General features: G+C 54.4%; 85 protein-coding genes and 1 pseudogene (1 of these 86 only partly in view). 47 read left to right on the top strand and 39 right to left on the bottom strand.

What is annotated here, in order from left to right:
* The first annotated feature begins 247 nt into the window (after positions 1-247).
* From ABIE61_RS05690 to murB, 11 genes are all read left to right on the top strand, one after another.
* Entirely contained in the window at positions 248-1,036 is a 789-nt protein-coding gene (locus ABIE61_RS05690; RefSeq protein WP_354407531.1) for a hypothetical protein, read from the top strand.
* 3 nt (positions 1,037-1,039) lie between these two features.
* Positions 1,040-1,492, top strand: coding sequence for a hypothetical protein (locus tag ABIE61_RS05685; RefSeq protein WP_354407529.1), 453 nt, complete (start codon positions 1,040-1,042; stop codon positions 1,490-1,492).
* A 9-nt stretch (positions 1,493-1,501) separates the two neighbouring features.
* Positions 1,502-3,541 (top strand): hypothetical protein, encoded by a 2,040-nt coding sequence (locus ABIE61_RS05680; protein WP_354407527.1) that lies wholly within the window; start codon positions 1,502-1,504, stop codon positions 3,539-3,541.
* 3 nt (positions 3,542-3,544) lie between these two features.
* A complete protein-coding gene (locus tag ABIE61_RS05675; RefSeq protein WP_354407525.1) occupies positions 3,545-4,483 on the top strand; it encodes a hypothetical protein in 939 nt (312 codons plus the stop codon).
* Positions 4,483-5,085, top strand: a complete 603-nt coding sequence (locus tag ABIE61_RS05670) for a hypothetical protein (protein ID WP_354407522.1) — start codon at positions 4,483-4,485, stop codon at positions 5,083-5,085. The genes ABIE61_RS05675 and ABIE61_RS05670 overlap by 1 nt, the downstream gene beginning before the upstream one ends.
* Positions 5,085-5,588, top strand: coding sequence for a discoidin domain-containing protein (locus ABIE61_RS05665; RefSeq protein ID WP_354407519.1), 504 nt, complete (start codon positions 5,085-5,087; stop codon positions 5,586-5,588). Before ABIE61_RS05670 ends, ABIE61_RS05665 begins: the two co-directional genes overlap by 1 nt.
* Positions 5,589-5,616: 28 nt before the next feature.
* The gene (locus tag ABIE61_RS05660; protein ID WP_354407516.1) at positions 5,617-5,997 is read left to right on the top strand and encodes a hypothetical protein; all 381 of its coding nucleotides are present in this window, start codon (positions 5,617-5,619) and stop codon (positions 5,995-5,997) included.
* Complete coding sequence (locus ABIE61_RS05655) at positions 5,994-6,143, top strand: HI_1402-related protein (RefSeq protein ID WP_354407514.1); 150 nt, start codon at positions 5,994-5,996, stop codon at positions 6,141-6,143. Before ABIE61_RS05660 ends, ABIE61_RS05655 begins: the two co-directional genes overlap by 4 nt.
* 114 nt (positions 6,144-6,257) lie before the next feature.
* A complete protein-coding gene (locus tag ABIE61_RS05650; RefSeq protein WP_354407511.1) occupies positions 6,258-6,575 on the top strand; it encodes a hypothetical protein in 318 nt (105 codons plus the stop codon).
* An 876-nt stretch (positions 6,576-7,451) separates the two neighbouring features.
* Positions 7,452-7,943 carry a low molecular weight protein-tyrosine-phosphatase gene (locus tag ABIE61_RS05645; protein ID WP_502915040.1) on the top strand — a complete coding sequence of 164 codons (492 nt, stop codon included), beginning with the start codon at positions 7,452-7,454 and terminating at the stop codon, positions 7,941-7,943.
* Positions 7,936-8,955, top strand: a complete 1,020-nt coding sequence (gene murB, locus ABIE61_RS05640) for a UDP-N-acetylmuramate dehydrogenase (protein WP_091824323.1) — start codon at positions 7,936-7,938, stop codon at positions 8,953-8,955. Before ABIE61_RS05645 ends, murB begins: the two co-directional genes overlap by 8 nt.
* Before the next feature lie 75 nt (positions 8,956-9,030).
* On the opposite strand, the gene rne is transcribed toward murB, so the two are convergent.
* Positions 9,031-12,318 (bottom strand): ribonuclease E, encoded by a 3,288-nt coding sequence (gene rne, locus ABIE61_RS05635; RefSeq protein ID WP_354407510.1) that lies wholly within the window; start codon positions 12,316-12,318, stop codon positions 9,031-9,033.
* Positions 12,319-12,786: 468 nt separating this feature from the next.
* On the opposite strand from rne, the gene rluC reads away from it, so the two are divergent.
* The 5 genes from rluC to ABIE61_RS05610 all read left to right on the top strand — a co-directional run bounded on the left by rluC (position 12,787) and on the right by ABIE61_RS05610 (position 17,934).
* Positions 12,787-13,755 (top strand): 23S rRNA pseudouridine(955/2504/2580) synthase RluC, encoded by a 969-nt coding sequence (gene rluC / locus ABIE61_RS05630; RefSeq protein ID WP_354407507.1) that lies wholly within the window; start codon positions 12,787-12,789, stop codon positions 13,753-13,755.
* Between the two features lie 16 nt (positions 13,756-13,771).
* Positions 13,772-14,878 (top strand): DNA-binding protein, encoded by a 1,107-nt coding sequence (locus ABIE61_RS05625; RefSeq protein ID WP_354407504.1) that lies wholly within the window; start codon positions 13,772-13,774, stop codon positions 14,876-14,878.
* A gap of 87 nt (positions 14,879-14,965) precedes the next feature.
* Positions 14,966-15,940 carry an HTH-type transcriptional regulator CysB gene (cysB, locus tag ABIE61_RS05620; protein ID WP_091824311.1) on the top strand — a complete coding sequence of 325 codons (975 nt, stop codon included), beginning with the start codon at positions 14,966-14,968 and terminating at the stop codon, positions 15,938-15,940.
* A 97-nt stretch (positions 15,941-16,037) separates the two neighbouring features.
* Positions 16,038-16,655 carry a bifunctional phosphoserine phosphatase/homoserine phosphotransferase ThrH gene (gene thrH / locus ABIE61_RS05615; protein ID WP_354407501.1) on the top strand — a complete coding sequence of 206 codons (618 nt, stop codon included), beginning with the start codon at positions 16,038-16,040 and terminating at the stop codon, positions 16,653-16,655.
* 43 nt (positions 16,656-16,698) lie between these two features.
* Positions 16,699-17,934, top strand: coding sequence for a peptidoglycan DD-metalloendopeptidase family protein (locus ABIE61_RS05610; RefSeq protein WP_354407499.1), 1,236 nt, complete (start codon positions 16,699-16,701; stop codon positions 17,932-17,934).
* A 33-nt stretch (positions 17,935-17,967) separates the two neighbouring features.
* On the opposite strand, the gene pabB is transcribed toward ABIE61_RS05610, so the two are convergent.
* Positions 17,968-19,347 (bottom strand): aminodeoxychorismate synthase component I, encoded by a 1,380-nt coding sequence (gene pabB / locus ABIE61_RS05605; RefSeq protein WP_354407496.1) that lies wholly within the window; start codon positions 19,345-19,347, stop codon positions 17,968-17,970.
* A 106-nt stretch (positions 19,348-19,453) separates the two neighbouring features.
* On the opposite strand from pabB, the gene ABIE61_RS05600 reads away from it, so the two are divergent.
* The 7 genes from ABIE61_RS05600 (at position 19,454) to ABIE61_RS05570 (ending at position 28,858) form a co-directional block, all read left to right on the top strand.
* On the top strand, positions 19,454-20,320 hold the full coding sequence (locus ABIE61_RS05600) for an alpha/beta fold hydrolase (RefSeq protein WP_354407493.1): 867 nt from the start codon (positions 19,454-19,456) through the stop codon (positions 20,318-20,320).
* Positions 20,321-20,450: 130 nt separating this feature from the next.
* On the top strand, positions 20,451-21,173 hold the full coding sequence (locus tag ABIE61_RS05595; protein WP_206841446.1) for a GntR family transcriptional regulator: 723 nt from the start codon (positions 20,451-20,453) through the stop codon (positions 21,171-21,173).
* Positions 21,166-22,059: a methylisocitrate lyase gene (gene prpB, locus ABIE61_RS05590; RefSeq protein ID WP_206841449.1), complete on the top strand. Its 894-nt coding sequence runs from the start codon at positions 21,166-21,168 to the stop codon at positions 22,057-22,059. Before ABIE61_RS05595 ends, prpB begins: the two co-directional genes overlap by 8 nt.
* Positions 22,060-22,113: 54 nt before the next feature.
* The gene (prpC, locus tag ABIE61_RS05585; RefSeq protein ID WP_354407490.1) at positions 22,114-23,244 is read left to right on the top strand and encodes a bifunctional 2-methylcitrate synthase/citrate synthase; all 1,131 of its coding nucleotides are present in this window, start codon (positions 22,114-22,116) and stop codon (positions 23,242-23,244) included.
* A gap of 88 nt (positions 23,245-23,332) precedes the next feature.
* On the top strand, positions 23,333-25,945 hold the full coding sequence (gene acnD / locus ABIE61_RS05580) for a Fe/S-dependent 2-methylisocitrate dehydratase AcnD (protein ID WP_091824553.1): 2,613 nt from the start codon (positions 23,333-23,335) through the stop codon (positions 25,943-25,945).
* Positions 25,946-26,173: 228 nt separating this feature from the next.
* Positions 26,174-27,352, top strand: a complete 1,179-nt coding sequence (gene prpF / locus ABIE61_RS05575; RefSeq protein WP_206841454.1) for a 2-methylaconitate cis-trans isomerase PrpF — start codon at positions 26,174-26,176, stop codon at positions 27,350-27,352.
* 198 nt (positions 27,353-27,550) lie between these two features.
* A complete protein-coding gene (locus ABIE61_RS05570) occupies positions 27,551-28,858 on the top strand; it encodes a diguanylate cyclase domain-containing protein (protein WP_354407487.1) in 1,308 nt (435 codons plus the stop codon).
* Between the two features lie 21 nt (positions 28,859-28,879).
* On the opposite strand, the gene ABIE61_RS05565 is transcribed toward ABIE61_RS05570, so the two are convergent.
* Positions 28,880-29,947, bottom strand: coding sequence for a 3-deoxy-7-phosphoheptulonate synthase (locus ABIE61_RS05565; RefSeq protein ID WP_206841460.1), 1,068 nt, complete (start codon positions 29,945-29,947; stop codon positions 28,880-28,882).
* 217 nt (positions 29,948-30,164) lie between these two features.
* Here ABIE61_RS05565 and dsbD point away from each other — a divergent pair, with 217 nt between their 5' ends.
* On the top strand, positions 30,165-32,006 hold the full coding sequence (dsbD, locus tag ABIE61_RS05560; protein ID WP_354407484.1) for a protein-disulfide reductase DsbD: 1,842 nt from the start codon (positions 30,165-30,167) through the stop codon (positions 32,004-32,006).
* Between the two features lie 51 nt (positions 32,007-32,057).
* Here the strand turns inward: dsbD and ABIE61_RS05555 are convergent, their stop codons facing one another.
* Together ABIE61_RS05555 and ABIE61_RS05550 are read right to left on the bottom strand one after the other, a co-directional pair.
* On the bottom strand, positions 32,058-34,004 hold the full coding sequence (locus ABIE61_RS05555) for an acetoacetate--CoA ligase (RefSeq protein WP_354407482.1): 1,947 nt from the start codon (positions 34,002-34,004) through the stop codon (positions 32,058-32,060).
* A 145-nt stretch (positions 34,005-34,149) separates the two neighbouring features.
* On the bottom strand, positions 34,150-34,695 hold the full coding sequence (locus tag ABIE61_RS05550; protein ID WP_354407480.1) for a hydrolase: 546 nt from the start codon (positions 34,693-34,695) through the stop codon (positions 34,150-34,152).
* Positions 34,696-34,862: 167 nt separating this feature from the next.
* Here ABIE61_RS05550 and paaY point away from each other — a divergent pair, with 167 nt between their 5' ends.
* Positions 34,863-35,480: a phenylacetic acid degradation protein PaaY gene (gene paaY / locus ABIE61_RS05545; RefSeq protein ID WP_091824272.1), complete on the top strand. Its 618-nt coding sequence runs from the start codon at positions 34,863-34,865 to the stop codon at positions 35,478-35,480.
* Positions 35,481-35,500: 20 nt separating this feature from the next.
* Here paaY and ABIE61_RS05540 read toward each other — a convergent pair whose 3' ends face one another.
* The 4 genes from ABIE61_RS05540 to ppsR all read right to left on the bottom strand — a co-directional run bounded on the left by ABIE61_RS05540 (position 35,501) and on the right by ppsR (position 38,586).
* Complete coding sequence (locus ABIE61_RS05540) at positions 35,501-36,091, bottom strand: DUF2889 domain-containing protein (RefSeq protein ID WP_354407478.1); 591 nt, start codon at positions 36,089-36,091, stop codon at positions 35,501-35,503.
* A 31-nt stretch (positions 36,092-36,122) separates the two neighbouring features.
* Positions 36,123-37,046, bottom strand: coding sequence for a phenylacetic acid degradation operon negative regulatory protein PaaX (paaX, locus tag ABIE61_RS05535; protein WP_354407475.1), 924 nt, complete (start codon positions 37,044-37,046; stop codon positions 36,123-36,125).
* An 81-nt stretch (positions 37,047-37,127) separates the two neighbouring features.
* Positions 37,128-37,694, bottom strand: a complete 567-nt coding sequence (gene efpL, locus ABIE61_RS05530) for an elongation factor P-like protein EfpL (RefSeq protein ID WP_206841472.1) — start codon at positions 37,692-37,694, stop codon at positions 37,128-37,130.
* A gap of 73 nt (positions 37,695-37,767) precedes the next feature.
* On the bottom strand, positions 37,768-38,586 hold the full coding sequence (gene ppsR, locus ABIE61_RS05525) for a posphoenolpyruvate synthetase regulatory kinase/phosphorylase PpsR (RefSeq protein WP_206841475.1): 819 nt from the start codon (positions 38,584-38,586) through the stop codon (positions 37,768-37,770).
* Positions 38,587-38,832: 246 nt separating this feature from the next.
* On the opposite strand from ppsR, the gene ppsA reads away from it, so the two are divergent.
* The 3 genes from ppsA (at position 38,833) to ABIE61_RS05510 (ending at position 43,081) form a co-directional block, all read left to right on the top strand.
* Positions 38,833-41,172, top strand: coding sequence for a phosphoenolpyruvate synthase (ppsA, locus tag ABIE61_RS05520; RefSeq protein ID WP_502915041.1), 2,340 nt, complete (start codon positions 38,833-38,835; stop codon positions 41,170-41,172).
* Positions 41,173-41,255: 83 nt separating this feature from the next.
* Positions 41,256-41,438 (top strand): tRNA (uracil-5-)-methyltransferase, encoded by a 183-nt coding sequence (locus ABIE61_RS05515; protein WP_091824254.1) that lies wholly within the window; start codon positions 41,256-41,258, stop codon positions 41,436-41,438.
* A 122-nt stretch (positions 41,439-41,560) separates the two neighbouring features.
* Entirely contained in the window at positions 41,561-43,081 is a 1,521-nt protein-coding gene (locus ABIE61_RS05510) for a sensor domain-containing protein (RefSeq protein ID WP_354407469.1), read from the top strand.
* Here the strand turns inward: ABIE61_RS05510 and ABIE61_RS05505 are convergent.
* The 3 genes from ABIE61_RS05505 to pxpB are packed head-to-tail and all read right to left on the bottom strand — an operon-like array spanning position 43,075 to position 44,719.
* A complete protein-coding gene (locus tag ABIE61_RS05505; protein ID WP_354407467.1) occupies positions 43,075-43,584 on the bottom strand; it encodes a 5-oxoprolinase subunit C family protein in 510 nt (169 codons plus the stop codon). The genes ABIE61_RS05510 and ABIE61_RS05505 overlap by 7 nt on opposite strands.
* The gene (locus ABIE61_RS05500) at positions 43,527-44,018 is read right to left on the bottom strand and encodes a 5-oxoprolinase subunit C family protein (protein WP_354407465.1); all 492 of its coding nucleotides are present in this window, start codon (positions 44,016-44,018) and stop codon (positions 43,527-43,529) included. The genes ABIE61_RS05505 and ABIE61_RS05500 overlap by 58 nt, the downstream gene beginning before the upstream one ends.
* A complete protein-coding gene (gene pxpB, locus ABIE61_RS05495) occupies positions 44,015-44,719 on the bottom strand; it encodes a 5-oxoprolinase subunit PxpB (RefSeq protein ID WP_354407462.1) in 705 nt (234 codons plus the stop codon). Before pxpB ends, ABIE61_RS05500 begins: the two co-directional genes overlap by 4 nt.
* 129 nt (positions 44,720-44,848) lie before the next feature.
* Between pxpB and ABIE61_RS05490 the strand changes: the two genes are divergently transcribed.
* Positions 44,849-45,676 carry a CvfB family protein gene (locus tag ABIE61_RS05490; RefSeq protein ID WP_354407459.1) on the top strand — a complete coding sequence of 276 codons (828 nt, stop codon included), beginning with the start codon at positions 44,849-44,851 and terminating at the stop codon, positions 45,674-45,676.
* An 8-nt stretch (positions 45,677-45,684) separates the two neighbouring features.
* On the opposite strand, the gene ABIE61_RS05485 is transcribed toward ABIE61_RS05490, so the two are convergent.
* Complete coding sequence (locus ABIE61_RS05485; RefSeq protein ID WP_354407457.1) at positions 45,685-46,746, bottom strand: NAD(P)H-dependent flavin oxidoreductase; 1,062 nt, start codon at positions 46,744-46,746, stop codon at positions 45,685-45,687.
* Between the two features lie 150 nt (positions 46,747-46,896).
* Between ABIE61_RS05485 and yghU the strand changes: the two genes are divergently transcribed.
* On the top strand, positions 46,897-47,757 hold the full coding sequence (gene yghU, locus ABIE61_RS05480) for a glutathione-dependent disulfide-bond oxidoreductase (protein WP_354407454.1): 861 nt from the start codon (positions 46,897-46,899) through the stop codon (positions 47,755-47,757).
* Positions 47,758-47,769: 12 nt separating this feature from the next.
* Positions 47,770-48,336, top strand: coding sequence for a YgjV family protein (locus tag ABIE61_RS05475; RefSeq protein WP_354407451.1), 567 nt, complete (start codon positions 47,770-47,772; stop codon positions 48,334-48,336).
* Here the strand turns inward: ABIE61_RS05475 and ABIE61_RS05470 are convergent.
* Together ABIE61_RS05470 and ABIE61_RS05465 are read right to left on the bottom strand one after the other, a co-directional pair.
* Positions 48,331-48,726, bottom strand: a complete 396-nt coding sequence (locus tag ABIE61_RS05470) for a thiol-disulfide oxidoreductase DCC family protein (RefSeq protein WP_354407448.1) — start codon at positions 48,724-48,726, stop codon at positions 48,331-48,333. The genes ABIE61_RS05475 and ABIE61_RS05470 overlap by 6 nt on opposite strands.
* Before the next feature lie 68 nt (positions 48,727-48,794).
* Positions 48,795-49,733, bottom strand: coding sequence for a LysR family transcriptional regulator (locus ABIE61_RS05465; protein WP_354407445.1), 939 nt, complete (start codon positions 49,731-49,733; stop codon positions 48,795-48,797).
* A 157-nt stretch (positions 49,734-49,890) separates the two neighbouring features.
* Between ABIE61_RS05465 and ydiJ the strand changes: the two genes are divergently transcribed.
* Positions 49,891-52,947: a D-2-hydroxyglutarate dehydrogenase YdiJ gene (gene ydiJ / locus ABIE61_RS05460; protein ID WP_354407443.1), complete on the top strand. Its 3,057-nt coding sequence runs from the start codon at positions 49,891-49,893 to the stop codon at positions 52,945-52,947.
* Between the two features lie 108 nt (positions 52,948-53,055).
* A complete protein-coding gene (locus tag ABIE61_RS05455; RefSeq protein ID WP_091824228.1) occupies positions 53,056-53,550 on the top strand; it encodes a putative 4-hydroxy-4-methyl-2-oxoglutarate aldolase in 495 nt (164 codons plus the stop codon).
* Between the two features lie 278 nt (positions 53,551-53,828).
* On the opposite strand, the gene ABIE61_RS05450 is transcribed toward ABIE61_RS05455, so the two are convergent.
* Positions 53,829-55,055, bottom strand: a complete 1,227-nt coding sequence (locus tag ABIE61_RS05450) for an EAL and HDOD domain-containing protein (protein ID WP_206841502.1) — start codon at positions 55,053-55,055, stop codon at positions 53,829-53,831.
* Positions 55,056-55,185: 130 nt separating this feature from the next.
* Here ABIE61_RS05450 and ylqF point away from each other — a divergent pair, with 130 nt between their 5' ends.
* From ylqF to rssA, 4 genes are read left to right on the top strand one after another with little or no spacing between them, the layout of a single operon-like run.
* Positions 55,186-56,100, top strand: a complete 915-nt coding sequence (gene ylqF, locus ABIE61_RS05445) for a ribosome biogenesis GTPase YlqF (protein ID WP_354407439.1) — start codon at positions 55,186-55,188, stop codon at positions 56,098-56,100.
* Entirely contained in the window at positions 56,100-56,417 is a 318-nt protein-coding gene (locus tag ABIE61_RS05440; RefSeq protein ID WP_091824219.1) for a hypothetical protein, read from the top strand. The genes ylqF and ABIE61_RS05440 overlap by 1 nt, the downstream gene beginning before the upstream one ends.
* A 3-nt stretch (positions 56,418-56,420) precedes the next feature.
* Positions 56,421-57,599 carry a BaiN/RdsA family NAD(P)/FAD-dependent oxidoreductase gene (locus tag ABIE61_RS05435; RefSeq protein WP_354407436.1) on the top strand — a complete coding sequence of 393 codons (1,179 nt, stop codon included), beginning with the start codon at positions 56,421-56,423 and terminating at the stop codon, positions 57,597-57,599.
* A gap of 30 nt (positions 57,600-57,629) precedes the next feature.
* Positions 57,630-58,529 carry a patatin-like phospholipase RssA gene (rssA, locus tag ABIE61_RS05430; RefSeq protein WP_091824214.1) on the top strand — a complete coding sequence of 300 codons (900 nt, stop codon included), beginning with the start codon at positions 57,630-57,632 and terminating at the stop codon, positions 58,527-58,529.
* 3 nt (positions 58,530-58,532) lie between these two features.
* Here rssA and ABIE61_RS05425 read toward each other — a convergent pair whose 3' ends face one another.
* The 7 genes from ABIE61_RS05425 to ABIE61_RS05400 form a co-directional block, all read right to left on the bottom strand.
* Positions 58,533-59,366 carry an enoyl-CoA hydratase-related protein gene (locus tag ABIE61_RS05425; RefSeq protein WP_354407433.1) on the bottom strand — a complete coding sequence of 278 codons (834 nt, stop codon included), beginning with the start codon at positions 59,364-59,366 and terminating at the stop codon, positions 58,533-58,535.
* A 345-nt stretch (positions 59,367-59,711) separates the two neighbouring features.
* Positions 59,712-59,849 carry an alpha-amylase gene (locus tag ABIE61_RS05420; protein WP_354407431.1) on the bottom strand — a complete coding sequence of 46 codons (138 nt, stop codon included), beginning with the start codon at positions 59,847-59,849 and terminating at the stop codon, positions 59,712-59,714.
* Positions 59,850-59,865: 16 nt separating this feature from the next.
* A complete protein-coding gene (locus ABIE61_RS05415) occupies positions 59,866-60,357 on the bottom strand; it encodes a glycine-rich domain-containing protein (protein WP_206841517.1) in 492 nt (163 codons plus the stop codon).
* Between the two features lie 36 nt (positions 60,358-60,393).
* Positions 60,394-60,663, bottom strand: coding sequence for a ParE family toxin-like protein (locus ABIE61_RS18840; protein WP_502915037.1), 270 nt, complete (start codon positions 60,661-60,663; stop codon positions 60,394-60,396).
* A gap of 57 nt (positions 60,664-60,720) precedes the next feature.
* Positions 60,721-61,404 (bottom strand): hypothetical protein, encoded by a 684-nt coding sequence (locus tag ABIE61_RS05410; protein WP_354407428.1) that lies wholly within the window; start codon positions 61,402-61,404, stop codon positions 60,721-60,723.
* A complete protein-coding gene (locus ABIE61_RS05405; RefSeq protein WP_354407426.1) occupies positions 61,394-61,726 on the bottom strand; it encodes a hypothetical protein in 333 nt (110 codons plus the stop codon). Before ABIE61_RS05405 ends, ABIE61_RS05410 begins: the two co-directional genes overlap by 11 nt.
* Positions 61,723-62,226 carry a hypothetical protein gene (locus ABIE61_RS05400; protein ID WP_354407424.1) on the bottom strand — a complete coding sequence of 168 codons (504 nt, stop codon included), beginning with the start codon at positions 62,224-62,226 and terminating at the stop codon, positions 61,723-61,725. The genes ABIE61_RS05405 and ABIE61_RS05400 overlap by 4 nt, the downstream gene beginning before the upstream one ends.
* A gap of 464 nt (positions 62,227-62,690) precedes the next feature.
* Here ABIE61_RS05400 and ABIE61_RS05395 point away from each other — a divergent pair, with 464 nt between their 5' ends.
* From ABIE61_RS05395 to ABIE61_RS05370, 6 genes are read left to right on the top strand one after another with little or no spacing between them, the layout of a single operon-like run.
* Positions 62,691-63,347, top strand: a complete 657-nt coding sequence (locus ABIE61_RS05395) for a hypothetical protein (protein WP_354407422.1) — start codon at positions 62,691-62,693, stop codon at positions 63,345-63,347.
* Between the two features lie 47 nt (positions 63,348-63,394).
* Positions 63,395-64,063 (top strand): ASCH domain-containing protein, encoded by a 669-nt coding sequence (locus ABIE61_RS05390; RefSeq protein ID WP_354407419.1) that lies wholly within the window; start codon positions 63,395-63,397, stop codon positions 64,061-64,063.
* Between the two features lie 36 nt (positions 64,064-64,099).
* The gene (zorA, locus tag ABIE61_RS05385) at positions 64,100-66,136 is read left to right on the top strand and encodes an anti-phage ZorAB system protein ZorA (protein ID WP_354407417.1); all 2,037 of its coding nucleotides are present in this window, start codon (positions 64,100-64,102) and stop codon (positions 66,134-66,136) included.
* A 14-nt stretch (positions 66,137-66,150) separates the two neighbouring features.
* Positions 66,151-67,026: an OmpA family protein gene (locus ABIE61_RS05380; protein WP_354407414.1), complete on the top strand. Its 876-nt coding sequence runs from the start codon at positions 66,151-66,153 to the stop codon at positions 67,024-67,026.
* Complete coding sequence (locus ABIE61_RS05375) at positions 67,023-68,651, top strand: EH signature domain-containing protein (RefSeq protein WP_354407412.1); 1,629 nt, start codon at positions 67,023-67,025, stop codon at positions 68,649-68,651. Before ABIE61_RS05380 ends, ABIE61_RS05375 begins: the two co-directional genes overlap by 4 nt.
* 23 nt (positions 68,652-68,674) lie before the next feature.
* Positions 68,675-71,656, top strand: coding sequence for a DEAD/DEAH box helicase (locus tag ABIE61_RS05370; protein ID WP_354407411.1), 2,982 nt, complete (start codon positions 68,675-68,677; stop codon positions 71,654-71,656).
* Positions 71,657-71,709: 53 nt separating this feature from the next.
* Here ABIE61_RS05370 and ABIE61_RS05365 read toward each other — a convergent pair.
* Positions 71,710-71,952, bottom strand: a pseudogene (locus ABIE61_RS05365) (transposase); the annotation flags it as partial.
* Between the two features lie 354 nt (positions 71,953-72,306).
* On the opposite strand from ABIE61_RS05365, the gene ABIE61_RS05360 reads away from it, so the two are divergent.
* Positions 72,307-72,729, top strand: coding sequence for a GFA family protein (locus ABIE61_RS05360; RefSeq protein ID WP_309546606.1), 423 nt, complete (start codon positions 72,307-72,309; stop codon positions 72,727-72,729).
* Positions 72,730-72,863: 134 nt separating this feature from the next.
* The gene (locus tag ABIE61_RS05355) at positions 72,864-73,223 is read left to right on the top strand and encodes a hypothetical protein (RefSeq protein ID WP_354407408.1); all 360 of its coding nucleotides are present in this window, start codon (positions 72,864-72,866) and stop codon (positions 73,221-73,223) included.
* Positions 73,224-73,525: 302 nt separating this feature from the next.
* Here ABIE61_RS05355 and ABIE61_RS05350 read toward each other — a convergent pair whose 3' ends face one another.
* The 11 genes from ABIE61_RS05350 to cspD form a co-directional block, all read right to left on the bottom strand.
* Positions 73,526-75,121, bottom strand: a complete 1,596-nt coding sequence (locus tag ABIE61_RS05350; RefSeq protein WP_206841523.1) for an isocitrate lyase — start codon at positions 75,119-75,121, stop codon at positions 73,526-73,528.
* A gap of 512 nt (positions 75,122-75,633) precedes the next feature.
* Entirely contained in the window at positions 75,634-76,782 is a 1,149-nt protein-coding gene (locus tag ABIE61_RS05345) for a JmjC domain-containing protein (protein WP_354407404.1), read from the bottom strand.
* Entirely contained in the window at positions 76,772-77,035 is a 264-nt protein-coding gene (locus ABIE61_RS05340; protein WP_091824175.1) for a hypothetical protein, read from the bottom strand. Before ABIE61_RS05340 ends, ABIE61_RS05345 begins: the two co-directional genes overlap by 11 nt.
* A gap of 70 nt (positions 77,036-77,105) precedes the next feature.
* Positions 77,106-77,828, bottom strand: a complete 723-nt coding sequence (locus tag ABIE61_RS05335; protein ID WP_354407402.1) for an RNA methyltransferase — start codon at positions 77,826-77,828, stop codon at positions 77,106-77,108.
* Positions 77,829-77,907: 79 nt separating this feature from the next.
* Positions 77,908-78,741, bottom strand: coding sequence for an alpha/beta fold hydrolase (locus ABIE61_RS05330; RefSeq protein WP_354407399.1), 834 nt, complete (start codon positions 78,739-78,741; stop codon positions 77,908-77,910).
* 68 nt (positions 78,742-78,809) lie between these two features.
* The gene (gene purB / locus ABIE61_RS05325) at positions 78,810-80,174 is read right to left on the bottom strand and encodes an adenylosuccinate lyase (RefSeq protein ID WP_354407397.1); all 1,365 of its coding nucleotides are present in this window, start codon (positions 80,172-80,174) and stop codon (positions 78,810-78,812) included.
* 88 nt (positions 80,175-80,262) lie between these two features.
* Positions 80,263-80,934 (bottom strand): high frequency lysogenization protein HflD, encoded by a 672-nt coding sequence (gene hflD / locus ABIE61_RS05320; RefSeq protein WP_091824165.1) that lies wholly within the window; start codon positions 80,932-80,934, stop codon positions 80,263-80,265.
* Positions 80,934-82,061 carry a tRNA 2-thiouridine(34) synthase MnmA gene (gene mnmA / locus ABIE61_RS05315; RefSeq protein ID WP_091824162.1) on the bottom strand — a complete coding sequence of 376 codons (1,128 nt, stop codon included), beginning with the start codon at positions 82,059-82,061 and terminating at the stop codon, positions 80,934-80,936. Before mnmA ends, hflD begins: the two co-directional genes overlap by 1 nt.
* A 3-nt stretch (positions 82,062-82,064) precedes the next feature.
* Entirely contained in the window at positions 82,065-82,511 is a 447-nt protein-coding gene (locus ABIE61_RS05310; protein ID WP_091824159.1) for an NUDIX hydrolase, read from the bottom strand.
* A gap of 71 nt (positions 82,512-82,582) precedes the next feature.
* A complete protein-coding gene (locus ABIE61_RS05305) occupies positions 82,583-83,209 on the bottom strand; it encodes a pseudouridine synthase (protein WP_354407394.1) in 627 nt (208 codons plus the stop codon).
* Between the two features lie 15 nt (positions 83,210-83,224).
* On the bottom strand, positions 83,225-83,431 hold the full coding sequence (gene cspD, locus ABIE61_RS05300) for a cold shock domain-containing protein CspD (RefSeq protein WP_091824154.1): 207 nt from the start codon (positions 83,429-83,431) through the stop codon (positions 83,225-83,227).
* Positions 83,432-83,726: 295 nt separating this feature from the next.
* On the opposite strand from cspD, the gene clpS reads away from it, so the two are divergent.
* Both clpS and clpA read left to right on the top strand, forming a co-directional pair.
* A complete protein-coding gene (gene clpS / locus ABIE61_RS05295; RefSeq protein WP_354407540.1) occupies positions 83,727-84,065 on the top strand; it encodes an ATP-dependent Clp protease adapter ClpS in 339 nt (112 codons plus the stop codon).
* A 15-nt stretch (positions 84,066-84,080) separates the two neighbouring features.
* Positions 84,081-86,339: an ATP-dependent Clp protease ATP-binding subunit ClpA gene (clpA, locus tag ABIE61_RS05290; protein ID WP_354407390.1), complete on the top strand. Its 2,259-nt coding sequence runs from the start codon at positions 84,081-84,083 to the stop codon at positions 86,337-86,339.
* Between the two features lie 33 nt (positions 86,340-86,372).
* Here clpA and infA read toward each other — a convergent pair whose 3' ends face one another.
* The 4 genes from infA to trxB form a co-directional block, all read right to left on the bottom strand.
* A complete protein-coding gene (gene infA, locus ABIE61_RS05285) occupies positions 86,373-86,591 on the bottom strand; it encodes a translation initiation factor IF-1 (RefSeq protein ID WP_091824146.1) in 219 nt (72 codons plus the stop codon).
* Positions 86,592-86,671: 80 nt separating this feature from the next.
* On the bottom strand, positions 86,672-87,412 hold the full coding sequence (locus ABIE61_RS05280) for an arginyltransferase (RefSeq protein WP_354407387.1): 741 nt from the start codon (positions 87,410-87,412) through the stop codon (positions 86,672-86,674).
* Positions 87,393-88,112, bottom strand: coding sequence for a leucyl/phenylalanyl-tRNA--protein transferase (gene aat / locus ABIE61_RS05275; protein ID WP_354407384.1), 720 nt, complete (start codon positions 88,110-88,112; stop codon positions 87,393-87,395). The genes ABIE61_RS05280 and aat overlap by 20 nt, the downstream gene beginning before the upstream one ends.
* Positions 88,112-88,325, bottom strand: the 3' end of a protein-coding gene (gene trxB / locus ABIE61_RS05270) for a thioredoxin-disulfide reductase (RefSeq protein ID WP_354407382.1). The gene runs 743 nt beyond the window's last position; only the last 214 of its 957 coding nucleotides appear in the window; the start codon falls outside the window, past its right edge — the gene reads right to left on this strand; its stop codon occupies positions 88,112-88,114. Before trxB ends, aat begins: the two co-directional genes overlap by 1 nt.

Genomic DNA, 88,325 nt, shown 5'->3' with positions numbered 1-88,325 from the left:
TGAGTTCATGATGGATTCCTCGCGTAGGTGACGATGGAATCAGTGTGCGGCGGTTAGTGGCTGGAAAAAAGGTGCTGATTCTCTGGCGCTTACGCAATTCGGAAGGGGTGTTGTTAATGTTATCGCAGGAATTGTAAAAGGATTTGGGCGAGTTCTTAGTGTAATTGGAGAGGTTGCAAAAGCAATTAACTATATTCGTCAGCTGACCAATACGGTTCAGTTTGGTGTCGGCAAAGCTGTTGAAGCTATGGGTAAATATACGTTCGTTGGACGTGTTACTGGTGCCGAACAGGGTGGGCGTGAAATTGCTGATGATGCAACTAAAACCATGATGGGGCTGATGGATCAGAGTCGATCTTTGCAAGACTTCAATCAAAAATTTGATGCATATGGGGCGAAGGTTGATGAATGGGCTGCTGAGATCAGTGCATCAATTGGTAAGACGGTGGAGCAAATTGGAACCACGAATACTAATACGACAGCACTCCAACAAAACACTCAAGCAGTATTGAACCAAAAAGCACTGTTAGAGAAACAGATTCTAGCTCAGCAGACTGCTAAGCAGCAGGCTGTAGGTGCAAACAGCGCCTGGGAGAAAATCTTCGGTGGGCCCAAGGATGGCAAAAAGCAAGGTGATCAAGTCGATCAGAACTTTTCCCGTGCTGCGCAGGAATATAAGCGAGCAATTGAGAACGGCGCGACGGGCACTGCCGAAGCGGCAGCAAATCGCATGAAAGAGATTTTGGAATCCTTCCAGAAAAACCCTTTCGGTCACTCAAACATGACCGGTCCTCGAACTATTGGTGGTGCCTGGGATGTCAGCACAGGGCGTGCCGATCAGTACGATGTTGCAGGTATGCAGCGGGTGATGGATGCGCTGTTGAATGGTCAGTCTGAAAAAGACTTGGGCACGCTGACATTGAACATGCAGTCAGATAATGGCACCCAGACGGCTCGATTAAATGGCGAAAGCATGGAACTCAGAAACCTTGTGAACTACTTTCAACGCGCCGCCCACGCAACCCCAGGAGCCTAACGAATGGCCACCCCAAGCAACTTCAAACTGTACGAAGACGCCGCCGGTAATGTCCCTCAGGGGGCGACCAAGGGACTCACGCACAACGCCAACTTGGGCGACAACCCCAAAGACTTCATCGTCTACCTCATGAACAAAGACGACGACCCGCTTGATGCTGGCTCGATCACAATGCTCGATCAGGCCAACCCCGGTGTCGATCCGATCATGGTCTATGCCGAGGATGTGGCCCCAGGGGCAGGGCACGAGGTGACCGAGATCACCCTCGCGCTCAGCGCTGCCGAGCTGGGTACCAACAACCCCGGTGATCCGCTCGCACTGGGCACCCAAATACTCAGTGGCGTCAGTAACGCAGTGGCCATACATGTGCGTGTCGTCAACGCCGTTACCACCGTCAGCATCTCAGACGAACTCGAAATCTGGCTATCCGCCACCGTCGAAACAGCATCCGCATAACAGGTCGCCATGCCACTCAATCGCCATACGCTCAACAGCCGCACCCTGGGTGGGCCTGCGCTTGATCGGGGTACCCCGTACCCTGCGCGCAAACTGCTCACGCTTGAACAATCGGTGTATGCCGAGCACCCAGCGCGTCAGTTGCTCACCCTGCGCCAAATCGTGGCGTGGCGAATCACAGCGGCACGGCGTGTCATGCGCCTGCGGCAGTCGGTTGTATCGTGGGATCAGTACCCGGTGCGCAAACTGCTGGGCCTGCAGCAATCGGTTGTGCGTCGTGTACCGTCGCGCAGCCTGCTCACTCTGCGTCAGCAGGTGGTAGACCCGACCGCCCCGGTCAGCACCCACGTCCCACCGGCACGGGTCACGATCGGCAAGCTGGACGTAACCGGCCAAACCAAACTGATGACGCAAATCGTCATCACCCACGGTGAAGATCAGCCAAGCACCGCGACTTTTCATTTGCGGTTTGATATCGATGTTGAAATCAACATCCCGGCGTTCCACGGCAAAACCGTCGAAATCGACGTGTACAGCGATCCGCGTGATGCCAACAGCCCAATGATTCGGCTGTTCACCGGCTGGGTGAATGATGCCCGGTACGATCGGCGCACCCGAGCTGTTGTGTTTGATTGCTCTGACCTGCGCGGCGAGCGGCTGGGCGAAGAGTCAAAGCAGGATCTGCTGCAGCTCACTCAGGCCGTCTACTCAGAGATGACCCAGCGCGAAAAAGCCGAGGGCAACGAGTTCGTCAATGAGATGATGAAAACCGTGGCGGGCACGCTCGGGTACACCCGTGACGGTGCGCTCAATTTTTATGAGTGGGGCACCAGTGGCGAGCCGATTGACTGGACGCTGACCAACGGCCAGGTGCATCGCGACGATATCACCGTTGATTTTCAGACCCGCGACGAAATCAAAAACACGGTCACAGTGGAGATCGCCTACCGCTACTACGCGCTGCGCACCGTTAAAACCAAGGTCAAGGGCCTCAAAGGCCTGCACGACTTTTTCACGGACGGCAAGGGCAGCTTCCTGCGCGAGGCGATCATAGACCGTATTCAAAACGGATTCCGCCCGTGGTTCGCCACCAGTTACAAGGTGTACGGCACCCCGCCACCGGGCGGCTATGGCCGCACCCAGCAGGGCATCAAAGAGTTTTACGTCACGGTGCAGCGCCTCGATAAGGCGCTGGGCTACGAAGCCGACCTGGAGCGCTACATCGCACAGCCGGTGTCAGAGCATTACACGCTCAAGGTCACTGCGCCCCAGTCCGTGCGGGCGTATCGCAAGGAAGTGAAAGGCTCGCAGCTGTCGTTCAGCATCGAAAGCGAGTTTGACACAGGCAAGTTTGAAGACCGCGAAGCCACATACGACGAAAGCAAAATGAGCCGCCCCACCGGCTGGACGCAGTGGCCCACCGGCGGAACGCTCGCCTCGTTTGAAGACGCCGTGGCCGTAGCGACCTACAACGCCGCCACCACCGACGGCGGTACCGTACCGGTCGCAGACGAAAAGCGCCCACTGTTCAACGCCGGCATCGGCGCTGCTGTCAAAATTGCGGCAAAAGAGATCGTCCAAAGCCATCGCAAAAACTACATCGACGGCCTGTGCCGTGGCCGAATAATCGAGGCCGAGCTGGGTCAGATCGTCCACTGGGATACCCGTGTGGTGAATGCCGTAGGACAGATCAGCGGCATCACCTACACCATCGGCGATGCCGTGCGCGATACCCGTATCCGCACATCCATCAGCTATATGGATGACACAGGGGCAGCCCCCGTCGCTAACTGGTCCCTGCCTGCCATGCCGGCACTGGCGGTACCGAAAGACAAAACCGAAATCCCCAGCAAGCAGGTGCGCGGCAACGTGTTCAGCGAGCCGGGCGAGCTGTCCGTCTCGATCAATTACGACCCCGAAAACGGCAGCCTCGACGTACCCGCGCCCGAAGTGCCCGAGGAATACGTGGACGAAGCCAAAACCGAAGCCGAGCACACATACGAAGTGCCGCTTGAAAACGCCAACATCACACTGATCAACGGGTGGTAACCCATGAGCGATACAACAGCACTCAAAGGCCTTGCCAGCGCGATCCGAAAAATCGCCTGGCAGCCCGAAGAGATCCGCAGCAACCTGCGCGCCCTGCGTGCCGTCGGCATCCTGCCCGAGGTGATCGCCACCTGTATAGCGGGTGAGGAGGAAGAGGGCGCGTGCTGTAATCCTGACTCAGACGTGCCTGGCGAAGATGAGCCACCGGCTGATCCAGATGCCGGCACCATCGACGGCGAACGCCCCGACGACGGCAGCACCGAAAAAGGCATGGATGGTAACTTCAGAATGCCAGATGGGACAATTGCGCCGTGGGATAACCAGCCGTGTACGCCGGATGATTCGTGGGAAGCTAACTCATACTGGACGTTTACCGACACTGGATATAACTGCATCGGGCCAACAGCGGCCAGCGTGTTCGGCTGCATGCCTGATCGCATATACGAATTGAACAGCTTCAGATATCCATACGACACAATAAAGGTTAATGATGACAAATATTGCATATTGTACGGCAACCCAACATTCAGCTGGAGCCGGTGTACATCACGGTCAACCGGGTGCTCCCAATCGCAGTATGACTCCGGTATATGCACAACCACTGCGCCCTGCGCCGAAGACCAAAACTGGCAGGCCGACGGAAAATGCCAGGAAGCACTGATCAACGGCGCTTTTATGCCGCACCCCAAAGACCCCGATTGCGCTGGCCGCGCCCCGCAGCATTACCAGATCATGTGTGACGGTGATCGCTGCGTTGCCTACGTGCCCACAGCCGATGGTGGCCATATGCGCGTAGACCTCGACGAAAACGGCCTGCCGCAGGGCGATGTCCGGTTTTACGGGGCAGATGGTAAGTACAGCGACTCGCGCAGCTACAGCAAAACCAATTTTCGCAATAACGCATATGACTCAAGCACGTTGCCGCAGGAGTGGGTACGATAATGGCTCGCCGATACCTCGATAACTACACCGTCCGCATCACAACCGCCAGCGTCAGCACCGGCGCGACCACCTTCGATGTCGATACCCCGCCGCCCGCGCTGGCAGCAGGGGACTACTACGAAGTGACGCTGACAGACTCGCTTGATGCCCCCACCAAAACCGAAAACGTCTACATCACAGGGGTATCAGGCAGCACGCTCACCGTTCTACGCGATGTGAGCGGAACAGGCGCGCAGTCGTGGGTAGCGGATGATTATGTTGACCTGCGGCCGACAGCCAGTGCGTTTGAAGTGATCGACGGGGTATTACTGAAGGACTACACCGAATACACAGGCACCGCATCCGCAACGCTCAACCGATCGGCAGGTGGTTGGCAGATCCTCCCACTAACAGCTGCAACCACAATTAACGTGTCGGGGCTGACCTCTGGGCAGAGTGTTACCGTTACTGTGACGGGTGGTAATACCTATGGGCTGGGTTATACCGGTGTGGGGCGTTGGTCCGGCAACGGACAGCCGCAAGAGCTTAAAGCAAAGCACGATCTGCAGTTCAGCCACAACGGGGTTGAAGTTGTGGCGTTCGATTTAGGGGGGGCTGATTGATGTTTGCGAATGCTGTGAGGCCTGCTGCGGGAATGATTAGACCGGGAGGAGGAGCGGGAGAAGGTAGGTACATAAGACTTCTACTAAAGCGTAGTCCCGCGTCAGACGCAGGATGGACGCAGCAGTTTGCGTTATCAGAAGTTGAGCTGCTGTCTGGCGGAGATGATATTGCACAAGGAGGGGTCCCGATAGCATCCAGTCAAACAAGCTCAACATACAGTTCTGCTCGCGCGTTTGATAAGAATATTTCGACTTATTGGCAGAGCGCGAACTATGCGGCAGCACCTCAATACATTGGATACATCTTACCTGAGCCAATATTAATAGAAGCAATAGACGCGATCAGGATAGGGATAGGTAGCACGTATGGTCTCACGTCAAAAGCCCCACGGGAATTCGACTTACAGCATTCGGTTGATGGGGAGTCTTGGGAAACAGTCTTTAGTGTCACTGAAGCTGGGGCCTGGGTTGTGAATACGTACAAGGAATTCCAAGTGAGCTAAAGCACTGTCGTAACATAGGTAACAATATATGCAGTACACCAACGAACATTTCACGGGCACTCATAAAGATTGGTCTGATCGGCTGAAAGCATCCCTACCTCCAGGCAATCCTGAAAACTGGCCGATGCCGGAAGGTGAAGAACCGCCCGTAAAAGTAGAGCCTGAGCCTGTCATCTATGTGCCCGATCTGAATACCGAAAAAGAGCAGGCGCAGGCCGAGCTGGTATACATCTTCGAGAAGCGTGCCGAAGAGATCGCGGGCAAGTACCCGTGGTTCGAGCGTGATACTTGGCAGGACCAAGAAGCCGAAGCGCTGGCGTATCAGGCTGACCCCAATACACCCACGCCGGTGCTGACCAAGATTGCTACGCCGCGAAACATCACAGTCGCTGAACTCCACAGCGTGTGATCGCTAACGCTCAAGCATGGCGAGCCGTAGCCCCAGACCTGTGCGGCCAGCGCCAAGCCGCGTCTGATCAGATCAATGATGCCGATACAGTGGAGCAGGTGCAGCAGATCATGGAGTCGCTGCGCAATCCGCCAGCCGAATCGTAACCCGACCGCAAAGCAGGTCAGGGTAGTAAAACCGTCTCAATCCGTTACCATAAAGGCTGGTGAGCGCACAGCGCAGGATGTACACCCTCTCAAGGACCCAACGGAGCGAGACTCATGATACGTACACTCACCGCAGCGGCGATCGCTGCAACACTGTCACTGACTGCACCCATGGCAGCAGCCAGCGACATACGCGTAAACGGCGGCAAAGACATCATCCGGAAGGGCGACCAGGCATCAAAACTGCCGCGCTATCTGGGGCGGCCTGACTACTCAGAAGTGGGGCGCGTGTGCAGAAAACCGTCAATCGCTGAATGTAAACGCGATAACAACACAGCATGGGGCCGGATCTATCAGTACTATTTCGATGACAAGAACTATCAGATCGAAGTCTACGACGGCACGATCACCCGCATCCACTGGACGCGGTAGCCCGCATCACTCAGGGTCAGTAGCCGCCCGGTGCAGCTGCTGATTCTCCTCTCGCGTCAATCATCACAAATCAAACACCATGCGCTTGAAAACCACCGTTTCTGATCTTGGCTGAGCCCGTGCGATGTACGTGCGAACCGTGCGAAACTTTTAGTGGTTGTTCAGAAAGAGATAGAAAAACGCTTCATCCGTAACATCCTGAATTTATTGTCCTATCTCTTTCTATATGTTTCTGAATTACAGTCCCAGTTTCTGTGCTACGTAATCCGCGTCTTTGTCGCATGACGAAGTAGTCCCAAGAAACCTCTTTGGCATGGGATTTATATTAGTTTCCACTTTTCTTCTAGTCTTGCCAAATCATCCAAGGTCAAATTCCTAAACGACAGTCTGGTCGGCCCAGTTCGGACCACAAGAGCTATATTATCGACACCGATAACCTCATCACTTTCTATGCAACTGACTACATGGCAAGAAAGGTGTGGCTTGATGTGCGAATAAGTGGCCGTTTGGCGGAAGTCTTGTCGTGACAGTTTTCTGTCTGAAAGCAATGAGCGCGTATCTCTTATGATCTTTTCGCGGCTGCCACGTATCAACTTCCTCTTCTCTATACCCCAGCTCACCCATGGGGCAATCAGTGATCCGATGATGCCTGCGATGAGTCCAGATGCAGCTCCAATCAAGGCAGTTGTAACCGACGCGTCCATATATTTTATGCCTTTGTGGTTGATGCATGCCAAGTAGATGACCTTCTCAAATAGCCATCGTTTTCTGTTTTTTCCTTCTTAAAACTATTCTGCAACCTTTTGTTTTATAATGCCAGTTAGTGGCCTTTTTTACTGCTTTTTATAAAGCCATTTTCAGTCATAAGGTATTGTTTTGAAAGAGAAAGTATCTGTTTTGTTCGTGTGCTTAGGCAATATCTGCAGATCACCAACGGCACATGGCGTGTTTGAGCATTTGTTGAGTCAAGACAGTGGCGACATGAGGGTTGATGTTGACTCGGCGGGTACCGGTGACTGGCATGTTGGCAAGGCACCGGACCCACGTACTCGAGCCGCAGCTGCACGGCGAGGGTACTCACTTGAGCACTTGCGTGCTCGGACTGTTGTGGATGAGGATTTTGGTCGGTTTGACTATATTCTGGCGATGGATGACGCCAACCTGCGCGAGCTTCGCAGGCGTTGTCCTGCAGGCTTTCGCGGCCATCTTGGCCTGTTTCTGGAATTTGCAGCCAACAGCCGTGTTCGCGAAGTGCCAGACCCCTATTACACTTCCGGTGAACAAGGCTTCGATGAGGTACTCGATTTGGTAGAGGCGGCTTCTGCAGGCCTGTTGCGGCACCTGCGCTCTGGTGGGTGCCGTGACTGAATCGCTACAATTCAGGACTGAATATCCTCTGCAGGCCCTGAATACGTTCGGGCTGCCAGCAGTGGCTGAGTACTACACTGAAATTCATGCCGCTGATCAATTGAAGCAACTGGAGCAGTGGTTGAAGCATCACCCGATGCCGCTGTTGCTGCTTGGCGGCGGCAGTAATCTGGTGCTGGCTGATCGTGTGCCGGGGCTGGTTGCGCGGATAATGATTCGTGGATGGCAATTGTCTGACCTGCCGGGAGATCATGTCCGTTTGCGTGTAGGGGCCGGGGAAAATTGGCATGCAACAGTTGAAAGGTCAATCAGGCAGGGACTCTACGGACTTGAGAATCTTGCCCTGATACCTGGAACCGTTGGAGCGGCACCGGTACAAAATATCGGTGCCTACGGGGTTGAGCTGAAGGATCGAATCAGTGCAGTCGAAGTGTTTGATCGACACGAGCACCGCCAGCGTGACCTGACCCCAGAGGCGTGTCGATTTGGTTACCGAGACAGCCTGTTTAAAAGCAGTGAGCCTGAGCGGTACGTTATCACGGCTGTGGAGTTTTGCCTTGCGCGGCAGTTCACAGCGGAAGTGAGCTATGCAGGCCTGAGAGATGGGCTTGGCGACGGTCCTGTCACATCGGAGCGTGTATTCGATACAGTGTGTAGAATCCGTCGTACGAAACTGCCTGACCCCTTAGACATCGGTAATGCCGGCAGCTTTTTCAAGAACCCGGTGGTATCGGTTGAGAAGTATGAGCAACTGAAGCATCGGTTCCAGAATCTCGTTGCCTATGCTGACACCGGTGGTTATAAACTGGCTGCAGGCTGGCTGATCGATCAATGTGGTCTGAAAGGGTTTGCCCTCGATCGCGCTGGCGTGTTTGCCCAGCAAGCGCTGGTGCTGGTAAATCTTGGCGCTGCTCACCGTGAGGATATTGAACATCTATCCATGCATGTGCAAAAGGTGGTGCAGGAGCGTTTCGGCGTCATTCTGGAACCGGAGCCACGTTTTTATCCCTGATCGCAATGTGCAGTAACTAACGGATAAAAAAAACCGCAGGGGCGTTCGCCGCTGCGGTTTTTTTATCTGTGAGCCTTACAGGTCACCGTCCTTATTGTCTGCCTGCTGACGACGGCGCACTTCGCGTGGGTCATTGGGCGCACGACGAGCACGGCGGCGAGACACGGGCTTGGTAGACGCTGTATCGTCTTCCTCGGCCTTTGTCTCATTGGCTTCAGTTTCAGCTTCAGCTTTTTCTTCGGTTGCAGCAGGCTGCTGATTATCAGACTCAGACTCAGACTCAGACTCAGACTCAGACTCAGACTCAGCTGGCTGCAGCTCCGCTTTTACCGCATGAGTTTCCACTGTAGCCGGGTCTATTTCTGCAGCCTCATTCCGGTTGGCTTCCTGATCACTGTGCTGATCGGTAGCGGGGGACTCAACAGCCACCTTGGGTGTGTCGTCCTCGCTCTGGGCAAACAGCTCGACAGCGGTGTCAGGTACTGACTGCACTGATTCTTCAACCATTTCTGCAGCTGAACTGTTTTCGGCATCAGTCGCAGGCTGGGTCTGTTCTGCATCGGCAGTCTTATCCTGACGAGACTTGCCACGACCACGACGGTCACGTCCACGTGAACGACTGGAGCGCTTTCGCTCGCTGCTGTTATCGGCCTGCTCGTTGCTTTCCGCTTCAGTGGCAGTGTCGACTGAAGCAGACTGCTCGGCTGCTGCAGCTTTTTCTACAGCAGAGGGCTGTTCATCAGCTGGCTCGGCTTCCGTGGCAGATGATGTCGCAGTCTCTTCCGGTGCTGGTACATCCGGCACTGCTTCAGCAGAAGTGGCTGCCGAAACGGCTTCCTCTTTGGTAGACGACTCTTGTTGTGCTGTCGAAGGCTCGTTTTCGATAGCCAAGGTCTCTACCGCTTCAGTGGCTGTCTCAGCGACTTGCGGCTTGGCGGCAGCGTGTACCTGATCTGCAGAATCGTGCATCGCTGCAGGGCTGACCTCGGCCGTCACCACTTCAGTTTGCTCAGCAGCATCAGGCACTGCCAAGGTAGCATTGGTGATCTTGTCTTCAGCAAGCAGAGTCTGAATTTCGTCTTCAGCCTTTTCGTCACGCATTTCCTGAGGTAGAGGTGTACGAGTGGCGCTGCGTTGTTCGGTGTTACGACGACGGCGTCCACGACGACGGCTGCGGCTGCCTTCTTCTGTTACCTCGGCCTGGGATGCTTGAGATTGCAGTGCCTCAGACTTGCTTTCAGGTGTATTACTGCTCTGGTTGTCCTCAGCTGAGGTATTCTCCTGACGGGGTGACTGCTCATCGCGACGGTTGCGACTGCGACGGCGGCGGCTGCGGCCATTGTTTTCTTTCTTGTCTTTGTCTCCGTTGCCGGTTTCGCCAATCGGTGGCAGATTGGCATCACGCTCAACCGTAATGACCTCATCGCTGTCACGACGCTCACGGCTGTTGCGGCGACGATCATTCTCGCGGCGCTCACGTGCGCGGCGCTTATTGTCACGACCGCTGTCACGATTGCCTCGGCTGGTGCGGTTGTCGTTTGCATCATTATTGCTTGAGATACCGGGCTGTGCTTCCTGCTTATTATCCTTGGCTGGAGCAGACTCGGCCTTGCCTCCGAACAGAGTGCGCAATGTAGTCAGTACGCGTTCACCAAAAGAGGCCGAAGCGGCGGCAGGTGCTGCTGTGACAGACGGGGTCTGGGCCGTGGGCTTTTCAGGAGCTGCCACGGGAGTGTTTGCTTCGGTTTTTCCCTGTGGTGCGCGAGTGGGTGGTACAACCGCTTTCACGGCAGCCTGCTCGCGCTTCACCGGCACGACACGACCAGGATCAGGTGTTTCTACCTCGATCTCTGGCTGCAGGGTGTAGCTCGCATCATGGGTGGTGGCAATTGTATGATCGTCACGCAGGCGAACCACTTCGTAGTGCGGTGTTTCCATGTTCGGGTTGGGTACGATAACGACACGCACCTGATGACGCAGTTCGGCGTTGTGCACCTCATGACGTTTTTCGTTGAGCAGATAGGTGGCAACGGTGACTGGCAGGATGGCACGAATCTGTGATGTGCGATCCTTGGAAGATTCTTCCTCAATCAAGCGCAGAATCGACAGTGCCAGTGATTCCGTATCGCGAATAGTCCCCTGACCGTGGCAGCGCGGACAGACCATGCCACGAGACTCACTCAGTGAAGGACGAAGACGCTGACGTGACATTTCAAGCAGACCGAAGCGTGAAATTCGTCCCATCTGAACGCGGGCGCGGTCAAGTTTGAGTGAATCGCGCAGGCGGTTCTCCACTTCACGCTGGTTTTTGATCGGCGTCATATCGATGAAATCGATTACGATAAGTCCGCCGATATCACGCAGGCGAAGCTGGCGTGCGATCTCCTCGGCCGCCTCCAGGTTGGTCTGTAATGCGGTTTCTTCGATGTCACCACCGCGGGTTGCGCGGGCAGAGTTGATGTCGATAGATACCAGCGCTTCAGTGGGATCGATAACAATGGAGCCACCGGAAGGCAGTTTGACTTCGCGTTCAAACGCGGTCTCGATCTGGCTTTCAATCTGGAAACGGTTGAACAGCGGAGTCTGCTCCTTGTACAGCTTGATGCGGTTCTCGTAACTCGGCATCACCTGCTGTGCAAACAGAACGGCCTGTTCGTACACGGTTGGGTTGTCAATCAGCACTTCGCCGATGTCAGCGCGCAGGTAATCACGGATGGCGCGAATGACCACGTTGCTTTCCTGATAGACCAGGAAGGGAGCAGGGCGCTGATTAACCTCCTTGACGGCATCCCAAAGGGTAATCAGGTAATCCAGATCCCACTGCAGTTCTTCAGAACTGCGACCAATGCCAGCGGTGCGCACAATGGCGCCCATGCCGTCAGGGATATTGACACCTGACAGCGCCTCCTTGAGCTGAGCGCGGTCGTCACCCTCGATGCGGCGAGAAATGCCGCCGGCACGTGGGTTGTTAGGCATCAGAACAAGATAGCGACCAGCAAGGCTGATGAAAGTGGTCAGCGCTGCCCCTTTGTTGCCACGCTCTTCCTTATCGACCTGAACGATGACTTCAGTGCCTTCCTTGACCATTTCCTTGATATTGGGACGCTGGCCACGTTCGGGCTGCTTGCAGAAGTATTCGCGGGCGATCTCTTTAAGCGGCAAAAAGCCATGGCGCTCTGCACCAAAATCAACAAAAGCCGCCTCCAGGCTGGGTTCAACCCGGGTGATGCGGCCTTTGTAGATGTTGGCTTTTTTCTGTTCGCGACTATCGGATTCTATATCCAGATCGAACAGACGCTGGCCGTCAACCAGCGCAACGCGCAACTCTTCGGGCTGAGTTGCGTTGATAAGCATTCTTTTCATGTTGTGTGCGTTCTCATAAACGCAACGCTTTACGCCCTGCGCAAGCAGAGGGTAAAGAGTCTGATGTCCAGTCTTTGGATTGGCAGCCGCGGGTGGCAGTCTTGCCTGCAGTCACGCAAACGGCGTGCTGCATATCGGCGGTGAAGGAAACGCTGACCCATGTCGTTATAGGTTCTGGCTGTGGCTGCCCTGATGGTGCGGGCAGGTTCCTGGTCAGTGTGCGTCTTCACCTCCAACTGGACCTTCCTGTCAGGCGAAGGCCGTGAAAGCGTTACGTAAAAAGTTTGTGACCCCATGTTGGGATCTCAGTATTCTGCCGTGGGTCGGGGTCTTGAGCGGCCACTCATCCTGAATTAAATGGCGGGGCCGGCTGCATGGATTCCAAATTTACTAAAGCCAACCGCCTGCGGCATCGGTAGAATATAACAGCTAACCCCATAGGCATCAATTGAGAGTCAGTTCGTCTTTATGACGCATACAGCAGAAAATGAACAGCATCAGGTCCGTTATCTGGAAGTGGATGTGGATCAAGCCGGCCAGCGAGTCGATAACTTTTTGCGCACTGCATTAAAAGGTGTGCCCAAGAGTATGATTTACAGGATTCTTCGCAAGGGCGAGATCCGTGTTAACAAGAAACGAGTAAAGCCCGACACTCGGCTGGAATCGGGTGATGTGGTACGCATACCACCGATCAGAACAGCGCAGCGTGGCGAGGCTGCGCCTGTCGGGCAAGGGCTGGCAGATCATCTGGAAGAGGCCATTCTGTACGAAAGTGACAGCCTGTTGGTCATCAACAAGCCCGCAGGGCTTGCTGTTCATGGCGGCAGTGGAGTTAGCCTTGGCTTGATTGAAGCCTTGCGGCAGGTGCGGCCAGATTGCCGCTTCCTCGAGCTGGTGCATCGGCTCGACCGCGATACATCAGGCTGCATCATGGTTGCCAAGAAACGCAGTATGCTGCGATACCTTCATGAAGCATTGAGAGAGCGCAAGGTTCGCAAGATTTACCACGCGCTGGTGGTCGGCCGCTGGACGGCTCGCTGTAACCAGGTGGATGCCCCGCTACAGAGATTTGAACTCAAATCGGGGGAGCGCATGGTCAAAGTACACCCTGACGGCAAAGCATCCATTACGTCGTTTAAGGTGTTGCAGCGCTTTGGGGATCTTGCGACTCTGGTGGAGGCAAGACCTCTGACAGGACGCACTCATCAAATCAGGGTTCACACGCAATTTGCAGGGCATCCGATAGTTGGTGACAGCAAGTATACTCCCGACGAGGATAACAGCGGCTTTCGTCAGCTTGGATTGAGGCGCCTCATGCTGCATGCAGCCCGCCTTGAACTAACTCTGCCTGATGGTGACAAACTGCAGGTCGATGCGCCTCTGGACGAAGCGACAGCGACTTCGCTACAGCAACTCTCAGTTGTGCACCCGCAGTGATAAGGATGAAGCGAGTATGGATAAAGAACTGAAAGCGGCACTTTTTGCTGCTGCCGATCGTTGTCTTCTGGCGGGTGAAGCGCCCACCCCGGAGCGTCTGAAAATTGACCTGGGGGAACAGTGCAACGCGGTACAGACAATTAACACGGGGCTGATTGAGTGGTGGCAGTTACTTCCAGCGCGTGTACGTCTTAGTGATACCAGTCCTCACATCCCCGATATGCCGGATGTGATGAAACAGACGTTCAGTAGAATTTGGCACCAGGCGGTACAGGAAGCCCACACCGAACTAAGCCTGCAGATGCAGCGTCCGGATCCTTCACTGGATCAGGCACAGCGTGCCTGTGACGACGCCTTGCGCCGTACTCAAGGTGAAGTAGGGGAGCTGGAAGCCCGTTACCGAGAGCAGGGAGTCAAGCTCGACCAGGCGCGTGAGCAGACTCAGGCATTGGAAGCGGAAATTCAGGTACTGCGTCAGAACCTGGGTAACGAAACGACATTGCGAAAAAAGGAAGAGCAGCTGCGCTCCAATGCCGACCAGGAGTTGGCGCATCTTCGCAAGGCACACGAAGATGCCAAGCGTGTATTTGATCAGCGTATTCGTGATGAGCAGCGACACGGACTGGAAACGGTTGCCAAGGCTGAAGTTGATACCCGCTACTATCGCAACGCGCTTGAAAAACTGCGTGATGAATCCGGGCGCAGAGAAGGTGAGCTGACCCGAGAAATACATGAGCTCCAGGGGCTGCTGGCACGACGCGATGTCAAAGTGGAAACCCAGACAACTCAAATCAAAAGTCAGGATGAGGAACTGCGCAAACTGAAGGCGCAGGATGTTCAGCAGCAGCGAGAATTCGCGCAGCTCAATGCGCAGCTTCTTACCGAGACCAACCGCAGCAAGCGTCTCGAAGAACGTGTACGGCAGCTTGAAGAAGAATTGCAGCGACTGAACCAGAAGCAGGTTGGCCTTAACAGCGAGAGCGGCCGTCGCGAGAATCAGCTTCGCGGCCTGCTTAAAGAGAAAGAAGAGCAGCTGCTCCAGGCTCAAGGGCGTGCAGGAACACTGGAGAAACGAGTGGCGGGGCTGGAAGAGGAAAACAAACGCTTGAAAAATCGGGCCTGAAAGATAACCCTTATATTCAAGGGGATTTTCTTCATTATTCTATAGTGTTATATTAAATAAATATCTAATAACTCCAAGGGTTTTTCGATGAAGCTGCAGCAGCTGCGTTACATCTGGGAGGTTGCTCATCACGATCTCAACGTCTCGGCAACGGCACAAAGCCTGTACACATCACAGCCGGGCATAAGCAAGCAAATTCGACTGCTTGAGGACGAGCTCGGGGTCGAAGTGTTTGCGCGCAGTGGCAAGCATCTGACCCGTGTAACCCCCGCTGGCGAAGCGATTCTTGCCATTGCGGGAGAAGTGCTGCAGAAGTGTGATGCAATTCGCCAGGTTGCTCAGGAGTTCAGTGACGAGAAAAAGGGCAAGCTGGAAATAGCAACCACTCATACGCAGGCTCGATACGCGCTGCCGGATACCATCCACGATTTCATCAAAATCTACCCTGATGTGTCCCTGCATATTCACCAGGGCACGCCTATGCAGATCTCTGAGATGGCCGCTGACGGCACGGCTGATTTTGCCATTGCAACTGAAGCCATGTCCCACTTCAGTGATCTGATTATGATGCCTTGTTACCGCTGGAATCGATCTGTTGTCGTACCAAAAGGGCATCCTCTGACAGAGCTGCCGGAGCTGACGCTTGAAGCACTCTCCGAATGGCCGTTGATTACCTATGTATTCGGTTTTACCGGTCGCTCAAAACTGGACGAGGCTTTCAGCAATCGTGGCCTGGAGCCCAAGGTGGTGCTGACCGCCGTGGATTCGGATGTAATTAAAACCTATGTACGTCTGGGCCTTGGGGTTGGCATCATCGCCACCATGGCATTTGAGGAAGGCAAAGATGAAGGCCTGGTCGCGCTCGATGCGAGCCATCTGTTTGAGCACAGCATCACCCGCATCGGCTTCCGCAAAGGGACTTTCCTGCGTGGCTACATGTACGACTTCATTCAAACCTTTGCACCTCATTTGACACCTGATCTGGTACGTCAGGTACAGGCGTGCAGCAACCGGCATGAGGTTGATGCGCTGTTTGAAGGCCTCAATCTGCCTGAGCATTAAGCGTAAAAGCCCGCTGTAACAGGCCTTGAGCATTGAAAGCCTCTGAATGACAGGGTAAATTGTGGAGCAATTTATTAACTGACTGGAGGCGTCCCGCGTGGAACTGGCTTGTCTTGACCTTGAAGGTGTATTGATTCCCGAAATCTGGATTGCATTTGCTGACGAAACCGGTATCGAGGAACTTAAAGCCACCACCCGGGATATCCCGGATTACGACGTACTGATGAAGCAGCGTCTTCGCATTCTGGATGAGCATGGCCTGACCCTGCCTCAGATACAGGACACCATCAGCCGTCTGACTCCACTTGAAGGAGCCCGTGAGTTTATAGATTGGCTGCGGGAGCGCTTCCAGGTGGTGATCCTGTCAGATACTTTCTATGAGTTTGCTGCTCCGTTGATGAAGCAGCTTGGCTACCCGGCTCTGCTTTGCCACAAGCTGGAAGTGAATGATGAAGGGCGCATCACCGACTACACGTTGCGCCAACGCGACCCGAAGCGCCAGTCTGTACGTGCATTTCAACTGCTGAACTATCGTGTGATCGCAACCGGTGATTCCTACAATGATACGACCATGCTGACGCAGGCTGAGTCCGGTATCCTGTTCCACGCACCGGATAATGTCATCGCTGAGTTCCCACAATTCCCGGCTGTACATACCTACGAAGACCTGAAGCAGGCTTTTGTTGATGCCAGCGTACGTAACCTGACTGTCTAATGACTCGGCGACAGCAGCGGATGCTACAACAGAGGATAAGAGCATGAAGATGATAAGACCCAAACGCCTGCTTCTGGCCCTCGGTGTTGCGGTGCCTGTATCCCTGGTAGCAGCCGGTCTGCTGTCCTATCAACCACTGTCAGCTCCACTTGAACTGCGGTTGTCGGTGCCTGAAGTATCCGACCTTTCTTCTGCAGATGCTGAAGAGGTGAAGGATCTTGAGCCGGCTGATTTTGTCTATACCATTGAGCCTGGTGATACTCTCAGTACCATCTTTGAGATGCTGGGTATACCCCAGAAACATATGTATCAGGTACTCGAAAGTGATGTTTCGATTCTTGCTCTGGATACACTCAAGCCTGGTGATCAGTTGGCGTTCTGGCTCAATGAGGGAGCGCTGAGCAAGCTGGAACTGATCTTCAGCCCGGCCCACCAGGTTGTGTTCAGCCGTGTTGGTGATGAAACGTTTGAATATCACGAGAATTTGCTTGAAGGCGAGTGGAAAGAAGAGCTCATCGCGGGCGAAATCAACGGCAGCTTCTATGTGGCTGCCAAAAATGCAGGGCTCAATGCGCTTGAGGTTCAGCGCATCTCAAACCTGCTGCAAGACAAGATCAATTTCCGGCGCGACCTCCGTGCAGGCGACCTGTTTCAAGTCGTGCGTGCCGAGCAGTTCGTGAATGGCGAGCCGACAGGCAACTCACGACTGGAAGGGCTGCGGATTATCAACCGTGCGCGTGAATTGACCGCTTTCATGTTTGATGGCCACTACTATGATCTGAATGGCGAGAGTCTGGCGCGGGCATTCATGCGCTATCCCACTGAACGCAAGTTTCGTCTCAGTTCGCCCTTCAACCCCAATCGCAAGCATCCTGTCACGGGGCGTGTTAGACCTCACAACGGTACCGACTTCGCGACTCCGATCGGTACCCCCATTCTGGCAACCGGGGATGGTGTGGTAACACGGGTGCAGAACCACCCCTACGCGGGTTTGTATATCGTGATTGAACACGGTCAAAAGTACCGTACCCGATATCTGCACTTGAGCAAATCGCTGGTCAGCAAGGGGCAGACTGTGAGTCGGGGGCAGAAAATCGCCCTGTCAGGAAACTCAGGGCGCTCTACCGGTCCGCATTTGCATTATGAGCTGCATATCAGCGGCCGTCCGGTTGATGCCATGCGTGCACCGATCCCTGTTGCCGAGGCTGTGGGTGACAAGGATCGTGTGGCGTTTAACGAGCTGCGCAATCGCATCTTGGCACAGATGGGGGAGAGCTAACCGCTTTCTCCCGTTTCCATTACTCAAACGGCTTTACAGTTGTTCCAGGGTCTGCAGCAGGTTGTTGACCTTGTTATAGGATTCCTGATATTCGTCGTCGATATCCGAATCGGCGACAATTCCTCCCCCCGCCCAGCAATAAATCCTGTCTTTCTGTACCAGTAGCGTCCGAATGGTAATGCTGGTATCCATTGTGCCGCAGGCGCTGATGTAGCCAATCGAGCCGCAGTAAATGGAACGGCGCTGAGGTTCCAGCTCATCGATGATCTCCATGGCGCGAATCTTGGGGGCGCCGGTGATTGAGCCGCCCGGAAAGCAGTCTCTCAGCAGCTGAACTGCAGTCACACCTGGTCTCAATATACCGCAAACGCTGCTGACCATGTGGTGCACATTCGGATAGTGCTCGATGCTGAACAGCTCGGGCACGTTTACACTGCCAGGCAGGCAGCTTTTGCTCAAATCGTTGCGTAGCAAGTCTACGATCATCAGGTTTTCAGCACGGTCCTTGGGCGACTGCAGCAGTTGCTGTGCCAGATACTGGTCTTCGTCTGTGTTGGTTGCACGCGGTCGTGTACCCTTGATGGGGCGTGTTTCAACCTTGCCTTCACGAGAAGCCTCAAGGAAACGCTCGGGCGAAAGTGACAGAATCGTACCGTCGTTCGACTCAAGGAAGGCGGCGAAGGGAGTGGGGGCAGTTTTACGCAGGGCGCGATATGCCAACCAAGGGTCACCGCTGCAGGTGGCGGAGAAGCGCTGGGTAAAATTGATCTGATAGCAGTCACCCGCATGGATGTAGTCATCAATCCGATTCAGTGCCTGGCCATAGGTTGCACGGTCCATATTGCTGACAAACGCAGTTGTGAGTACAAACGGGTGTGCCTGCCGCACGCTGTCCGCCGTGAGATTCTGCTCGAGCCGCTGCTGGACCTGTTGCAGGCTGGTCTCATTCACTTTGGGGTGGTGCATCAGGCAGCTGCGCTGCAACTGATGGTCAATGACAACAGCCCAGAGATAACAGCCGACCCGCAGCCATGGGAAATTGATATCAGCCTGAGCCTTGCTGGGCAGCTGCTCAAGCGCACGTCCCAGATCATAGCTGAAGGTGCCGATAAAGCCGCCATTGAACGGTATATCCGGATCTGCCGTGGGTATTTCAATCTCTGCAAGCAGATTCGCAAGGCAAGCAAAGGGGTCGTCATCCTTGGTGTCGAGGGCGGTATCGTTTCGATTGATCTCCAGGCCCTCGGGACCAAAGCGGACTACAAGGTCGGGAGCGGCCGAAATGATATCGTAGCGCCCGCAGTGAGCGACGGGGTGTGAACTGTCAAGCAGGACAGGTTCGCCAAGATCACGCATGATCTCGAAGATCCGGTGTGCATCCAGCGGATAGGGTAGCGACTGATATTGAATCACCCTTGATCCTCACGCAAAAAGCTCATTTTACTCCTGTCCCCGGCGGGGGGCGAGTCCGTTGCCGCACATGGGTATAATTGCTTCATTGTGTAGTCAGGAGTTCAGCATGAAACACCCCTTCGTCATCAGTGAGCATCAACTGGTACTGCCGGATCAGCACCTTCATTACCGTCTGTACCGCAACCCAGTCCTGCACAATGGCCGCAAACTGCTTTTGATCCATGGTGCGGGTGTGGCAGGTGAAGACACCTGGCACATGCTGACCGCCTTTCTTGAGCACTGGCAAGAGATCCTCGTGCCGGATCTGCGCGGCGCAGGGCAAAGTGAATTCCCGGATGGGGGCGAGTACCCCTTTAGCGTGCAGACTTTGGTCAGTGACATGTCTGCGCTACTCGACCAGCTTGGGTGGTGGCAGTTCGACCTGGGAGGCTATTCCCTGGGTGGGCTCGTGAGCATGCTGCTCAAGCAGCGTTACCCAGATCGTGTCGGCAAACAGTTTTTACTGGAGTCGGCTGTGCTGGATCGGCCCGACTGGGTCAGCACCATTGAGTTGCGACAGCGCTATTCGAGCGCGGCCGTGCATTTGCGCTCTGATGACCGGGAGCAGGGGATACGTCAATTCCTCGACACTATTTCACCGAACCGCAAGGCAAGTGCGCAAACAGAATCGGTTGCAGTCAGTCGATTGGCGCGTCGGCCGCTGGGCTTTGCTCATGCATTGGACGCCGTAACGGCTGCCATCAACAGTATCGACCGTGAAGCGCTACTGGCATCTCAAGGGGATGTGAGCAGCTTTATCGGAGGGTTGAGTGTGGAGTTGATGCATCAGCTGCATTTGACTCTGGCTGAGCAGATGCCCAATTGGCACTACTTTATGGTGCCAGGAACCGATCATTCATTACCGTTCCAGAAGCCACGACAGATCGCCCGCATCATGAATGCGGAACTCGAACGCTACCTGCGCGAATGCTGAGGGAAAGCCCCTAGACTTTTGTCTGATGTTGACAATTTTTCAGCCAGATCAGGTTGACGCCCCTTTTTGGCATGGGTATCGTTGCTTCTGAAAATATTGTCGACAATCTTGATCAGGGGTTGTAGCTGACGTGAGTGAAGAAATCGGGTATCCGAAAGTGGTGCCGCTTGAACCGGAAGCCCGTACGCTGGCTGACCGAGTGTGCCGCCAGATCGTGACGGCCATTGTGAAGGGTGAAATTCCGCCCGGTCACAAGATCAGCGAGCCCGAGCTGGCCAGAACCTATGGTATCAGCCGCGGCCCGTTGCGCGAAGCCATTCGCCGCCTTGAAGGCTGGCGCCTGGTTGAGCGCAAGGCGCATGTAGGGGCTCGGGTGGTTAAGCTGAGTGCGCACGAGTTGATCGAGATTTACCGCGTTCGCGAAGCGCTGGAAGGCATGGCATGCCGACAGGCCGCCAAGAACATGACAGATGCCGAGATCGAGAGTCTGAAGCGCCTGCTGGATGAGCATGAAGCCTCCATTGAGCAACGCGAAGGCCGCTCCTACTTCCAGAAGGAGGGTGATCTCGATTTCCATTACCGAATTGTACAGGGCAGCAAGAACTCCAAACTGCTGGAGCTTCTGGGTGACGACCTGTACCACCTGGTACGTATGTACCGTTATCAATTCAGTGTGTCCAGCTCGCGCCCCAAGCGTGCCCTCAAGGAGCATCGTCAGATTATCGATGCAATCGAGGCACGAGATGAGGAGCTGGCCGAGATGCTGATGCGTCGTCATATCAGTGCCGCACGCCGCAACATCGAAGACAAACTGGATACAGTGACCAAACCTGAAGGGGATAAACATGGCTGAGAAAATGACTGCGGGTGCGCGCTTCCGTAAAGCGCTGGCTGAGAACCAGCCGCTGCAGATCGTTGGTACCGTCAACGCTTACAATGCAATGATGGCTACACGAGTGGGACACCAGGCGATCTACCTGTCCGGTGGTGGTGTTGCCAACGCTTCTTACGGCCTGCCTGATCTGGGCATGACCTCAATGAACGATGTGCTGGAAGATGTATGTCGCATCACCAGTGCCGTCGATACACCACTGATGGTTGATATCGATACCGGCTGGGGTGGCGCATTCAACATCGCCCGTACCGTAAAAGAGATGATCAAGGGTGGCGCTGCGGCCGTTCATATCGAAGACCAGGTTGCGCAGAAGCGCTGTGGCCACCGTCCCAACAAGGAGATCGTATCCCTTGAAGAGATGGTTGATCGTGTCAAGGCAGCCGTTGATGCCCGTACCGATGATGATTTCTTCATCATGGCACGCACTGATGCGTTCCAGATGGAAGGGCTGAATGCCGCTGTTGAGCGTGCCCAGGCCTGCCTGGAAGCCGGTGCCGATGCGATTTTTGCCGAAGCCGTACACACGCTGGATGACTACCGTGCCTTCTCCAACGGCATCAACGGTTCTCACTTGCTGGCGAACATCACCGAGTTTGGTGCCACGCCGCTGTTCAACAAGAAAGAGCTGGGTGAGGCTGGTGCCACTATGGTGCTGTACCCGCTGTCAGCCTTCCGTGCCGCCAACAAGGCTGCACTGAATGTATACGAACACCTGCTGAAAGATGGCGACCAGAAAGCGGTTGTCGACACCATGCAGACCCGCATGGAACTGTACGATTTCCTCAACTACCACGACTTTGAGCAGAAGCTGGATGCGCTGTTCAAAGAAGGCAAAAACAAATAAGAATCACGGTATCGGGAGGTCTGACCTCCCGACAACAGATTGAAGGAGAGACAGATGGCAGAAGCAAAGAAACTCGGCGGTGCCGGTCTGCGTGGACAGTCCGCTGGTGAAACCGCTCTGTGTACCGTTGGCAAAAGCGGTGCCGGCCTGACCTACCGCGGCTATGACATCAAGGAGCTGGCTGACAAGGCCCAGTTTGAAGAAGTGGCTTATCTGTTGCTGTACGGAAAGCTGCCGAACCAGGCAGAACTCGACGGCTACAAGGCGAAACTGAAAGGCATGCGCGGCCTGCCAGAGGCCCTGAAAACCGTGCTGGAACAGATTCCGAAGGATGCGCACCCGATGGATGTGATGCGCACCGGTTGTTCAATGCTGGGGAATCTGGAAACCGAGCAGGATTTCTCCGAGCAGCACGATCATATCGACCGTATGCTGGCTGCTTTCCCGTCGATCATCAACTACTGGTACAACTTTGCGCACCACGGCAAACGTATCAACACCGAGACCGACGCCGACTCCATTGGAGAACACTTCCTCTGGACTCTGCACGACAAGAAGCCCGAGCCTCTGCACGTCAAGGTGATGCATGCATCCCTGATCCTCTACGCTGAGCATGAGTTTAACGCGTCCACCTTTACCGCTCGCGTATGCGCTTCAACCCTGTCCGATATTCACAGCTGTGTGACTGCGGCTATTGGCTCTCTGCGTGGCCCGCTGCACGGTGGTGCCAACGAAGCTGCCATGGCGATGATCGAGAACTGGAAATCCGCTGACGAAGCGGAAGAGGCGATCATGGGCATGCTGGCCCGCAAGGACAAGATCATGGGCTTCGGTCATGCGATCTACCGTGACTCCGATCCGCGTAACGCCATCATCAAGGAGTGGTCACAGAAGCTGGCCGAGCAGGTGGGTGATACCGTGCTGTACCCGGTTTCCGAGCGTGTTGAAGCGGTTATGTGGCGCGAGAAGAAACTGTTCTGTAACGCCGACTTCTTCCACGCGTCTGCCTATCACTTCATGGGTATCCCGACCGAGCTGTTCACGCCGATCTTCGTGTGTTCGCGTGTAGCCGGCTGGACAGCGCATGTGATGGAGCAGCGTGCCAATAACCGCATTATCCGTCCGTCCGCTGACTACACAGGTCCCGAGTCGGCCGAATGGGTTGCGATCGAAGACCGTCCCTGATCGGACTGTCTAATCGCCCCTGGTTGCAGCGGTCTGCGTCCGCAGCCGCTGCCATATGCCCCTGAATACATCGATGGACACCAGTCATATGAACACTCAATACCGTAAATCACTTGCGGGCACCGGTCTGGACTATTTCGACACCCGCGCGGCGGTCGATGCCATTGCACCGGGTGCTTACGCCACTCTGCCATATACATCGCGTGTTCTGGCCGAACAGCTGGTACGCCGCTGTGAGCCCGAAGCACTGACCGATTCACTGAAACAGCTGATTGAGCGCAAGCGCGACCTGGATTTCCCCTGGTATCCGGCGCGCGTGGTATGCCACGACATTCTGGGTCAGACAGCATTGGTTGATCTGGCCGGTCTGCGTGATGCCATTGCCGAGAAGGGCGGTGATCCTGCCAAGGTCAACCCGGTTGTACCGACTCAGTTGATCGTTGACCACTCGCTGGCCGTTGAGGCAGCCGGCTTCGATCCGGACGCGTTCGAGAAGAACCGCGCCATCGAAGACCGTCGCAATGAGGACCGCTTCCACTTCATCGAATGGACCAAAACCGCATTCAAGAACGTGGATGTGATCCCGGCCGGTAACGGCATCATGCACCAGATCAACCTGGAGAAGATGTCCCCGGTGATTCAGGCCCGCGATGGTGTTGCCTTCCCGGATACCTGTGTCGGTACCGACTCCCACACTCCGCACGTGGACGCGTTGGGCGTCATCGCCATCGGTGTGGGTGGCCTGGAAGCCGAAACTGTAATGCTGGGTCACCCGTCCATGATGCGTCTGCCGGATATCGTCGGCGTCGAACTGACCGGCAAACGCAAGCCGGGCATCACCGCAACCGATATCGTACTGGCTATCACCGAATTCCTGCGTAAGGAACGTGTGGTTGGGGCCTACCTGGAGTTCTTCGGTGAAGGTGCTGACAGCCTGACTATCGGTGACCGTGCCACCATCTCCAACATGACACCGGAATACGGTGCCACTGCGGCGATGTTCTACATCGATGGGCAGACTATCGATTATCTGAAGCTGACTGGACGTGAGCCTGAACAGGTAGCCCTGGTGGAACAGTATGCCAAGGAAACCGGTCTTTGGGCTGATGACCTGAAAACCGCCCAGTACGAGCGTGTGCTGAGCTTTGATCTGTCTACAGTTGAACGCAACCTGGCCGGTCCGTCCAACCCGCACCGTCGCCTCCCGACCGCTGCTCTGCACGAGCGTGGCATTGCCGATGAAGACAAGCTGGCGGCAGCCCGTGCTGAAGAGGCTGAAGGCAAGCTGCCGGACGGCGCTGTGATCATTGCGGCAATTACGTCATGTACCAACACGTCCAACCCGCGTAACGTGGTGGCAGCCGGTCTGCTGGCCAAGAAAGCCAACGAGCTGGGTTTGATCCGCAAGCCTTGGGTGAAGTCTTCTTTTGCACCGGGCTCCAAAGTGGCTCGTCTGTACCTGGAAGAGGCTGGATTGCTGTCGGAACTGGAAAAGCTGGGCTTCGGTATCGTGGCCTATGCCTGCACCACCTGTAACGGCATGTCCGGTGCACTGGATCCGAAGATCCAGCAGGAGATCATCGATCGCGATCTGTACGCGACTGCTGTTCTGTCCGGTAACCGTAACTTCGATGGTCGCATTCACCCATACGCCAAGCAGGCGTTCCTGGCGTCTCCGCCGCTGGTTGTGGCCTACGCCATTGCCGGTACCGTTCGCTTCGATATCGAGAAAGATGCGCTGGGCACCGACAAGGATGGCAACCCGATCACCCTGAAGGATCTGTGGCCGTCGGACGAAGAGATCGATGCGATTGTAGCCAAAGCGGTGAAGCCTGAGCAGTTCAAGCAGGTCTACATTCCGATGTTCGATCTGGGCAAAGTTGAAGAAGCAGAAAGCCCGCTCTACGACTGGCGTGAGATGTCCACATATATTCGCCGCCCGCCGTACTGGGAAGGTGCTCTGGCAGGTGAGCGTACCCTGACTGGTATGCGTCCGTTGGCGGTGTTGCCTGACAACATCACCACCGACCACTTGTCACCCTCCAACGCCATCATGATGGACAGTGCGGCTGGTGAATACCTGCACAAGATGGGAGTGCCGGAGGAGGACTTCAACTCATACGCAACGCACCGTGGCGACCACCTGACGGCGCAGCGTGCAACCTTTGCCAACCCGAAACTGATCAACGAGATGGCCATCGTCGACGGTGAGGTCAAGCAAGGATCGCTGGCGCGTGTTGAGCCTGAAGGCAAAGTCATGCGGATGTGGGAAGTGATTGAAGCCTACATGCAGCGCAAGCAGAACCTGATCATCGTTGCCGGTGCTGACTACGGTCAGGGCTCGTCCCGTGACTGGGCGGCCAAGGGCGTGCGTCTGGCGGGTGTTGAAGCGATTGTGGCCGAAGGCTTCGAGCGTATTCACCGTACCAACCTCGTGGGCATGGGTGTGTTGCCGCTGCAGTTCCGTGAAGGCGAAACCCGTCACACCTACGGCATCGATGGTACCGAAACCTACGATGTGAAAGGCGAGATCGCACCGGGTGCCACCCTGACGCTGGTGATCAACCGTCGCAACGGCGAAAGCGTTGAAGTGCCGGTGATCTGTCGTCTGGATACCGCTGCCGAAGTGGAAACCTACAAGGCCGGTGGTGTGCTGCAGCGCTTTGCCAAGGAGTTCCTGGAAGCGGAAGGCGCTGCCTGATTCCAGATCTCACCAGGTCCGGACTGTCATTGATGGTCCGGACGTGTCCCGGATGGGGCGCAGACTCAAGTGCTGCAGTGTTGCTGGAGCGGACCGTGTGGCGCCATGGATGGCGCCATCGAGCCCCCAGGGATGGGTTTACGGCGTGTCCGAACCGGCAATGCTGCAGCACACCTTTCACCGTCTGAATGCTCCCGTCCGGCAACCGACTTATTTTGGAGCATCTCAATGTCCAGTGTTCCCCAGATTAAAATACCGGCCACCTATATCCGTGGCGGCACCTCCAAGGGTGTATTCTTCAATCTTACTGATCTGCCCGAAGCCGCGCAGGTCCCGGGTGAAGCCCGTGACAGGATCCTGCAGCGCGTAATTGGCAGCCCCGACCCCTATGGTCAGCAGATCGACGGTATGGGTGGTGCGACCTCCAGTACCTCCAAAACCGTTATTTTGGCCAAAAGTGAACAGCCTGATCACGACGTGGATTACCTGTTCGGTCAGGTGGCGATCAACAAGGCGTTCGTCGACTGGTCCGGCAACTGTGGCAACCTGACCGCTGCGGTGGGGGCTTTTGCTATCAGCAAAGGGCTGGTCGACCCTGAGCGCGTGCCGGAAAACGGCATCTGCACCGTGCGCATCTGGCAGAAGAACATCCAGAAAACCATTATCGCCCATGTGCCGATCACCAACGGTGAGGTGCAGGAAACCGGTGATTTCGAACTGGATGGCGTAACCTTCCCGGCAGCCGAGGTAGTGATCGAGTTCATGGACCCCGCCGATGGCGAAGGCTCCATGTTCCCGACCGGTAACGTGGTCGATGAGCTGGAGGTACCGGGGGTGGGTACCTTCAAGGCCAGTATGATCAATGCCGGCATCCCCACCATCTTCGTCAACGCGGCCGATATCGGTTACACCGGTACCGAACTGCAGAAAGACATCAATGGCGATGCCGAGGCACTGGCCCGGTTTGAGACCATGCGTGCCTATGGTGCAGTCAAGATGGGCCTGATCAAGGATATCGAAGAGGCCGTTGCCCGCCAGCATACTCCGAAGATCGCTTTTGTGGCACCAGCGACCGATTATGAAGCTTCCAGCGGCAAGCAGATCAAGGCCAGCGATATTGATGTATGTGTGCGTGCGCTCTCCATGGGCAAGCTGCATCATGCCATGATGGGCACCGCATCTGTTGCAATTGCCACCGCTGCAGCCGTACCCGGCACGCTGGTTAACCTGGCTGCCGGCGGTGTTGACCGAGACGCTGTGACCTTCGGCCATCCGTCCGGTACCCTGCGAGTGGGTGCCGCAGCTGAACAGGTTAACGGTGAATGGACGGCCACCAAAGCGGTCATGAGCCGCAGTGCCCGAGTGTTGATGGAAGGCTGGGTTAGAATTCCGGGCGATACCTTCTAGCAGCCATTTCACTGTGATCTGATACAACAACGCCCGCCTTTTACAGCGCGGGCGTTTTATTATTGGATGAATATAAGCTTAAGCGAGACAGTATTTGCTTGACTGGCGTACAATCAGACTTCTAAACCAGCAGTACATGGATTGGTCATGCCACCCCTGCATCGTCCCCACAAACCCATTTCCAGTCGAGTTGTTTTTTTGGCTGCACTCCTCCTGGTCATTGCTGGGCTGGCGGTGACGGAATATGTTGTCCGAATGGCGGAACAGCGGGTGGCTCAGGTCAGGACCATCGAAGCAACAGCGATTCTGGCACAGATGCGAGCGCAGCTAGAAAGCGAAATCAATTCTGTCCTTTATCTCTCCCGAGGACTGATAAGCTACGTGGCTGTTCAGCCTGCCTATGACCCTGATCGCTGGCGTGAGCTGGCGGCTGAAGTGGCTCACGATTCGACGCTTGTGCGCAATATCGGTTTGGCGCCTGATAACGTGATGCGTTTTGTTTATCCGCTTGAAGGTAATGAGCAGGCCCTGGGGCTTGATTACCGCAACACACCTGAGCAATGGCCGGCTGTTGAACGTGCCATTTCAAGCGGAAAGTTGAACCTGGCAGGACCATTCGAGCTGAAACAGGGCGGTGTCGGCATTGTTGCTCGCAGCCCGATTTATTTCATGGATGACGGAAAGAAGCGCTACTGGGGGCTGGCATCCATCGTTATAGATTTCCCACGTCTGCTTGAGCAGGCCAGGGTGAGTGCTCATGTTGAGGGCTTTGATATAGCGATCAGGGGGCGAGATGGTTTGGGTGCCAAAGGCGCGGTGTTTTTTGGGCTTGCCAAGGTGTTTGAAGACCCTGTAGTTGAAATGACGGTTCATTTCCCCAACGGCAGCTGGGTAATGGCTGCGCGCTCAAGCCCGGGTGTTTCAACGCCTGTTATTGTTATCCGACTTGCCGCATGGTTGCTGATCATGATTCTGGCAGGCCTGTTTCTGTTGCTGTTCCGCCTTTATCGCTTTGCCCACGAGCAGTCTGTATCCGACCCGCTCACCGGTCTGGCCAATCGACGGCTGCTGCTGGGGCGTGCAGAGTACCTTGCCCAATTGTACTCACGCACAGGGCAGGGGTTTGCACTTTTCTTTGTCGATCTGAACCGGTTCAAGCAGGTGAATGACCGGTTCGGTCACCATGTGGGTGATCAGCTATTGATCGAAGCGGCCAACCGGTTGAGTCAAAGTGTCCGACAGTCCGATACGCTGGCTCGCAACGGGGGCGATGAATTCATTTTGCTTCAGCCGGGGGTCAATGCCGGCGATGCATCGACTATAGCATCGAAGCTTGAGGCGATGATGGACCGGCCATTTATGATTGAGGGGCATTCGTTGCAGATTTCGGCCAGTGTGGGCTGCGCGGTGTTCCCGCAGGATGTGAATAATGTGGAGGCCGTGATCAATTTGGCTGACAGCCGGATGTATGAGCGTAAACAGGAAAAACGGGCCCGCCAGAGCTGAACTCTGGCGGGAGGGATATACTCAGCGTTGGCTCAGGACCGGCTTGAGTTTCTCGTTCATGGTGCGCAGGCTGTCTTCGGTGGTTTTCCAGTCGATGCAGGCATCAGTAACGGATACGCCATACTTCAGCTCAGACAGATCCTGAGGAATAGACTGGTTGCCCCACTCCAGGTTGCTTTCGATCATCAGGCCAACAATTGACTGGTTGCCTTCCAGAATCTGGTTGGCCACGTTGTCTGCCACCAGCGGCTGCAGTGCCGGGTCCTTGCTGGAGTTGGCATGACTGCAGTCGATCATGATGTTGGCTTTCTGTCCGGCTTTTTCCAGCGCCTGCTCACATAGTTTTACACTGACAGAATCATAGTTGGGCTTGCCGTCGCCGCCGCGCAGTACGACATGTCCATAACGGTTGCCACGGGTGCGCACGATCGATACCTGGCCATCGCCATTCATGCCCAGAAAGCTGTGAGGATGGCTGACCGACTTCATGGCATTTACCGCCACATCCAGACCGCCATCGGTACCGTTCTTGAACCCCACGGCACAGGAGAGACCGGATGACATTTCGCGGTGGGTCTGAGATTCAGTGGTACGGGCGCCAATGGCAGACCAGCTGATCAAGTCCTGCATATACTGAGGGCTGTTGGGGTCCAGAGCTTCTGTTGCCAGCGGCAGGCCCATTTCAGCCAGATCCAGCAGCAACTTTCGACCAATATGGAGTCCTTCCTCGATATCAAAGGAGTCGTTCATGTGTGGGTCGTTGATCAGGCCTTTCCAGCCCACGGTGGTGCGAGGTTTTTCAAAGTAGACACGCATAACCAGATACAGAGTGTCCTTGACCTCTTCGGCCAGCACCTTGAGACGGCGGCCATACTCCAGAGCTGCTTCAGGGTCATGGATCGAGCAGGGGCCAACGACCATAAACAGGCGATTGTCCTTGCGATCGAGTATGTCCTTGATTACCTGGCGGCCCTGCATCACGCTGGCGGCAGCGGTTTCCGTCAGGGGCAGACGAGCCTTGAGCTCTTCCGGCGTTACCAGAGGGGTGTTGGATTCAATATTAAGGTCTTCTACACGTGTATCGGTCATCGTTAAGTCCTGACAGCGGCTGGAATGCTGAAAATACGGCGCCCGGCGCCGATCTCAGCTAGTTTTACCATATCGCTGCAGTGGTTATAAGTGCCTTTAGGTTGTAGTTGTACTCACTTGTTCAGGTGTCAGTGATAAACTTGCTTTTTTGCGATGAACGTTCAGACCCTGTCAGGGTCACAATTCACATCTCATTGACCGATAAAGGAATTCAGCCTTGTATCCCGCTCTGTCAAAACCCCTGTATCTGCTTTTGACCTTGCTGCTGGCGCTGCCGTCAGCTGCCAACGCATTCAGCTTTGGCTCATCCAGTAATGAGCCACTGCCGGTCGAACAGGCATTTCAGCTGCGCAGTGAGCTGGGCAATGCAGGTGAAATTAAGCTGGTGTGGGACGTACAACCGGACTACTACCTCTACCGTGACAAAATCGAGATCGGTCTGCCAGATCATCTGCAACTGGTCGACCGGCGTGATGTGAGTGGTGAAATGAAAGAGGACCCGTTGTTTGGGCGGGTGGAGGTCTATCACAACACTGCACAGGTTGATTTGTTGCTGGGCCATCAGATGGGTAAGGCTGATGCGGGCACTCTCAATGTCACCTATCAAGGGTGCTGGGAAGGCGGCGTCTGTTATCCGCCCGTAACCGAGCAGCTGGATGTGAACAACTTGCCGGCAGCAGCGGGTCTTGCCTGGGCTGAGTCGTCAGCTGTGGCATCGGTACCTGCCACGGCCCAGGCTGACCAGCCCTTTGTCAGTGAGCAGGATCAGTTCGCGGGCCTTTTGGCCAGTGGCAACTGGCTCCTGATGCTTGGAGCCTTTTTCCTTGCCGGCCTGGCACTGTCGTTTACGCCCTGTGTCTTGCCGATGATTCCGATACTGTCTGGAATTATCGCGGGGCAGGGGCATCATGTCAGTACTCTGCGCGCCTTTATGCTGTCGCTGGTTTATGTGCTGGCAATGGCGCTGACCTATACCCTGGCCGGCGTTCTCGCGGGCCTGTTTGGGGCCAATCTGCAGGCAAGCTTTCAGAATCCGTGGATTATCGGCAGCTTCAGCGCTGTTTTTGTGTTGCTGGCCCTGTCGATGTTCGGCTTTTATGAATTGCAGCTGCCTTCGGCACTTCAGAGCCGTGTCAGTACAGTCAGTCATCGCCAGAAGGGCGGTACCCTTACAGGGGTGGCCGTAATGGGCCTGCTGTCAGCGTTGATCGTCGGCCCGTGCATGGCGGCCCCGCTGGCCGGTGCGTTGATCTATATTGGCCAGAGCGGTGATCCTGTATTGGGTGGTGCTGCATTGTTCGCGCTGTCGCTGGGTATGGGCGTACCTTTGCTGCTGGTGGGCGCGTCTGCCGGCAAGTTGCTTCCAAGAGCCGGTGTCTGGATGGAAAGTGTCAAGGCTGGGTTTGGTGTCATTCTGTTGTTGATGGCGGTCTGGATGCTGGATCGGGTGGTTGCCACCGAAGTAACTATGTTGTTGGCCGGTCTGATTCTGGTAATCAGTGCCGTTTATCTGCGCGCATTGGACAAACTGCCGGAACACGGCAATGGCTGGCATCGCTTCTGGAAAGGGGTGGGGCTGATCCTGCTGGTATACGGCGCTGCGCTGCTGATCGGAGTCATGGCGGGTAATCGCAGCCTGCTGTATCCACTGCAGGGAATTGTCGGCGGTGGGGCCCAGGCGCAGCAGAGGGCTGAGCTGCCCTTCACCACGATTAAAACCGAGTCTGAGCTGGATGCGATTCTGCAGCAGGCTCAGGCCAACGGCCAGCCTGTGATGCTGGACTTCTATGCGGACTGGTGTATCGCCTGTATCGAACTGGAGCATGTCACCTTCAGCGATGCAGGTGTACAGAGGGCCTTGACTCCGTTCCGGTTGGTCAAGCTGGATTTGACCGCACACAATGACGAGGCACGTGCCCTGTACAAACGATTCGGAATCATCGGTCCACCGGCACTGGTTTTTTACGATGCAAATGGTGAGGTACGCCCCGATCTGACTTTAATCGGTGTGATCGATCCTGAAGATTTCATCGCTCAGACCGGCCGGGTCACATTCTGAGACGTAAACAGTAAAGCGCCGAAGCTTTTTCGGCGCTTTACTGATGGTGTGTCAGCTCTGCAGCTCAGGCAAGTCGCAGAACAGCTCCAGCGCCTCGGGGTTGGCCAGCGCATCCTTGTTTTTGACCTCTTCTCCCAATACCACCTTGCGCACAGCCAACTCAACAATTTTGCCGCTGATGGTGCGCGGAATGTCCGTTACTTGTATCACCTTGGCGGGAACGTGACGGGGGGTGGTGTTGGCCCGAATGGTATCCCTGATCCGCTTGATCAGCTCATCGGTGAGGTTGAAACCTTCCTTGAGTCGCACAAACAGGACGACCCGAACATCATTGTCCCAAGGCTGGCCGATACAAAGGCTTTCCAGTACTTCGTCCACCTTTTCAACCTGACGATAGATTTCGGCCGTGCCGATGCGAACACCACCGGGGTTAAGCACGGCATCGGAGCGCCCATGAATGATCAGACCATCATGTTCGGTAATCTCGCCGTAGTCACCGTGCGCCCAGATGTTGTCGAACTGGCCAAAATAGGCATCATGGTATTTCTGACCATCCTCGTCATTCCAGAACCCGATTGGCATGGATGGGAAGGGGCGGGTGCAGACCAGCTCGCCCTTTTCACCGCGCACAGGTTTGCCGTTGTCATCAAAGATCTCGACCGCCATGCCAAGGCCACGACACTGCAGTTCACCCGCGTAGACCGGGCGGATAGGGCAGCCCAGCGCAAAGCAGGAGACGATGTCGGTGCCGCCTGAAATGGATGACAGTTGGAGTTCCTGCTTGATGTCACGATAGACATATTCAAAACTTTCATGTGCCAGTGGGGAGCCGGTCGACAGCACTGAGCGCAGTTTTTCCAGATTATGGCTCTCACGAGGTTTAACGCCGGCTTTCTCAAGCGCTGCAATATATTTTGCACTGGTGCCAAATACCGTGATCCCTTCCTGTTCGGCGATATCCCAGAGAATGGAAGGTTGGGGAGCAAAGGGCGAGCCGTCGAACAGCATCAGGGTGCAACCGGTTGCAAGCCCGGATACCAGCCAGTTCCACATCATCCAGCCACAGGTGGTGTAGTAGAACAGGCAGTCGTCACGGCCCACATCCGTATGCAGGATATGCTCTTTCAAGTGCTGAATCAGGGTGCCACCGGCGCTGTGTACGATGCACTTGGGTACACCGGTTGTGCCTGATGAGTACATCACATACAGGGGGTGGTCGAACGGCAATGGCTCAAACTCGATTTCACTCGCTTGCGCGTCGATAAAGTCAGGCAGCAGTACCGCACGATCAAGGCCGCTGATATCGGGCGTGGCTTCAAGGAAGGGGACTACAACTATTTTTTCAACCGAATGCAGTTGATCAGCGATCCCCTGTACCCGCTCCAGACTGTTGAGCCGCTTGCCGTTGTAGCGATAGCCATCCGTTGTCAGCAGGATTTTCGGCTCAACTTGACCAAAACGGTCCAGTACGCCATTGATGCCGAAATCCGGTGAGCAGGAGCTCCATATTGCGCCAATGGAGGCGGTTGCCAACATGCCGATCAGGGTTGCCGGAATGTTGGGCATGAAGCCTGAGACGCGGTCACCTCGAGTAACCCCCTCGCGCCGCAAAGCACTCGCCAGTTGTGCCACCTGAAGGTAAAGCTCGGCATGACTCAGTTCTATGCGGGTGTCGTCCTCGCCGCGGAAAATAACAGCCGGTCGTTGATCCCGGTAGCGCAGCAGATTTTGGGCAAAATTCAGTCGCGCATCAGGAAACCAGCGAGCACCGGGCATGCGTTCAGGATGCTCCAGCACACGGTTCCCCTTGTCACCGATAATCCCGGCGTAATCCCACAGGTCACTCCAGAAAGTCTCGCTGTGCTCAGTACTCCACTGATGCAGGGCTTGATAGTTGTTCAGATCGAGCTGATGGCGCTGGTTCAGAGTCTGCATGAAATCATAAAGGCGGGTAGCCCGGCAGCGTGCCTCATCGGGTGCCCAGAGTGGCTCAGTCATCGACCTCTCCTGATTGTTCTCTTGTTGTTATGGTGAGTCGGCTGTATGCAGGAAACAGAAGCAGGCAGCCGAAAGTTTACGTTAACGTAAACTTTCATGGATCTGCCGGTTTTAGTCAAGGGGGTAGGGGTTATTACTGAATGGTTTAGCGCAGGTATTCGCGGCTTATTTCGCGGAAGGTGTCGGTTCCGGCACGGCGCAACCACTCAAAGGCGACCATTTCACGGGTGACTACATAAATGCCGCACTGACGGAGTCGCGCCAGAGCAGCCGCCTTGTCGGCCGGTGAACGAGATGACACACAGTCCTCAACCACATAGACCTCACGTGCCTGCTGCTTCAGTTCAATGGCAGTTTGCAGCACGCACACGTGGGTTTCCATGCCGATCAGGATCACCTGGTTGTGCTTGCCGGCATTGATGCGGCGGTTGGGTTCGGGGTCGGACATGGCCGAAAAGTGAATTTTCTCCATCACGTTTTCAGGCGGCAGAATCGCCTGAAGTTGTGGCAATGTAGCACCCAACCCCTGCGGGTACTGCTCGGTGGTCAAGACAGGCACTTCAAGCCGGTTGGCAATATTGATCAGCCATTCGCAGTTGCTGACAATCTGGTCAGCTTCATGGATAACCGGCGCCATGCGCTGCTGGATGTCGATCACCAGCAGGCAGGATTTGTCAGGATGAATCAGCATGATGTCTCCTCGCTGCGTTTTTGTTGCAGCATAGCGGCTGCAATGATTTTAGGGAAACCGGATGGATCAATTCAGCGTTGTCGATATGGCATCTTGGCAGGGATGTGGTAGCCTGCCGAGCCATTAATGCTGATAATCACAACAAAACAGTAGCCATGGAGTCTGTTATGAAAGTCTATTCCATTGACGGCATTACCCCGGTGATTGATCCAACGGCCTATGTACACCCGACTGCTGTACTGATTGGGGATGTAATCATTGGTCCGCGCTGTTACGTGGGGCCGGCGGCTTGTTTGCGCGGTGACTTTGGTCGCCTTGTGCTGAAAGAGGGTGCCAACATTCAGGATACCTGTGTCATGCACGGTTTCCCCGGTACCGATACCGTGATCGAAGAGGATGGGCATATTGGTCACGGGGCTGTGCTGCACGGTTGCGTCATCAAGCGTAACGCACTGGTTGGGATGAATGCCGTGATCATGGATGATGCAGTGGTTGGCGAGTCCGCGATTGTGGCTGCCATGTCATTCGTAAAGGCCAAGTTCGAAGTTCCGGCACGTACACTGGTGGCAGGATCACCTGCGCGCATTATTCGCGAGCTGAGCGATGAAGAAATTGAGTGGAAGGGAATGGGCACGCGCCAGTACCAGGACCTGACCATCCGCAGCCTGAATACCATGCAGGAGGTGGAACCGCTTACAGAGGTTGAGCCTGATCGCAAGCGACTCAGCTTTGATGACAGTGTCATTCCGTTGTCTGAACTCAAACAGCGCTCAGCCCGGGATTGAGTGACAGGATACGCCGCAAGTCAGGACTGCGGCGTATCATCCTTGTCTGAATCCTTGTCACCGGTATAGAACTGCGGCCAGTAGCGTTGAACCACTGGCCCGTGGGTATCAAAGCTGTGGCAGGTGTTCAGTGTTGGCGGAGGTGTTTCGCCACCAATGCCAAAATCCTCCCGCTTTTCGCGCTCCTGATGGGTGGTCTGGTAGGCGGTGGTTGCCATGGTGCCTAGCATCTCCAGCAGATGGGTGCAGCCCTGAATTCCACCCAACAAGTCACGGGTCAGACGAGTAAAGCCAGGTGCAATCCGGTGACCGATCAGGCGGCGAAAATTGTCGGCGATACTCGGGCAATGCTTGAATGGCGTGTAGTCCATGCTGGCCTGAACGTCATGAATCAGCAGGTCGTAATCAACGGTCAGCCGCAGTGCCATCTTGTGAAGTGGCTCTCCGGTGGGAATGATGCCATCGTTGCGCTCAATAACCTGCAGGTCAAAGCTCTTCAGGTCTACCAGCTCGCCCTCCACGTCCCATAGTCCATCTCTGCGCTTGTAGCCTTTGCAGGTAATATAACGGGTGTGTAGCAGTTCACGGTCTTCAGCAGGGGGCAGGGGCATCGTTCGTCACTCGGTTTGCTGGCCAGGCGGCTTAAAGGCCGCCAAAGCGTTTGTAAAAACGGGGCGCGGGTTCAGGCAGTGGGCCATCCGCGGTTTCCTGGGTAGCCGCCAGCCATTGATCGGCTCCGGAGTAAATCCGGCGGTAGATATTCCGACACAGCACCCGCGCTGATGTACCGGCCCAGTCGGCAGGCAGCAGCTTTTCGGGGAGCAGCGGGTCACGTAGCAGCAATCGTCGATAATCGTGGATCAACAATGTGCGCAGCTGAAAGCACTGTTCCGGGTCAAGATTTTCGGCAGACTCCAATGCACGCAGGATCGGACGAAATCGGTCAAGAAACTGCTTATAGTCCTCTGCCAGTTGCTGCAGATTCCAGCATTCATGCACCAACTGTTTCAGCGCAGCCGACGTTTGGGTTGTACCCACCATCTCAGCACGCATATGGATCACTTCAGCCTGAACGCACAGCTCCTGCAGGGTGTTATAGAGCTCCTGCTGATCTGCCATCGGGTGTGCCATGATGCTCGGCGCAATGTTACCGAAACCCTGCCACTCAAGCTCTTTCTTCAGTACCTTGCGCAGCTCGTTATCCAGCTGGGTGGCGAGCACCATGTCCCACTTGCCGTCCCACTCGGGGTAGAGTTCGGCGTAGATGCGACGAAAGGCACTCTCAAAGCGGCGCCGACCGGAATCGGTCAGGGTGTAGTAGCTGCGACGGCCAATCTGATTGGAGGTCAGCCAGCCGTCTTTGGTCAGACGAAAGATGGAAGTGCGCACCAGTCGCTGATTCAGGCCCAGTGGCTCCAGCAGATTGATCAGGCTGCCCAGCCACACGGTACCGCCACGGGGCGCGATGGCATCACCAAAAATGGTGATGATCAGCGATCCGCCTCGGATGGGCCTCTGTTCCTGGAACTCCTGAACAAGTTCTTCAATACAGCGCAGTCTGGTCATCAAAAATGTATCATTTTCGTTAAGAAGCAGGGGATTCTATGTTGAACCCGGGGCGGGCATCAAGGAAAACCCCTGCAAACCTCAGGCGCGCGAAAGGTACTTGCCGGTTTCTGTGTTGATCTTGACCTTTTCACCCGCTTCGAGGAACTCGGGTACCTGCAGTTCAAGGCCGGTTGCAAACTTGGCCGGCTTGGTGCGACCAGTCGCGCTGGCTGCTTTCATGCCCGGTACGGTTTCGATGATTTCCATCACCACGGTGCCGGGCACTTCGATGGTCATCACCTTGCCTTCAACCAGCAGTGCCATGATGTTTTCCATGCCGTCCATCAGGTAGGGCAGCTGTGCTTCGATCGTGTCGGCATCAATCATGTACTGGCTGTAGTCTTCTGAATCCATGAAGGTGTACAAATCACCTTCCTTGTACAGGTAGGAGCACTTACGCCGTTCGAGCTGCGCTTCCTTGAGCATGTCGTCGCCGGTGAAGGTTTCTTCATACTTGCCGCCACCGGGCAGCTTGCTGAAGCGCATCCGATACAGGGTCTGGGCACCGCGTGCTGTCGGACTCTTTACATCGATCTGCTGTACCAGCATGTACTGGCCATTGAGTTCGATCAGGTTACCGCGTTTGACATCTGCCGCTTTGGGCATGGTGATACTCCACACAGAAGTGAGAAACAGGTCGCCATTTTATGAGAAAAAACGGCGGCGGCACAGTAGTCCATCAGCTTATGCGACGCTTGAGCCCGGACTCGTTAATGATGCGGGTCGCAATCTCTTCAATGGAAAAATTGGTGGTGTTGATACAGGGTATGTTTTCCTTCTGGAACAGTCGCTCAACGGTACGGATTTCAAAGTCGCACTGATCCAGCGAGGCATAGCGGCTGTTGGCGCGGCGTTCGTGACGAATGGCTGCCAGCTGAAAGGGATCGATGGTCAGGCCATAGAGTTTATGCCGGTGCTGCTGAAGGCATTCAGGCAGGCGGCTGGCTTCCATATCTTCTTCTGTCAGTGGGTAGTTGGCCGCACGGATTCCAAACTGCAACGCCATGTAGAGGCAGGTAGGGGTTTTGCCACAGCGGGATACGCCCACCAGTATAATGTCGGCCTTGTCATACTGGCGGGTTCGGGCACCATCATCGTTATCCAGTGCAAAATTGACTGAGTCGATGCGGTCCTTGTAACGATCCATCTCATTGATCGCATGAGACTTGCCAACCGAATAGGAAGAGTGAGTTTCCAGCTCTGACTCAAGCGGCTTCAGGAAGGTGGAGAAAACGTCAATCTTGAAGCCGTTACAGGTGGCCAGCAATTCACGAATCTCGTCATCGACAATGGTATCAAGCACGATGGGAGGTTTGCCGTCCTCCTCTCCCTGGCGGTTGATGCGCTCTACAACGGCCTTGGCTTTATCAATCGTGTCTACATAAGGCAGGGTGATCTTTTCGAACCGAATGGCCTCGAACTGTGACAGCAGGCTGTTTCCCAATGTCTCAGCCGTGATGCCAGTGCCATCAGAGATAAAAAATGCGGTTCGTTTCATCAGTGGGCCTCAAGTGTCGACAATTGAAAGCATGGGTCTGTGATCAGAAGCGCGATTTTAACAGATAAAGTGGCGGTTGTTTTTGTAGCAAAATTACATTTCGCGACAGCCAAGATTTTTACGCTTATCTGCAGTATCATCCGGTTTTTCCGGTCAATAATAATAACAATGATCCTTACGTCAAACAGCTCAGATTCAGGAGAATTGGCTTTGCAGGATTATGTACTGCGCCTTGAACAGGCAGGCATGGGTGATGTCGACAAAGTCGGCGGTAAGAATGCATCCTTGGGCGAGATGATCCATCAGCTCAGTGATGCTGGAGTGCGTGTTCCGGGTGGCTTTGCTACCACGGCGCAGGCCTATCGTGATTTTCTGGCACAAAGCGGCCTGGCTGATCGCATCAACAAGGCACTGGATGCCCTGGATGCAGACGATACGCGCGCCTTGATTGAAACAGGCCGCAATATCCGCCAGTGGATCATGGAAGCCGATTTTCAGCCTGAGCTGAATCAGGCCATTGAAGCCGCTTGGGCGGAGATGAGTCAGGGAGAGGCGATCGCGGTTGCCGTTCGTTCCTCTGCCACCGCTGAAGATCTGCCCGATGCCTCTTTTGCCGGTCAACAGGAGACCTTTCTCAATATTCGTGGACTTGATAACGTCAAGCAGGCGATCAAGGAAGTGTTTGCCTCACTCTATAACGACCGCGCGATCTCCTATCGTGTGCACAAGGGCTTCACTCACGCCGAGGTCGCACTCTCTGCCGGCATTCAGCGCATGGTGCGCTCTGAAACCGGTGCGTCGGGTGTCATGTTCACCATGGACACCGAGTCTGGCTTCAACCATGTAGTGTTCATTACTTCTGCCTATGGTCTGGGTGAAACCGTCGTTCAGGGCGCCGTGAACCCTGATGAGTTTTACGTGTACAAGCCCACACTGGCTCAGGGGGCGCCTGCAATACTGCGACGTACTCTGGGATCAAAGGCGATCAAAATGATTTATACCGGTGATGGCAGTACCGGTAAGGCTGTTGAGACGGTCGATGTGCCAAAAGCTGAGCGCAACACCTTCTCCATCAATGATGCCGATGTGGAAGAGCTGGCGCGTATTGCTGTAATCATCGAGAAACACTACGGTCGTCCGATGGACATCGAGTGGGCGAAGGATGGTGATGACGGCAAGCTTTACATTGTACAGGCGCGACCGGAAACCGTACGCAGCCAGAGCAAAAGCACTGTCATTGAGCGTTACCTGCTGAAGGAAAAGGGCAAGGTGCTGGTTGAGGGCCGTTCCATTGGCCATCGTATCGGTTCAGGTACCGTGCGCGTGGTAAATGGTCTGGACGAAATGCATGAAGTGCAGCCGGGCGATGTACTGGTGACGGACATGACCGACCCGGACTGGGAGCCGGTGATGAAACGCGCGGCGGCTATCGTGACCAACCGTGGCGGCCGCACCTGCCATGCGGCGATTATTGCCCGTGAGCTGGGTATCCCGGCCATTGTCGGCTGTGGTGATGCAACTGAAAAACTCAACGATGGACAGCTGGTGACCGTGTCCTGTGCCGAGGGCGATACCGGTCGTGCCTATGAAGGCAAGTTGGCGTTCGAGCATCAGAGCAACAGCGTCGAATCGATGCCAACCCTTTCGTTCGACATCATGATGAACGTGGGTAACCCTGACCGTGCATTTGATTTCCAGTCACTGCCCAATGCAGGTGTTGGTCTGGCACGACTCGAGTTCATCATCAACCGAATGATCGGCGTACACCCCAAGGCACTGCTGAATTTCAATGATCAACCACGCGACGTCAAGCAGGTGATTGAGCGCCGAATCGGTGGCTATGCCTCACCTGTCGATTTCTACGTCGACAAGCTGGTCGAGGGTATCTCTACTCTGGCGGCTGCCTTCTACCCGAAGAAGGTGATTGTGCGCATGTCCGACTTCAAGTCGAACGAATATGGTCACTTGATCGGCGGCGATCGCTATGAACCCAGTGAAGAAAACCCGATGCTGGGTTTCCGTGGCGCGGCACGTTACATCTCTGATAACTTCCGTGACTGCTTTGAACTGGAGTGTCGTGCACTCAAGCGGGTGCGTGATGAGATGAAGCTGACCAACGTCGAGATTATGCTGCCGTTTGTGCGCACTCCCGGCGAAGCCAAACAGGTTGTCGAGCAGCTGGCCGAAAATGGACTGAAGCGCGGTGACAATGGACTGCGCCTGATCATGATGTGTGAAATACCATCAAACGCCTTGCTGGCGGACCAGTTCCTTGAATACTTCGACGGTTTCTCCATCGGTTCCAACGATCTGACTCAGTTGACGCTGGGGCTGGACCGTGACTCCGGTATCATTGCGCACCTGTTTGACGAGCGTAATGAAGCGGTCAAGTGCCTGCTGGCGATGGCGATCAATGCCTGCCGCAAGGCCGGCAAGTACGTCGGCATCTGTGGCCAGGGGCCATCGGATCACCCGGACCTGGCGCGCTGGTTGATGGAGCAGGGAATCAACAGTGTCTCACTGAACCCAGACTCGGTACTGGACACCTGGTTCTTCCTTGCCAATGAGAAAAAGCCTGGCGCCTGAACCTGAAGCGCCGGGCTGTGGCGGTACCTTCAGTCAACAGCCCGGCAGCTCTTGCCCCATGGCAAAGGTCACAAGAGGGGGTCATGACCGATAACAGGGTAGTGGATTTCAATGAGGCTGGGGACAGGTGTCGCCAGGAAAAACGGCACCAGCAGAAAGAATCGCGTGTAGAGTCGATGCGCAAACGGTTTGCTGCCGCTTTGCCGGACAAGCCGACCCCCGTCAAGGACTACTTCAAGAAAAAACGCGCTGGCAAAAAGCGCTGACCTGGCCGGTTAAAGCATGAAGCATGCTGTTCAGCGTATGTGATGTATGCTTTGATTAATAACAGGCATGAGCCTGATTATCCCTTCCCGGGGTGAAGTGCGAGCCAAGTCTGGGTATCACTATGGATGATAAAGAACCAAACAGATATCAAAGTACCCCGCTTGAAAGCACGCTTTCCGTCGATCAGCTGGTCAATAGCCTGGTTAAAAGTGAGCAGGAGCTAAAAAAACAGCTCACGCTCTTTTCCGCCTTTCTCGATGCGCTGCCAAACCCCATTTTTGTCAAAGACAATGAGGGCGTCTTTATTGCATGTAATGCTGCATATGAAGAAGCGTTTGGAATTCAGCGCAAGAATTTTGTTGGCAAAACCGTTCTTGATCTTGAATACCTGCCTGAATCTGCACGCCAGGCTTTCCAGCAAGCAGACCGGAAGCTTTTGCAGGAACGCGGAGAGACGCGTGAAGAGATCGAACTGGCCTTCAGTGACGGTAAGCCCCGTACAGCCCTCTATCAACGGAAAACCTTTGATATGGGTGATAATCAGGGCGGCCTGTTGGGGTTGATCATTGATATTTCGGAACGAAAAAGAGCGGAAGAGTTTGAACGCTTTCGCAACCGTATTCTGGAAATGCTGGCAAGCAGCGCCGTGCTTGAAGATATTTTGCTTGAGCTGGTGATGGGCATTGAGTCTCTGTACTCGGAGATGCTGTGCAGCATTATGCAGACTGATTTTCTGGGCAGCCATCTGTGCAACGGCATCGCTCCAAGCCTGCCTGATTTTTACAATGCAGCGCTCGAGAAGGTTGAGATTGTGCACGGTATGGGTTCATGTGGCACGGCGGCCTTTACCGGTGAGCGCGTCATCGTTGAGGATATTTCAACACATCCTTATTGGAAGGCAGTCAGAAAGCTGGCGGAGCAGGCCAACTTGAAGGCATGTTGGTCTCAGCCAATCAAGACAGGCCACGGGGCTGTTCTGGGCACGTTTGCCATCTATCACCGCACAACGGCTGTACCCACTGATGAGCAGATAGAAATCATCGAACACTGTGCTCGGTTGTCCAGCATCGCGATTGAAAAAAGACGCGCTGAAAACACCATTCGTGAACTTGCCTACTACGATCCTTTGACAAACCTTGCGAACAGGAGGTTGCTGGACGACAAGCTTGCCCTCGTACTTTCAGACGATACGTCAGCTTCAAGTTATACAGCTTTGATGCTGCTCGATCTTGACAACTTCAAGCCATTGAATGACCAATACGGCCATGCCGTGGGTGACCAGTTGCTGGTTGAAATTGGCAAGCGACTCAGTCGTCATGTACGCAGTGGGGATACGGTAGCTCGACTGGGAGGGGATGAGTTCGTGGTGGTGCTGGAGAGATTGAGCCCGGATTTCAATACGGCAGTCAGGCAGGCAAAACAGGTAGCCGAAAAGATCCGAGCCGCCATAGCAACCCCCTGCAAACTCAAGTTTGTACAGGAAAATGGCAGCCTGCAGTCAGTCGTGTACCAGTGTACGGCAAGTATCGGAGCTACTTTGTTTACGGGTGGAGATTTGAGCCAAACAGAGCTGATCCGCAAGGCGGATGAAGCGATGTACCAGGCGAAGCAGTTGGGGCGCAATACCGTGAATATCTACTGACCCTGAAAAAAAGCCAGAAACCGTTTCTCCTGCTCCTGTGCTTCGTGCAACGCAATCGGCCGGAAACGAATTTCGCTGCCAGGCATCCGTTGCGCCAGCGCATCCAGGCTGCGGGGCGTGACGGCACCGAGTTTGGGGTACCCGCCGACAGTTTGATGATCCTGCAACAGGATGATCGGTTGACCGTCAGCCGGCACCTGAATGGCTCCCAAACTGATGCCTTCCGATATCAATGTCACCCCGTGATGCTCAAGTGCAGGCCCGCTCAGTCGTGCCCCCATTCGGTCACTGCGGGGTGTCAGTGTATAACAACTGCTGAAAAACCGGTGCAGCGTTGAGGACGGGAAACGGTCCAGCTGTGCACCCATAATCACATCCAGCACAAGTGGGGCAGTGTAGTCCGGTAGCCATTGCTCTGGCATCTGACGCTGTATGCCGTGCGATTTTACAGTATTGCAGGGCAGATGATCACCGGCCTGCAGTGCAGAGCCGTCTCCCCGCAAGCCCCTGTGCCTTCACGCACCAATGTCGAGTTGCTGCCACCGAGCCCCGGGGTAAGTGCAAAGCCTCCCTTTACCGCCAAGTAGACGCGGACGCCGGAGGCCGGATGACCCAATACAAGCCGATCACCCGGATTTATGTTCAGTGCCGTCCAGCGTGGTTGTGGATTTCCGTTGATGTGAAGGCTGCTATATGCTCCGGTAATGGCAATTTGAAGGTGAGTCTCAGCCATGCATTCAAAACCGCCAAAGCTGACTTCCAGTGCCGCTGTATGCCAGGGATTACCCACCAAGCGATTGGCCCATGCCCAGGCGTGGCGATCCATTGGACCGCCACAGGCCAGCCCCTGACGCATAACACCGCGGCGGCCGGAGTCCTGCAGCAAGGTCATAAAGCCGGGCTTGATAATGCTCAGGCCAGGTAAATCGGCTGTCATCGTGCAAAGCCTCCGTCCAGTTCACCACCCAGAGCGAGATACTCATCGCGGTTAATGGGGTGAAAACGCACACGTTGACCTGCCTGAAGCAGGCTGTTGGGTTCACGTCGGGTGTCAAACATGGCCAGCGGAGTACGGCCAATGATATTCCAGCCACCGGGTGAGTTGCGTGGGTATATTGCAGTCTGTGTATCCGCAATACCCAGAGAACCAGCAGGCACATTTTGGCGCGGAGTAGCCAGGCGTGGTGTTGCAATGCTTTTCGGCACTTCACCCAGATAGGCAAAACCGGGAGCAAAGCCGATGGCAAAAACATGGTAGGTCTGCGCCGTGTGCAGTTCGATGACCTGCTCGGTGCTGATGCCGGCACGCCCGGCAATTCGCTCCAGGTCTGGCCCCACAGATGGATGATAGAACACGGGGATGTTCACCAGCGGTGGCTCTTCATTCTCGTCCGTGTCATGCAGGGATGAGAGTATCGGAGCGACCGTTGCCATCAAGCTGGCCAAGTCATCCTGCAACAGGTCGTAGCGCAACATGATGCTGGTGTAGGAGGGCGCGCAGTCGATCAGGCGATTGCCAAGCTCTGCGCTCAACCGTCGGGTTGCCGTGTGAACCTTCTGTGTCAGCGCCAGCTCGATCCGGTCACCGAAATGCAGGGTGATGGTATCGACTCCGGTAATCTCATATCGCCACAGCATTGCGCTGTCCTTCTGTGAGTGCTCTGAGGATTTACAGCATCATTTTACATGCAAAACCGTCATAAACAGGTACCCTATACAGTTGAATCGCGTAGACAGACAGTGGCCCCGAGCGGGTGGAGTGTATCAATGGTCGAAACCGGCTGCTTTAACAAGCTGAAAGTGATCCGAGAAGTGGATTTTGGTGTGTATCTTGAGGGCGGAGCCGAAGGCGGCATTCTTCTGCCAAAGCCAGAGGTGCCTGAAGGAACGCGCTTGGGCGATCGGCTGCAGGTGTTCGTTTATCTGGACTCTGACGACATGCCGGTGGCGACCCTGCGACGCCCAAGGGCTCAGGTAGGGCAGTTTGCCAGCCTGAAAGTGGTTGATGTCAACAAGGTCGGCGCCTTTCTGGATTGGGGGCTGCCGAAGGACCTGTTCCTGCCGTTCAATGAGCAGGTAAAACCGTTAACGATTGGCGATTATGTCACCGTTTATCTCTACCTCGATAACACCAATCGCATCGCGGCCAGCGCCAAACTGGAAAAGCATCTGGAGCCGGGCGATGACTACACTCAGGGCCAGCTGGTTGAGCTGCTGGTGGTGCGGCCTACCGATATTGGCTATCAGGTGATTATCGACAACCGCGCCATGGGACTGCTGCAGCATCAGGATATCCACCGACCGGTACGCCCTGGTCAGCGTATGCCCGGCTTCATCAAGCAGGTGCGAGACGAAGACGGCAAAATTGATGTGATGCTGGAAAAGCCCGGCTATGCCCGTATCGATCCGCTGGCCCATCAGGTGCTGAAGTATCTGGAAAGCCGTGACGGTTTTTGTCCTCTGGGGGACAAGAGTGACCCCGAGGCCATCCGTGACCTTTTCGGTGTCAGCAAAAAAGCCTACAAGATGGCGCTCGGCCAGCTGATGAAGACCGGACGCATCCGTCAGGATGAAACCGGTATCCACCTGATCTGAGCTGGCCGTCAGCTGGAGCTGACGGAGGGCGTCAGATCGCCGACCAGTGCCTGCGTCAGTTCAGCAGCAGGGATGGAACGGCAACCTGTGACATTTTGCCCGGCCCACAGTGGCGAAAAATCGCCGCTGCCCAGGCGTTCGGCTTGTGCACGCAGAGGCGCCGATGCAGCCGTCGCAAGAGGAAAGGACGGGGCTGACGGATTGATCGGCCCCAGTTCTCGTATCATGCGGTTTACAATGCCGCGAGCGGGGCGGCCACTGAACAGGTTAGTCAGCACTGTCTGGCTTGCCCCCTGCGACTGCAACGCGGCTCGATGTACCGCCGACGTGTTGGCTTCAGGGCAAAGAAGGTAGGCAGTTCCTACCTGAACGCCATCAGCCCCCAATGCCAACGCCGCCTGAACTCCTGCTGCATCCGCAATACCACCAGCGGCAATCACCGGTACTTTGACCGCGGCCTTGATCTGCGGCAGCAGCGCAAAAGTGCCCACCTGGGTACTGATCTCTTCACTCAGGAACATGCCGCGATGTCCGCCGGCTTCCAGTCCCTGGGCAATGATCGCGTCGACTCCGTTTTGCGCAAGCCAGCACGCCTCCTCAGCTGTGGTCGCCGATGAAATGATACTGGCACCGCTGCTGCGTACCTGCTCCAGCAGCGATGGTTCAGGCAAGCCAAAATGAAAGCTCACAACCTCCGGTGCCAATTCGGTCACCAGATCGGCCATCACCTTATTGAAGGGCAAGCGACCAGGTCCAGCTGGGGCGCTCGGTACCTCCAGGCCCAACTCTGCATACCAGTGCATAAACTGCTCCAGCCAGCGCTGTTGCCCCTCGGGATCAGGTTCCGGTGGTTGATGACAGAAAAAGTTCAGATTAACAGGACGGTCAGCTCGGGCGCGAAAGTGGGTGACGGCATCTCGCACGGCATCAGGCGTCAGCATGGCGCAGGGGATAGAGCCCAGCGCGCCTGCGCTTGAAACGGCTGCAGCAAGTTCCCATCCCTGTACACCCGCCATCGGTGCCTGAATCAATGGAAACTGGATATTAAACAGGGATTGCAGCGCTGACATGGCACTCCTCCATACATGGCTGTTCATGAAAGTGCATCTACTATACACATTCATCACACGCCTGGCTTTTAGACCTCAGTTCCAGAGCTTGATTTTGTACCTGTCAGCCCACAGGATGAATGATCCATGCGGATCAACAGGAGCGTTGTTATGAGTGATTCCAGTTACATCCCGCCAAAAGTCTGGACCTGGGAAGCACCCAGTGGCGGTCAGTTTGCCAGTATTAACCGCCCGGTTGCCGGTGCAAGCCACGAAAAAGAGCTGCCGGTAGGCAAGCATCCCTTGCAGTTGTACTCGCTGGCAACCCCCAATGGAGTCAAGGTGACGATCATGCTGGAGGAGCTGTTGGCACTGGGGCACAGCGGCGCTGAGTACGATGCATGGTTGATTCGTATTGGTGAGGGTGATCAGTTTGGCAGCGGATTTGTGGAGATAAACCCGAACTCCAAGATTCCTGCCATGCTGGACCAGAGTGTTATGCCGGCTCAGCGTGTGTTTGAGTCAGGCTCTATTCTGGTTTATCTAGCCGAAAAATTTGATGCTTTCCTGCCCAAAACAATGCCTGCGCGTACTGAAACCCTCAACTGGCTGTTCTGGCAGATGGGAAGCGCACCTTTCCTGGGCGGTGGTTTTGGTCATTTTTATGCCTATGCACCCGAGAAATACGAATATCCCATCAATCGCTACACCATGGAAGTGAAGCGCCAACTCGATCTACTGAACCGTCAGCTGGCTGAGCATGAGTATGTTGCTGGAGATGAATACACCATCGCTGATATGGCGATCTGGCCCTGGTATGGCGCACTGGTGCTGGGGCGCCTCTATGGTGCCGCCGAGTTTTTGAACGTTGACAGCTATACGCATGTGAAACGCTGGGCCGAAACAATTGATGCTCGTCCAGCTGTTAAACGTGGGCGTCGGGTAAACCGGACCTGGGGTGATGAGGCTGAACAGTTGCCTGAACGGCATAATGCCGACGACTTCGAGGCAGGTGATGCCGATACCCGCTGATAGTCTTACGAAATGGGCAACAACACGTTGATGCTGGCATCCTTAAGCCCGATGGAGCTGGCAGGCCAGCTGGTCAGTCTGACAGCGCTTGTCTTATGCCTGATCGCCTTTGCCAGCAAACAGGACCAACGGTTGATGGTCTGGCTGCTGGCGGCGAATGTAGCCTTTGCACTGCAATTTGCCCTGTTTCAGAGCTGGACAGCCTCATTACTGACACTGATTGTGATCCTCCGCATAATTCTGGCCCGCCGCTATCCCGGGAACCTGTGGCTGCTTGGGGTTATATTGGCGCTCAATCTGGCTGGAGCCTGGATAACCTGGCACAGCTGGCATGACCTTTTCGCTCTGCTGGCCGGTACGCTGGGTACATTGAGCATGTTTTTGCTTCGTGGTATCCCGATGCGGCTGATGCTGGGGGCTGCAGCGCTTTGCTGGATGACCAGCAACATCCTGATCGGCTCGGTGGGGGCTACTCTAGCTGAAGGGCTGGTACTTGTGACCAACGCCATCACAATCTGGCGGCTGCATCGCCTCAAGCAACAGTATCCTGATCTAGGACACCCACCTGCAGGCTCATGAGTCAGTGACCCTTTTGACAGGTGGCAGCTTGCAACCCTGTTTACAGCGAGAGCGAAAACGCCAGACGGCAAAACGGTGGTAGGCCCAGTCCAGCGGTCGAGTCAGGTGCAGTTGATCGATCACGCTGGCCAAGTGTCTGTAGTAGGGTAGCTCTCGCCAGATCACCATAAAGGCATGTACCCCTATTTGGAGCTGCCCCTGCCGATCAACCGCATGAATCACGCGCATTGCCTGAATACGATCAAGACCATAGTGCTCTGGGCTAGATTCGGGAATGAAAAGATCCTGCCAATCAACCCGCTGTTGGCGGTCTAGCCGCTTATAGTGGGCAATTTCCTTGCGACAAAGTGGGCATTGGCCATCATAGAAAAGGATCGGTCGAGTCGGCATCGGGTAATCTCATGCACGCTAGGCTGTGTTTAAGATCCTTACGTCGCACAGGCATAAACAGATCCCGCTCAATTGATTGCGCTGCACCAGGCGGGCAGCTGAGCCTGATGCAGATGTTCTCGAAGAGTATCGAGCAGTGCCGCTGCAGCCGGGCTCAATGCTCGCCCCTTGCGGGTAATGATGCAGATTTCACGCTCGATCTGTGGTTCATGCAGCGGAATGAAAACCAGCCCATCAAATGAGTGCACGTCGGCGGCCAGGGCCGGCAGCAGGCTGATGCCCAGTCCCTGACTGATCAGTGCCGCCATGGCGGCAGGGTTGGATACCTCAATCTGAACCCGGTCCAATCGAATCGGAATATCACCTCGCTGACTGAAGCGGGCGAGCTGGGCACGAATGCCGGTATCCTGCGACAACAGCAGCAGGTGATCATCGGGTATCGCTTGCCATGACAGCTGGGTATGCCGCGCCAGAGGATGGTCGCTGGGCACCACCAGTCCGTAACGATCGCGCAGCAGCGGGGCATATTCGAGTTCGGGTTGCTGCGAGTGGTTGCCGGCAACCGCAAAGTCCACTTCATTGTTGAGCACGCGCTGCTCCAGGCTGCCGGCGCTCTCATCGCGAATGTTGACCAGGATCGAGGGGTAGCGGGTGCGAAACTGCAGCAGGGCGGCGGGCAGCAGGCGGGTCACGACCGAAGGGGAGCCCGCCACGCTGACATGCCCCTGCTGTAGCTGAGCGCGGGCGCGCAGGTCGGTCAGGGCTGCAGTAAAGTCCGACAACAAGCGCTCGGCTACCGGCAGAAAACGCTCTCCTTCGGCACTGAGCACAACGCGCCGGGTGGTGCGATCAAACAGAATCAGCCCTGCATCCTGCTCCAGCTGTTTGATGGTGGCGGTCAGAGCGGACTGGGTCAGAAACAGGTGCTCGGCGGCGCGTGTAAAGCTGCCGCAGCGCGCGACTTCAATAAAAGCCTGCAGATGACGAATACCGATCGGGCTGCTCATTATTGATTAGCCATATTGATTAATTTATAGAATTTAATCATTTGAATGATAAATGAAGATTCTGCATCATTACCCGCCACTGAACAATGGCTGTCAGACTGTCTATTCTGTTCTGATGACAGCCCGCTTGCGCCTCAAACAAGCCCCGGAGAGCACCATGATCCCTCGCATTGACAGCATCGACGATACTCAAAGCCTGTATCTGGACTTTATCGAAACCCTGAAACAGCAAGGGTTCAAGGGGGATCTGAACCCGGACTATGCCAACCGCGTAGTTCTGGCAACCGACAACAGCATCTATCAGATCCTGCCTCAAGGTGTGCTGTATCCGAAAAACAGTGAAGATCTGGTGCTGATAGCACGTCTGGCGGATCAACCCCGTTTCCGTTCCATCGTACTGAGCGCACGCGGCGGCGGCACCGGCACCAACGGGCAGTCGTTGACCGATGGTCTGATCGTTGATGTGTCAAAGCACATGAACCGGATTCTGGAGATCAATCCGGATGAGCGCTGGGTGCGAGTGCAGGGCGGGGTCGTCAAGGACCAGCTCAATGCCGCGCTCAAGCCTTACGGACTCTTTTTTGCGCCGGAGCTGTCCACCAGCAACCGCGCCACCATCGGTGGCATGATCAACACCGATGCCAGCGGCCAGGGATCGGTGCTGTATGGCAAAACCCGTGACCACGTTCTGGAGCTCACCAGTGTCTGGCTGGACGGTACGCTGTGGCAATCCGGCCCGATTGATGAGGCCGAGCTGGAAACAATTAAGCAACGTACCGATCGTGTGGGTGAAGTACACCGTCTGCTGGATGGCATTCAGCGTGAGCGACAGGATGAGATTGATACCTGCTTCCCCAAGCTGAACCGCTGCCTGACCGGCTATGATCTGGCCCATATCCGTGATGAATCTGGCCGTTTCAATCTGAACTCCATCCTCTGCGGCGCCGAAGGCTCACTGGCGTTTATCGCTGAAGCAAAGCTCAATGTCTTGCCGATCCCCAAACATGCAGCACTGGTCAACATTAAATATGACAGCTTTGAAGCCTCTTTGCGTGATGCTCAGGCATTGATGCAGTGGCAGCCCACCTCGATCGAGACCGTGGACTCCAAAGTGCTGAATCTGGCAATGGGCGATATCGTCTGGGACAGCGTGCGTAACTACTTCCCCGAGAAAGAGGGCGACCCGGTCATTCAGGGGATCAATCTGGTGGAGTACACCGGTGATGATGAGGAGGAGCTGCGCGAAAAGGTCGAGAAGCTTTGCCGACATCTTGAGCAGATCAGCGGCGAACCGGGTAAAAGCTTCGGCTTCAGCGTGGTGTATGGCGCCAGCGAGATCAACAAGGTCTGGGGCATGCGCAAGAAGGCCGTAGGCCTGTTGGGCAATGCGCAGGGGCAGAAGCGTCCAATCCCGTTTGTGGAAGATACCGCCGTGCCACCGGAAAACCTGGCCGACTTCATCATGGCGTTCCGCAAGGTACTGGATGATCGCGGTCTGGCCTATGGCATGTTTGGTCATGTGGATGCCGGTGTACTGCACGTGCGTCCCGCCATCGACATGAAAGACCCCGAGCAGGAAAAGCTGATCCGTGAAATTACCGATGAGGTGGTGCGCCTGACACAGGAGTACAAGGGGCTGCTCTGGGGCGAACACGGCAAAGGCGTGCGTTCCGAATATGCCCCCGAGTTTTTCGGCCCGCTCTATCCTGTACTGCAGCAGATCAAGGGCTGTTTCGATCCGCGCAACCAGCTGAACCCGGGCAAAATTGCAACGCCTGCGATTGATGGAGCCGAACTGCTCAAGATCGATGCGGTCCCGACGCGGGGGCAGCATGACCGGCAGATCAGTGCGGCGGTGCGTGAGCAATACGATTCCGCCATGAACTGTAACGGGAACGGTGCCTGCTACAACTACGACCCGAACGATGCCATGTGCCCAAGCTGGAAAGGCACCCGTGAGCGTATTCACTCACCAAAAGGGCGCGCTTCATTGATCCGTGAATGGCTGCGCCTGATGGCCAGCCGTGGCGTGGATGTGAAAGCAGAAGCTGAAAAGGCACGCAGCCGCAGTGGCCTGCTGGCATTGCCGAAGAAAATCAGCAACACGTTGGCCAGGCGCAAGGGGCGCTATGACTTCTCAAACGAAGTACATGAGGCGATGATGGGATGTCTCGCCTGCAAGTCCTGCGTCAGCCAGTGTCCGATCAAGGTTAACGTGCCGGACTTCCGTGCGCGTTTTCTTGAAGTTTATTACGGCCGCTATCTGCGCCCGGTCAAGGATTATCTGGTCGGTAGCCTTGAGTTCATGATCCCAGCGTTGTCGAAGTATCCGGCTCCGTACAACTGGGCCATGCGCAATACATTGGTACGCAGTGTCATGCGCCGTATCGGTGGCATGGTCGACAGCCCCGTGATCTGCACCAACAGCCTCAGGCAAGGTCTGGATCAGCGCGGCATCGACTGGGCCACGCCAGAGGTCGCCAGCAGGCTCAGTGCAGCCCAGCGTGAACGCGCCGTGGTGATCGTGCAGGATGCCTTTACCAGCTACTTTGAAACCCGGCTGGTGCTGGACCTGGTTGATCTGCTGGGCAAACTCGGATTTTACGTCATGGTGGCCCCGTTCATGCCCAACGGCAAACCTCTGCATGTCCATGGCTTTATGGCTGCGTTTGACAAGGCGGCTCAGCGCAATACGCGCATGCTCAACCAACTGGCTGAGTTAGACCTGCCGCTGGTGGGTATCGATCCCTCCATGACACTTACCTACCGCCAGGAGTACAAGGACGCTGTCGAAGGTGAGCTGCCGCCGGTGCAGCTGATTCAGGAATGGCTGAGTCAGCAGCTGGAGCGTGTTGAGCTGCCTGAAATTCTGCCTCAGGGCGAATACCGTCTGATGGCTCACTGCACAGAGAAAACCTCTGCTGCACCGAGCATTCGTCAGTGGCAGAACATTTTTTCTGCATTGGGCCAGCAGCTGGATGTGGTGGCGACAGGATGCTGTGGCATGTCGGGCACCTTCGGTCATGAAACTGCCAACCTGCAGCGCTCGAAGGATATTTATGACCTAAGCTGGCGCGATATCGTCAACCACCCGGAAAACCGGGGCAAGCTGATGGCCACTGGCTACTCCTGCCGCTCTCAGGTGAAACGTTTTGACGATCAGCAGCTGCCGCACCCGGTACAGGTGCTGCTCGATGTAGTATCGGCGGTTTAAGTTCTCAAGGTATGGGGCTGTGGCCCCATGCCTAAGTTGTAGTGCAAACATATAATCGATCGGCGATGATGGCGCACATTTACGCCAACTGAAACAAGGAGCACCCCGATGCAAGATCTGCTGCCTGATCTGTGTGATCACTTTGAGGAACTGGTACGCGTTGTTGAGCCGATGTTCGGCAACTATGGCGGTCGCGAAACCTTCGGTGGTGAGATCGTCACCATCAAGGCGTTTGAAGACAATTCGCTGGTACGCGAGCAAGTTGCTCAGCCCGGCAAAGGCAAGGTGTTGGTAGTGGATGGCGGTGGTTCAATGCGCCGTGCCATGCTGGGGGACATGTTGGCTGAAAAGGCTCAGCAGAATGGCTGGGAAGGGATCATCATCTACGGCTGTATCCGTGATGTGAATGCGATTTCCGAGCTGGATGAGCTGGGGGTCCAGGCACTGGGAACCCATCCCATGAAGACAGAAAAGCTGGGTGTCGGTCAGCTGAACGTACCAGTTACCTTCGGTGGGGTGACCTTTAACCCGGGCGAATTTATCTATGCGGATAACAACGGCATACTCGTTTCCGAACAAAAGCTGGAACTGCCATCCGCCTGATTACTGTTGCGGCGGGCAAAACTGCCCGCCGCCCATAGCTCTATCGACCAATCCTCATATGCTTTCTTGAATTCCTTTCCAACCTTTTGTTATTTAAAAACAAAAACAGAAAAGTTAAAAAATATTTTAACTTTGCAGTGACAAGCTCAAAGCCAAGGCTATACTGGATTCAACAGCGTACCGGATGTGCGCTGGCCTGTCAGAGCAGGCTGAAAAGGAAGTACACACTGCGCGTATCCGGCTACCCCTTCTCCGGATACGCGCTTTCTTTTATGGGTTTATTCGTACATCGCCTGCATCGACTCTTTGGTCCACTTCAAGCTGTGACGATAGGTTGCTTCATACAGCGAGATATCAAAATCGCTGGGCAACTGATCCCAGTCACCGGATTCATATGCGATCACTTGCCTTAGTAGCTGTCCCATCTTGCCTTCACCTCTAGCCAATGCCGCTTTGATATCCTCGCCCAGGGGGAGCTGCTCAAGCAGTGTTTCCTGATCAATATCCAGCATCGCATGAAGGCCCGACATCATGCCAACCATAAAGAAACCGGACGGGTTGGGTTGATGTTCACTCTGCGCGATCATTTCACACATGTGGCCACGGGTAAGCAAGATGCGGGTAAGCTCCTCCGGCTTATCTCGGTTCGCCGTCATCGCAATCAGGGTGGCCCACTTTCTGATCTGCTCCATTCCAAGCAACACAACAGCCTCCGCGATCGACTCAACCTGGCGCACAAGTGAGTAGGCGGCAGAGTTGACGATGCGCAGCAGCTTATAGGTGAGTATAGGGTCACGGATGATCAAGTCTTCCAGCTTTTCCGGTGTAGCATTGGGCTTCTGCAGCTCCTGCATCAGCTGCATCAAGGCTATCTGATTGGCATTGACCTTGCGGCCCTTCACAACCTTGGGCTTGCTCAGAAAGCTGCCCTGGAACAGCTTGTACCCGCTCTCGATGCAGTGTTCAAGCGTGTCGAAGCTGGTGATGTTGGTTGCCAGCAGAGTAGATTTGTAAGGCGCAAGCAGCTCTGCCTGGCGGCGAATTTCCTCGCTATCCAACTGGCCAACATCAATTTTGATAATCTTGGCAATTTTAAGGGCAGTATCGTATTCGGGACTGAAGCGGAAGTCGGTGAGCGCAATACGGTAGCCATCTTTCGACATTTTATGCAGAGCGCGCAGCAGATCCATGTTGCCCGGCTCAGTCAGGCGAATACAGATCACGACCTGCTTGGCCGGCAGTGTCGGCATGGTGCCTTCCAGAATCATGCGTGGTGCAATCTGGATAAATGCGGGCACGCGCTTCACTTCGCCCTGATCCGAAATACTGGTATAGGCGTGCAGAATCACCTCTGAGCTGGATTCAGCTTCAGGGTCCGTCTGCAACATCGCGTTCAGGTGTTCGTCTTCCTTGTACAACAGATCATAGGCGATAACACGCTGCTGGTGATCGAAGATCGGCTGTCGGGCCAGCAGAGGCTGTCCCCGTTCAGTATTACTGTCCATTCATGTCCCCGAATCGGCGTTTTCAGGCTGGAAGTGTATAATTTTATCATGTTGCAAGCACCTGCAGGTATGGTTGAGTACGGCCTGCAGGTATAATGCTGCCCCCTGATTTGCAAGCACTGGATTGTTAATGTCACGTATCAACTGGTTTCCCGGACACATGCACAAGGCGCGCAAGGAAATTGCGCAGGTAATGGATGAGATCGATGTGGTGATCGAGGTCCTGGACGCCCGCCTGCCCATGTCGAGTGAAAACCCGCTGGTTGATCAGCTGCGGCGCAACAAGCCGGTTTTGAAACTGCTGAACAAGCAGGACCTTGCCGATGCCGAGCGGACTCAGGAATGGCTTGACTACTTCAACGCTCGCGAAGCGATCACGGCAGTTGCACTGGATATGCAGCAGAAGGCCCTGATTAAGCGAATTCCGGAGCTGTGCAAGCAGATGGTGCCGGCACGCACCCGTCAGGATCGTCCCGTACGTGCCATGATCATGGGCATCCCGAATGTGGGCAAGTCGACTCTGATTAATGCACTGCTTGGGCGCAAGATTGCCAAAGTCGGCAACGAGCCGGCCGTCACGAAGGCGCAGAAGCGTTACAGCGTGCACAACGGCATGGCGCTGTCTGATACACCGGGCATTCTGTGGCCGAAAATCGAGGATGAAGACTCCGGTTACCGCCTTGCCGCCAGCGGTGCGATCAAGGATACCGCCATAGAACATGAACTGGTGGCAGCCTATGCCGCAGGCTTTATGTTGCAGGATTATCCGCAGCGATTGGTGGAACGCTATAAACTCAAAACCCTGCCAGAAGGGCGCGAAGCACTATTGGATGAGATCGGTCGCAAGCGAGGCTGCCTTCGTCCAGGTGGTGTTGTCGACCGCCACAAGGCGTCTGAAATCCTGCTCACTGAGCTGCGTGCAGGCAAGCTGGGCCCCATAACCTTCGAAACCGTCGAAGAGTGGGAACGTAAACGAATTGAGGCCGAACAGGCCGCCGCCGAAGCCGCTGCACTGGCAGCCGCTGAAGCCGGGGAGAGTAACTGATGAGTCGCGGTAAAAAACAACGCAAGATCGGCGCCTTCATGACCGTACTGGAGCGCAAGCCCAAGAAACAGGAGCGCCTTGCGGATCCGACCAGCAAGGAAGCGCGGCGCAAGCGCGCACTTGAACAGCGCAAGAAACAGAAGTCCGTGTATGAGAAGGCGCAGGGCAGTCAGAACGCGCTGGAACGTGACAAGGCTGCCGGGCGTAAGGGAACCCGTCATGGAGGGCCGCTGGCGGCCAAGATTCGCAAGCTCAATGCTGCCAAAGACAAGCCCCAAGACAAAGCCGTCCAGCCCGATGCTGAACAGGACGATTAAGGCGTGTCTGAGCGGGATGTCATTATAATCGGCGGCGGTGCCTCTGGTCTCATGTGTGCGGCTATTGCGGCCTACCGCGGCCGTCGGGTACTGCTGCTTGAGCACACCAAAAAGATCGGTCGCAAGATTCTCATGTCAGGTGGTGGGCGCTGCAACTTTACCCATTTACACAATACGGCAGCCAACTTCCTGAGCGACAATCCGCATTTCTGTAAATCGGCGCTGAGTCGTTTTGGGGCTGCTGATTTTGTTGAGCTGGTTGACCGCCATGGCATCGAATACCACGAGAAAACACCCGGTCAGCTGTTCTGTAACGAATCCAGCAAGGAAATTCTTCAGCTGCTGCTGACCGAGTGTGAATGGGCAGGGGTTGAGATTATGACCGAAACCCAGGTGTTTGAAGTCAAGCCCACCACCAGTGGCTATGCGTTGCGCACATCCCGCGGACAATTTGTTGCCGAATCGGTGGTGGTTGCCACCGGTGGTCTGTCGATTCCCAACGGTGGTGCCACCGGATTTGCCTACCAGATCGCCGAGCAATTCGGACTCAACGTCACACCGCGTCAGGCGGCACTGGTACCCTTTACACTCCAGCCTGATCTGCTGGAGCACCTGAAGCCACTGGCAGGGGTATCTCAGCCGGTCAGAGTCAGTTGCAACGGCGTTTCATTCAATGAGAACCTGCTGTTTACCCACCGCGGCCTGAGCGGTCCAGCCATTCTGCAGATATCATCCTATTGGCGTGGCGGCGATGCAGTTGAAATCGATCTTGTGCCGGGGACTGACCTTGAACACTGGCTCAGGCAGCAACGTGACGAGCGCCCAAAGGCCGAGGTACGTACCCTCATGGCACAGCATATGACCAAGCGTCTGGCACAGACGTTGTGCGATCTCTGGCAAATACACGACGAGATTGGCCAGTGCCGCAATGCACGCATTGCCGAGATTGCCGAGCGTTTCAACCGATGGCAGGTCAAACCCTCAGGCACCGAGGGCTATCGTACCGCGGAGGTAACTCTTGGAGGCATTGATACGGCTGAGGTGTCTCAAAAAACATTCGCGGCCAACAAGGCCCCGGGGCTATATTTCATCGGTGAGTGCCTGGATGTGACCGGGCATCTGGGGGGACACAACTTCCAATGGGCCTGGGCTTCAGGTTACTGTGCGGGTCAGCATGTCTAACTGATGTCGAAATGACAGGGAGATCCACGCATGAAAATTGGCCTGGCACTGGGGAGTGGTTCCGCACGCGGCTGGTCTCATATCGGTGTGATCAATGCACTGGCCCGGGAAGGGATTAAGCCCGAAATCATTTGCGGCACCTCAATTGGTGCACTGGTTGGCGCTTCCTGTGCAAGTGGCAGTCTCGACCGCCTCGAACAGTGGGTGCGTTCACTGAGCCGATTCGAGACCGCTCGATTTTTCGAACTGAATCTTTCTCGTCAAGGTTTCGTCAATACTGAACGTTTCCACCACTTTCTGAACACCTACATTTCTGATGACGATACCCATATTGAATCACTTCAGTGCGCCTATGGCGCGGTAGCCACCGAGTTGGAGACAGGGCGTGAGGTATGGTTTACCGAGGGCTCACTGTTACAGGCCGTTTGGGCCTCAATCTCGTTACCGGGCCTGTTTCCAGCCATTCGTCATGATCACCACTGGCTGGTAGACGGCGGCCTGGTGAACCCGGTGCCGGTATCTCTGTGCCGAGCGATGGGTGCTGAGGTGGTGATTGCGGTCAATCTGAACGGCGATATCATCGGGCGCCACCTGCATAAACCTAAACCGGTCGAAACACAAAAGCCGCGCAATGGCGTGATGGGTCGGTTAACTGAGCTGGTCGACGAATACACAACCCGGCTGACCGGAGCTGATGAGCCTGAGGATCATTCACCGAGCATGTTTGATGCCATTGCCGGCTCGATCAATATCATACAGGACCGTATTACACGTAGCCGCATGGCGGGGGATCCACCCGATATCCTGCTGTCGCCACCGCTGGCCGATATTGGGTTGCTGGAGTTTTACCGAGCAGAAGAAGCGATCAGGGAAGGGGAGCGGGCGGTGGAAGAGATGCTGCCAACCATTCACCGCCTGCTGCAGCGCTAGATCTTATCGACCTCTGTAGAGGCCTTCACGTTTTTCAACAAATGCCATCACCGCTTCCTGATGATCATCGGTGTTGTGCAGCATCCCCTGCCAGGCAGCACAAAGTTCCAGAAAGTCCGGCAGTTCGTGCCGCTGTGCCTGTTTCATCAGGCGCTTGCTCATGCGCAATGCCTGTGGCGGCTTGGCAGCCATCTGGCGAGCCAGCGTCATGACCCTCGTCATCAGCTGATCCTGAGGCACCTGTTCCAGCATAAGTCCGATCTCGACCGCTTCCTCTGCGTGAACCAGGCGTCCGGTCAGCGTGATTTCTGCCGCTCGCTGATAACCGATCAAGCGCTGCAAAAACCAGGCACCACCATCACCGGGGATGATGCCAAGATTAACGAACGTCTCACCGAAAGTGGCGCGTTCGGAACCGATCCGAATATCGCACATGCAGGCAAGGTCACAGCCGGCACCAATCGCTGGGCCATTAACAGCCGCGATGACGGGAATCTCGGCGCGATGCAGCGCAAGGGGAATGCGCTGTATACCCTGACGGTACTTGCGTTCCAGTTCCAGTGCACCACCGCCAAAGGGCCCTTGGCGATGATCGCCATCACGGTACTGCATCTCCTTGATATTGCCACCGGCACAGAACGCGCTGCCATCACCGGTAATTACCAGTACAGAAACTGTAGGGGCGCGATTGGCCCATTCAACGGTAGTGACAATGTCATCGATCAGGGCCGTACCGGTCAGGGCGTTGCGCAGGTCATCGCGTGCAAGCGTGAGTACGGCAACCCGATCCTCCAGCTCCAGCCGGGCATCCTGTAGCGTGGGTATGGCGTCAGTCATGAAGCACTCCCTGTCATTATCTTTATTGGCTGTAAATTGTGACGGTAGGACACAAGAATAACAGAACATATCCGGGTTGGGAGTCATGTTTATGAAACAAAAAATGGCAGACTAAGGTCTGCCCAGTATCAGATCGGGAAGATCTGTATTTAAAATTGATCGGGGCTGTAGAAACCCTATGCTCAAATCCTAGGCTAGGAGTGTCTACCACACACTTGGGTAAGTCCAACATGATTGATATGGTGTCCCAAAAAGTAAGTAAATGGCTTGGAAGAAATAGCTATAAGATAAACAGGAATTCATGAGTGCAAAACCGACCCCGAAGGGCCGGCGTTGCTGAGGACTTTAAGGCTTTTTATTCGGGTTCAGTTGCTTGCCGCGATTACCTTGGCCCTGGTCATATTGGCGATTCGTGCCAGAGCTGCCTTTGTTGGCGTTGTTGATATTCGCTGAGTTATCCTGGGGTCGAATCTTCTTGAACATGATCTTCTCTCCTGGATTATTTGCAGGCGCCGGGAACACGGCATGCACATGTACTGGGTACGTGGCACGAATGTTCTGCACAACGGGTCGCCTGATGCTCCATTTCGTCAGGTAATTCACCAAAATGGCGAGTGTAGAGTTCACAGGTTTTGGCAAATGCAGATTGCAGCGCTTGGTAATCATCGTCACCGTAAATCCCGAAGTACGGATAGTGATCAATGAAGCGTCCAAAAAGACGTTCGCAGTCCATACGGTAGGCGCGTGTATCCAGGATATGGGCATGCCAAATAGTGTCCACTTGCTTCGTTGGGACTAAGACCTCCTGGGGATACAGCAGTTTCAATGTGAGGAAACGCTGATACTCCCGTTGCGCAAGATCCCATTCCTCCGGGGTCATCTCAGCCTCATGACTAGCAGTGTTTTTATATTTCAGGCGCTCAAAATCAGTCGCCGCGACCAGAGGGTGTAGTGCATCTATTGTTTTGGGTTGGTAAGCAACAATGCTCATAACGTTTGTCTCCAGACAGTTAATAGGTGCGCTGGATTAGCGCCTTCGCTTAAGTTCGACCTCGAAGGCCTGTCGCGAGATCAAACGATGGGGAATGAGTTGGCCCTGGGTATCACGGAAGATAAGGCGCCACTGTCGGCCCAAACGAAATCGAATGAGCTCTGGGCAGGCTGCAATACGTTGGCCCCCAAGCTGGGTGAAGGAGGTGCCGTGTGCGATGGCCCGTTCTATGGCGCACGCACGTTGTTGATGGCAGGCAGGAATAGGGTAGTGGGTAGAGAATAAAAGTGTCTGAACGGTATCCATAACAGGCTCCTTGTGTGTATAGAGCCAGTCTGGCTAAGTGCAATGCACTAAAAAGCATTAATGATCGATTATCTGATCCAATAATTGGTCGAACTCTGAAGCGGCGGTGTATGCCTGGAGGATCCGCTGCTTATAGATGTTGACGATTTCGTTGTTTGATTCGACATCAACCGCGAAAGCATAGGCTTTTTCAAGGTCATCGCTCAGGTAGTGGGCAATCATGCTGTCGGCGTTTGACAGGCTTGCGCTCTGAAGCAGCAACGCTTGCATAACATTACTCACACCATTGAATGAAAGCTGGGGAAGCTCTTGAAAAGGGTTCGGCAGTGTATCGATTGATAAGTCGGCATCTGATGCCAAGACGTCCAGGAAACGCAGTACCTCCTGCCTCAACAGCCCGATGCCAGCGACCGAGTTCCGATCAGTAAGTAATAGTGACGCGATCTTTGCATGCTCCAGACGTGCACTAGGGGCGGTGAAAATACCTTTGATGACTTTAGGCATCGGAAAGAAAGCATGCAGCAAGACGGCATTGTGAAGCTTGGTGAGCTGGTCTCGCGCAATGTATTTATGACTGCGCGGTTTCACCGTGTACTCAATTGGTACTTCAGTGTATTCAATGAGACCGCTGCGCATCAGCGACTCCATCTGCTCCTTGAAGCGTTTATGCCTGGAGAGCTTGATACCAAAAAGGTTATGTATTGCATCTGCCAGCTGTAAAGGCGTAGAGCTATCCTTCACAGCTACGCTCCAAGAGTTCCTCTTCAGAAAAGCCTTTCCAGTCCTTCATCTGAGCGATAAGGGTGGCACGCTCAAACCAGTTACGTTGGCAGTACCTTTGCTGTCGGGCATTTTCTTGCAAAACCCCAATGCAATATCCAGCGCGCAAGCTTTCAGCCAGCGATGTTGTTTGTGCGGCCAGCAAACGCTTTTCGTTTCGTGATTTATAAATGCTGACCAACTCGCCGCAGCTCTCAATGAGCGAAAAACGTGACTCAGCTGCTGCCAGTTGGCATGTAAAACCCGCCACAAACAGTGTGACGATAGCGACATTCCTGTTCATGAAGCATCCTTGTTTTGATTCTGGTTTGTAGGGGTGGCCAGTGCGTTGAGTTCGGAAGGTTCTGGCAAAACAGGCTCGTGCCTCACATTATCAGCATCATTACTCATGTTCACATCGGTTGTTTGATGTGTGGGCTTAACGGGTGGGGCAGCCATGTACAAAGACAGGCTGACCACAACAAGCCAGAAGGTGGCACCGTAGAGCTGATCGAGTTGGAAATAGAGCTGCAACGCACCTATGGGTTTAGCCTCATCGGCCACTGCTGCAACGGCCAACAGAAGCATTTTGATCACCACAAAAAGCCCTAATATTTTTAACAGGGAATTCAAGCTGTACGACCAGCAGGCGCCGCTGAGGTGAGTTAGCTTGATCAGGCGAACAACAAGTAAGATAGCGAGGCCAAAAAATGACCATTCGACGAGGGACAGGTCATACCACGCATCTTGGTATTCAAAAATACCTTTGTAGCATTTGACCAAAGCATAAATGCCCAGTGCCATTAAGCCTACCAGGCAGAGCCACGTAAACACCCAATAGATAGCACGACTGATGCGCCAGTCGGCGTTCAAGAGTAAAGATGAGAACGAAGTGCGAGGTGGAGTAGGCGTCCTTGAATCCATGATTACCAGCTTTCTTTAACGTAGGTAGCTGCAATCTTAGCCGTTTAAGCCGTGTTATGACCAGACTGTATCCTCGTACCAGGCTTGATTTGGCCTGAGGGGACGACGACGCTGTATTTGCACTAATATCTGGCGATTGAACTAACAACCATTGTCGTTATGCGTGTTGTTCACTATCGTTCGAACTGGTCGTTAGCTCTGCGTAAATGCGTGAAATGTCAGCTATCGCGTTGAAAGAGAACTCGCGTTACAATTTAGTCGTCGATAAGGGACGTGCTAGGAATGCATCGTCGACGGCAGCAAAAGTACCCTCAGAAGTATAAATTTGCTATGGATGCCTTTTGATGGATTATTCAACGCTCAAAGCTAAACACCGCAGTCTCAGAGATGGCTTCCCTTCGGATCTTTCGCTACGCATCCATAGATCGTTAAGCTGGTTGCAAAAGGCCGAGCTATCAAACGATGACCCTGATGCTCACTTTATTTTTCTCTGGATTGCCTTCAATGCAGCTTATGCCATTGATGTTGATGAGCTTTATCGCACGACTGAACGCGGAATGTTTGAAAGCTTCTTCGATCTGTTAGTTGCACAAGACCACACTAACCAGTTGTACGATTTGGTATGGACTCAATTCTCCAGCACTATTCGAAGTCTTCTGAATAACCAGTTCATTTTTCAGCCCTTTTGGGACTATCAAAATGGGAGGATAGATGAAGCGCATTGGGAGTCCATGTTCAGACAGTCCAAGGCCAGGGCGGCTCAAGGCCTAACCAGGCAAGATACTGGACAGGTTCTTTCTATCGTTTTCAGGCGTATCTATACGCTTAGGAATCAAATCGTGCACGGCGGGGCAACATGGCAAAGCAGTGTCAATCGTCCTCAGGTCCGTGACTGTAAAGCCCTTTTAAGCAAAACGGTGCCAACCATTCTGGATCTCATGATGGATAACCCGCATGAGGCTTGGGGTGAGCCATTCTACCCCGTTATAAAAGACATTTAGCCCTAAGCATGTTTGAACACGTGCGCTAAGCAGCACAGGAAGTAACAATGACAATTGGCGATGTAACCCATGGGTTGATTATTGATCAACCATGGACTGATCTGATTCTAGACGGAAAAAAGTCCTGGGAAATGAGGACGACAGATACACACCGTCGAGGGCCCATCGCCCTGATTCGTAAAGGGAGCAAGCAGGTGTGCGCGGTAGCCGAGTTATCCGCAAGCCAGGGACCATTCAGCCAGGCTCAATTGGACAACACGCGGGATTTGCACTGCATTCCGCCTGACATTTATCGCGCACCAGATTACAAGTGGTTTCACGCTTGGCATTTGAACGAGGTGATCAAATTACCAACACCCGTGCCTTACGTTCACAAAAACGGCTCGGTCATTTGGGCCGAGCTTGATGTTAGTGCCAGGCAAACCATTGCTAGTATGCTCAATCAACAAATGGATTTCTCTACCTTGGAAGAAAGCAACCAACCTTCTATAGCTGCAAACCTTCTAGTACCGATATCGCGAGATGGCACCGTCTTTTGCCCAGAAGAATGTGCCAGAAATGGGGTGTTTACCGTGGGAGACAAAGGGGACGAGAAGCGCTTCACTGACTTCCATGACGCACTCGCCTACCTAAGAGAGATGCCCATTGCACGTTGGCGGCGCCCTAATGAAAAGGGTAATTGGGGCATTGTGTCAGCGGTTGATTGGATCGACTGACGGCTAGTAATCGTACTATCTGCATTGAGAGTTTAGATGTCTATTTTTAACGACACGCTAATTAGCTTTTTCCACCTCGAGAACATTGGCCTGTTTCTAGCCTTTGCGCTTATCGGCCTCGGAGTTCTCGTCATTCTTTGGATGTTTACCCGTTACAGGCGAATCCGGAATGCATTAACTCAGTTCAAAGCGATTGTTAACGAGAGCACTGACACTCAAAGCTTTACCGAAGGCTACGAAACATACCGCAGCAAAGCCGTTGAGATCCCGGGGGTCCGCCATGCTTGGATAGAGTTCGAAGAGACCCTGATCCCCCCCCTGGATGACATTGACGATCCCAACTACCGTGTCTATCGCAATACCAAACGTCCCAGTGACTATTTCTCCACTACCGCCATACACCACTTTCAACTGCGGCCACTGATTCAACCACACACCTTTGTAGGTCTAGGTCTGCTGTTCACCTTTCTTGGACTGGTTGCTGCTTTGACAGAGACCGGCGCGGCCTTCGCTAACGCTAATGCTGACGAGCTACAAAGAGCGCTAAAAAGCCTTCTCGAAATAGCAGGTACGAAATTCTGGGCATCCGTAGGCGGTCTACTTACCTCCATTTTGGTGGGCGCAGCGGTTTCCGGCTTTAGCGCCAGCATACGTAAGAACCTCCATATCATTTGTGATCTGTTAGAAGAACGTCTGCTGTATGCCAACCTTGAGCGTATCGCTGTTGATCAATACGGTCACTCACAACGCCAGACCCGGCGACTCGAGGAAATGTCTACCGAGATCACGGTCGCTCTAGGTAATCGAATTAGCGATGCGATATCAGAGCTTCCCCCCATGCTGTCCAGCTCACTTGGTGACACGATGAAGCCCATTACCGAAGAGCTTACAAAGGTGACCGATAAGCTCGGGAGCGAGAACCTCTCTGCAATTGAAAAAATGACGGATAGTTTTGCCAATAAAATAACCGGTTCTAGTGGTGATGCGATGAATAATGTCACTCACCAATTGGAAGCGTTGGTAAAAACCCTCGAATCAACGGCATCGCAGTTGAGTGGAGGGGGAAACAATCTATCCACGGGGCTCGAGCAAGCGATAGCTGGCATAAACGCAACCATGATGGACGTCGCTAAACAACTGAAGGAGACCACTTCTCAGGCGGGTGACCAATTCAAAGCTGACGCAGGTGAGGCATCTTCTGGCCTCAAGGAGGTGATTTCCGAAATGCGTAGCCAGCAGCAGGGTAGCGTTGAGCAGATGCGCACCATGACCGAGGCTCTGAATGAAATGAGCACAAAGGTGTCGCGTTCTGTGGAGGAACTCATAGAACGTTCAGGTACTGAACTCAGTGAATCCATTAAGGGAAGTGTTAAGGGTACCTCCGAAACCGTTGAAAACGCATTGCGGTCACTCGGTGATGTCATTGAGGGAAGAGTCACCACCGCGACCGAGACCGCTCAAAACTCGTTTACCAGTTCATTTGCTTCATTGCAGCAGCAGCTGAACGATACCAGTGAAGGTTTGACCAACAGTATCAATGGCTGGCGCACTCACTTAAACGAGATATCGGCACGTTTCGAAGCGATTTCAGGTCAGTTGGCAATTCAGGTTGGCGCCATTTCTAATGTAAATGAGCAAGTTGGGCAATCTGGCCTTGTCTTCCAGCAATCTGCTCGAGCGGTACAAGAGGCATCTGCGCCATTAACCCAAGCTTCACGACAACTTGACCAATCTATGACTCAGATGTCTGGATTAATGGAGTCAACCCTAAACGAAACACGCACCGCATCAGCAGCAATGGAGGAGCACCTTAAGATCATGGCTGGCTCTGTCGCTGCTCTTCAGTCTGCCTGGGAGCGTAATGGTCAACACCTGACAAACGTCGATACCGAACTGGAGAATGCTTTCCGACAAGTGTCTAAACACCTAAGCGATAGCTTGAGCCAGCTCAGTACCTTTGCGAGTGAGTTGGACACCAACCTGTCGGACAGCGTCGGCAAACTCAGCGGATTCGTACTTGAAGTCAGCGAGCTTGTCGAAGAGCTGAGTGAATCGCAGCGGCCTCGTCACTGAGTGAGTGTGTAGATATGGATCAGCAGGGGCAAGACGGCAACTACTTCATTTCGATGACCGACATGATGGTGGGGGTGTTGTTCGTCTTCATCATTATCGTGTCTTATTTTGTTATGGAGCTGCAAAAGGCGGCCGAGAACAAAGACGTTATCTCGCGCACGATACATGAAAGAATTGTCGAGCAGAAAGACCAGGAAATCACGCGCCTAAAGGAAGAGATAGAAAAGCTGAAACGAAAATCCTGGGAGCTCTATGCCGCTGCGGCAAATAACAAACGCAGTGAAATCATTCAGGCAATTTCGCAGAAGCTCGAGGAGCAGGGCATCAAGGTCAATGTCGATTTGGAAGTGGGTGTCATCAGGCTCGAAGGGGACGGACTCTTTAACCAGACAAGCTCAAACTTGAGTGAGCGGGCAGTTGCCGTTGAACTCATCAATCAGCTGTCAGGGGCTCTGTACGATAACATCAGGTGTTACGGCTTTGATAAAGAAGAGGGAGTAACGGCATCACTGCCTGAAGATTTCGAATCCTGTAACCCGGATCAGGTCTTTATAGAAGCCGTATATGTAGAAGGGCACTCTGATTCAGATCGGCTACGAGGTACGCTTAAAGACGGTAGCCGCAACAATTTAGAGTTGAGTGCCCGAAGAGCGACGAACACCTATGCTCAGATGGTCTCTTTTACACCATCACTCACGAAGATCGTAAATCCGTTCGACCAGCAGGCATTAAGTACCGCCGCGTACGGCTCACAGCGCCCTCTTAAAGAGGAATATTCACCCGAAGCGAAAGCTGCGAACCGCCGCATAGATTTACGCTTTGTGATGTATCTGCCCAAAGATGAAGCGGCTCGCGCTGAACTGCAATCCAGGATAGAGCGTCTGCAATGAGCGTAAAAGAATTGTTAGATACATTCGATCCTGCAATACGCTTCTCAATTCACCTGCCATCGAAAAGCAGGTTGAAGCAGGCCTCCATCAAGCTTGAGAAAGAGCTTGATGTACAGTCTACGGATGTTTCTATTCCTGATCACCTCATTAAGGAAACTGCATCTCTCGTATCAGCAGGGCAGGCCAGTCGAATTCCGCAGCGGAACCTTCGCCTGTTCTGTGTCGCAGGCTTATCCAGTTTTTGCGATATTGGCGCAGCAAAAGAGGCGGTGCAAAACCTCCTGGGCGAGGTGGAAAAACGCGCCAAGAGATCCCTTTTGCGAGCGCTATTGAATGGTTATCTGCAAATCGCAGATTTGGACTATAGCTGGACTGGTGCGATTAGGCGTTTTCTAAGAAGACATTCCAACGAACTGCCAGCACGCTGGCGCCAGCGTTGCGATGACTATGGGTTGCTTGACGAAATCCCTTGCCAAACCCTTATTGATTCCTTTCAGGCGCTTGACGTCGATTTCGATCGCCAGTTGCATGAAGCGGGGGTTACAGGCTCACTCTACACAAATGGTATCGGTACATGCGTACTGAGCGCGATATGTGACGATTTGACCCAAAGAGAGTGGCTAACTGAAGCAAATGCAGAGGAGCTATTAACCCGCTTTCTGTTTTACTTGGCGCCACAAGACAAACTCTTGTTTTTGGGCAGCACGAACCAAGTAAAGATAGTCAGTGCCATGCTGACACCCTGCCTAAATGGGGGAGTTAGCCAGCACCTCGTTCGTCGTATCCAGTATTTTTTGTTGACCGCATACTCTGATCCTCGCGTGAATCCCGGTAAGTGGGGGCAGGTTCCAACCGAGTTGGTCGAGTTATTGAAACGTTGGCTGACAAAGCAAGCTATGGGCTTGTTGATCGAGGTGTTGAATAAAACAGCGGATGACCACCACTGGGACTCCCGTCACGATTTTTGGAATTATTACCTGGACAACGACTTGGTCGATGAAGCGTGGGTCGCTTTTGGGCCCAATGCCTTCCAGCAGGCTAGAGACCTGATTCGTTTTGATAATGATTTTGTGGCCGGAACCTTTGCTCAATTAGTAAAAGGCGCTGGGCAGATACAAGCTAATCATTCTGTTTTACTCATGCGGATCGATAGTGTTGTGATCGCAGAGTGGACCCACAACGGTATGGTTCGTCTTTGGGACAGGGTGGGAACTGGCAGTCCGCCATTCTACCGATCAGTTTATAAGTCTGAGCTTTTGAGAGGATCAGCGGGTAACCCACCACAAGATGAGCACAGACATGATGCTCATGGCGCTTGGAAGGGTAAGGTTGCGGCGTTCATACAAGCTCGAACCGGTATTAAACACGGTGTAGTTAAAACCCCTACGTCTCCCGGGCCGAAAAAGCCTTTTGTTAGTACAAGCCGGCCCTCGTCGACTCCGTATCGCCCTGCACTTAGCAACACTTCCGGACGATCGGACAATACGGAGGCGATTTCCGGAGGCCCTACTACCGGCACATGCAAAGGCTGTGGTAAAACAAAGCCTGCCTCTGAGTTTTATTTGTCACGGAAAAGGCCCGGACAGCTGACCGTTTTCTGCAAACAATGCTCGGCCAAAAAATAATTGCGATCTATGAACGACTGACCATGGCAAAACATGAACTGAAGTACGACCCTGCGCCCGGAGGTATCTACCTTTACCTCACGGAGCAAAAAAGAACGCTGCTTTTAAAGCAAGTATCGGAAAGGCTCAATGTCGAAAAATGGGACGTTTGTGACGATCTACATTCGCTTAGCGGACTTGCCAAACTTGCCGCTTTAACGGAGGAACACCCCGATACAGCGTCTGATGAGGAAAAGGCTGTCACCGTTCTGCCCGACGGCGATGGGTACTTCATTCCACATGCCGTTGTCGCTGAATTTACCGAAGCTCAGGCTTTATCTTTGGGGCTACCATCGTCAGTTCCTTTCCAACTTAGAATTGAGACAAACGGTCCACTTCTTGAGCCAACGACCCACATTAAAGCTCGTTGGTATTCGTCTGGGCGTCAGGTGCAGGTAGAGAAGGTTGGTGCAATCTTGGAAGTCGGCCCCGCCCACTACCGTATACCTGAACCCCTGTTTTCGTCTTTAGATGCTATCGACCAATTCAACACAGCAGACTCGAAATCAGTTGATGACCGCCTTGAGGCATTAGCGGGAATGTCGGCGCTTTTCCATGGTGAGGCGCGAGACATTGTACATCTGGAGAAAACGCTTAAAGACTTACGTATTAGTCACGCTACAGCGTTTGGCCTGGACTTAAAGCCTGTGTCCGGTGGGATCGATTTCGATCCGCTGCTATTTGGGCAAGAAGTTATGGAAGAAGCAGAGGCTACGGGTGAGCAGATCAGCGACTCGTCACACCTGCTGACTGAAAAGCAGCAGGAGCGGTTTGCCAACAGTTTGTTTAAGCAGAGCGACAAGGCAAAACCCAGTTATGTAATTGAACGCGGTACCTATCTTTACATTGACCCGTCGTTACGGCCGGCTCTCGAGATAGTCAGAGAGCAACAGCAGGCCGATGCTACCAGCCGCCGTAATTTCGCCAAAAACCCGGCAGGGTATGTAAAAGAGAGGCTGCTCGGCCAAAACGCTGATGATCCAGAATTGACCGAAGCGTTAGAGAAGTTATTTGTTGAAACTACAGCGTTCTCTGACCGTGTACGTGAATTGGGGCTTTGGATGCCCAAGGCTATTCCCTGGCTTCAACGTCAGCCGAATAGCTGGTTACCGGAAAGTTTTGGGCTGAAAATCGGCGATAAGTTTTTTAAGGTTGACGAGAAAGACTTGGATCACTGCCTGGCATCGGTTAATCAAGCTATAACCAACCAGCAGCCCGAAGCAGTATTCCCTGATGGGACCACCGTTCCAGCCTCTGAAGACACTAGATCAGCCTTGGAGTCCCTTCGCGCTGAGCTTCAGAGTAGAACAACGGACGACTCAGCAGCAGGAATACAAGACGAACCGGAGGTCCCACCTGAGGAGACGGATCAGAAGCCTCTCAAACATGTCCTCATCGTTGAAGAAAACGTCGAAGAAGTTTCATACCTAAAGAATTATGCGGACCGTAGTACATTTTCATCGCCTGAAATACCACAACTGTTGAAAAATCCACCGAAACCTCACCAGGTTGAGGGTATCGGCTGGCTTCAAGAGTGTTGGTGTAAGGGGTTTCCCGGAGCTTTATTAGCTGACGATATGGGGCTGGGTAAGACCTTCCAAACCTTGGGGTTCATCTCTTGGTTACAGCGAAAGCGCCAACAGTTAGGCCTACCGAGACAGCCTGTATTGATCGTTGCACCGACCAGCCTTCTTAACAACTGGCTCGACGAAGAGACAATGCACCTACACGAACCAGGCCTTGGCGAACCAGGATTACTTTTCGGTAAAGAACTGAAGATGTTCAAGGATCTGAAGGGTAGTAATGACGTAAAGGAAGGAACGAACACCCTCAAGCTTGCCTCGCTGGCATCCTTCGACTGGTTACTGACCACTTACGAAACGCTACGCGACTATCAAATCTCGATAGGGATGCTACCACTGGCCTGCGTCGTTTTTGACGAGATTCAAAGGGTCAAAACCCCAAAATCCCTGACCACCAATGCCTCAAAATCGCTGAATGCAGATTTCACGCTGGGCTTGACAGGCACCCCGGTCGAAAACAGTCTCGCAGACCTTTGGTGCATTTTGGACACGCTATTTCCGGGGTTAATGGGTGACCTGAAATCGTTCATGAACGATTACCCTGAGGATGATCACGAAGCGCTCGGTAAGCTAAGAGCCACTTTGATGGATCGTGCACCAGAGACACCAGCCCCAATGCTACGAAGGTTAAAGCTCGACATCTTGGATGATTTACCGGCCAAAACCCAGCATGTGCTTGATGAACCGATGCAAGGATACCAAGCAGAATGCTACGACACGTTGATTAAACAAGTAAAAAGAGAAGAGGTAGCGAAAGGCCTTAAGCTACTCCACCATATGCGCGGCATCTCATTGCATCCTCACGCGCCGGACAGTGACGCTAGTAACGAGGCTGATAATTATATTGCCGAATCAGCCAGGCTTCGTACGGTGTTCCAGGTCCTCGATCAAGTCGCCTCAAAAAACGAAAAAGTGCTTATCTTTGTTGAGTCCCTTGCAATGCAGGAATGGCTATCGTTTGTGATCAAACAGCGGTACAAGCTCAAACGTCTTCCACCTAGGATTTATGGGGAGACCCCGGCCACCGAACGCAAGCTCCTCGTTGATCGCTTTCAAGAACGCAAAGGTGTCTTCGGAGTTATGTTGTTGTCACCAAAAGCGGGCGGGGTAGGACTGACTATTACGGCTGCGACTCACGTCATTCACCTTTCCCGCTGGTGGAATCCAGCTGTTGAGGATCAATGTACCGACCGTGCTTATCGAATAGGGCAGGAGAGAGAGGTCAACGTGTACATTCCAAGGGCAATACACCCACTTTACGGTGATGGTAGCTTTGACGCGATTCTGCATGACCTGCTGGAGCGGAAGCGTACGCTCTCCCGTAATATGCTGATTCCAATGGAAAGTAAAGGCGATATCGACGAGTTTTTTAGCAAACTCTAAAGTTGGAATGTAACGATGGAGGGTGTTCATAACTCTGTGTCAGCCAACCAGCATTATAGGCTGATGTGATGTTCCAAGCGACCTGGGAAGTGGATGACCATCTGTGACAGCGTCAAGTTCAGTTCTGCACGGAGTACGTCCAACGCTCAGAGCGCCTTGAGTATGCCGGCATAGAGCAGCTCGAGTAAGCTGTTCTCATTGGTGAAGCCGCCCTTGGTCTTGGTGAACTTGCGGAACTGGTGGTGTACGGCTTCCACTGCGTTGGTGGTGTAAATCGCCTTCCTCTTGTCGGGAGGTAATCCCCCGACAAGAGGAAGGCTGGGATCTAACCTACGTTCAGTTCAAGTATGAGGACATCAAAGTGGAAATAGGTGATGCTGAGTGCAGATCCGCAAATCTTCGATGCCTACGACGAAGCTTGGGTTCCGCTCAACATAGATTTTTCTCGCTATACTAGCGTGCATTTTTTGGGTCTTGAACTTCCCTTTATGTTGGAGGGCGGATCTCGTCAAGTATAAATCCGTGCTCTTACGTCCGGTGGATATCAAGAATATCCGTGCCATCCGTCAGAGCGCATAACTAAGCCATGCACCAGATGCCAAAACCTCTGCTTCGCGCCGGTTTTGTGGCCGGTGATGGTAATGCGTTAAATGTACAGAAGGAGATCCCCTATGGGGTTGAAGGGAAGCTGTTTGTGTGGCGAGATACGTTACGAAATCGACTCTCTGGATATGCCGATCGTGCATTGCCATTGTCAGACCTGTCGTAAAGCCCATGCGGCCCCGTTTGCCTCCACCGCGGGAGTAAAGCGCGAGAATTTCCGTTGGCTCAGTGGCATAGACTCTATTTCTACGTTCGAATCATCTCCTGGCAAATTGCGCCATTTCTGCAAACGCTGTGGATCTCATTTGGTTGCTGAGAGGCTTGGGCAGCCTCACGTAATTGTTCGGGTAGCCACTCTGGACGATGATCCCGGTTTGAAGCCAGAGGCCCATATTTGGGTGTCGCACGACGTGCCATGGCTTGAGTACAATAGGGCGTGCAAGCATAGGGAATGGCGCGACGACATTTAACAAATCAATCAAGTCCGTTCCCGGCCTGGCGACCGTCCACTGGATGCCGCCCTAATCGGGCGCCCTTTATGCGGGCGTAATATGTAAAAACCTTCACTAACACTAAGGAAATGAATTAACCGATGGAAAAGTTTATGAAGAAAGGAGTCTTTCTTGCCACCGTCATGCTTGCGCTTACAGCATGCCAATCAAACGATCAGTTGAAGCCTGTTTCACAGATCAAACCCGGAGTAGCCAGTGAAGGCACTCTTGCCAATGCACAGTTGGTTTCCGATACCACTGCAGCCTTAGAGCAGTTGCCCGAAGGTTTGAGAGTTAAACCGGGCGCCAAAATTTTCAAGTTCGTAGTTCAGCAACCTGTTGGGGTGCAAGGCTCTCGTGCATGGAGAGAAATGTGGATTGCTGATCCAAAGGGCGCTGCAAACCGGTTCCTCATCACCTTCACCGAAGCTGGATTGGGCGCTGCCGATTTCCAAATTCAACCAATGAAATAAGCACAGAGCCGCAGAACGGCTTGGCCGTTGGTTATAAACACCTCACAGGTGGGCTCGCAGCAAAGGGATATGCTTCTGAGTGGATTCTGAATGGCATCGACCGGGAACACTTTTCGGCTGTGATTCAGGTTGGTCGGGAGTTTGTGTCCAAAGCGGTTGCTCATCTCCAAGAGAGGAGAGGCAAAAAAACCGCGCCATCTCGGGGAAGAATGGCGCGGTTCTGTAATATTTCGGGACACAATAGGGACACGAAATATTCTTTATTCATAGCCCCTTGATCTGCAAGGGGCTATGAGACCAGATCAGAACTGGTTCATGGTGTTGTCTTTACCAGAGGCTTTCAGTGCAGCGTCACCAGAGAAGTACTCTTTGTGATCGTCGCCCATGTCGGAGCCTGCCATGTTCTGGTGCTTAACGCAGGCGATACCCTGACGGATCTCCTTGCGCTGTACGCCAGCCACGTAGCCCAGCATGCCAGCGTCACCGAAGTACTCTTTGGCCAGGTTGTCGGTAGACAGGGCCGCGGTGTGGTAAGTCGGCAGAGTGATCAGGTGGTGGAAGATGCCTGCTTCGCGGGCTGCATCAGCCTGGAAGGTGCGGATCTTCTCGTCAGCAACGGCGGCCAGTTCGGTTTCGTCGTATTCAACGCTCATCAGGTTGGCACGGTCGTACTGGGATACGTCCTGACCGGCTTCAGCCATCGCATCGAACACCTGCTGGCGGAAGTTCAGCGTCCAGTTGAAGGACGGGCTGTTGTTATATACCAGCTTGGCATTCGGCACTTCTTCACGGATGCGGTTAACCATCGCAGCGATCTGGCCTACGTGCGGCTTCTCGGTCTCGATCCACAGCAGGTCGGCACCGTTCTGCAGCGAGGTGATGCAGTCCAGAACCACGCGGTCTTCACCGGAGCCTTTCTTGAACTGGAACAGGCCAGAGGCCAGGCGCTTCGGCTTCAGCAGCTTGCCGTTAGCCTTAACAACCACGTCACCGTTGTCGATGTCAGCTGCGCTGTCGATGTAATCACCATCCAGGAAGCTGTTGTACTTGTCACCCAGGTCGCCCGGTTCGTTGGTTACGGCGATCTGCTTGGTCAGGCCGGCACCCAGAGAGTCGGTACGGGCAACGATGACACCGTCTTCAACACCCAGCTCCAGGAACGCGTAGCGTACGGCGCGGATCTTGGCCAGGAAGTCGGCGTGCGGAACGGTTACCTTGCCATCCTGGTGACCACACTGCTTCTCGTCAGATACCTGGTTTTCTATCTGGATCGCACAGGCACCGGCTTCGATCATTTTCTTGGCCAGCAGGTAAGTGGCTTCTTCGTTACCGAAACCGGCGTCAATGTCGGCAATGATCGGCACAACGTGGGTCTGGAAGTTGTCGATCTGAGCCTGGATGTCAGCTTCTTTCGCTGCATCACCAGCTTCGCGAGCGTCGTCCAGCTGGCGGAACAGTCCGCCCATTTCACGGGCATCAGCCTGGCGCAAGAAGGTGTAGAGCTCTTCGATCAGCGCTGGTACAGAGGTTTTCTCGTGCATGGACTGGTCGGGCAGCGGGCCGAACTCGGAACGCAGCGCGGCAATCATCCAGCCGGACAGGTACAGGTAGCGCTTGTTGGTGTTACCGAAGTGCTTCTTGATGGCGATCAGCTTCTGCTGACCGATGAAACCATGCCAGCAACCCAGAGACTGAGTGTACTGAGAGCTGTCGGCATCGTACTCGGCCATATCCTGACGCATGATCTTGGCAGTGTAGCGTGCGATATCCAGACCGGTCTTGAAACGGTTCTGAATGCGCATGCGAGCCGCGTATTCAGGGTTGATCGCTTCCCAGGTGTTGCCGGCGGCAGCGCGGACGGTAGCGATGGCATCGATCTCGTTTTTGTAAGCTGACATGGTCATTCCTTCACAGTGTTTGTGTTTAGGTAATGTTGGATCGGGTGACCCCGTTCCAGATCTTGCGGCGCTGTCATTCCGCTGGAGTGGCAGTGCCTTGTTGAAGCGAATAATGGGCGCATGCTGTGAGGGTGTCAAAATGATTTTGTGCACAGCAACAAAAATGTAGTCTCACTACATTCGAAACCTTTTTTCGGCTGTAATTTAACTACAATGCAAAAACGAGTCTGAAACGCTAAAACCCCAGTAATTACCGTGGTTTGAGTGCCTAAAACTTAAGGATTAGCCACTTTGGTATTAGTCAATAAAAACGTGTTTTACACAGATTTTAAGTTATTTTGGTTATCTGGCTTATACCTAAAAAATCTAAAAAATTCTCACTACATTTTCAGTAAAAATTCGCTATATCAGTGACTTATGGTGGATTTCCTTACGACCAAAGTCGATCCGAAATAAAAAAGGCCACTCGTGAAAGAATGGCCTTTAGAGTTGAAATGAGAGTTTGATGCCGCTTATTCGAGATACAGGCTACCTTGGTTGAGTAATGCCAGCAGCAGCGGTGCTGTCTCGTCATCAAACAAAGGTCTAAACCTGTGATGAAGACACAATTGCTGCGCTAGGTTTTTTGCTGCAACTGCGAAAACAGGAAATGGCTGCCCATCCGCAAACAAGGTCAAGCTAGAGTCTCTGTTCTGATGCCAAGCCAGTCGTGCCCCCTCTGCACGTACCAGTTCCGCACCCTCCTCAAGCGCTTCAGCCAATTCGGCTGCTGTCAGGGTTTCATCACTTCCGGCCAGCTCCGGGTACTTTGGCTCAGTCATGAAGGTACCAAACCAGTGTGCAAGTCGGTCAGGGTCGCCAAGGTATTGCTGCAGGATTGAGCTTAGGCGCGCAATTGCGGCTGCATCAATTTCACCCGGCTTGGCAGTCAATGCCAGGTCAGCATCGGTGTAGCGCAAGTCGGTACTGAGTGAATCGCATAGCGTGTCGGTCAGGCCACGCAGGATCTCTGCATGGGAAGGGGCGCGAAACCCGATCGACCAGGTCATGCAGCCATCACCCACACCCACCCCGTTGTGACCCACACGGGGCGGCAAGTAGAGCATATCCCCCGGATTCAGTTCCCAGCTCCGCTCGGCATTCCATTCAGGCAAGATCATGACCGGAGTATCTTCACGTCGAGGGGAGTCTTCACCAAACAGGCCGCCCACTTCCCAGCGGCGCACGCCCTCTGCCTGCAGCAGGAACACATCATAGTTGTCATAATGCGGCCCCACACCACCACCATCACTGGCGTAACTGATCATCAGATCATCGCGCCGCCACTGAGGGATGAAGTTGAAAGCCTCCAGCAGCGGGGCAACATCCGGCACCCAGTGATCCACGGCCTGTACCAGCAGAGTCCAGGGGGCGTCACCCAGCTCAGCAAAGCGTTCGGGTGCAAAAGGGCCGTGCTCAAGTGCCCAGTGCCCACTGGCTGGATCATTGATGATCAGGCGTGACTCGATATCATCTTCACATGCCAGGCCGGCCAACTCATTGGCATCGATTGCCGGTTGGAAGCCAGGGAAGGCGTTACGAATCAAAAGGGGCTTTTTCTGCCAGTAGTCACGCAGAAAGATTTCAGGGCTTAGCTCGCCCCAATTCAGTTCAGTGATCAAGATTAAGCAGCTCCGCCATTTCAGTGACCGCATCTTCAAGCTCAGCCATCACCTTGCGCTTGTCGCGGTTGGCCAGTGCGGCCTGACGGTCGTTACCGACCATACGAATACACTTCTGAATGCGCGCCATGCAGCTGTGCACACCGTCAACGTTAAACTCGAACTGTTCGTAGTCGCGAGCGGTCTGTTGCAGGCCGTTGCGCAGGGCTTCGGCCTGAGCGGCCAGCTCAAGCAGGCTGTGTGAATGGCTCATTGATCTCTCCTTGTTGATTACAGACCTCAGTCTGACAGAGTGGTGCATTGGCAACGAAGTCGACTTTGGTTCAGTGCTTCTCGCGCTCCAGCACCTCTTCAACCGAAGTCAGAATGCCGCGCAACATGCCCAACTCGGCCTTTTCGGGGCGGGTGCGGTTGAAGTAGCGGCGCAGTTTGTCCATCACCCGTCCTTCATGCTGGGGGATGATGAAGCCGGTGCGACGCAGCACCTTTTCAAGATGTTCATAAAAAAGGGTGATTTCACCCTGACGCGGGTAGGGTGCAGGCTCGGATACGGCTCGTGAACCACGGGCGGCTCGGCGCAGCTCGTAGGTGACCAGCTGTATCGCCTGGGCGATGTTGAGTACCGGATAGTCTTCATTGGCATCAATGTAAAGATGGCGGTTGCACAGCAGCATCTCCTCATTGGTCAGCCCCATGGTTTCGCGGCCAAACAGAATGGCGATCTGGCCGCTGCGGGCCTCATCCACCATCATGGCTGCGGCTGCTTCGGCGTCCATCAGCGGCTGATCGAAACTGCGCTGGCGTGCGCTGGTACCAATAACCAGCTGGCAGTCGGCAATGGCCTCTTCGACGCTCTCAACGACCACTGCATTGTCGAGCAGATCCTTGGCACCGGCTGCACGTGATTCGGCCTCTGCATGCGGAAACTCGATGGGGTCAACCAGCCAGAGCTGGCTCAGGCCCATGTTTTTCAAAGCACGGGCCGCAGCGCCGATGTTGCCGGGGTGAAAGGTGTTGACCATGATGATGCGAATATTGTCGAGCATGCGGTGCCTCACAAACAGAATTGAGCCGCATTATAGGGGGCAAGGCGGGTGAGACAAAGTAACAGAGGACGTATCAGACTCACAGTCGTCGACACCAGTGTTCAAGGTCGTGCACAAAGCGCTCTTTATGCCAGAGGTGTGGCGAGTGATCCGCCTTGGGGTAAATATGCAGCTCGGGGAAGGGCAGCTGGGCCTCAACCCATTGCGACACCTCCGAGCCGTAGAACTGACTGCTGTCACCGTAGATCAGCAGAGTCGGCAGGTCGATCTGTGGCAGCAGGTCGCGGTAATCCTGCTGTGTCAGTGAATCCCAGCACCGAGTCAGTGCCGGTGCGTTCAGTCCGCGCAGATAATCACGCATCTGCTGAAACCCACGCGAGTTGGCTTCATAGTTCTCGCGGCTGCGTCGATTAAGGCCGTGTGCCGCCAATTCCAGCACTCCTTCCGCGAAGTCCTGCTCCAGCCGTTGCAGGAAGCGCTGGTTGCGGTCGTAATCAAAGTCGCCGTAGATGCCCAGAGGCCAGTCGATATCGGTAACCAGTTTGGGGGACTGGTCTACTATGCACAGGCCACCGAGGCGTCCAAGTCCATAGCTGCGAATGTACTCCCAGCTGATAAGAGCACCCATGGAGTGGCCCACCAGTACCGCATCGCGCAGATCATGTTCGGTTAGCAGGCGGTCAAGATCGGCCGCCATCTGGCTGATCGCCATCTGATCGCACGGTGGAGGTTCATGGGTGCCGTGTCCGCGGGCATCCCAGCAAAACACCTGATGGGATCCGGCCAGCTCGGAGGCGAAAGGGAGCCATTCGCGAGCACCGGAGGTCCAGCCATGCAGAAACACAATTGGCTGGCCCTTGCCCAGGCTGACATATCGGATGGGGTGATTATCGGTAGCGAGTAGTGTTTCCATACCTGCACCTGTAAAAGACTGGACTGTGATGGAATCAAAAACGGGGCCAGAAGGCCCCGTGAAACAACTTAGATGCGCTTGGCCTGAGCCGCGGCGTTGCCGGTGTAGAGTGATGGCGTCAGCGCCTTGAGTTCATCCTTGGCACTCTGGGGCATATCCAGCGTGTCGATGAAATTCTGAATGGTAGCCTGGTTCATGGTCTTGCCACGAGTCAGGTCCTTCAGTTTCTCGTAGGGCTTTTCAATGCCGTAGCGGCGCATCACGGTTTGAATCGGCTCGGCCAGCACTTCCCAAGCGTTGTCGAGGTCTTCAGCCAGGCGAGCAGCGTTGATTTCCAGCTTGCTGATCCCCTTGAGGCTGGCCTGGTAGGCGATCAGGCTGTGGCCAAAACCGACACCCAGGTTGCGCAGTACGGTGGAGTCAGTCAGGTCACGCTGCCAGCGGGAGATCGGCAGTTTGCTAGCCAGGTGCTGCATGATCGCATTGGCGATACCCAAGTTGCCTTCGGAGTTTTCGAAGTCGATCGGGTTAACCTTGTGCGGCATGGTGGAAGAGCCTACTTCACCGGCCACTGTCTTCTGCTTGAAGAAACCAAGCGAGATGTAGCCCCACACATCACGGTCAAAATCGATCAGGATGGTGTTGAAACGGCATACGGCATCAAACAGCTCGGCGATGTAGTCATGCGGCTCGATCTGAGTGGTGTACGGGTTCCAGCTCAGCCCCAGGCTCTCGACGAAAGATTTGGAGTTGGCTTCCCAGTCGATATCGGCATAGGCGGACAGGTGAGCATTGTAGTTGCCTACGGCACCGTTGATCTTGCCAAGATATTCGATATTGTCGATCTGCTTCAACTGACGCTGCAGGCGGTATGCAACGTTGGCCATCTCCTTGCCCATGGTGCTCGGCGAAGCGGTCTGGCCGTGGGTGCGGCAAAGTATAGGCTGGTCAGCATGTTCGCGCCCCAGTGCCGCGATGGCATCGGTTACCTGCTGCATCTGATTGCGGGTGACTTCAACGCCATGGCGCAGCATCAGTGCGTGCGACAGATTGTTGATGTCTTCCGAGGTGCAGGCGAAGTGAACAAACTCGCTGATCGCGGCCAGCTCGGCGTTGTCGGCGATCTGCTCCTTGATAAAGTACTCGACCGCTTTTACATCGTGGTTGGTAGTACGTTCAATTTCCTTGATGCGCTCGGCATGCTCGATACCGAACTCGTCCACGATGCGGTTCAGCTGCGCGTTGGCGGCTTCACTCAGCGCCGGAACCTCCACAATCTGCGGGTGGGCGGCCAGCTGCTGCAGCCAGCGGATCTCGACCTGGACGCGGAAACGGATCAGACCGAATTCACTGAATACAGCACGCAGGTCGGCAGTTTTGCTGCCGTAGCGGCCATCAACCGGGGATACGGCGGTAAGGGCAGAAAGCTCCATGTTACACAGTCTCACTCTTGGCTTGCGTCGATAAAGCGCGAATTATACGGGAAATGGCCGCAGCTGGGTACGCCAGTGCGGCTCTGGATCAGGATGACTTGAGGATGCGTCTCAACGAAGGCTTGAGGCGCGAACGGAAGAACAGCATATGCCAGCGCTTGCCACCGACCTGCCGCCAGAGCAGTGCAGAACGGATACCGGCCAGCAACAGAGCGCGAATACGTGCGGCGTTTTCGGTGTTCTGCAGATGCCTTGGATCACCGCCAACCTGGATACGGAAGCTGAAGGTGCTCACGGTGGTCTGATACAGGCCATCCAGCGCCGCGATCACGTTGCTGTGGGTATAGGCTGAAGGGTCGAGTTCGGCGTTGTCATCCTGCTCACTGAAATAGCGCGCCTTGCGTGCCACCTCATCGATACCTTCGCCGATCTTTTGCATCACGTCAGGGTGTTTGTCGAGCTGACGCTCCAACATGATCATGCCCAGCACATATTGCACAATCTGCTTGTTCTGGGCGCTCTCGTTCTTGTCCACCATGTCCTGCAGGTGACGCAGGCCAAGGTTGAGCGAGTAGGGGATGTTGTTGACACCGCCATAGACATCTTCCGTCTGGCGCGGATCGGTCACGAACAGGCTGGCGATGCTGGTTTCAAGGTTGTTCTGCGGCACCATGCCACGACGGGCGATCTGGTCCACCAGGCTGGCGGCCTGAAACATTCCGGCCAGCGCGATGGTTTGTTCATCATGTTGACGCGACATCAGTGCTCCTTAGCCGAGCCGGCTATCGAATGGCGCGAGGTGGTTTCGATGACACCACCACCAAGACAAAGGTCATCTACGTAGAATACAACAGACTGGCCAGGGGTTACGGCACGTTGCGGCTGGTCAAACACCACTCTGTAACCGCCTTCGGCAGCGGCTTCCACGGTGCAGTCCTGATCCGCCTGACGGTAACGCACCTTAGCCTTGCAGCGCAGCGGCAGCTCGGGTGCTTCGCCGCTGATCCAGAAAATATCACCTGCATGCAGCCAGTTGGAATAGAGCAGGGGATGTTGTCCCTGAACCGCGATCAACACGTTTCGATCCAGATCTTTCGCCGCCGCAAACCAGGGCTCTTCAGGATAATCTTTCAGCCCCCCTATGCCGAGCCCCTGACGCTGACCGATGGTGTAATACATCAGTCCCTGGTGCTCACCGATCACGTCACCGTCAGGTGTTTCGATTTTGCCAGCCTGTGCCGGCAGATACTGTTTCAGGAAGTCGCTGAAGCGACGCTCGCCGATAAAGCAGATACCGGTACTGTCTTTCTTGTCATGGGTTATCAGCCCATGTTCTTCCGCCAGTCGACGTACTTCGGGCTTTTCCAGCTCGCCAACCGGGAAAAGTGTCAGTTTAAGCTCATCTTCGCCGACCTGATGCAGGAAATAACTCTGGTCCTTGTTCGGGTCCAGTCCCTTGAGCAGTACGGTATGGCCGTCACGCTCACCACGGCGCACGTAATGGCCGGTCGCAATCAGATCAGCGCCCAGCAGCTGAGCATACTCAAGAAATGCCTTGAACTTGATCTCGCGGTTGCAAAGAATATCCGGGTTGGGGGTGCGCCCGGCCTTGTATTCTTCCAGAAAATGTTCGAATACATTGTCCCAGTACTCGGCCGCAAAGTTGGCGCTGTGCAGCGGGATACCCAGTTTGTCACACACGGCCTGGGCATCGGCCATATCTTCCTTGGCCGTGCAGTATTCGGTTCCGTCATCCTCTTCCCAGTTTTTCATGAACAGGCCTTCGACCTGATAGCCCTGCTGCAGCAACAGCAGGGCCGATACGGAAGAGTCAACACCGCCGGACATGCCGACGATCACTTTGGTCTGGGCGTTAGCAGAATTCATGGTTCAGACAGTTTCCTGAATAAAGTCCAGAGGGTAACGGGTGCCTGCAAGATAATCATCAACGCAGCGGGTCACCAATTCACTGCGCAATTGGGCGCGGTGTTGCTCCATTTCGTCTCGTGTCAGCCAGAGCGGGCGGATAATGCCTTCATCAAGACTGGCGTCAGGCAGCTCGGCAACGGCGCGCGCGATAAAACAGAAACGGTGATAGGTCACGCCATTGGACGGGGCGAAGTAAGTATACATGCCCAGCAAAGCCTCGGGCTCGACCTGCCAACCGGTTTCTTCAAGGGTTTCGCGCCGAGCGGCTGCAACAAAGGACTCGCCGCGTTCCAGATGGCCCGCAGGCTGATTGATAACGACTTTACCACCTGCCATCTCTTCGACGAGCAGAAAACGGCCTTCCTGTTCAACGATGCAGGCAACGGTTGCGTGGGGTGTCCAGCGCATTGAAACTCCCGACAAGGTTTGGATTCGGGCGCAATAATAGCAGTTTGGCAGCGTATTTGTCCGGTGAGGATTCAGGCTCGGCTGCGCGGGCGTTTTGCAGATGGACGACGACTGTTGCGCCGTGCGGCAGCGGGTCGTGCAGGTGGCGCGGGCAGGTTCACCTGCTCCTCGCGCCACTGCCCTGGCGCCAGCGACTCCAGTGTCCAATTACCGATCGACCAACGGATCAGACGCAGGGTAGGGAAGCCGACCTCTGCAGTCATGCGGCGGACCTGTCGGTTGCGACCTTCGGTAATGATCAGTTCGATCCAGCTGGTAGGCTGTTCCTTGCGAAACCTGACAGGTGGGTTGCGTGGCCAAAGCCAGCGGGGCGGGTTGATTCGACGAGCCCGTGCCGGGCGAGTCGGGCCATCCTTGAGTTGAACGCCCTGGCGCAGCCGATTAAGTGCCGCTTCACTTATTTCGCCGTCAACCTGAACACAATAGGTTTTGGGCAGCTTGAATGCAGGGTTGGCCAGTTGCTGCTGCAACCGACCATCATCCGTTAGAATCAGCAGTCCTTCGGAGTCAAAATCAAGGCGACCGGCTGCGTAGACACCAGGAACCTTGATGAAATCCGCCAGTGTCGAGCGTCCTTCAGAGTCCGTGAACTGGGTCAGTACACGAAAAGGCTTGTTGAACAGAAGGATTCTCGACATGCAGCGACCGGTTGGCTACTCCGCAGGTTGAATATTCACAGCGTGCAGCCCCTTTGGGCCCTGCTGTATTTCGAACTGGACCGCCTGGCCCGCCTTGAGACTTTTGTAGCCATCCATCGCGATGGCAGAAAAGTGCGCGAACAACTCTTCTTCGCAGGCCTCGGACAGAATAAAACCGTAGCCTTTGGCGTTGTTGAACCACTTGACTGTCCCTGTTTGCATAAAATACTCCCCCGTGACATTCGGAGCACAGCTCCTTGGTCATTACCTGCAATACCGATCAAAACAGGGATGCGGCGTTGCAGGAACTCCTTATGTGTATGCATTTCTACGCCAGGGACTACAGGCAAGGGCAGCACCATGGACTTATCCGTCGGCTGCCTTTAACCTCTCCTTGTAAGCGCGAGTATAGCATTTGCAGTTAATGACACTAGACATTGCCGGGTTTTTTCCCGGTTGTTTTAGACTAATATCGAAGGTATCGACGTTGTTTGTGAACGAACACGAGTTCAGGCTCATGAGTTCAAACCATAATGCTGATGAAGAACACCACCACGATGATGATGGTGGTCTGGCAACAGCGGAAACCAAACCGCAACTCAAGCGCCCTCCCATGTATAGGGTGGTGCTGATGAACGATGACTACACACCGATGGATTTTGTCATCGAGGTATTAATGATTTTTTTCAATATGGACCAAGAGAAGGCTACACAAGTGATGCTGGCGGTCCATACTCAGGGTAAAGGCGTATGCGGGGTGTATACCCGCGATGTGGCTGAAACTAAAGCCACACAAGTGAATCAATATGCCAGAGAGAACAAGCACCCTCTGCTGTGTGAAGTGGAATCGGTCTGACGGGAGGCGAATGCCATGCTGAATCGAGAGCTTGAAGACACCCTGAGCGTTGCATTCCGGTCAGCCCGGGATAAGCGACATGAATTCATGACGGTTGAACACTTGCTGTTGGCGTTGCTCGACAACCGTCAGGCGGTTGCGGTGCTCAATGCCTGCGGCGCCGATTTGAGCCGTTTGCGCCAGCAGTTGTCGGTGTTTATCGATGAAACTACACCACTGCTGCCGGATAACATTCCCAACATGGAAACCCAGCCGACACTTGGCTTTCAGCGCGTATTGCAGCGTGCGGTGTTCCATGTGCAGTCCTCCGGCAAGTCTGAGGTCAATGGCGCCAATGTGCTGGTGGCCATCTACAGCGAGCAGGAAAGTCACGCTGTGTTTGTTCTGCAGCAGCAGGGCATCGAACGCATGGATGTGGTCAACTACATCTCGCACGGTATATCCCGCATCAACGAACAGGAGTCTGACGAACCCGGGCTGGGTGCTGATGGTGAAGAGAGTGGTGAAAGCAGCAAAAGCGCCCTGTCTCAGTATGCCGTCAATCTGAATCAGCAGGCTGCACTGGGTCGGATCGATCCGCTGGTGGGGCGTGACTCCGAAGTCGAACGGGTGGTACAGATTTTGTCACGTCGTCGCAAGAACAACCCTCTGCTGGTGGGGGAGGCTGGTGTCGGCAAAACAGCGATTGCCGAGGGACTGGCAAAACTGATCATTGAAGACAAGGTGCCGGATATTATCTCCGACAGCATTGTCTATGCCCTTGATCTGGGTGCTTTGCTGGCGGGCACCAAGTACCGCGGTGATTTCGAAAAAAGGCTGAAGTCTTTGCTGAACGAGATCAAACAACAGCCGCGTTCTATCCTGTTTATTGATGAAATCCATACCATTATCGGGGCAGGTGCCGCTTCCGGCGGCTCCATGGACGCTTCCAACCTGCTCAAGCCGCTGCTCAGTTCCGGTGAGATCCGATGCATCGGGTCGACCACTTTTCAGGAATTCCGTGGCATCTTTGAGAAAGACCGTGCGCTCGCGCGCCGGTTCCAGAAAATTGATGTGCTTGAGCCGAACGTGGATGATACCTACCACATTCTGCGCGGCCTGCGGTCTCGCTTCGAGGAGCATCACGACCTGGAGTACACCGATGCGGCACTGCGCGCAGCGTCTGAGCTGGCGGATCGCTACATCAATGACAAGCATATGCCGGACAAGGCCATTGATGTAATCGATGAAGCGGGGGCCTATCAGCGGCTCATGCCCGTTGAACAGCGCAAAAAGGTCATCGACGTGGCTGAAGTCGAGTCGGTGGTCGCCAAGATCGCACGTATCCCGCCGAAAAGCGTGTCCACATCCGATAAGGATCAGTTGCGTAAGCTGGAAAGCAATCTCAAGATGGTGGTACTGGGGCAGGATGAAGCGATCAGCTCTTTGGCTTCGGCCATCAAACTGTCTCGTGCAGGCCTCAAGGAGCCAAACAAGCCGGTGGGCAGCTTCCTGTTTGCCGGCCCAACCGGTGTCGGCAAGACTGAGGTTACCCAGCAGTTGGCGCGCATTTTGGGTATCGAGCTGGTGCGCTTTGACATGTCAGAGTATATGGAACGGCACACCGTCTCACGCCTGATCGGTGCGCCTCCGGGCTATGTTGGCTTCGATCAGGGAGGGCTGTTGACAGAAGCGATCACCAAGTCACCGCATTGCGTACTGCTGCTGGATGAGATCGAGAAGGCGCACCCTGAGGTGTTCAACCTGCTGCTTCAAGTGATGGATAACGGCACTTTGACCGACAATAACGGTCGTAAGGCAGACTTCCGCAACGTCATTCTGGTGATGACAACCAACGCAGGTGCCGAAGCACACAGCCGGCCGTCAATCGGCTTCACTCAGCAGGACCACAGCACGGATGCAATGGAGGCTCTGAAACGACTGTTTACACCGGAGTTCCGCAATCGCCTGGATACCGTGATTCAGTTCAAACCTCTGACTCTGGAAATCGTCAAGGGTGTGGTCGACAAGTTCCTGACTGAGCTTCAGGCTCAATTGGACGACAAACATGTAGTGTTGCATGTGGATGAGGCTGCACGCCAGTGGCTGGCTGAGAACGGTTATGACGAGAAGATGGGTGCCCGCCCGATGCAGCGTCTGATTCAGGAAAAGCTGAAGAAGCCGCTGGCCGAGATGATTCTGTTTGGAGAACTGGCAGAATCCGGCGGAGAAGTGGATATTGGTATCGGCGAGGATGGAGAGATCTGTCTGGAGGTCGCAGCGGTGGCAGCCTGAGGGCTGCCATCCACCGCAGCCGCGCTCGTGATATCAGCGGGCGCGGTAAACGATACGGCCTTTGCTCAGGTCGTAGGGAGTCAGTTCGACCTTGACCTTGTCACCAGTCAGAATACGGATGTAGTTCTTGCGCATTTTGCCGGAGATATGGGCAGTCACAACGTGGCCATTTTCGAGCTCAACGCGGAACATGGTATTGGGAAGGGTATCGATAACGGTACCTTCCATTTCAAATGAATCTTCTTTAGCCATTCACTACCTACCTTTGAGGCTGGTTAGCCTGAGTGTGGAAAGCGCAGTATTGTGCCCTAAAAGACGTCCGATTTCAAAAGCTAATCGGTGCTTGCCTCAGGGCTCAATCGACGCCACTCGCTATTGATAAGCATCTCCAGCGGCCGGTAGCGAATCTTGTAGTTCATTTTGCGGCAGTCTTCCACCCAATAGCCAAGATAAAGCCACTTCTTGCCGCTCCTTGCGGTTTGTCGAATCTGCCAGATAACGGCGTACACACCGAGACTGCGCCACTCCATATCAGGATCATAGAAAGTGTAGAGAGCCGACATCCCCTGTTCCAGCATATCGGATACCGCCACTGCCAGGAGCGTACCTTCTGGGTTGCGGAATTCGTAAAAACAGGAATCCACCGTACCTTCAACAAGAAAATTGAAAAACTGATCCGGGGAGGGGGGGTACATGTCGCCATCAGCATGGCGCTGATTGATATAACGCTCATAAAGCGCGTAGTACTCGTGTGTAAGCTGGCAGGGAACAGCACGAACAATCAGGTCGGCGTTACGATTCTCGATACGCCGCTGTGTTTTGGAGGGGTTGAATTCAGCAACAGGTACGCGAACGGAAATACAGGCCTGACACTGCTCGCAATGCGGTCGATAGATATGTCCACCACTGCGCCGGAAGCCCAGTTCTGACAGTTGGCTGTACAGGTTACGATCAATATCGGCACGCGGGTCTACAAAAAGGGTGCGCGCCTGTCGGTCAGGCAGGTAGCTGCAATCATGTTCTGGCGTGGCATAGAACCGCAGCGCACACAGATCAGCTACACGAATTTTCACAAACTGCCTCGCGAGTAATGGAAAATTGCCAGGTGTGATCAAGCGACTGTTCACACAGCTGATCCAGACTTACAGCAAAGTCATGTCGTGTGATTTCTATCGCACCTAAGCTCGCCAAATGGTCGTTATATACCTGGCAATCAATGAGCTGATATCCCCATTGTTTGAGCTGTGTCACGCACCAGGTAAAGCCTATTTTTGAGGCGTCACGCTGGTACGAGAACATTGATTCGCCGAAAAAAACCGACCCAATGGCCAGGCCATAAAGCCCGCCGACCAGTTCATCACCCATCCAGACTTCAACCGAATGTGCGATGCCCTGGTGGTGGAGATTCACGTAAGCCGAGAAAATCTCATGGCTGATCCACGTGCCCTGCTGTCCTCGACGCGGCCCTGCACACGCTCTGACCACGTGCTCAAAGGCCTGATCAAAAGTCACCCGGTAGTCAGTGCGGCGCAGGCGTTTGCGCAGGCTGCGCGATACGTGCAGTTTGTCCGGCAACACAATGCAACGCGGGTCAGGGCTCCACCACAGGATAGGCTCCCCGGGGTTATACCAGGGAAAGATCCCGCTGCGATAGGCACTCAAAAGCCTTGCCTTGCTCAGATCTCCGCCAGCCGCCAACAGGCCGTTGGGCTCTGCCAGGGCCTTATCGAGCGGAGGAAAGAGCAGGCTGTCATCAGCCAGCCACGGAATCATCAGGCGTCGAGATCATCCAGATATTTTTCGGCATCCAGTGCTGCCATGCAACCAAAACCGGCTGATGTAATCGCCTGACGGTAGATGTGGTCACACACATCACCTGCCGCAAACACACCTTCAATGCTGGTTTGGGTTGCCTTGCCTTCAAGGCCGGAGCGTATCTTCAGATAGCCGTCATTCATCTCCAGCTGACCTGCAAACAGCTCTGTA

It is taken from the genome of Marinobacterium sp. MBR-111, from assembly GCF_040547585.1.
Taxonomy (GTDB): Bacteria; Pseudomonadota; Gammaproteobacteria; order Pseudomonadales; family Balneatricaceae; genus Marinobacterium; species Marinobacterium iners.
Note: the sequence above shows the minus strand (reverse complement) of the source record. Positions and strands in the feature narration are given on the sequence as shown.

Excerpts from the sequence above, each read along its gene's own strand:
- ABIE61_RS05690 (WP_354407531.1), top strand. The coding sequence starts at position 248 with ATGGGTAAATATACGTTCGTTGGACGTGTTACTGGTGCCGAACAGGGT.
- ABIE61_RS05685 (WP_354407529.1), top strand. The coding sequence starts at position 1,040 with ATGGCCACCCCAAGCAACTTCAAACTGTACGAAGACGCCGCCGGTAAT.
- ABIE61_RS05680 (WP_354407527.1), top strand. The coding sequence starts at position 1,502 with ATGCCACTCAATCGCCATACGCTCAACAGCCGCACCCTGGGTGGGCCT.
- ABIE61_RS05675 (WP_354407525.1), top strand. The coding sequence starts at position 3,545 with ATGAGCGATACAACAGCACTCAAAGGCCTTGCCAGCGCGATCCGAAAA.
- ABIE61_RS05670 (WP_354407522.1), top strand. The coding sequence starts at position 4,483 with ATGGCTCGCCGATACCTCGATAACTACACCGTCCGCATCACAACCGCC.
- ABIE61_RS05665 (WP_354407519.1), top strand. The coding sequence starts at position 5,085 with ATGTTTGCGAATGCTGTGAGGCCTGCTGCGGGAATGATTAGACCGGGA.
- ABIE61_RS05660 (WP_354407516.1), top strand. The coding sequence starts at position 5,617 with ATGCAGTACACCAACGAACATTTCACGGGCACTCATAAAGATTGGTCT.
- ABIE61_RS05650 (WP_354407511.1), top strand. The coding sequence starts at position 6,258 with ATGATACGTACACTCACCGCAGCGGCGATCGCTGCAACACTGTCACTG.
- rne (WP_354407510.1), bottom strand. The coding sequence starts at position 12,318 with ATGAAAAGAATGCTTATCAACGCAACTCAGCCCGAAGAGTTGCGCGTT.
- rluC (WP_354407507.1), top strand. The coding sequence starts at position 12,787 with ATGACGCATACAGCAGAAAATGAACAGCATCAGGTCCGTTATCTGGAA.
- ABIE61_RS05625 (WP_354407504.1), top strand. The coding sequence starts at position 13,772 with ATGGATAAAGAACTGAAAGCGGCACTTTTTGCTGCTGCCGATCGTTGT.
- cysB (WP_091824311.1), top strand. The coding sequence starts at position 14,966 with ATGAAGCTGCAGCAGCTGCGTTACATCTGGGAGGTTGCTCATCACGAT.
- ABIE61_RS05610 (WP_354407499.1), top strand. The coding sequence starts at position 16,699 with ATGAAGATGATAAGACCCAAACGCCTGCTTCTGGCCCTCGGTGTTGCG.
- ABIE61_RS05600 (WP_354407493.1), top strand. The coding sequence starts at position 19,454 with ATGAAACACCCCTTCGTCATCAGTGAGCATCAACTGGTACTGCCGGAT.
- prpB (WP_206841449.1), top strand. The coding sequence starts at position 21,166 with ATGGCTGAGAAAATGACTGCGGGTGCGCGCTTCCGTAAAGCGCTGGCT.
- prpC (WP_354407490.1), top strand. The coding sequence starts at position 22,114 with ATGGCAGAAGCAAAGAAACTCGGCGGTGCCGGTCTGCGTGGACAGTCC.
- acnD (WP_091824553.1), top strand. The coding sequence starts at position 23,333 with ATGAACACTCAATACCGTAAATCACTTGCGGGCACCGGTCTGGACTAT.
- prpF (WP_206841454.1), top strand. The coding sequence starts at position 26,174 with ATGTCCAGTGTTCCCCAGATTAAAATACCGGCCACCTATATCCGTGGC.
- ABIE61_RS05565 (WP_206841460.1), bottom strand. The coding sequence starts at position 29,947 with ATGACCGATACACGTGTAGAAGACCTTAATATTGAATCCAACACCCCT.
- ABIE61_RS05555 (WP_354407482.1), bottom strand. The coding sequence starts at position 34,004 with ATGACTGAGCCACTCTGGGCACCCGATGAGGCACGCTGCCGGGCTACC.
- ABIE61_RS05550 (WP_354407480.1), bottom strand. The coding sequence starts at position 34,695 with ATGCTGATTCATCCTGACAAATCCTGCCTGCTGGTGATCGACATCCAG.
- paaY (WP_091824272.1), top strand. The coding sequence starts at position 34,863 with ATGAAAGTCTATTCCATTGACGGCATTACCCCGGTGATTGATCCAACG.
- ABIE61_RS05540 (WP_354407478.1), bottom strand. The coding sequence starts at position 36,091 with ATGCCCCTGCCCCCTGCTGAAGACCGTGAACTGCTACACACCCGTTAT.
- paaX (WP_354407475.1), bottom strand. The coding sequence starts at position 37,046 with ATGACCAGACTGCGCTGTATTGAAGAACTTGTTCAGGAGTTCCAGGAA.
- efpL (WP_206841472.1), bottom strand. The coding sequence starts at position 37,694 with ATGCCCAAAGCGGCAGATGTCAAACGCGGTAACCTGATCGAACTCAAT.
- ppsR (WP_206841475.1), bottom strand. The coding sequence starts at position 38,586 with ATGAAACGAACCGCATTTTTTATCTCTGATGGCACTGGCATCACGGCT.
- ppsA (WP_502915041.1), top strand. The coding sequence starts at position 38,833 with ATGGGTGATGTCGACAAAGTCGGCGGTAAGAATGCATCCTTGGGCGAG.
- ABIE61_RS05515 (WP_091824254.1), top strand. The coding sequence starts at position 41,256 with ATGACCGATAACAGGGTAGTGGATTTCAATGAGGCTGGGGACAGGTGT.
- ABIE61_RS05510 (WP_354407469.1), top strand. The coding sequence starts at position 41,561 with ATGGATGATAAAGAACCAAACAGATATCAAAGTACCCCGCTTGAAAGC.
- ABIE61_RS05500 (WP_354407465.1), bottom strand. The coding sequence starts at position 44,018 with ATGACAGCCGATTTACCTGGCCTGAGCATTATCAAGCCCGGCTTTATG.
- pxpB (WP_354407462.1), bottom strand. The coding sequence starts at position 44,719 with ATGCTGTGGCGATATGAGATTACCGGAGTCGATACCATCACCCTGCAT.
- ABIE61_RS05490 (WP_354407459.1), top strand. The coding sequence starts at position 44,849 with ATGGTCGAAACCGGCTGCTTTAACAAGCTGAAAGTGATCCGAGAAGTG.
- ABIE61_RS05485 (WP_354407457.1), bottom strand. The coding sequence starts at position 46,746 with ATGTCAGCGCTGCAATCCCTGTTTAATATCCAGTTTCCATTGATTCAG.
- yghU (WP_354407454.1), top strand. The coding sequence starts at position 46,897 with ATGAGTGATTCCAGTTACATCCCGCCAAAAGTCTGGACCTGGGAAGCA.
- ABIE61_RS05475 (WP_354407451.1), top strand. The coding sequence starts at position 47,770 with ATGGGCAACAACACGTTGATGCTGGCATCCTTAAGCCCGATGGAGCTG.
- ABIE61_RS05470 (WP_354407448.1), bottom strand. The coding sequence starts at position 48,726 with ATGCCGACTCGACCGATCCTTTTCTATGATGGCCAATGCCCACTTTGT.
- ABIE61_RS05465 (WP_354407445.1), bottom strand. The coding sequence starts at position 49,733 with ATGAGCAGCCCGATCGGTATTCGTCATCTGCAGGCTTTTATTGAAGTC.
- ydiJ (WP_354407443.1), top strand. The coding sequence starts at position 49,891 with ATGATCCCTCGCATTGACAGCATCGACGATACTCAAAGCCTGTATCTG.
- ABIE61_RS05455 (WP_091824228.1), top strand. The coding sequence starts at position 53,056 with ATGCAAGATCTGCTGCCTGATCTGTGTGATCACTTTGAGGAACTGGTA.
- ABIE61_RS05450 (WP_206841502.1), bottom strand. The coding sequence starts at position 55,055 with ATGGACAGTAATACTGAACGGGGACAGCCTCTGCTGGCCCGACAGCCG.
- ylqF (WP_354407439.1), top strand. The coding sequence starts at position 55,186 with ATGTCACGTATCAACTGGTTTCCCGGACACATGCACAAGGCGCGCAAG.
- ABIE61_RS05440 (WP_091824219.1), top strand. The coding sequence starts at position 56,100 with ATGAGTCGCGGTAAAAAACAACGCAAGATCGGCGCCTTCATGACCGTA.
- rssA (WP_091824214.1), top strand. The coding sequence starts at position 57,630 with ATGAAAATTGGCCTGGCACTGGGGAGTGGTTCCGCACGCGGCTGGTCT.
- ABIE61_RS05425 (WP_354407433.1), bottom strand. The coding sequence starts at position 59,366 with ATGACTGACGCCATACCCACGCTACAGGATGCCCGGCTGGAGCTGGAG.
- ABIE61_RS05420 (WP_354407431.1), bottom strand. The coding sequence starts at position 59,849 with ATGTTCAAGAAGATTCGACCCCAGGATAACTCAGCGAATATCAACAAC.
- ABIE61_RS05415 (WP_206841517.1), bottom strand. The coding sequence starts at position 60,357 with ATGAGCATTGTTGCTTACCAACCCAAAACAATAGATGCACTACACCCT.
- ABIE61_RS18840 (WP_502915037.1), bottom strand. The coding sequence starts at position 60,663 with ATGGATACCGTTCAGACACTTTTATTCTCTACCCACTACCCTATTCCT.
- ABIE61_RS05405 (WP_354407426.1), bottom strand. The coding sequence starts at position 61,726 with ATGAACAGGAATGTCGCTATCGTCACACTGTTTGTGGCGGGTTTTACA.
- ABIE61_RS05400 (WP_354407424.1), bottom strand. The coding sequence starts at position 62,226 with ATGGCACTGGGCATTTATGCTTTGGTCAAATGCTACAAAGGTATTTTT.
- ABIE61_RS05395 (WP_354407422.1), top strand. The coding sequence starts at position 62,691 with ATGGATTATTCAACGCTCAAAGCTAAACACCGCAGTCTCAGAGATGGC.
- ABIE61_RS05390 (WP_354407419.1), top strand. The coding sequence starts at position 63,395 with ATGACAATTGGCGATGTAACCCATGGGTTGATTATTGATCAACCATGG.
- zorA (WP_354407417.1), top strand. The coding sequence starts at position 64,100 with ATGTCTATTTTTAACGACACGCTAATTAGCTTTTTCCACCTCGAGAAC.
- ABIE61_RS05380 (WP_354407414.1), top strand. The coding sequence starts at position 66,151 with ATGGATCAGCAGGGGCAAGACGGCAACTACTTCATTTCGATGACCGAC.
- ABIE61_RS05375 (WP_354407412.1), top strand. The coding sequence starts at position 67,023 with ATGAGCGTAAAAGAATTGTTAGATACATTCGATCCTGCAATACGCTTC.
- ABIE61_RS05370 (WP_354407411.1), top strand. The coding sequence starts at position 68,675 with ATGGCAAAACATGAACTGAAGTACGACCCTGCGCCCGGAGGTATCTAC.
- ABIE61_RS05360 (WP_309546606.1), top strand. The coding sequence starts at position 72,307 with ATGTACAGAAGGAGATCCCCTATGGGGTTGAAGGGAAGCTGTTTGTGT.
- ABIE61_RS05355 (WP_354407408.1), top strand. The coding sequence starts at position 72,864 with ATGAAGAAAGGAGTCTTTCTTGCCACCGTCATGCTTGCGCTTACAGCA.
- ABIE61_RS05350 (WP_206841523.1), bottom strand. The coding sequence starts at position 75,121 with ATGTCAGCTTACAAAAACGAGATCGATGCCATCGCTACCGTCCGCGCT.
- ABIE61_RS05340 (WP_091824175.1), bottom strand. The coding sequence starts at position 77,035 with ATGAGCCATTCACACAGCCTGCTTGAGCTGGCCGCTCAGGCCGAAGCC.
- ABIE61_RS05335 (WP_354407402.1), bottom strand. The coding sequence starts at position 77,828 with ATGCTCGACAATATTCGCATCATCATGGTCAACACCTTTCACCCCGGC.
- ABIE61_RS05330 (WP_354407399.1), bottom strand. The coding sequence starts at position 78,741 with ATGGAAACACTACTCGCTACCGATAATCACCCCATCCGATATGTCAGC.
- purB (WP_354407397.1), bottom strand. The coding sequence starts at position 80,174 with ATGGAGCTTTCTGCCCTTACCGCCGTATCCCCGGTTGATGGCCGCTAC.
- hflD (WP_091824165.1), bottom strand. The coding sequence starts at position 80,934 with ATGTCGCGTCAACATGATGAACAAACCATCGCGCTGGCCGGAATGTTT.
- mnmA (WP_091824162.1), bottom strand. The coding sequence starts at position 82,061 with ATGAATTCTGCTAACGCCCAGACCAAAGTGATCGTCGGCATGTCCGGC.
- ABIE61_RS05310 (WP_091824159.1), bottom strand. The coding sequence starts at position 82,511 with ATGCGCTGGACACCCCACGCAACCGTTGCCTGCATCGTTGAACAGGAA.
- ABIE61_RS05305 (WP_354407394.1), bottom strand. The coding sequence starts at position 83,209 with ATGTCGAGAATCCTTCTGTTCAACAAGCCTTTTCGTGTACTGACCCAG.
- cspD (WP_091824154.1), bottom strand. The coding sequence starts at position 83,431 with ATGCAAACAGGGACAGTCAAGTGGTTCAACAACGCCAAAGGCTACGGT.
- clpS (WP_354407540.1), top strand. The coding sequence starts at position 83,727 with ATGAGTTCAAACCATAATGCTGATGAAGAACACCACCACGATGATGAT.
- clpA (WP_354407390.1), top strand. The coding sequence starts at position 84,081 with ATGCTGAATCGAGAGCTTGAAGACACCCTGAGCGTTGCATTCCGGTCA.
- infA (WP_091824146.1), bottom strand. The coding sequence starts at position 86,591 with ATGGCTAAAGAAGATTCATTTGAAATGGAAGGTACCGTTATCGATACC.
- aat (WP_354407384.1), bottom strand. The coding sequence starts at position 88,112 with ATGATTCCGTGGCTGGCTGATGACAGCCTGCTCTTTCCTCCGCTCGAT.